104 protein-coding genes (2 of these 104 only partly in view) are annotated in these 112,082 nt (G+C 67.9%); 39 read left to right on the top strand and 65 right to left on the bottom strand.

Going from position 1 to position 112,082, the window contains the following annotated elements; translation table 11 throughout:
* The 8 genes in view from AACL56_RS08550 to AACL56_RS08515 are tightly spaced (at most 34 nt apart) and all read right to left on the bottom strand, a layout consistent with a single transcriptional unit that may run on beyond the window.
* A protein-coding gene (locus tag AACL56_RS08550; protein WP_339089397.1) for a deoxyguanosinetriphosphate triphosphohydrolase crosses the window boundary here: on the bottom strand, positions 1–83 show its 5' end (the start). Its footprint begins 1,048 nt before the window's first position; 83 of the gene's 1,131 nt are visible here — the first part of the coding sequence; it begins with the start codon at positions 81–83; its stop codon lies off the left edge, out of view.
* Positions 80–1,189, bottom strand: coding sequence for a 3-dehydroquinate synthase (aroB, locus tag AACL56_RS08545; RefSeq protein ID WP_339089396.1), 1,110 nt, complete (start codon positions 1,187–1,189; stop codon positions 80–82). Before aroB ends, AACL56_RS08550 begins: the two co-directional genes overlap by 4 nt.
* A gap of 34 nt (positions 1,190–1,223) precedes the next feature.
* The gene (locus AACL56_RS08540) at positions 1,224–1,772 is read right to left on the bottom strand and encodes a shikimate kinase (protein ID WP_339089395.1); all 549 of its coding nucleotides are present in this window, start codon (positions 1,770–1,772) and stop codon (positions 1,224–1,226) included.
* Between the two features lie 23 nt (positions 1,773–1,795).
* Positions 1,796–3,958, bottom strand: a complete 2,163-nt coding sequence (pilQ, locus tag AACL56_RS08535; RefSeq protein ID WP_339089394.1) for a type IV pilus secretin PilQ — start codon at positions 3,956–3,958, stop codon at positions 1,796–1,798.
* Complete coding sequence (locus AACL56_RS08530) at positions 3,955–4,497, bottom strand: pilus assembly protein PilP (RefSeq protein WP_339089393.1); 543 nt, start codon at positions 4,495–4,497, stop codon at positions 3,955–3,957. The genes pilQ and AACL56_RS08530 overlap by 4 nt, the downstream gene beginning before the upstream one ends.
* Positions 4,494–5,174, bottom strand: coding sequence for a type 4a pilus biogenesis protein PilO (locus AACL56_RS08525; protein WP_339089392.1), 681 nt, complete (start codon positions 5,172–5,174; stop codon positions 4,494–4,496). Before AACL56_RS08525 ends, AACL56_RS08530 begins: the two co-directional genes overlap by 4 nt.
* A gap of 7 nt (positions 5,175–5,181) precedes the next feature.
* Positions 5,182–5,802, bottom strand: a complete 621-nt coding sequence (locus AACL56_RS08520; RefSeq protein WP_339089391.1) for a PilN domain-containing protein — start codon at positions 5,800–5,802, stop codon at positions 5,182–5,184.
* A complete protein-coding gene (locus AACL56_RS08515; RefSeq protein WP_339089390.1) occupies positions 5,799–6,878 on the bottom strand; it encodes a pilus assembly protein PilM in 1,080 nt (359 codons plus the stop codon). Before AACL56_RS08515 ends, AACL56_RS08520 begins: the two co-directional genes overlap by 4 nt.
* 238 nt (positions 6,879–7,116) lie before the next feature.
* Between AACL56_RS08515 and AACL56_RS08510 the strand changes: the two genes are divergently transcribed.
* Entirely contained in the window at positions 7,117–9,525 is a 2,409-nt protein-coding gene (locus AACL56_RS08510; RefSeq protein WP_339089389.1) for a penicillin-binding protein 1A, read from the top strand.
* A 10-nt stretch (positions 9,526–9,535) separates the two neighbouring features.
* On the opposite strand, the gene cyaY is transcribed toward AACL56_RS08510, so the two are convergent.
* Positions 9,536–9,868: an iron donor protein CyaY gene (gene cyaY, locus AACL56_RS08505; RefSeq protein ID WP_339089387.1), complete on the bottom strand. Its 333-nt coding sequence runs from the start codon at positions 9,866–9,868 to the stop codon at positions 9,536–9,538.
* 36 nt (positions 9,869–9,904) lie between these two features.
* Between cyaY and lptM the strand changes: the two genes are divergently transcribed.
* Positions 9,905–10,156 carry an LPS translocon maturation chaperone LptM gene (lptM, locus tag AACL56_RS08500; protein WP_425336998.1) on the top strand — a complete coding sequence of 84 codons (252 nt, stop codon included), beginning with the start codon at positions 9,905–9,907 and terminating at the stop codon, positions 10,154–10,156.
* Complete coding sequence (gene lysA / locus AACL56_RS08495) at positions 10,153–11,439, top strand: diaminopimelate decarboxylase (RefSeq protein WP_339089385.1); 1,287 nt, start codon at positions 10,153–10,155, stop codon at positions 11,437–11,439. The genes lptM and lysA overlap by 4 nt, the downstream gene beginning before the upstream one ends.
* 21 nt (positions 11,440–11,460) lie before the next feature.
* On the opposite strand, the gene AACL56_RS08490 is transcribed toward lysA, so the two are convergent.
* The 5 genes from AACL56_RS08490 to AACL56_RS08470 all read right to left on the bottom strand — a co-directional run bounded on the left by AACL56_RS08490 (position 11,461) and on the right by AACL56_RS08470 (position 17,577).
* Positions 11,461–12,114 carry a sulfite oxidase heme-binding subunit YedZ gene (locus AACL56_RS08490; RefSeq protein ID WP_339089384.1) on the bottom strand — a complete coding sequence of 218 codons (654 nt, stop codon included), beginning with the start codon at positions 12,112–12,114 and terminating at the stop codon, positions 11,461–11,463.
* Positions 12,115–12,143: 29 nt separating this feature from the next.
* Complete coding sequence (gene msrP, locus AACL56_RS08485) at positions 12,144–13,163, bottom strand: protein-methionine-sulfoxide reductase catalytic subunit MsrP (protein WP_339089383.1); 1,020 nt, start codon at positions 13,161–13,163, stop codon at positions 12,144–12,146.
* Positions 13,164–13,279: 116 nt separating this feature from the next.
* Entirely contained in the window at positions 13,280–14,596 is a 1,317-nt protein-coding gene (ccsB, locus tag AACL56_RS08480; protein ID WP_339089382.1) for a c-type cytochrome biogenesis protein CcsB, read from the bottom strand.
* A complete protein-coding gene (locus tag AACL56_RS08475; protein WP_339089381.1) occupies positions 14,596–16,773 on the bottom strand; it encodes a cytochrome c biogenesis protein ResB in 2,178 nt (725 codons plus the stop codon). Before AACL56_RS08475 ends, ccsB begins: the two co-directional genes overlap by 1 nt.
* Positions 16,774–16,905: 132 nt before the next feature.
* Positions 16,906–17,577 (bottom strand): c-type cytochrome, encoded by a 672-nt coding sequence (locus tag AACL56_RS08470; RefSeq protein ID WP_339089380.1) that lies wholly within the window; start codon positions 17,575–17,577, stop codon positions 16,906–16,908.
* A gap of 72 nt (positions 17,578–17,649) precedes the next feature.
* Here AACL56_RS08470 and yihA point away from each other — a divergent pair, with 72 nt between their 5' ends.
* Positions 17,650–18,408: a ribosome biogenesis GTP-binding protein YihA/YsxC gene (gene yihA / locus AACL56_RS08465; protein WP_339089379.1), complete on the top strand. Its 759-nt coding sequence runs from the start codon at positions 17,650–17,652 to the stop codon at positions 18,406–18,408.
* Between the two features lie 84 nt (positions 18,409–18,492).
* Positions 18,493–19,404 (top strand): alpha/beta fold hydrolase, encoded by a 912-nt coding sequence (locus tag AACL56_RS08460; RefSeq protein WP_339089378.1) that lies wholly within the window; start codon positions 18,493–18,495, stop codon positions 19,402–19,404.
* Between the two features lie 44 nt (positions 19,405–19,448).
* On the opposite strand, the gene AACL56_RS08455 is transcribed toward AACL56_RS08460, so the two are convergent.
* Both AACL56_RS08455 and AACL56_RS08450 read right to left on the bottom strand, forming a co-directional pair.
* Positions 19,449–20,333: a lipid A biosynthesis acyltransferase gene (locus tag AACL56_RS08455; RefSeq protein WP_339089377.1), complete on the bottom strand. Its 885-nt coding sequence runs from the start codon at positions 20,331–20,333 to the stop codon at positions 19,449–19,451.
* The gene (locus AACL56_RS08450) at positions 20,330–21,220 is read right to left on the bottom strand and encodes a lysophospholipid acyltransferase family protein (RefSeq protein ID WP_339089376.1); all 891 of its coding nucleotides are present in this window, start codon (positions 21,218–21,220) and stop codon (positions 20,330–20,332) included. Before AACL56_RS08450 ends, AACL56_RS08455 begins: the two co-directional genes overlap by 4 nt.
* A 218-nt stretch (positions 21,221–21,438) precedes the next feature.
* Here AACL56_RS08450 and metK point away from each other — a divergent pair, with 218 nt between their 5' ends.
* Complete coding sequence (gene metK, locus AACL56_RS08445; protein WP_339089375.1) at positions 21,439–22,623, top strand: methionine adenosyltransferase; 1,185 nt, start codon at positions 21,439–21,441, stop codon at positions 22,621–22,623.
* Positions 22,624–22,626: 3 nt separating this feature from the next.
* On the opposite strand, the gene AACL56_RS08440 is transcribed toward metK, so the two are convergent.
* Complete coding sequence (locus AACL56_RS08440) at positions 22,627–24,051, bottom strand: sensor histidine kinase (protein WP_339089374.1); 1,425 nt, start codon at positions 24,049–24,051, stop codon at positions 22,627–22,629.
* A gap of 14 nt (positions 24,052–24,065) precedes the next feature.
* The gene (locus tag AACL56_RS08435) at positions 24,066–24,740 is read right to left on the bottom strand and encodes a response regulator transcription factor (RefSeq protein WP_339089373.1); all 675 of its coding nucleotides are present in this window, start codon (positions 24,738–24,740) and stop codon (positions 24,066–24,068) included.
* Between the two features lie 161 nt (positions 24,741–24,901).
* Between AACL56_RS08435 and AACL56_RS08430 the strand changes: the two genes are divergently transcribed.
* From AACL56_RS08430 to AACL56_RS08420, 3 genes are read left to right on the top strand one after another with little or no spacing between them, the layout of a single operon-like run.
* On the top strand, positions 24,902–25,930 hold the full coding sequence (locus AACL56_RS08430) for an ABC transporter substrate-binding protein (RefSeq protein ID WP_339089372.1): 1,029 nt from the start codon (positions 24,902–24,904) through the stop codon (positions 25,928–25,930).
* 5 nt (positions 25,931–25,935) lie between these two features.
* Complete coding sequence (locus AACL56_RS08425; protein WP_339089371.1) at positions 25,936–26,754, top strand: ABC transporter ATP-binding protein; 819 nt, start codon at positions 25,936–25,938, stop codon at positions 26,752–26,754.
* 50 nt (positions 26,755–26,804) lie between these two features.
* Positions 26,805–27,677, top strand: a complete 873-nt coding sequence (locus AACL56_RS08420; protein ID WP_339089370.1) for an ABC transporter permease — start codon at positions 26,805–26,807, stop codon at positions 27,675–27,677.
* Positions 27,678–27,845: 168 nt separating this feature from the next.
* Here the strand turns inward: AACL56_RS08420 and AACL56_RS08415 are convergent, their stop codons facing one another.
* The 3 genes from AACL56_RS08415 to AACL56_RS08405 all read right to left on the bottom strand — a co-directional run bounded on the left by AACL56_RS08415 (position 27,846) and on the right by AACL56_RS08405 (position 31,446).
* Positions 27,846–29,984: a TonB-dependent receptor gene (locus tag AACL56_RS08415; RefSeq protein WP_339089369.1), complete on the bottom strand. Its 2,139-nt coding sequence runs from the start codon at positions 29,982–29,984 to the stop codon at positions 27,846–27,848.
* Positions 29,985–30,046: 62 nt separating this feature from the next.
* Positions 30,047–30,247: a hypothetical protein gene (locus AACL56_RS08410; RefSeq protein WP_339089368.1), complete on the bottom strand. Its 201-nt coding sequence runs from the start codon at positions 30,245–30,247 to the stop codon at positions 30,047–30,049.
* Positions 30,244–31,446, bottom strand: coding sequence for a PepSY-associated TM helix domain-containing protein (locus AACL56_RS08405; RefSeq protein ID WP_339089367.1), 1,203 nt, complete (start codon positions 31,444–31,446; stop codon positions 30,244–30,246). The genes AACL56_RS08410 and AACL56_RS08405 overlap by 4 nt, the downstream gene beginning before the upstream one ends.
* A 266-nt stretch (positions 31,447–31,712) precedes the next feature.
* Here AACL56_RS08405 and AACL56_RS08400 point away from each other — a divergent pair, with 266 nt between their 5' ends.
* Positions 31,713–33,314, top strand: coding sequence for a phospholipase D family protein (locus AACL56_RS08400; protein WP_339089366.1), 1,602 nt, complete (start codon positions 31,713–31,715; stop codon positions 33,312–33,314).
* A 10-nt stretch (positions 33,315–33,324) separates the two neighbouring features.
* Here the strand turns inward: AACL56_RS08400 and AACL56_RS08395 are convergent, their stop codons facing one another.
* Both AACL56_RS08395 and pyrB read right to left on the bottom strand, forming a co-directional pair.
* Positions 33,325–34,083 (bottom strand): sulfite exporter TauE/SafE family protein, encoded by a 759-nt coding sequence (locus AACL56_RS08395; protein WP_339089365.1) that lies wholly within the window; start codon positions 34,081–34,083, stop codon positions 33,325–33,327.
* A complete protein-coding gene (gene pyrB / locus AACL56_RS08390; RefSeq protein ID WP_339089364.1) occupies positions 34,077–35,030 on the bottom strand; it encodes an aspartate carbamoyltransferase in 954 nt (317 codons plus the stop codon). Before pyrB ends, AACL56_RS08395 begins: the two co-directional genes overlap by 7 nt.
* A gap of 173 nt (positions 35,031–35,203) precedes the next feature.
* Between pyrB and AACL56_RS08385 the strand changes: the two genes are divergently transcribed.
* Positions 35,204–36,169, top strand: coding sequence for a LysR family transcriptional regulator (locus AACL56_RS08385; RefSeq protein WP_339089363.1), 966 nt, complete (start codon positions 35,204–35,206; stop codon positions 36,167–36,169).
* On the opposite strand, the gene AACL56_RS08380 is transcribed toward AACL56_RS08385, so the two are convergent.
* From AACL56_RS08380 to AACL56_RS08365, 4 genes are all read right to left on the bottom strand, one after another.
* Complete coding sequence (locus AACL56_RS08380; protein ID WP_339089362.1) at positions 36,147–37,397, bottom strand: Zn-dependent hydrolase; 1,251 nt, start codon at positions 37,395–37,397, stop codon at positions 36,147–36,149. The genes AACL56_RS08385 and AACL56_RS08380 overlap by 23 nt on opposite strands.
* Positions 37,398–37,510: 113 nt before the next feature.
* Positions 37,511–38,332, bottom strand: coding sequence for an alpha/beta fold hydrolase (locus AACL56_RS08375; RefSeq protein WP_339089361.1), 822 nt, complete (start codon positions 38,330–38,332; stop codon positions 37,511–37,513).
* Between the two features lie 77 nt (positions 38,333–38,409).
* Positions 38,410–40,509 carry an ATP-binding protein gene (locus AACL56_RS08370; RefSeq protein WP_339089360.1) on the bottom strand — a complete coding sequence of 700 codons (2,100 nt, stop codon included), beginning with the start codon at positions 40,507–40,509 and terminating at the stop codon, positions 38,410–38,412.
* Positions 40,506–40,895, bottom strand: a complete 390-nt coding sequence (locus AACL56_RS08365; RefSeq protein ID WP_339089359.1) for a response regulator — start codon at positions 40,893–40,895, stop codon at positions 40,506–40,508. Before AACL56_RS08365 ends, AACL56_RS08370 begins: the two co-directional genes overlap by 4 nt.
* Before the next feature lie 167 nt (positions 40,896–41,062).
* Here AACL56_RS08365 and AACL56_RS08360 point away from each other — a divergent pair, with 167 nt between their 5' ends.
* A complete protein-coding gene (locus AACL56_RS08360) occupies positions 41,063–41,797 on the top strand; it encodes a response regulator (RefSeq protein WP_339089358.1) in 735 nt (244 codons plus the stop codon).
* Between the two features lie 73 nt (positions 41,798–41,870).
* Here the strand turns inward: AACL56_RS08360 and AACL56_RS08355 are convergent, their stop codons facing one another.
* Positions 41,871–42,392: a Dps family protein gene (locus tag AACL56_RS08355; protein ID WP_425336997.1), complete on the bottom strand. Its 522-nt coding sequence runs from the start codon at positions 42,390–42,392 to the stop codon at positions 41,871–41,873.
* Positions 42,393–42,697: 305 nt separating this feature from the next.
* On the opposite strand from AACL56_RS08355, the gene AACL56_RS08350 reads away from it, so the two are divergent.
* Both AACL56_RS08350 and AACL56_RS08345 read left to right on the top strand, forming a co-directional pair.
* Positions 42,698–43,159, top strand: coding sequence for a hypothetical protein (locus AACL56_RS08350; protein WP_339089357.1), 462 nt, complete (start codon positions 42,698–42,700; stop codon positions 43,157–43,159).
* A gap of 31 nt (positions 43,160–43,190) precedes the next feature.
* A complete protein-coding gene (locus AACL56_RS08345) occupies positions 43,191–45,512 on the top strand; it encodes an FdhF/YdeP family oxidoreductase (protein WP_339089356.1) in 2,322 nt (773 codons plus the stop codon).
* Here AACL56_RS08345 and AACL56_RS08340 read toward each other — a convergent pair.
* On the bottom strand, positions 45,506–45,820 hold the full coding sequence (locus AACL56_RS08340) for a UBP-type zinc finger domain-containing protein (RefSeq protein ID WP_339089355.1): 315 nt from the start codon (positions 45,818–45,820) through the stop codon (positions 45,506–45,508). The genes AACL56_RS08345 and AACL56_RS08340 overlap by 7 nt on opposite strands.
* 321 nt (positions 45,821–46,141) lie before the next feature.
* Between AACL56_RS08340 and AACL56_RS08335 the strand changes: the two genes are divergently transcribed.
* Together AACL56_RS08335 and groL are read left to right on the top strand one after the other, a co-directional pair.
* Positions 46,142–46,432, top strand: coding sequence for a co-chaperone GroES (locus tag AACL56_RS08335; RefSeq protein ID WP_007835162.1), 291 nt, complete (start codon positions 46,142–46,144; stop codon positions 46,430–46,432).
* Between the two features lie 31 nt (positions 46,433–46,463).
* Positions 46,464–48,116, top strand: coding sequence for a chaperonin GroEL (gene groL, locus AACL56_RS08330; RefSeq protein ID WP_081268077.1), 1,653 nt, complete (start codon positions 46,464–46,466; stop codon positions 48,114–48,116).
* A 159-nt stretch (positions 48,117–48,275) separates the two neighbouring features.
* On the opposite strand, the gene xylB is transcribed toward groL, so the two are convergent.
* The 11 genes from xylB to AACL56_RS08275 form a co-directional block, all read right to left on the bottom strand.
* Positions 48,276–49,742, bottom strand: coding sequence for a xylulokinase (gene xylB / locus AACL56_RS08325; RefSeq protein ID WP_339089354.1), 1,467 nt, complete (start codon positions 49,740–49,742; stop codon positions 48,276–48,278).
* A gap of 251 nt (positions 49,743–49,993) precedes the next feature.
* Positions 49,994–50,938, bottom strand: coding sequence for an AraC family transcriptional regulator (locus tag AACL56_RS08320; RefSeq protein WP_339089353.1), 945 nt, complete (start codon positions 50,936–50,938; stop codon positions 49,994–49,996).
* A gap of 25 nt (positions 50,939–50,963) precedes the next feature.
* Positions 50,964–51,932 (bottom strand): carbohydrate kinase family protein, encoded by a 969-nt coding sequence (locus AACL56_RS08315; protein ID WP_339089352.1) that lies wholly within the window; start codon positions 51,930–51,932, stop codon positions 50,964–50,966.
* A gap of 17 nt (positions 51,933–51,949) precedes the next feature.
* Entirely contained in the window at positions 51,950–52,621 is a 672-nt protein-coding gene (locus AACL56_RS08310) for a transaldolase family protein (protein WP_339092830.1), read from the bottom strand.
* A gap of 27 nt (positions 52,622–52,648) precedes the next feature.
* Positions 52,649–53,437, bottom strand: coding sequence for an L-iditol 2-dehydrogenase (locus AACL56_RS08305; protein WP_339089351.1), 789 nt, complete (start codon positions 53,435–53,437; stop codon positions 52,649–52,651).
* Entirely contained in the window at positions 53,434–54,822 is a 1,389-nt protein-coding gene (gene dalD / locus AACL56_RS08300) for a D-arabinitol 4-dehydrogenase (RefSeq protein WP_339092829.1), read from the bottom strand. Before dalD ends, AACL56_RS08305 begins: the two co-directional genes overlap by 4 nt.
* An 85-nt stretch (positions 54,823–54,907) precedes the next feature.
* Positions 54,908–55,948 (bottom strand): ABC transporter ATP-binding protein, encoded by a 1,041-nt coding sequence (locus tag AACL56_RS08295; RefSeq protein WP_339089350.1) that lies wholly within the window; start codon positions 55,946–55,948, stop codon positions 54,908–54,910.
* Positions 55,949–56,115: 167 nt separating this feature from the next.
* Positions 56,116–56,949 carry a carbohydrate ABC transporter permease gene (locus AACL56_RS08290; RefSeq protein ID WP_339089349.1) on the bottom strand — a complete coding sequence of 278 codons (834 nt, stop codon included), beginning with the start codon at positions 56,947–56,949 and terminating at the stop codon, positions 56,116–56,118.
* Between the two features lie 74 nt (positions 56,950–57,023).
* Entirely contained in the window at positions 57,024–57,881 is an 858-nt protein-coding gene (locus AACL56_RS08285; RefSeq protein WP_339089348.1) for a carbohydrate ABC transporter permease, read from the bottom strand.
* A gap of 160 nt (positions 57,882–58,041) precedes the next feature.
* Entirely contained in the window at positions 58,042–59,352 is a 1,311-nt protein-coding gene (locus tag AACL56_RS08280) for an ABC transporter substrate-binding protein (protein WP_339089347.1), read from the bottom strand.
* 228 nt (positions 59,353–59,580) lie between these two features.
* On the bottom strand, positions 59,581–60,513 hold the full coding sequence (locus AACL56_RS08275) for a LysR family transcriptional regulator (RefSeq protein ID WP_339089346.1): 933 nt from the start codon (positions 60,511–60,513) through the stop codon (positions 59,581–59,583).
* A gap of 93 nt (positions 60,514–60,606) precedes the next feature.
* Here AACL56_RS08275 and AACL56_RS08270 point away from each other — a divergent pair, with 93 nt between their 5' ends.
* A complete protein-coding gene (locus AACL56_RS08270) occupies positions 60,607–61,581 on the top strand; it encodes a Bug family tripartite tricarboxylate transporter substrate binding protein (RefSeq protein WP_339089345.1) in 975 nt (324 codons plus the stop codon).
* Positions 61,582–61,622: 41 nt separating this feature from the next.
* Positions 61,623–62,690, top strand: a complete 1,068-nt coding sequence (locus AACL56_RS08265; RefSeq protein ID WP_339089344.1) for a 4-hydroxythreonine-4-phosphate dehydrogenase PdxA — start codon at positions 61,623–61,625, stop codon at positions 62,688–62,690.
* Here the strand turns inward: AACL56_RS08265 and pgi are convergent.
* Together pgi and tal are read right to left on the bottom strand one after the other, a co-directional pair.
* Entirely contained in the window at positions 62,671–64,233 is a 1,563-nt protein-coding gene (gene pgi / locus AACL56_RS08260; protein WP_339089343.1) for a glucose-6-phosphate isomerase, read from the bottom strand. The genes AACL56_RS08265 and pgi overlap by 20 nt on opposite strands.
* Positions 64,234–64,235: 2 nt before the next feature.
* Positions 64,236–65,192 (bottom strand): transaldolase, encoded by a 957-nt coding sequence (gene tal, locus AACL56_RS08255; protein ID WP_339089342.1) that lies wholly within the window; start codon positions 65,190–65,192, stop codon positions 64,236–64,238.
* 305 nt (positions 65,193–65,497) lie between these two features.
* Between tal and AACL56_RS08250 the strand changes: the two genes are divergently transcribed.
* Positions 65,498–66,166, top strand: coding sequence for a lipocalin family protein (locus AACL56_RS08250; RefSeq protein WP_339089341.1), 669 nt, complete (start codon positions 65,498–65,500; stop codon positions 66,164–66,166).
* Here AACL56_RS08250 and AACL56_RS08245 read toward each other — a convergent pair.
* Genes AACL56_RS08245 through AACL56_RS08230 form a run of 4 tightly spaced genes read right to left on the bottom strand, consistent with a single transcriptional unit; the run spans position 66,112 to position 71,118 of the window.
* Positions 66,112–66,774, bottom strand: a complete 663-nt coding sequence (locus AACL56_RS08245) for an HAD family hydrolase (RefSeq protein ID WP_339089340.1) — start codon at positions 66,772–66,774, stop codon at positions 66,112–66,114. The genes AACL56_RS08250 and AACL56_RS08245 overlap by 55 nt on opposite strands.
* A gap of 12 nt (positions 66,775–66,786) precedes the next feature.
* Positions 66,787–67,830 carry an ABC transporter ATP-binding protein gene (locus AACL56_RS08240; protein WP_339089339.1) on the bottom strand — a complete coding sequence of 348 codons (1,044 nt, stop codon included), beginning with the start codon at positions 67,828–67,830 and terminating at the stop codon, positions 66,787–66,789.
* A gap of 15 nt (positions 67,831–67,845) precedes the next feature.
* Positions 67,846–70,104, bottom strand: coding sequence for an ABC transporter permease (locus AACL56_RS08235; RefSeq protein ID WP_339089338.1), 2,259 nt, complete (start codon positions 70,102–70,104; stop codon positions 67,846–67,848).
* Entirely contained in the window at positions 70,105–71,118 is a 1,014-nt protein-coding gene (locus AACL56_RS08230; protein WP_339089337.1) for an ABC transporter substrate-binding protein, read from the bottom strand.
* Between the two features lie 149 nt (positions 71,119–71,267).
* On the opposite strand from AACL56_RS08230, the gene zwf reads away from it, so the two are divergent.
* Positions 71,268–72,737 (top strand): glucose-6-phosphate dehydrogenase, encoded by a 1,470-nt coding sequence (gene zwf, locus AACL56_RS08225; protein ID WP_339089336.1) that lies wholly within the window; start codon positions 71,268–71,270, stop codon positions 72,735–72,737.
* Positions 72,738–72,762: 25 nt separating this feature from the next.
* Here zwf and ygiD read toward each other — a convergent pair whose 3' ends face one another.
* From ygiD to AACL56_RS08175, 10 genes are all read right to left on the bottom strand, one after another.
* Complete coding sequence (ygiD, locus tag AACL56_RS08220; RefSeq protein ID WP_339089335.1) at positions 72,763–73,665, bottom strand: 4,5-DOPA dioxygenase extradiol; 903 nt, start codon at positions 73,663–73,665, stop codon at positions 72,763–72,765.
* A gap of 92 nt (positions 73,666–73,757) precedes the next feature.
* The gene (gene mctP / locus AACL56_RS08215) at positions 73,758–75,263 is read right to left on the bottom strand and encodes a monocarboxylate uptake permease MctP (RefSeq protein ID WP_339092828.1); all 1,506 of its coding nucleotides are present in this window, start codon (positions 75,261–75,263) and stop codon (positions 73,758–73,760) included.
* On the bottom strand, positions 75,263–75,442 hold the full coding sequence (locus AACL56_RS08210) for a DUF3311 domain-containing protein (protein WP_339089334.1): 180 nt from the start codon (positions 75,440–75,442) through the stop codon (positions 75,263–75,265). Before AACL56_RS08210 ends, mctP begins: the two co-directional genes overlap by 1 nt.
* A gap of 94 nt (positions 75,443–75,536) precedes the next feature.
* Complete coding sequence (locus AACL56_RS08205) at positions 75,537–76,577, bottom strand: ABC transporter ATP-binding protein (protein WP_339089333.1); 1,041 nt, start codon at positions 76,575–76,577, stop codon at positions 75,537–75,539.
* Positions 76,574–77,644: an ABC transporter ATP-binding protein gene (locus tag AACL56_RS08200; protein ID WP_339089332.1), complete on the bottom strand. Its 1,071-nt coding sequence runs from the start codon at positions 77,642–77,644 to the stop codon at positions 76,574–76,576. Before AACL56_RS08200 ends, AACL56_RS08205 begins: the two co-directional genes overlap by 4 nt.
* A gap of 133 nt (positions 77,645–77,777) precedes the next feature.
* Positions 77,778–78,689 carry an ABC transporter permease gene (locus tag AACL56_RS08195; RefSeq protein ID WP_339089331.1) on the bottom strand — a complete coding sequence of 304 codons (912 nt, stop codon included), beginning with the start codon at positions 78,687–78,689 and terminating at the stop codon, positions 77,778–77,780.
* Between the two features lie 248 nt (positions 78,690–78,937).
* Positions 78,938–80,518 carry an ABC transporter substrate-binding protein gene (locus AACL56_RS08190; RefSeq protein WP_339089330.1) on the bottom strand — a complete coding sequence of 527 codons (1,581 nt, stop codon included), beginning with the start codon at positions 80,516–80,518 and terminating at the stop codon, positions 78,938–78,940.
* A 31-nt stretch (positions 80,519–80,549) separates the two neighbouring features.
* The gene (locus tag AACL56_RS08185) at positions 80,550–81,821 is read right to left on the bottom strand and encodes a M20 aminoacylase family protein (protein ID WP_339089329.1); all 1,272 of its coding nucleotides are present in this window, start codon (positions 81,819–81,821) and stop codon (positions 80,550–80,552) included.
* A 1-nt stretch (position 81,822) separates the two neighbouring features.
* The gene (locus AACL56_RS08180; RefSeq protein WP_339089328.1) at positions 81,823–82,803 is read right to left on the bottom strand and encodes an ABC transporter permease; all 981 of its coding nucleotides are present in this window, start codon (positions 82,801–82,803) and stop codon (positions 81,823–81,825) included.
* A gap of 206 nt (positions 82,804–83,009) precedes the next feature.
* A complete protein-coding gene (locus AACL56_RS08175) occupies positions 83,010–84,272 on the bottom strand; it encodes a porin (protein WP_339089327.1) in 1,263 nt (420 codons plus the stop codon).
* A 280-nt stretch (positions 84,273–84,552) separates the two neighbouring features.
* Here AACL56_RS08175 and coq7 point away from each other — a divergent pair, with 280 nt between their 5' ends.
* Positions 84,553–85,182 (top strand): 2-polyprenyl-3-methyl-6-methoxy-1,4-benzoquinone monooxygenase, encoded by a 630-nt coding sequence (gene coq7 / locus AACL56_RS08170; protein WP_339089326.1) that lies wholly within the window; start codon positions 84,553–84,555, stop codon positions 85,180–85,182.
* A gap of 18 nt (positions 85,183–85,200) precedes the next feature.
* On the opposite strand, the gene AACL56_RS08165 is transcribed toward coq7, so the two are convergent.
* Positions 85,201–85,650, bottom strand: a complete 450-nt coding sequence (locus AACL56_RS08165; RefSeq protein ID WP_339092827.1) for an OsmC family protein — start codon at positions 85,648–85,650, stop codon at positions 85,201–85,203.
* Positions 85,651–85,914: 264 nt separating this feature from the next.
* Here AACL56_RS08165 and ilvA point away from each other — a divergent pair, with 264 nt between their 5' ends.
* Positions 85,915–87,540, top strand: coding sequence for a threonine ammonia-lyase, biosynthetic (ilvA, locus tag AACL56_RS08160; RefSeq protein ID WP_339089325.1), 1,626 nt, complete (start codon positions 85,915–85,917; stop codon positions 87,538–87,540).
* A gap of 71 nt (positions 87,541–87,611) precedes the next feature.
* On the opposite strand, the gene AACL56_RS08155 is transcribed toward ilvA, so the two are convergent.
* Positions 87,612–88,226 carry a hypothetical protein gene (locus tag AACL56_RS08155; protein WP_339089324.1) on the bottom strand — a complete coding sequence of 205 codons (615 nt, stop codon included), beginning with the start codon at positions 88,224–88,226 and terminating at the stop codon, positions 87,612–87,614.
* A 50-nt stretch (positions 88,227–88,276) separates the two neighbouring features.
* Here AACL56_RS08155 and gspG point away from each other — a divergent pair, with 50 nt between their 5' ends.
* From gspG to AACL56_RS08075, 16 genes are all read left to right on the top strand, one after another.
* Positions 88,277–88,717 (top strand): type II secretion system major pseudopilin GspG, encoded by a 441-nt coding sequence (gene gspG / locus AACL56_RS08150; RefSeq protein ID WP_339089323.1) that lies wholly within the window; start codon positions 88,277–88,279, stop codon positions 88,715–88,717.
* Positions 88,692–89,198, top strand: coding sequence for a prepilin-type N-terminal cleavage/methylation domain-containing protein (locus AACL56_RS08145; protein ID WP_339089322.1), 507 nt, complete (start codon positions 88,692–88,694; stop codon positions 89,196–89,198). The genes gspG and AACL56_RS08145 overlap by 26 nt, the downstream gene beginning before the upstream one ends.
* On the top strand, positions 89,195–89,578 hold the full coding sequence (gene gspI, locus AACL56_RS08140; RefSeq protein ID WP_339089321.1) for a type II secretion system minor pseudopilin GspI: 384 nt from the start codon (positions 89,195–89,197) through the stop codon (positions 89,576–89,578). Before AACL56_RS08145 ends, gspI begins: the two co-directional genes overlap by 4 nt.
* Positions 89,578–90,285 carry a PulJ/GspJ family protein gene (locus AACL56_RS08135; protein WP_339089320.1) on the top strand — a complete coding sequence of 236 codons (708 nt, stop codon included), beginning with the start codon at positions 89,578–89,580 and terminating at the stop codon, positions 90,283–90,285. Before gspI ends, AACL56_RS08135 begins: the two co-directional genes overlap by 1 nt.
* Positions 90,282–91,295, top strand: a complete 1,014-nt coding sequence (gene gspK / locus AACL56_RS08130) for a type II secretion system minor pseudopilin GspK (protein ID WP_339089319.1) — start codon at positions 90,282–90,284, stop codon at positions 91,293–91,295. The genes AACL56_RS08135 and gspK overlap by 4 nt, the downstream gene beginning before the upstream one ends.
* Before the next feature lie 125 nt (positions 91,296–91,420).
* A complete protein-coding gene (gspL, locus tag AACL56_RS08125; protein WP_339089318.1) occupies positions 91,421–92,638 on the top strand; it encodes a type II secretion system protein GspL in 1,218 nt (405 codons plus the stop codon).
* The gene (gene gspM, locus AACL56_RS08120; protein WP_339089317.1) at positions 92,635–93,192 is read left to right on the top strand and encodes a type II secretion system protein GspM; all 558 of its coding nucleotides are present in this window, start codon (positions 92,635–92,637) and stop codon (positions 93,190–93,192) included. The genes gspL and gspM overlap by 4 nt, the downstream gene beginning before the upstream one ends.
* Positions 93,193–93,223: 31 nt before the next feature.
* Positions 93,224–94,024, top strand: coding sequence for a type II secretion system protein N (gspN, locus tag AACL56_RS08115; RefSeq protein WP_339089316.1), 801 nt, complete (start codon positions 93,224–93,226; stop codon positions 94,022–94,024).
* Positions 94,025–94,032: 8 nt separating this feature from the next.
* Positions 94,033–96,330 (top strand): type II secretion system secretin GspD, encoded by a 2,298-nt coding sequence (gene gspD, locus AACL56_RS08110; protein ID WP_339089315.1) that lies wholly within the window; start codon positions 94,033–94,035, stop codon positions 96,328–96,330.
* 16 nt (positions 96,331–96,346) lie between these two features.
* A complete protein-coding gene (locus AACL56_RS08105; protein ID WP_339092826.1) occupies positions 96,347–97,738 on the top strand; it encodes a GspE/PulE family protein in 1,392 nt (463 codons plus the stop codon).
* A gap of 15 nt (positions 97,739–97,753) precedes the next feature.
* Positions 97,754–98,992, top strand: coding sequence for a type II secretion system inner membrane protein GspF (gene gspF, locus AACL56_RS08100; RefSeq protein ID WP_339089314.1), 1,239 nt, complete (start codon positions 97,754–97,756; stop codon positions 98,990–98,992).
* A gap of 124 nt (positions 98,993–99,116) precedes the next feature.
* The gene (locus tag AACL56_RS08095) at positions 99,117–100,016 is read left to right on the top strand and encodes a 5'-nucleotidase (RefSeq protein ID WP_339089313.1); all 900 of its coding nucleotides are present in this window, start codon (positions 99,117–99,119) and stop codon (positions 100,014–100,016) included.
* Between the two features lie 301 nt (positions 100,017–100,317).
* Positions 100,318–100,506, top strand: a complete 189-nt coding sequence (locus AACL56_RS08090; protein ID WP_339089312.1) for a hypothetical protein — start codon at positions 100,318–100,320, stop codon at positions 100,504–100,506.
* 35 nt (positions 100,507–100,541) lie between these two features.
* Positions 100,542–102,782: a phosphocholine-specific phospholipase C gene (locus AACL56_RS08085; protein ID WP_339092825.1), complete on the top strand. Its 2,241-nt coding sequence runs from the start codon at positions 100,542–100,544 to the stop codon at positions 102,780–102,782.
* A gap of 148 nt (positions 102,783–102,930) precedes the next feature.
* Positions 102,931–103,128, top strand: a complete 198-nt coding sequence (locus tag AACL56_RS08080) for a hypothetical protein (RefSeq protein ID WP_339089311.1) — start codon at positions 102,931–102,933, stop codon at positions 103,126–103,128.
* A 47-nt stretch (positions 103,129–103,175) separates the two neighbouring features.
* Complete coding sequence (locus AACL56_RS08075) at positions 103,176–105,422, top strand: phosphocholine-specific phospholipase C (RefSeq protein ID WP_339089310.1); 2,247 nt, start codon at positions 103,176–103,178, stop codon at positions 105,420–105,422.
* A gap of 81 nt (positions 105,423–105,503) precedes the next feature.
* Here the strand turns inward: AACL56_RS08075 and AACL56_RS08070 are convergent, their stop codons facing one another.
* The 3 genes from AACL56_RS08070 to AACL56_RS08060 are packed head-to-tail and all read right to left on the bottom strand — an operon-like array spanning position 105,504 to position 107,711.
* Positions 105,504–106,793, bottom strand: a complete 1,290-nt coding sequence (locus tag AACL56_RS08070) for a cytochrome c (RefSeq protein ID WP_339089309.1) — start codon at positions 106,791–106,793, stop codon at positions 105,504–105,506.
* 13 nt (positions 106,794–106,806) lie between these two features.
* Positions 106,807–107,526 carry a c-type cytochrome gene (locus tag AACL56_RS08065; protein WP_339089308.1) on the bottom strand — a complete coding sequence of 240 codons (720 nt, stop codon included), beginning with the start codon at positions 107,524–107,526 and terminating at the stop codon, positions 106,807–106,809.
* On the bottom strand, positions 107,523–107,711 hold the full coding sequence (locus tag AACL56_RS08060; RefSeq protein ID WP_339089307.1) for a DUF2970 domain-containing protein: 189 nt from the start codon (positions 107,709–107,711) through the stop codon (positions 107,523–107,525). The genes AACL56_RS08065 and AACL56_RS08060 overlap by 4 nt, the downstream gene beginning before the upstream one ends.
* A 98-nt stretch (positions 107,712–107,809) precedes the next feature.
* Here AACL56_RS08060 and AACL56_RS08055 point away from each other — a divergent pair, with 98 nt between their 5' ends.
* The gene (locus AACL56_RS08055; protein ID WP_339089306.1) at positions 107,810–109,228 is read left to right on the top strand and encodes a PLP-dependent aminotransferase family protein; all 1,419 of its coding nucleotides are present in this window, start codon (positions 107,810–107,812) and stop codon (positions 109,226–109,228) included.
* Here the strand turns inward: AACL56_RS08055 and AACL56_RS08050 are convergent.
* The 4 genes from AACL56_RS08050 to AACL56_RS08035 form a co-directional block, all read right to left on the bottom strand.
* The gene (locus AACL56_RS08050; RefSeq protein ID WP_339089305.1) at positions 109,176–110,438 is read right to left on the bottom strand and encodes an MFS transporter; all 1,263 of its coding nucleotides are present in this window, start codon (positions 110,436–110,438) and stop codon (positions 109,176–109,178) included. The genes AACL56_RS08055 and AACL56_RS08050 overlap by 53 nt on opposite strands.
* Before the next feature lie 97 nt (positions 110,439–110,535).
* Positions 110,536–110,664, bottom strand: coding sequence for a hypothetical protein (locus AACL56_RS08045; protein WP_339089304.1), 129 nt, complete (start codon positions 110,662–110,664; stop codon positions 110,536–110,538).
* Between the two features lie 63 nt (positions 110,665–110,727).
* Complete coding sequence (locus tag AACL56_RS08040; protein WP_339089303.1) at positions 110,728–111,867, bottom strand: TIGR03364 family FAD-dependent oxidoreductase; 1,140 nt, start codon at positions 111,865–111,867, stop codon at positions 110,728–110,730.
* Positions 111,868–112,082, bottom strand: partial view of a putative 2-aminoethylphosphonate ABC transporter permease subunit gene (locus AACL56_RS08035; RefSeq protein ID WP_339089302.1) — the final stretch only. It continues 1,501 nt past the right edge of the window; only the last 215 of its 1,716 coding nucleotides appear in the window; the start codon falls outside the window, past its right edge; the stop codon is at positions 111,868–111,870. It abuts the gene before it with no gap.

Below are 112,082 nucleotides of genomic sequence, written 5' to 3'. Positions count from 1 at the left end.
GCATCGCGCGTCGGCGCGGGCGGCTCGGCATGCCGGCGGCCGCGCGACTGCGCGGGCTCGCACGCATAGGCCGCGAGGCTCATCCCTCGCAGCATTGCGCGAGCACTTCGCGCACCAGCGCATCGGGCGCGCTGCGGACCACGGCGGACCCGGGCCTGTCGATGACCACGAACCGGATCTCGCCGGCTTCCGATTTCTTGTCGACGCGCATCAGCTCCAGGTAGCGCTCGGCGCCCAGCGCCGGCCCGGCGACGGGCAGGCCGGCACGCTCGATCAGCCGCGTGAGCCTCGCGACGAAAGCCGCGTCGACCCCGCCCAGCTTCTGCGACAGATGCGCTGCCATGACCATGCCGCAACCGACGGCCTCGCCGTGCAGCCACTCGCCATAGCCAAGGCCCGATTCGATCGCATGGCCGAACGTGTGCCCGAAGTTGAGGATGGCGCGCAGGCCGGTCTCGCGCTCGTCCTGCCCGACCACCAGCGCCTTGATCTCGCAACTGCGCTTGACCGCATGGGCCAGCGCGGCCGGGTCTCGCGCCACAAGCGCGTCGATGTTGGTTTCGATCCAGTCGAAGAACGCCATGTCGTGGATCGGGCCGTACTTGATGACCTCCGCCAGTCCGGCGCTCAGTTCGCGCGGGGGCAGCGTCTGCAGCGTGGACAGGTCGCAGACCACCAGCTGCGGCTGGTAGAACGCGCCGATCATGTTCTTGCCCAGCGGGTGGTTGATGGCCGTCTTGCCGCCGACCGAGGAATCGACCTGCGCCAGCAGCGTGGTCGGCACCTGCACGAACGGCACGCCGCGCATGTAGCTCGCGGCGGCAAAGCCGGTCATGTCGCCCACCACGCCGCCGCCCAGCGCGAACAGCACGGTCTTGCGGTCGCTGCCGTGACCCAGCAAGGTGTCGAAGATCGAGTTCAGCGTCTGCAGGTTCTTGTGCGCCTCGCCGTCCGGCAGCTCGAGCAGGTGCACGGTGCGGTGGCGGCCTGCCAGCGCAGTGCGCAGTGCCTGGGCGTACAAGGGCGCCACCGTGGTGTTGCTGACGATCAGCGCAGAAGCGGCCGTTGATGCGGCTGCGAAGTTTTCAGGGTTTTCCAGCAAGCCGGCGCCGATGAGGATCGGATAACTGCGGTCGCCGAGCTGGATGTCGACGCGTTCTGGCGGAGCGGAAAGTACAGGCAAGGGCATGGCCGCGAGTTTAGGCGCTGCGGCAGGGGCGGACTCAGTCGACGGGATCTTCGGGGTGCGCGCCCGGCTCCACGACGCCGGCCAGCTCCAGCTGCATCACGATGATGTTCACCAGCATGGCGATCGACGGACGGCCGGTGTCGACCACGTCATGCGCGGTTTCCCGGTAGAACGGGTCGCGCGCGTCGTGCAGTTCGCGCAACCGGCCGAGCGGGTCGGCCACCTGAAGCAGCGGCCGCTTGACGTCATGGCGCAGACGACGGAACAGGTCTTCAGGGGAAGAACGCAGGTAGATCACATGGAAGTGATCGCGCAGTTGCATGCGGTTTGCCTCCCGCAGCACAGCGCCCCCACCGGTCGCCAGCACGCCCTGGGCGCTCGCCGCCAGGTCGGCGATCACGTTCTGTTCGAGGTCGCGGAAGGCGGCTTCGCCCTCGCGATCGAAAAAATCACGGATCGTGCAGCCGATTCGCTGCTCGATCACGTGATCCGTATCGATGAATGGAAGATCCAGCCGCATCCCCAGACGCCGGCCCACTGCGGATTTTCCGGCGCCGGGCAAGCCGACGAGTGCGACCGCCACGCGGTGGCTGCTACGCCTGCGCGTCAGCGCGCGGCGTTGCGGTCGGTAATCATCTTCGGGGTGATAAAGACGAGCATTTCAGTCTTGTTGGCAACGCGTTCGCGCTTGCGGAACAGTGCCCCCACATAAGGCACTTCACCCAGCACCGGCACGCGCGATTCGTCATTGGTTTCGGTGAGCTCGAAGATACCACCGATGACAACCGTGCCGCCGTTCTCGACCAGCACCTCGGTCTGCACATGCTTGGTGTTGATGGCCGGGCCCGCCGAAGTGTTCACGCCACGGGCGTCCTTGCTCACGTCCAGCGTCAGGATGATGTTGCCTTCCGGCGTGATCTGCGGCGTCACTTCGAGCTTGAGCACCGCCTTGCGGAACGAGATCGAGGTTGCGCCGCTGGACGTCGCCTGCTGGTACGGAATTTCCTCACCCTGCTCGATCAACGCCTTGGTCTGGTCGGCCGTGATGACGCGGGGACTGGACACCAGCTTGCCCTTGCCGTCGGCTTCGAGCGCGGAGATTTCCAGATTCAGCATCCGCGAGAAGCTGGAATTGAAGAGCGAGATGGCGAAGGTGCCCGCAGCATTGCCTGTGCCGCCTGCGTCGCCTGCGGGGAGGTTGATGAAGTTGGAGTTGGTCCAGGTGGTGGTGGCGGTGCTGGCACCGCCATTGGTGCCAGGCGTGACGACGGGCATCACTCCCACGTTGCCGTATGCCCGGTTGCCTGCGGACGAGGCAAAACGCTCTCCCGAGATACCACCGCCCAGCTTGACGCCCAGCGACTTGCCGAAGGTGTCCGAGGCTTCCACGATGCGTGCTTCGATCAACACCTGGCGCACCGGGATATCGAGTTTCTGGATCAGGTCTGCGATCTGCGCCAGACGGGACGGAATGTCCGAGACGAACAATTGGTTGGTCCGCGACTCCGCGATTACGCTGCCGCGCGGGCTGAGAATGCGGCTCGTGGTGCCGCTGCTGCCACCACCGCCACCGCCACCGCCAGCCGACGCACCCGTGCCGGTCAGGCCTTGCGCAATCGTGATGGCCTTGGTGTAGTTCAGCTGAAACGACTGGGTCCGCAGCGGCTCGAGGTTCTCGATCGCGGCTTTCGCTTCGAATTCGAGCTTTTCCTTCGCATTGATCTCGTCCTTGGGCGCGATCCACAGCACGCTGCCGTTCTTGCGCATGCCCAGGTTCTTGGCCTGCATGATGATGTCGAGAGCCTGGTCCCAAGGCACGTCCTTCAGGCGAAGCGTCAAGGCACCATTCACCGAGTCGGAAGTCACGATATTGAAATTCGTGAAGTCGGCAATGACCTGCAGCAGCGAACGGATCTCGATGTTCTGGAAATTGAGCGAGAGCTTTTCGCCGTTGTAGCCAACGCCTTGCGTGAGCTTGCTCGGATCGACCTTGCGGGCCCGCATTTCCACCACGAACTGGTTCTCGCTCTGGTAGGCGCTGTGCTCCCAGTCACCCTTGGCCTCGATCGTCATCCGCACGCGGTCGCCCGATTGTTGCGAAGTGATCAGCTGGACCGGAGTGCCGAAGTCGGAAACGTCGAGCCTGCGGCGAAGTCCTTCCGGCAAGGTCGATTTGGTGAATTCGACGATGAGGTTCTTGCCTTGCTGCTTGACATCGACTCCCACCTGGTTGTTCGGAAGGTCGACGATGACGCGACCTGTGCTGTCGCTGCCGAGACGGAAGTCAAGGTCACGAAGCGGCAGGGTGTCGCGGTTCCGGTTTTCCGCAAAGGTCGTCGCAGCGGATGCGGCAAGGGCCGTACCTGCGACCGGTTCGAGAACGACCAGCAGCGACTTGCCCTGGATCTCGGCCTTGTAGGCCGTAGCCTGCTTGAGGTTCAACACCACACGGCTGCGTTCACCGGCCTGGACCACGTTGACAGATCGCAGGTTGCCCTGATTCACCTCGATGGCAGACCGCCCGATCGCATTCGTGACGCCGGGGAAGTCGAGCGCAATGCGCGCCGGCGTCTGGACAGCGAAGCCTGTGGGCACCGCGGTGAGCGGCTGCGCCATGTCGATGCGGATCACTTCCGCGCCCGACTGAGTAGAACTGGTCACCGCCTGGATGGCGTTTTGTGCATGGGCCACAGCCAATGCACCGAAGGCCAGCAGCCCCAGGCCGGCCGCGCGCAGCCACTGTGCCATCGTTGATTTCTTTTGGTTCATTTCTTCGCACCCTCTTGCAGCTGCAGCGTCGCGACGCGTTCGATCCATTCACCGGCGGCGTCCTGCACGATTTCGCGCAAGCCGATTTCGGTTTCGTTGATACGGGTAATGCGCCCGTAGTTGAGTCCCAGGTATTCGCCGACACGCACCTTGTAGAGCAGCTTGTCGACACGGACCAGCGCCACCGGCTGGCCACTGCGATTCATGCTGCCGACCATGGCCATCGAGTCCAGCGGGAAGGCTTCCAGCGGCTCCTTGCGGCGCGCCAGTTCGGGCGCGATCAATTCCGAAGTGCTCGGCTGATTCGACTCGCGGCGCAGCGCCTGCGTGAGCTTCAGAATGTTGAACGGTTCGAACGAGGAGGCCTCGGTATAGGCCTGCGGCGTGAACTTCTTGGGCTCCGTGATTGGCGGCACCGAAGGCTTCACCTGCGCCCGCTGTTCGGCCATCCAGCGTTGCAGATCCTCCTGACCGGAGTCGCACGCGCTCAGCCCTGCCGTGGCCAGTGCAAGCCACAAGATCCTGGCGGCGGCGTTCACTTCTTACCCTTCTTTGGCGCGGCTGCGCGTTTCTGTGCCGCCCGCTCGTCATCGTCGAGATAGCGGAACGTCCGCGCGGTGGTGTCCATCGTCAGCGTGTCCTTGTCCTTCTGCGGTGTGACAGTGATGTTGTTCAGAGTCACGATGCGGGACAGCGCAGCGACATCGGCGACGAAGGCGCCCATGTCGTGATATCGGCCGGTGACGCGCACGGCAATCGGGAGCTCGGCGTAGTAATCCTTCACCGACACCTGGCCGGGACGGAAAAGTTCGAATTGCAGGCTCCGCCCCAGGCCTGCCTGGTTGATGTCGGACAGCAAGGCGTCCATCTCTGCCTTGCTTGGCAACTGCTTCTCGAGCAGCGTCACGTACTGCTGCACCTGCTCGCGCTGCTTCTTCAGGAGCTCGAGGTTGGCCGCCTGCGCGACCTTCTTGGAGTAGTCCGCCCTGAGCGAGACTTCCTTGGAGCGCTCGCTTTCCAATTCGTCGTTCGAATTGGTCAGCCACACGAACCACAGCGCGACCAGGACCAGGGCGGTCACGGCCAGGCAAAGGGCATACCGTGGCACCGCGGGCCACATCGATGGATCGTTCGGATTGAGTCCGCGGAACTGGTCGCCGAAGCGGTTCAGCGCTGCCACGACGTCGACTTTCTGGGAGGGGCGATTGCTTGCCATGATCAACTTACCCCTTGGATTGCGCCGCAGCGGCCTGCGCCTTCACGGCAGCAGCCTTCTGTGCATCGGTCGGGCGCTTGAGCCCGATGCGCATCGTGAAGCTGGCGACACGCCGCTGGTCGCGAGCACTCAGATTCACATTGGCCGAGGTGATTTCCACGAGTTCAGGCTTCACCAGCCAAGGGCTGTTGTTGCCCAGGTTGCGCAGAAGCTCCGACACACGTTCGTTCGATTGCGCCATCCCCTGCAGGGTGACGGTCTGGTTGTCCTGCTTCATGCTCGTCAGATAGACGCCATCGGGCAATTGCCGGACCAATTCATTCAGCAGGTGCACCGGCAGGTTGCGGTCGCCCTGGAGATCCTCCACCGCCTGCTGGCGCGCGCGCAGTGCCGCGATTTCCTCCTGCAGCGTGGAGATTTCCTTGATCTCGACTTCGAGCTTCTTGATCTCGGCCTGGAGAAAACGGTTCTTCGATTGCTGCGACGAAATCTGGGCTTCGTACCATAGGTACCCAAGTCCGGCGATCAGCAGCCCGAGGACGGCCGCGCCGCCCAAGGTGCCATAGAAGGCCTCGCGCCGCCGCTTGCGTGCTGCTTCGCGGTGCGGGAGCAGGTTGATGAGAATCACTGCAGAAACCTCCGCATGGCCAGACCGCAAGAGGTCAGATAGGACGGCGCCTCGCGCTTTACCTTCTTCTCACGGATGTTCGAGCTGAGTTCCATGCCATCGAACGGATTCAGCAGCGAGCATGCAAACGACGTCTGCCGTGTCACTGCATTGGTCAGGCCGGGCAGGGATGCCGAACCGCCAGCCAGGAACACGTAGTCGACGCGGTTGTGCGGCGTGCTGGTGAAGAAGAACTGGAGCGCACGCGCGATTTCCTGCGCGATGCTCTCGACGAATGGCTTGAGCACACCCGAACCGTAGTCGTCGGGGAGGTCGCCGCTGCGCTTCTTGGCTTCCGCCTCTTCGGCGGAAAACCCGTACTGGCGCACGATCAACTGGCTCAACTGGGCGCCGCCGAACGCCTGATCTCGGTCGTACAGCACCTCCTGGTTGCGCAGAACCTGCATGCTGGTGGTGAAGGCGCCGACTTCGAACAACGCAACGATCGCGTCCGTTCCCTTGCCGGGCAACTGCTCGATCAGCCGCGCCGTTGCAAGCCGTGATGCATACGACTCGACGTCGAGAATCATTGCCTTCAGGCCGGCGGCTTCCGCCAGACCTTCGCGATCCTGGACCTTTTCCTTGCGCGAGGCGGCGATCAGCACTTCCACGTCGCCGGGCGACGACGTACTCGGTCCAGTCACGCAGAAGTCGAGACTCACTTCGTCCAGCGAGAACGGAATGTATTGATTGGCTTCGGACTCGACCTGGATCTCGAGTTCCTGCTCGCTCATGCCGCCTGGAAGAATGATCTTCTTGGTGATCACGGCGGAGGGCGGCAAGGCCAGCGCAACATTGCGCGTGCGAGTGCCGCTCTTGCGGATGACACGCCGAACAGCTTCTGCGACCTCGTCGAATTTCTCGACGTTGCCGTCAGTGATCCAGCCGCGTTCCAGGGGTTCGATGGCACACCGTTCCAGGACCAGCTTGCCGCTGGCCTCACGGCCGAGCTCGACCAGCTTGACGCTGGACGAACTCACGTCCAGCCCCAGCAGGGGGGCGTTCTGACGACGAAACAATGATCCAAGAGCAGCCAAGTTAGGTCCTCTTCCCCTGCATTTGTAACCAATAGAAAAATTTGCGTTCGGTTGCATGCTAGCAGCAGGGACAGCGCCGACCAAGCGAGGCCAGAGGACAAATCCCACAACCGTTGTCAAAACCTGACGTCAATTCCGCATTTTGTAACTTTTGAATTAGGCCAATGCAAGGGTCACAAAGATCGGATCGTGCAAAGGGGCCGGCTTTTTATAATGTCGGGTGACTCTCCGGCCCTCCATGCAAGAAACATCCAGCCCCAAAGGGCCAGCCAAGACCGCCCCCCCCAAACGCCCGACCTGGCTGAAATGGCTGTTGCGCCTTTTCTTCTGGGGATTCGGGATTGCCGCCGCGGGCGCGCTGTCGGTGCTGTGCGTGGTGGCAGTGGCCCTCGCAGTCGCCTATCCGAACCTGCCTGACATTTCGGAACTTTCCGATTACCGGCCCAAGTTGCCACTGCGCGTGTTCTCGGCCGAAGGCATCCAGATCGGCGAATTCGGCGAGGAGCGTCGCAACCTCACGCCGATTTCCGCAATTCCGAAAGTCGTGAAGGATGCCGTGCTCGCCGCGGAAGACGCGCGCTTCTACGATCACGGCGGCGTCGACTACAAGGGCATGGTTCGCGCAGGCTTGGCCAACATGAACCGCGTGAAGAGCCAGGGCGCCTCGACGATCACGATGCAGGTGGCCCGCAACGTCTACCTGAGTTCCGAAAAGACGCTCACCCGCAAGGTTTACGAAGTCCTGCTCACGTTCAAGCTCGAGCACCTGCTGACCAAGGACCAGATCTTCGAGATCTACCTGAACCAGATCTACCTGGGCAATCGTGCCTACGGCTTCGCTGCCGCTTCGGAAGCGTATTTCGGCAAGCCGCTGCAGGATCTCAGCATCGCGCAGGCCGCGATGCTGGCCGGCCTGCCCAAGGCGCCTGGCGCGAACAACCCGGTCAACAACCCGCAACGGGCGCGCGGCCGCCAGTTCTACGTGATCGACCGCATGCAGGAAGCCGGCTTCATCACCGCCGAGCAGGCAGCCGAAGCCAAGAAGGAAGAACTGCATCTGCGCGATGCAGCCGACCCGAACCGGCTCCACGCCGAGTACGTCGCCGAGACCGTGCGCCAGCTCATGTATGCGCAATATGGCGACAGCACCTACACGCGCGGCCTGAAGGTCTACACCTCGCTGGTCGCAGCCGACCAGGCGGCGGCCTACAAGGCGCTGCGCAAGGGCATCATGGACTACGAGCGCCGCCAGATCTACCGTGGTCCCGAAAAGTTCGTCGACCTGCCCAGCGACGCCAAGGAGCTCGACGAGGCCGTGGATGACGCGCTGAGCGACCATCCGGACAACGGCGACGTGATGGCGGCCGTGGTGCTCAAGGCCACGGCCAAGCAGATCGATGCGGTGCGCGGCAACGGCGACCCGGTGCAGATCACCGGCGAAGGCCTCAAGCCCGCGCAGTCGGGCCTGTCCGACAAGGCCCCTCCCAACATCAAGATCCGCCGCGGCGCGGTGATCCGCGTGGTGAAGACGCCGAAGAACACCTGGGAAATCACGCAACTGCCAGAGGTCGAAGGCGCGTTCGTCGCCATGGATCCGCGAGACGGCGCCATCAAGGCGCTCGTGGGCGGCTTCGACTTCGGCAAGAACAAGTTCAACCACGTCACGCAGGCGTGGCGCCAGCCGGGCTCGAGCTTCAAGCCCTTCATCTATTCCGCAGCGCTCGAAAAGGGCTTCACCCCCGCCACCGTCATCAACGACGGCCCGCTGTTCTTCGATGCCGGCACAACCGGCGGCCAGCCCTGGGAGCCCAAGAACTACGGCGGCGGCTATGACGGCCCGATGTCGATGCGCACCGCGCTGATGAAGTCGAAGAACCTCGTGTCGATCCGCATCCTGCAGTCGATCGGCACGCGCTACGCGCAGGACTGGATCACCAACTTCGGCTTCGACAAGGACAAGCACCCCGCCTATCTGCCGATGGCGCTGGGCGCGGGCTCGGTCACGCCGATGCAGATGGCCGTGGGTTACTCGGTCTTCGCCAACGGCGGCTACCGCGTCAATCCGTACCTCGTGACCCGCATCACCGATCACAAGGACAAGGTGCTGGTCGACAAGCAGCCGCCGCTGTTGAACGAATCGGTGCGCGTCATTCCCCAGCGCAACGCATTCATCATGGACACGCTGCTGAACTCGGTGGCCCGCGCCGGCACTGCCGCCAAGGCGCAGGCCACGCTCAAGCGCCCCGACCTCTACGGCAAGACCGGCACCACCAACGACTCGCTGGATGCGTGGTTCGCCGGCTTCCAGCCGACCATGACAGCCATCTCGTGGATCGGCTACGACACACCGCGCAACCTGGGTGACCGCGAGACCGGCGGCGGCCTGAGCCTGCCGATCTGGATCACCTACATGGAGACCGCCATCAAGGGCGTGCCTGTCACCGAGCTTTCGGCCAATCCGCCATCGGGCATCGTGAACGTGGGTGGCGAGTGGTACTACGACGACTACGCGCCGGGCCGCGGTGTGGCGAGCCTGGGCGTCGAAGCTGCGCCGGCAGCGCCTGCCGAGGCCTTGACCGGCGCGCCCGTGAGTCCGCCGGCTCCGCCCGAGGAGCGCAACCGCATCCTCGACCTGTTCCGCAACTGACGACGATGAATCAGGCGGCCGCGAACTCGAGCGGCTGCCCGGCTTGCAGGGTCGCTTCGCGCGACAGGTTGCCGAAGAACTCCTCGCCGGTCTTGGTGTCGACCCAGGCCGTGCCGTCGTGGCGATAGTGATAGCCGCCCGAGCGTGCGGCCAGCCAGATTTCCTGCAGGGGCTTCTGCAGGTTGACGATCAACTGGCTGCCGTTCTGGAATGAAATCGTGATCATCCCGCCCACCCGCTGGTTGTCGAGGTCGGCGTCGCTTGCGTCGTTGATGCGGTCGCAGCCCTGCTCGATGGCCGCGAGCGCAGCTTCGGCGCGGTCCATGTACTCAATGTCGGTCATTACAATTTCGCTATGTTGAACGTTCGCCAAATTCTAGTGAGCACCCGCGCCCGCGCTGTGCTCATGGTCTGCCTCGTTGCGGGCACCACCGCGCTGGTTGCCTGCGGACAGCGCGGTGCGCTGTACCTTCCGACAGATCCGGCAGCTGCCGGGCGCGCCACCTTGCCACAGCTCATGACGCCGGACAGCCTGCGCTCGTCGTCCGCCAGTGCAGCGGCGCCTGCGCCGGCCGCGGCCGCCAGCGCGCCGGCCGGCAACAACAGCAACACCACGGAACCGCGCAAATGAGCGCCGATCTCACCACTTCCCCTCTTCCCGGCCAACCGCATGTCGCGCAGCGCGACGGTACGCTGCACATCGAAGGCGTGGCGCTCGACGCTCTGGCCCGAGAGCACGGCACTCCGCTTTTCGTCTATTCGAAGCAGTGGATGCTGGATGCGCTGGCTGCGTACCAGCGCGGCTTCGAAGGGCGCGATGCTCTCATCTGCTATGCAATGAAGGCCAATTCGTCGCTCGGCGTGCTGCGCGTTTTCGCGGACGCCGGCTGCGGCTTCGACATCGTCTCGGGCGGCGAACTGTCGCGCGTGCTGGCCGTGGGCGCCGATCCGAAGACGATCATCTTCTCGGGCGTCGGCAAGACCCGCGCCGAGATGCGACAGGCACTCGAGGCCGGCATTGCCTGCTTCAACGTCGAGAGCGAAGCCGAACTCGACGTGCTCAACGAAGTGGCACTGGCCGAAGGCCACCGCGCACCGATCAGCATCCGCATCAATCCGAACGTCGATCCGAAGACGCATCCGTACATTTCCACCGGCCTCAAAGGCAACAAGTTCGGCATCGCGCACGACCGCGCCGTCGAGGCCTACCGGCATGCCGCAAGGCTGCCGGGCCTGGAAGTCGTGGGCATCGACTGCCATATCGGTTCGCAGATCACCGAAGCCTCGCCCTACCTCGATGCCTGCGACCGCGTGCTGGACCTGATGGAGGCCATCGAGGCGGCCGGCGTGCCGATCCATCACCTGGACTTCGGCGGCGGCCTGGGCATCGACTACAACGGCGAAGTGCCGCCCAAGGCCGATGCGCTCTGGCAACAGCTACTCGCCAAGCTCGATGCCCGCGGTTTCGGCCAGCGCAGGCTGGTGATCGAACCCGGCCGCTCGCTGGTCGGCAACGCCGGCGTTTGCGTCACCGAGGTGCTCTACACCAAGCCAGGCGAAGACAAGAACTTCTGCATCGTCGACGCGGCCATGAACGACCTGCCGCGTCCCGCGATGTACCAGGCCTTCCAGCGCATCGTGCCGGTGCGCACGCGTGCCGGCGTTGCGCCGACCTACGACGTGGTGGGCCCGGTCTGCGAAAGCGGTGACTGGATCGGCCGCGATCGCGCGCTCAACGTGGTGGCCGGCGACCTGCTGGCCGTGCTGTCGGCCGGAGCGTATTGCATGAGCATGTCCAGCAACTACAACACGCGCGGGCGTGCCGCCGAAGTGCTGGTGAGCGGCGCCACCGCCAAATTGATCCGCCGTCGAGAGACGATGGAAGACCAGCTGCGCGCCGAGATCGAGGGCTGACAGGCCTTTCCCTTCGGACGGTCAACCGGTGCGCAGCGGCTTGTCGCTGCTGCGCGCCGCCACCGAGGCCGGCGCCTGGCGCTTGCTCGCGAAATTCCAGACGCGCCATGCCAGCAGCACGCCGATGATCGCGGCATAGACGAACACTTCGGCGAAATTGTTCTTGCCCGCGCGCAGCCAGAAGAAGTGCAGCAGGCCGAGCCCCGCGATCACGTAGACCAGCTTGTGCAGCAACTGCCAGCGCTTCGCGCCCATGGCCTTGATCGCCCGATTGAACGAGCTGGCCGCCAGCGGCGTCAGCAGCACGAAGGCGGAGAACCCCACGAGGATGAACGGCCGCTTGGCAATGTCCTTCGCGATCTCGCCCCACTCGAAACCCATGTCGAACCAGCTGTAGCACACCAGGTGCAGCACGACGTAGAAGTACGCGAACAGGCCCAGCATCCGGCGGTAGCGGGCCAGCGCGTTCCACCTGGTCATCACGCGCAGCGGCGTCACCGCCAGCACGATGCAGATGAAGCGCAGCGTCCAGTCGCCGGTGGCGCGAATCAGGAACTCGGCAGGGTTGGCGCCGAGGCCGTCCGTGAACGCGCCGTATGCCAGCCGCGCGAACGGCAGGAGGCACAGCAGAAAGACGACCGGCTTGGTCGCCGGATGCATGAGCAGCTTGTTCATGGGGGCGATGGCAGCGTGCCGGAGCCGGCTCAGTAGTTCTTCTTCAGGTCCATGCCCGCATACAGCTGGCCGACCTGCGCTTCGTAGCCGTTGAAAAGCTCGGTCTTGCGACGCTTGGCGAACAGCCCGCCGCCATCGCCGATGCGGCGCTCAGTGGCCTGGCTCCAGCGGGGATGGTCGACGTTCGGGTTCACGTTGGAATAGAAGCCGTACTCGTTGGCTGCGGCCTTGTTCCAGGCCGTGCCCGGTTCCTTCTCGACGAAGCGGATCTTGACGATCGACTTCGCCGACTTGAAGCCATACTTCCATGGCACCACCAGCCGCACCGGCGCGCCGTTCTGGTTGGGCAGCACCTCGCCGTACATGCCGAAGGCCAGCAGCGTGAGCGGGTGCATCGCCTCGTCCATGCGCAGGCCTTCGGTGTAAGGCCAGTCGAGCACGCGCGAGCCCACGAAGGGCATGGTCTTGGGGTCGGCCAGCGTCACGAACTCGACGAACTTGGCGTTGCCCTGCGGCTCGACCTTCTTGATGAGCTCGGCGAGCGAATAGCCGACCCACGGAATCACCATCGACCAGCCCTCGACGCAGCGAAGGCGATAGATGCGCTCTTCCTGTGCGCTGAGCTTGAGCAGGTCCTCGATGCCGTACTTGCCAGGCTTCTTGACCAGGCCTTCGACCTCCACGGTCCAGGGGCGCGTCTTCAGCGTGCCGGCATTCCTGGCCGGGTCGGCCTTGTCGGTGCCGAACTCATAGAAGTTGTTATACGTCGACGCGTCCTTGTAGTCGGTGACCTTCTCCATCGACATGGCACCCGGCACAGCTGATTTGGCCCCGGGCAGCGGCGCGAGCTTGTTCGGGCGCTCCGCCTGCGCCCACGCATCGCGCGAGGCAAAGCTCGCCAATGCCGCACCGGCTGCGCCACCCGCGATGAGTTTCAGCACATCGCGGCGGCTTTCGTAGTCGGCGCGGGGCGTGATCTCGCTCGGCAGCGGATGGTTGAAGCCGTTGTCGCCCTGGTTGCGGCGGATCGGACGGGAATGGAACGACATGACAGGCCTTTCGCGTGAATCGTTTTGTTCAGGGTAGTTCGTGACTGCCCCCGATCTGGTTACGCGCCTTCGCGGCGCGCGGTTTCAATTCTTCGCGAAAGCCCGTAGGCGTGCGCTCACAGCGTGCCGTAGCTGTGCAACCCGCTCAGGAACATGTTCACGCCGAGAAAGGCGAAGGTCGTGACCGCCAGCCCACCCAGCGCCCACCAGGCTGCCACGGTGCCGCGCAGGCCCTTCACGAGCCTCATATGCAGCCACGCCGCGTAGTTGAGCCAGACGATCAGCGCCCAGGTTTCCTTCGGGTCCCAGCTCCAGTAGCCGCCCCAGGCGTCGGCCGCCCACAGCGCGCCCAGCACGGTGGCGACGGTGAAGAAGGCAAAGCCGACAGTGATCGACTTGTACATGACGTCGTCGAGCACATCGTTGGCAGGCAGGCGTGCCGCGATTCGTTTGCGTCCCAGCAGGATGCCGGCCGCTATCAGCGCCGAAATGGCCGCATAAACCACCCAGTAGCTGCCGCCGGCTTCCTGCACCCGCTGGCGGAATGCCACCGGCACGAAGCACAGTGCAACGCCAAGCAGCCAGATCGGCGTGAGCTTGTACCAGCGCGTCTCGCTCGCCTGCTCCTTGATGAGGTAGGCGAAGGCCACCATGGCCGACAGCGCAAAGGTGCCGTAGCCGATGAAGTTGGCCGGCACGTGCAGCTTCATCCACCAGCTCTGCAGCGCGGGCACCAGCGGCTGGATCTCATGCGCCTCGCGCACGATCGTGTACCAGAGCAGGAAGCCCACCGCCGCGCTGACCACCAGCATCACGAAGGCGCCCAGCGCGCGCGTGTTGTAGCGCTCCTCGAAGTAGAGGTAGAACGCGGCCGTCAGCCAGCAGAAGAGCACGAACACCTCGTACAGGTTGCTGACCGGAATGTGGCCGATGTCCGGGCCGAGCTGGTGGCTCTCGTACCAGCGCACCATGGTGCCGATCAGCGCCATCGTCACGGCAGCCCAGGCCAGGCGCGAGCCGATCATGTCGAAGGTGTCCGACTGCTTGCCGCCGAAGAAGCCGAGCCAGTAGAACAGAGTGCTCATGAAGAACAGCACGCTCATCCACAGGATGGCCGACTGGCTCGACAGGAAGTACTTGAGCCAGAACACCGTGTCGGCACGCGCCAGATCGCCCTGGTACGACGTGATGGCCAGCAACGACGCCGCGGCGACCACGATGGCCAGCACGCGCAGTGGGCGCCAGAACCAGCCGATGGCGATCATCGAGACGACCGCGGCGGCAAGGATCGGCTTCTCGTAGTAGTCCATCGACCCCGCATACCGCGCGAAGGCGAAGAGGCCGCCGGCCAGCACCAGCGCCGCGAACACCCAGTCGAAGAGGTTGCGGCGTGAGAGCCAGCTTTCATTGAGCGTCAGGGTCGTGGTGTTCATCATGTCTCTGCTTGTGTCTTGTCCAGGCCGAGCAGCTTGTGCCTGAGGTGCTCGAATTCGCGGTCGCTGTCGATGGTCTTGCGATTGACCGAGAAGGCCATCGTGGCCGCCGTGGCCGCCGCAGCGCCATCGGACACGCCACCCTCGGGTGTCAGCCATACCCAGAGCCGGCGCTCGCGCACGTACAGCATGGCAAAAATCCCGACGATCAGCAACAGACAGCCGAGGTAGACGATGCTCTTCCCAGGGGCGCGAGCCACCTGGAACACGCTGGCCTGCACCTGGGTGAAGTCGGTCATCATCATCGCGACCGGGGCCGGATAGAAGTGCGCATCGCTGATGGCCAGCACCGCCTGCGTCAGGTAGGCCTGCGATTTCTCGTCGTTCGGCAGCGCGGCCAGACCGGCGCCTTCGCGGCTCAGGTTGAGCACCTCGAACAGCACGTCGTTCAGGATCCGCACCAGCACGCCGCCGGCGCGCTCCCGCTCGGCTTCGGGCACGTTGACCTCCATGAACTCGGCAATCGCCTGCCAGCCGCCGACGGTGGTGGCGTCGGGCTTGGCGCGCTCGGTGCCCGCGAACAGCGCGAGCGCGCGCGTGGCCGACACGCGCAGCTGCTCCGCCATTTCGGGCCGCTTCGGGTCGCTGGCCTTCGCGATGTAGCGCTCGATGGCGCGTGCACGGGTATCGGCATCGCCAAGCGCGGTGCGCATGCGCACGAAGCCGTCCATGGAGCCTTGGTCGTCGGCCGGCACGCGCAGGTAGCGGAACGGATCTTCGGGCCGCTCGCGCATGCCCAGCAGGAACACCGGCTGGCCGTCGCCGGTGTCGACCGGCACCATGTAGTTCTGGTACTCGCGCGCCTGCCCGGCGGCGTCGCGCAGCTTGTAGCCGATGCTGGGGCCGATGTTGCGCAGCACCTTGGGCTTGTTGACCTTGTTGGCCGCGCCCAGACGCGATTCGATGTCGTGGCGCAGGTCGACCTTGCGCACGTCGGCACCGCTGCTCATCGCCCCGGCATCGGCGAAGTTCTCCACGTTGATCACGCGCAGCGCGGCGTACTCGAGCGTGAGCTTGTCCTTTCCGTTGGTGATCTCGGTGCTCGGGCCGCCGATGACGCCTTCCACCTCGAAGGGCTTGGCTGCGGCCGCCATCGGAACCGCCTTGAGCTTCACCTTGGAGCCGCCGTCGTCGAAGCTCGACTGGTAGATTTCCACGCCCTTGTAGCTTGCGGGATGGTTGACCTCGATGCGCGCAGGCACCTCGGCACCGGTCTCGCGGTCGTGCAGCACCACCTCGCTCGCGAAGAGCTTGGGCATGCCGGTGGAGTAGTAGTCGACGATGAACTTCTTCAGCTCGATGGAGAACGGAAGTTCCTGCAGCAGCACGCCGTCGGCCTGGTTCAGGATGGCCACGCTGCCCTGCCCGCCTTCGGGCACGAGGATGTTGCCGCGGAAGGTCGGGTTGCTGGCGGAGAGCCGGTGCTGCGGCGGCACGTCGGCGATCATGCCGCCGCCTGTGAACACGCTCTTGCCGTTGAACCAGGTCTGTGCGCGCACCACGAGGTCGCCGTCGAACAGCCCGCCGATGCACACCAGCACGATGGCACTGTGGGCTGCGATGTAGCCCAGCTTGTGCGCGCCGCCGGCGCGCGCCGCGACCATCCACCCTGCGGCGGTCGGCCGGCTGCCCTGGGTGGCTTCGCGCTGCTGCAGCCTGACCTTCCAGCCGCCGCTCACGAGCAGCTGCCCGATGCGGTTGGCCGCGGCCTCGGGCGTTTCGCCGAGGCTGTTCTCGGCACGCTGGCCGAACGCCTTCAGGCTCTGCGCGCGGATATCTTCCTTGAATGTCTTGAGGTCGACCATGATGCGCGGCGTGTTGCGCACGATGCACAGCGTGGTGCTGATCACCAGGAACAGCAGGATCAGCAGGAACCACCATGCGCTGTAGATGGAGTCGAGCCGCGCCGCGCGGAACAGCTCGGCCCAGAAGGGCCCGAACTGGTTGATGTAGTTGTTGATCGGCTCATGCTGCTTGAGCACGGTGCCGATGATCGACGCGATGCAGATGACTGTGAGCAGCGCGATCGCGAAGCGCATCGACGAGAACAGCTCCACCGCTGCGCGAAGCATTTGCGGGCCGCGATGAACGCGAAGGCCATGGGTGGAGACGGACATCGGGCGACAGTAGAACGGAAAAGGAGAAAAAAGCGAAAGGGCGGGCCATCCTGATGGATCGGCCCGCCCTTTGTTTGGGGTTGTTGTCGGCGGTTAGTTCACGCGCTCACGCTCGAAGGCGTGACCTCACCGTCAGCGCAGGCCGGCGATGTAGTCGGCCACGGCCTTGATCTCGCGATCGTTGAGCTTGGCGGCCACGCCGGTCATGGGGGCGCTGTTCAGGCGCACGTTGTCGCGGAAGGCAACGAGCTGGGCCACGGTGTAGTCGGCGTTCTGCCCGCCCAGCCGCGGGTATTGGGCAGGCATGCCCGCGCCGTTGGGGCTGTGGCAGCCGGCGCAGGCCGGGATCTGGCGATCGCCGATACCGCCGCGGTAGATCTTCTCGCCGAGGGCGATGGTGTCCTTGTCCTTCGAGAAGCCCGTCTTGATCTTCTTCGAGCCGACGAACCAGGCGATGTTGCGCATGTCGTCGTCGGACAGCGCAGAAGCCAGCGGCTTCATGATCGCGCTCTTGCGCTTGCCGGACTTGAAATCCTGCAACTGCTTGAGGATGTATTCGGGATGCTGCTGTGCCAGCTTAGGGTTTGCCGCAATGGCGGAGTTGCCATCGGCGTTGTGGCATGAAGCACAGCTCTGGCTGTTTGCCGGTGTTGCGTTGAACAACGTGTCCCCCTTGGCAGGGTCCGGCTTGGGTGGCTTTGCAGCCGCCGCGGCCGGAGCAGCCGCGTGTTCATCGGCTGCAAAACTTACGCTGGATGCGAGGCCCAGAAGGGCTGCAAGCAAAATATTGGCAAACAACTTCATATCGGGGGCTTCGAATTTATGGCGCAAAACCCCACGATTCTACAATGTGGGTCTTGTTTCGAAAGTCCGTAGATGCCCTCCCCGCGCGCCAAGCCCGCAGCCTATCCATCCCGCGCGGCGCCTGCCGCGGACCCCAAGCTCGCCGAGCGCGAACGCGTGGCACTGGGCTGGCTGCACACTGCCCACTTCCTCACCAGCGCGCCACAGCTCGAACACCTGCCGCCCGTCGATCTGCCCGAGATCGCCTTCGTAGGCCGTTCCAACGCAGGCAAGTCGACGGCCATCAACACGCTCACGCAGCAGACCCGCCTGGCCTTCGCCTCGAAGACACCGGGCCGCACGCAGCACATCAACCTGTTCGGCATCGGCAAGCAGAAGGTCGATGACGCGGTGCTCGCCGACCTGCCGGGCTACGGCTATGCGGCAGTGCCGCGCGAGGCCAAGCTGCGCTGGCAACGCGTGATGGGCAACTACCTGATGACGCGCGAGAGCCTGCGCGGCGTGGTGCTCATGTGCGATCCGCGCCACGGACTCACCGAACTCGACGAGATCCTGCTCGACGTGATCCGTCCGCGCGTGGAACAGGGCCTGAAGTTCCTCGTGCTGCTCACCAAGTCCGACAAGCTCACGCGCAGCGAAGCCGCCAAGGTGCTGTCGATCACGCGACTCAACGCCGGCGGCGGCGAGGTGAAACTGTTCTCCGCGCTGAAGAAGCAGGGCGTCGGCGAGGCGGCCGAGCTGCTGTGGCGATGGGTGCACCCGGAAGACGCGGCAGCGGCGCCCGACCCCGCACAAGACGAACCGCCGCCGGAGCCACCCGCCGAGGCTTGATCTCGTCAGGCTGCAACGGCCGTCCAGCGTGCGTAGTTCACTATCAAAAGAATAGCGACAGTCAACCCAAAGGAGACAACGAGCATGATCGAGACCTTCCAACGCAGCCTGCCAAACGGCACCACCCTGAGTTGCCGCGCCGCTGGCAAGCCGGGCCAGCCGCTGATGGTGTTCCTGCACGGCTTTCCCGAGGCCGCGTTCATCTGGGACGAGCTGCTCGCGTACTTTTCGGACCCGGCCCATGGCGGCTACCGCTGCGTGGCCCCCAACCTGCGCGGCTTCGAGAAGTCGAGTGCGCCCACTGAAGTAGCGGCCTACAAGGCGCAGCTGCTGATCCAGGACATCCAGCAACTCGTGGCCACCGAAAGCGAAGACGGCCGCATGGCCGCGCTGGTGGCGCACGACTGGGGGGGCGCCTTCGGCTGGGGCTACGCCAATGCCTTTCCGGAGCAGGTCGGCAAGCTGGTCATCATCAATTCGCCGCACCCGGGTACGTTCACGCGCGAGCTTCGCAACAACCCGGCGCAGCAACAGGCCAGCGCCTACATGAACTTCCTCGCGCGTCCCGACGCCGAGGCGCTGCTCGCGGCCGACGACTTCAAGCGCATGTGGCCTTTCTTCCTGCTGATGAAGGCCGGACCGGACGGCTTCGGCTGGCTCACCGAAGAGGTCAAGCAGCAGTACCGCGAAGTCTGGAGCGCGGGTCTCACGGGCGCATGCAACCTCTACCGCGTGACGCCGATGAAGCCGCCGCTGCCGGGGCAGGGCATCGACAGCATCCCGGTGTTGCCGCGAGAACGTTTCACGGTGAATGTGCCGACCTTCGTGTTCTGGGCGCTCGACGACGCGGCGCTGCTGCCCGGTCTGCTCGAGGGACTCGACGAGTACGTGCCCGACCTCGTGGTCAAGAAGGTGCCGGGCGCCACCCACTGGATCGTGCATGAGCAACCGCAGCTCGTGGCGCGCGAGATCGAGGCCTTCCTCGATCGCCGTTGAGAACAGCCGCCACCGTCTGGCGCCACGCCTCCTCGGGGGCGGCGTCAGTAGATCGGCGGCTCGCCCTCGGGGCGCGTCTTGAAGCGGCGGTGCACCCAGTAGTACTGGGACGGCATGGTGTCGATGTAGCCCTGCAGGCGCTCGTTCATGAGGGCCGTATCGGCCTCGACGTCGTCGGTCGGGAAGTTCTGCCAGGTCGGCAGCACTTCGATCTCGTAGCCCGCGGGCGTGAGCTTCGACACCACTGGCACCACCTTGGCCTTGCCCAGCCGCGCGAAGCGCGAGAGCGACGGCACCGTGGCCGCCTGCACGCCGTAGAACGGCACGAAGATCGTCTGGTCGCGTCCGAAGTCCATGTCGGGCAGCAGGTACAGCAGCCCGCCCTTGCGCAGGCCCTGCAGCACCGGCTTGATGCCGTCGACCCGGTTGAGCGCGGCCACGTCGCCGAAGCGCGTGCGGCCTTCGCGGATCCAGGCGTCGACCATCGGATCGCGCTGGGTCGTGTAGATGGTGGCCGAGGGACGCGCTGTGTGCATGGTCAGCGCGGTCGCCGCGGCATCGAGGCCGTAGAAGTGCGGCGCGAACAGGATCATCGGCGCGTCGCCGTCGGCGATCTCGCGGATTTCCGGTGCTGCGCCCACCACCTTCAGCCGGCTCGCCACTGTCTTCTCGGAGGCATGCCAGAGCCAGCCGCGGTCGAGCCACGACTGGGCCACGTAGACGAAGGTCTGGCGCGCGAGCGAGCGGCGCTCGGCCTCCGATTTCCCGGGGAAGCACACAGCCAGGTTGGTGTCGACCACGCGACGCCGCGGCACGGCGACGGTGTGCAGGATGCGGCCGAGGAACGCGCCGAAGCCACGCACGAGGGGCAGCGGCAGCGGCGCGATCGCGCGCATGAAGCCGATGCCGAGTCGGGATCCCAGGCTCATGCGGCCTCTCCGGTGGCGGCGGCCACGCGCTCCGCGCGCGGCTCCTTGAACCGGGCGTAGTCCCACACGTACTGGCCGGGCAGGCTGCGGATCAGGCCACTGATGGCGTCGTTCATGGCGGCGGCGGCGTCCTCGATCGGCGCCGTGGCGTCGGTCAGTGCCGTACCGACGATCGGCTCGAAGCGGATCACGTAGCCGGCGCCACGCGGCAGCCGTTCGCACACGCTCAGGAAGCAGGCCGCGCCGGTCTGTTGCGCAAGGCGGGGAAGCAAGGTCATGGTGTAGGCGGGGCGGCCCAGGAACGGCGCCCAGACGCCCTGTCCGAGCGGCGGCACCTGGTCTGGCAGGATGCCGGTATAGCCGCCGCCGCGAAGCGTGCGGATCAGGCCGCGCACGCCGGTGTTGTTCGTGGGAAGCGTCTGCAGGCCGGGCCGGTCGCGCGAGCCGGCGGCGATCAGGTCGGCCATCCATTTCTTGCGCGCGGGGCGGAACAGCGCGGTGATGGGCCCGTAGGACGCGAGAAAGCGCTCGCCGATGGCCTGGCCGCACATCTCCCAGCTGCCCAGGTGCGGCGCCACCAGGATCACGCCCTTCTTCGCCTGCATCGCGGCTTCGAAGGCCTCGACGCCTTCCCAGCGCACTACGCGGTCCAGCACGGTCTCACCGTGGGGCCGAAGCCACAGCCAGGGCAGTTCGGAGGCCATCTTGCCGGCTGCGGAGATCGCGGGACGGTACTGGCCCGGCCCGAAGCCTGCACTGGCGGCATTGGCCCTGAAGCGTCGGCGATAGCCCGGCGCGCTCCACCAGACCAGCCAGCCCAGCATGGCGCCGAACCAATGCATCAATGGCATCGGCACGCGGGCAAGCAGGCGGAACAGGGTGATCATCGGAACGGGAGGGGGTGGTCAAAAAACGGACGCGCGCGCATGGTATGCGCGGCTCGAATAGAATCCAAATTGTCGCCGAGTTACGGAACAACTTGCAGGGCGACAAACACAAGCGCATGGCGATTGTGCCCCCGCCGATTCGTCGGCATCTGCTAAAGCGTTCGCCAGGGCTCCGCAGAGTTGGCAACGCGCCAAATCAATTCATGGAGTTTGAACACATGGCGAACGATTTTCTCTTCACTTCCGAATCCGTTTCCGAAGGCCACCCCGACAAGGTCGCCGACCAGATCTCGGATGCCATCCTGGACGCGATCTTCGAGCAGGACCCACGCAGCCGCGTGGCCGCCGAGACGCTGACCAACACCGGTCTCGTGGTGCTCGCAGGCGAGATCACCACCAATGCGCACGTCGACTACATCCAGGTGGCGCGCGACACCATCAAGCGCATCGGCTACGACAACACCGACTACGGCATCGACTACAAGGGCTGCGCCGTGATGGTCTGCTACGACAAGCAGTCCAACGACATCGCCCAGGGCGTGGACCACGCCTCCGACGACCACCTGAACACCGGTGCCGGCGACCAGGGCCTGATGTTCGGCTACGCCTGCGACGAAACGCCCGAGCTGATGCCCGCGCCGATCTACTACGCACACCGCCTCGTGGAGCGCCAGGCGCAACTGCGCAAGGATGGCCGCCTGCCCTTCCTGCGTCCCGATGCCAAGAGCCAGGTGACGATGCGCTACGTCGACGGCAAGCCGCACAGCATCGACACCGTCGTGCTCTCCACGCAGCACAGCCCCGACCAGAGCGAAACCGCGACCAAGATGAAGGCCTCGTTCAACGAAGCCATCATCGAGGAAATCATCAAGCCCGTGCTGCCCAAGGAATGGCTGCAGAACACGCGCTACCTGATCAACCCGACCGGCCGTTTCGTCATCGGCGGCCCGCAGGGCGACTGCGGCCTCACCGGCCGCAAGATCATCGTCGACACCTACGGCGGCGCCTGCCCGCACGGCGGCGGCGCGTTCTCGGGCAAGGACCCGTCGAAGGTCGACCGCTCGGCCGCCTATGCGGCGCGCTACGTGGCCAAGAACATCGTGGCGGCGGGCCTGGCGCGCCAGTGCCAGATCCAGGTGGCCTACGCCATCGGCGTGGCGCAGCCGATGAACATCACGGTCTACACCGAAGGCACCGGCGTGATCCCCGACGAGAAGATCGCCGAGCTCGTGCGCGAGCACTTCGACCTGCGCCCGAAGGGCATCATCCAGATGCTCGACCTGCTGCGCCCGATCTACCAGAAGACCGCCGCCTACGGCCACTTCGGCCGCGAGGAGCCCGAGTTCACCTGGGAAGCGACGACGCAAGCCCCCGCGCTGCGCGCCGCAGCCGGCCTGAAGTAAGCACTATGCCGCCGGTGCCTGCACCGGCGGAAAGCGAACGCTGACCAGCAGCCCGCTCGGCTCGTGCGGGTTGGCTGCCAGGTCCACGTTCGCATCGAAGGCCCGCGCGATCTCGCGCACGATGGCCAGGCCCAGACCGGTTCCCTCCGTGTCCTGGGCCACGCGGTAGAAGCGCTCGAACACACGTTCGCGCACCTCGGGCGCAATGCCCGGGCCGTTGTCTTCCACCGTCAGTTCCACCGCCCCATCCTCTGCCGTCCTCACACCGACGGTCACGCGGCCGCCTTCGTGCGTGTAGCGCAGCGCGTTGTCGAGCAGGTTGCCGGCCAGCGCATCGAGCAGCGCGGGCTGCGCCAGCACGAGAGCGGCATCGGGCGCCTCGAGCCCGAGGTCGATGCGGCGGCGGTCCGCCAGCGCTGCCAGCTGCTCGACGCAGCGCAGCGCCACGGCCGCGAGGTCGACCCGCTCCAGCCGGGTGTGCGCATCGCCGTGCTCGGCCTGCGCCAGCAGCAGCAGCTTGTTCGTCACGTCGACGAGACGGCGGTTGCTGGTCTGCATCGCGAGCCACATCGCGTCCATGTCGGCGCGGCGCGTATCCCATTCGCCGCGGTGCTGGCGCGTGTAGCGCGCGAACTCGATCTGCGTGGCCTGCATCGCGAGCGGCGTGCGCAGCTGGTGGGCCGCGTCGGCAATGAAGCGCCGCTGCGCCTCGGAGTGCGCCTTCAGCTGGCCCACGAAGCGGTTGATGGTGTCGGCCACCGGCCGCAGTTCGCTGTGCAGCGCGGCCGGGTCCACCACCAGGTCGAGGTGCAGCGGGTCGCGCTGTGCGAGCTGCTGGCTGAGCCGCACGATGGGGCGCAGTTCCAGCGTCAGCGCGGCCACGGCCAGTGCGATGGCTAGCACCAGCGCGATCAGCAGGTATTCCATCGACGGCCACCACAGCATGCGCAGCATGTGGTTGCGGCTGCCCTCGGTCTTGCCGACGGCGATGGTGATGTCGCGCGCGCCCCCGGCCTCGTACATCGCACGCGTCGTGACCACGGCGCGCAGCGGCAGGCCGGAGAAGTGCGTGTCGTACCACTGGGCGCGGTCCACGCCTTCGGGCTTGCGCACGGCGGGCAGCGGAAAGTCGGGCGAGCCGGCCAGCAGCTCGCCGTTGGCGCCGGTCACGCTGAGGAACACGCGGTCGCGCTCGGGCGACACGAACAGGCTCAGGGCCGAGGGCGGCACGCTGGCCTGTACGTCGTCGCCTTCCCAGATGAGCCGGTCCGACAGCACCTTGGCGGACGAAAGCAGGTCGTGGTCCTGCACGTAGTCGGCCACCTCGGCCGCGTTGCGCCAGGCGAGGTAGCCGCAGATGGCGACGAACACCGACAGCGGCAGCAGCAGCCACAGCGCGAGGCGCAGGCGGAGGCTGGCGCGCTTCATCCGGCGGCCTTCTCTCAGTCTTCCTGGCGCGTGCGCAGCAGATAGCCCACGCCGCGCAGCGTGATGATCGTGGCCTGGCTCTGCTCCAGCTTCTTGCGCAGCCGGTGGATGTAGATGTCCACCGCGTCCGCGCTGGGCTCGTCGTCGAGTCCGAAGATCGCATCGATCAGCGCCTGCTTCGAGACGGTGCTGCCCGCCTTCAGCACCAGCGTCTCCAGCAGCGTGCGCTCGCGCGGCGGCAGCGCCAATTCTTCGCCTGTCAGCGTGAACTGGCGCGTGCGCAGGTCGTAGCGCAGGTCGCCGCAGGCGATGTCGTTGGCCTTGCCCGGCATCTGCCGGCGCACCAGCACCTTGATGCGCGCCACCAGTTCGCGGATCTCGAAGGGCTTCACCAGGTAGTCGTCGGCGCCGATCTCCAGGCACAGCACCTTCTGGTCGAGCGACGCGGTGGCCGTGAGGATGATCACCGGCACCGTGTCGCCGCGCTCGCGCAGCCGGCGCAGCACGGCCTTGCCGGGCAGGCCCGGAATGTTCAGGTCGAGCAGCACCACGTCGTAGGCCGCCTGCGCCAGCAGGAGGTCGGCGGCCTCGCCGTCGGCGACGTGGTCGACCACGAAATCCTGTTCGCGCAGCAGGCTGGAGAGCCAGTGCGCGAGTTGCGGGTTGTCTTCGATAAGCAGCAGCTTCATGGGCGGGGCCTGGGTGGCCGTGGATTCTAGGAAGCATGCCGGTCTATGCGCCGGCCTAGGGATAACCATGAGGAATCGCGCGGTCCGGTGAAAGCTGCCCGAAGGATGCAGATTCCTAGACTGACCCGGTCGAACAACCTCAACCGGAGACACCGCTCACCATGTCCGCCACCCGCCGCACCCTGATCGCCGCAGCGCTCTGCACCGCCTTCGCCGCCACCGCCCCGCTCGCGCAGGCCGCCGACGCACCCATCACCATCATGGTGGGCGGCATCAACAAGATCATCTACCTGCCGGCCAAACTCACCGAGGCGCTGGGCTACTTCAAGGACGAGGGCCTGAACGTCGAACTGCAGTCGCAGCCCGCGGGCGTGGACGCCGAGAACCAGCTGATCGCGGGTGCCGTGCAGGGCGTGGTGGGCTTCTACGACCACACCATCGACCTGCAGAGCAAGGGCAAGGAGATCCAGGCGATCGCCGTCTTCTGCAAGGTGCCGGGCGAGGTCGAGCTGGTCAGCACCAAGGCCGCCGCGGCCGGCTTCAAGAGCATGGCCGACGCCAAGGGCGGCAAGACCCTGGGCGTGACGGGCCTCGGCTCGTCCACCGACTTCCTCACGCGCTACCTGGCCGACCGCGCCGGCGTGGCCTCGAAGGACTATTCGCTGCTGCCCGTGGGCGCCGGCAACACTTTCATCGCGGCCATGAAGCAGGACCGCATCCAGGCCGGCATGACCACCGAGCCCACCGTGTCGCAGATGATCAAGACCGGCGACGCCAAAGTGCTGGTCGACCTGCGCACCGAGGCCGACACGGTGAAGGCCCTTGGCGGCCTCTACCCCGCCGCGAGCCTGTACGTGCAGAACGCCTGGGCCGAGTCGCACAAGGCCGAGGCCTCCAAGCTGGCGCATGCGTTCGCTCGCACCATGGAATACATCCATACGCACAGCGCGGAAGACATCGCCGAGAAGGTGCCGCGCGACTACTACGGCAACGACAAGGAGCTGTACGTGACGGCCCTGAAGGCGTCGCTGCCGATGTTCACCGCCGACGCGAAGATGCCCGCAGGCGGCCCCGAGACCGTGCTGAAGGTGCTTGCCACCTACAAGCCCCTGGTGAAGAGCAAGAACATCGACCTGTCGAAGACCTACAGCAACGCCTACCTGGCGAGCGCGTCCGTCGCGGCGAAGTGACCTCCATGCGCAACGGAACTCCTCCCGCCGGCGGCGGCAGCAGCGCGGTGACCTCGGCCATCGACTTCAACGACGTGTCGCTGCGATTCATTTCGCAGGACGGCAACGCCACCGTGGCGCTGCGCAACTTCAGCATGTCGGTGGCGCGCGGCGAGTTCGTCGCCATCGTCGGGCCCACGGGCTGCGGCAAGTCGACCACGCTGAACATGATCACCGGCCTGCTCAAGCCCACCGTGGGCGACGTGCGGGTGATGGGCCAGCCCGTGACGGGCGTGGACCCGCGCATCGGCTTCGTGTTCCAGGCGGATGCGGTGTTTCCGTGGCGCAGCGTGGAAGACAACGTGGCCGCCGGCCCGGTCTTCCGCGGCAAGCCGAAGAAGGAAGCGATGGAGCTTGCGCAGGAATGGATCCACCGCGTGGGCCTGTCCAAGTTCGGCAAGCACTACCCGCATCAGCTCTCGGGCGGCATGCGCAAGCGCGTGGCGCTGGCGCAGACCTTCATCAACAACCCCGAGATCCTGCTGATGGACGAGCCCTTCTCCGCGCTCGACATGCAGACGCGCACGCTCATGCAGGACGAGCTGCTGCAGCTGTGGTCGGGCAACGGCGGCAGCGTGGTGTTCGTCACGCACGACCTGGAAGAGGCCATTGCGCTGGCCGACCGCGTGTTCGTGCTCTCGGCGCGCCCGGCCACGCTCAAGCGCGTGTACGAGATCGACCTGCCGCGCCCGCGCGTGATGTCGCAGGTGCGCTACGACAGGCAGTTCATCGAGCTCTCGAAGCACATCTGGGACGACCTGCGCGAAGAGGTGGTCATCCAATGAACGCCGCTGCAACGACGACCACAGCGACACCCACAGCAACGACGAAGACCATGACGCCCTCCACCACTCCCTCGGCGGCCGTGCTGCCCTCGTCGCTCAGCGACGCCGCGCTGGCGCGCGAATCCGAAGTCGCGCAGGCGGCCATCCGCGGCCGTCGCCGCATGATCATCGCGCTGCGCCTGGTGGTGCTGGTGGTGGCGCTCGGCGGCTGGGAGATCGCGGCGCGGCTGAAGTGGATCGACCCGTTCTTCTATTCGATGCCTTCGATGATCTACGACCAGCTCGTGGAATGGATGCGCGACGGCACCTCGCAAGGCTCGCTGTGGATGCAGGTCGCGGTGACGCTGGAAGAAACCGTCATCGGCTTCCTCATCGGCTCGATCGCCGGCGTGCTGTGCGGCATCGTGCTGGGCCGCAACAAGCTGCTGTCGGACGTGTTCAGCCTCTACATCCAGATCGCCAACTCGATCCCGCGCGTGGTGCTCGGCTCGATCTTCGTGATCGCGCTCGGCCTGGGCATGGCCTCGAAGGTGGCGCTGGCGGTGGTGATGGTGTTCTTCGTGGTCTTCGGCAACGCCTTCCAGGGTGTGCGCGAAGCCGACAAGTACATGATCGCGAACGCACAGATCCTCGGCGCCTCGCCGCGGCAGGTGACGATGTCGGTGGTCATTCCCTCGGCCATGTCGTGGATCCTGGCGAGCCTGCACGTGAGCTTCGGCTTCGCGCTGGTCGGTGCGGTGGTGGGCGAGTTCCTCGGCGCCAAGGAAGGCATCGGCCTGCTGATCTCGACGGCGCAGGGCGCGTTCAACGCGAGCGGCGTGTTCGCGGCGATGATCGTGCTGGCCGTGGTGGCGCTGGCTGCCGATTTCCTGCTCAGTTCGCTCGAGAAGCGCCTGCTCAAGTGGCGGCCTGCTGCGTTCTGACGGCGGCGTTGGCAATGCGATGAAAAACGGCGGGATGTTCCCGCCGTTTCTTTTGGGTTGCCGTTGTTCGGGGTGGGTACCCAGGCCGCCGATTACGCGTCCAAGGTGCGAGGTACCCGTCGATGTGATCGCAATCACGGATGGCTGCGACACACGAACCGGTGCAGGTCAGAACCGATAGGCGCCGCTCAACCCCAAAGTCCAGTTCCGTCCTGCCGCAGGCTCGTAGTAGCGGCCATTGCCTTCATTGACGATCACCGACCCCACGTAGCGCCGGTCGAACAGGTTGTCGATTCGCGCGAAGGCGTTGAACTCCCAGCGCTCCCACTTCTTCACATAGCCGGCATACACCGCAGCGACGGCATAGCCGGCGGCCGCGGCCGTGTTGACGTCGTTGGCCTGGATGCGGCCCAGCGCGCGCATCTCCACCCCCGCACGGAAACCTTCGGGCGGCACCCAGCCCACGGATGCGAACAACGACTGCCGCGCGATGCCGGGAATGCGATTGCCTGCGGCCACTGCGTTGCCTGTGGCGCATGGCGACGGCGAACAGAACGCGTCGCGGTACGTGGCATCGAGCCAGGTGTAGGCCAGCTGGGTGCGCCAATGATCGGCCGTCTCGTGCTGCCAGCCCAGTTCGAAGCCGTTGCGCTTCGTGCGTCCCGCGTTCTGGAACGTGGCCCGGCCGCCGACGTTGGTGGCCGTCACGATCTCGTCGCGCGTGCGGGTCTGGAACAGTGCCGCCGTCAGCAGGCCGCCCGCCAGCCGGGCCTTGGCGCCGACCTCGGCGCTGTCGTTCACCGAGGGCCGAAGCGCAAAGTTCAGGCCGCTCGCGCCGTTCGCACGGTACGAGAGCTCGTTGAGCGTGGGCGTCTCGAAGCCGCGGCCGATGGAACCGTACAGCGACAGGTCGGGCGTGGCCTGGTAGCGCAGCGAGGCCACGGGCAAGGTCCTGCCGTAGCGCGCGCTGCCGCTGTCGTCGCGGTTGGTGCCGACGATGTAGCGGTCCTGCGAGTCGAAGTGCACGCTGCTGCGGCGCACGCCGGCCTCCAGCGTCCAGCGGTCGGCGAAGCGCCACGTGGCTTGCGCGTAGGGGTCGAGGTTCCACACTTCGTTGAGCTCGTTGCGCCGCAGCCGGCCCTGCACGCCGAACACCGGGTTGGAGACGGCACCGACGTAGTTCTCGTAGCCCTTGCGCTTTTCGCGCAGGCTGTCGTAGCCCAGGCCCGCCACCACGTCGAAGGGCCGGTCGGCCAGCGTGAGCGACGCATTCCAGCGGACGTCGATGCCGCCGTACTGCCTCGACAGGTCGATCACGCCGCCCGCGTGCAGCGGGTTCTGCTGCGCCGACGGCGGGATCGACTGGTACTGCGTGGTCTTGCGCTCGCCGCCGTAGACCATCAGGCGCAGCCCCTGCTCCGCGTCGATGCGCCTTTCGTAGAGCAACCCGGCCTGCGTCTGCTCGACGGTCTTGCGCGTGTCGTACTGCGTGGCCAGCGGCGCAAGCCGCGGGGCCAGCGCGAGCTGGTCGGCGGTGAGGCCCAGCGGGTCCTGCGCGTCGATGCGCACGCTGTTCATGACGAGCGTCAACCTGTCGCCGTTGTCCAGCGCGATGCCCAGCTTGCCGTTGGCGATGTCCCGCCGCGCGGCGCTGTGCTCGCGCCAGCCGTCGGTGCGGAAGCGGCTCGCGCCGAGCAGGTAGTCGACGGCGCCCTGCGCCCCGCTCAATTGCAGCGACTGCCGCCAGGTGCCGAAGCTGCCGCCCGCCAGCGAATACGACAGCCGGGGTCGCCCCTCGCCCGAGGCGGTGAAGGCCTGCAGCACGCCGCCCGACGAGTTGCCGTACAGCGCGGAGAACGGTCCGCGCAGGACCTCCACGCGGTCGAGGGAGCCGATGTCGATGTTGGAGGTCTGTCCCTGCCCGTCGGGCAGGGTGGCCGGGATGCCGTCGACATACAGCCGCACGCCGCGCACGCCGAAGGTCGAGCGCGCGCCGAAGCCGCGCACCGAGAGCTGCAGGTCCTGCGCGTAGTTGAGCCGGTTCTGCACCTGCAGGCCCGGCACCGCGCCGAGGCCTTCGGACAGGTTGACCTGCAGCCGGCTGTCGCGCATCTCGTTGCCGTCGACGCGGTCGACCGAGCCCGGCACGTTGAAGGGCGTGACATCGCCGCGCGGCGTCGAGACGGTGACCTCGCGCAGGCGCGGGCTGCCGGCGTCGGGATCGGCCTGGGGCGCCGTCTGGGCTTGCGCGCCCAGCGGCAGGCCCAGCGCCAACAGGCAGGCGGCGGTCACGGGAGCGAGGTTCATCGCGCCGATTCTGCGTCGGTGCGGTGCTGTTCGTGTCGCGATGGCGCGACGCTCAGGGAAAACTAGCGGGCGGGGGCCTTCCGCCAGCCGAACCAGACGCACACGACGACCGGGATACCGAGCGTGATCCACGCCAGGATGTCGCCCAGACCACCGTCGCTGAAGAGCGCCGAGATCAGCCCGAAGGTGGTCAGCAGGCCCAGGACGATCGGCCATCCCCACATGCGCCAGAAGCCCTGGTGTGGATGGTGCTGATCCTTCATGCCTGTACTTTCATGGCCGGTGCCGGCTCGGGTTGCGGGCTGCCGGAAATCTCGGCCGGCTCATGCGCGGCGGGCTTCGGCTTCACCTTGCTGGCCGCGGGCACCGTGTTGCCCCGTTTCAGCCACAGGTACAGGCCGCTGCCCAGCACGATGATGGTCGCGATGTCGAGCAGCGCCCAGATGATCTGCATGGGCATGCCGCCGTAGTCGCCGAAGTGCAGCGGCTGCGACACCAGCAGCGCCGTGAGATACCACGGCAGCTTCGGCGATGCCGTGACCTCCGTCGTCTTGGCGTCGACCAGCACCGGCTGGAAGAGCTTCGAGGTGAACGGCTCGCTGCCGCGCACGAAGAAGGTGGTGTGGTGCGGGCTCGAGAACGAGGTGCCGGGGAACGCGATGAACGACAGCTTCATGCCCGGCGAGTGCTGCAGCGCCGCCTCCATCGAGCGCTGCACCGAGCCGCGCTCGCTGACGGCCACGACCGGCTCGTTCTTGTAGGGCGTGAGGAGCGCGCTGAGCTGGTCGTACTGCCAGTACTTGATGAGCAGGTCGGCCCAGGTGTTGATCATGCCGGTGGCGCCCACCACGAACACCCACACCAGCGTGACGATGCCCAGCAGGTTGTGCAGGTCGAGCCACTTCAGGCGCGGGCGCTTTTCTCGGCGCACCGTGCCGAAGTCGAGCTTGCGCATGAACGGCGAATACAGCACCACGCCCGACACCACGGCCACCAGCAGCAGCAGGCCCATGAAGCCGAGGAACAGCTTGCCCGGCAGGCCTGCGAACAGGTCGACGTGCAGCTTGAACATGACATACATGAAGCCCTCGTCGAACTTGGGCTGCGCCAGGATCTGCCCGGTGCGCGAATCGACCGCGACCGACTTGAAGTCGTCCGTGGGCGCAGGCGTGGGCGTGAGCGTGACGAACCACAGGCCGTCGTCGTCCTCGGGCTGCGAGGCGAACTGCACCACGCGGTCGGGGTGCTGCGCCTTCGCGATGTCGAGCACGCGGTCGAGACTGATGTGCGGCGTGCCCGCCGGCATCTTCGGCGCCTCGACCTCGGTGCCCAGCAGGTGGCCGATCTCGTGGTGGAAGATGAGCGGCAGGCCCGTGATGCACAACAGCAGCATGAATACCGTGCAAACGAGGCTGCTCCACTTGTGCACCCAGGCCCAGGTCTTGATTTTTCGGGTGTTCATGCCATGCGGTTGTTTTGCGGGGAAGAAAAGTCAGAAAGCGGTGGGCGATCACTGATGACGGCACGGCCTTGAATTCCACCGCGCCCCTGGTCATCTCCATGCCGCCCCACGACACAATCAAGAACAATTCTCATTTTAGTGGCGACCGGTCGCCGCCTCCTTCAATCCCCAACGCCTTCGAAGGACGTTGCGTTGTGAAATTGCGTCTTCGTTTCGAGGCGGAACGGCTACCATGCCGCCCGCACGCCCCGTGCGTTGGCGGCCTCATGTTCAAGCTCGTTGCCCTTCTGTTTCCCGTGCTGCGCGGCCCGGCTCTGCGCCTGATGACCCTTGCGGCGGCACTGGCGCTGAGCGCCTGCGCCGGCCTTCCCCCGCGTACGCCCGAAAAGCCGGAACTCGCGATTCCGGCCTCCGCATCCACCGAACTCGGCCGCGCTGCCCTGAGCCTCAATTCCCCGCCCGACGGGCTGTCGAGCATGCGGCCGCTGATCGAAGCCTCCTACGCGCTGGACGCCCGGCTGGAACTGATGCGCCGCGCCAGGTCGTCGCTCGACATCCAGACCTACCAGCTCGGCAACGACAAGACCGGCCGCCTGCTGCTGCGCGAGATGCGCAATGCCGCGCGGCGCGGCGTGCGCGTCCGGCTGCTGCTCGACGACTTCTACACCGCGGGCATGGACAACCTGCTGCTCGGCCTGGCCTCGGAGCCGAACGCCGAGGTGCGGCTGTTCAACCCCTTCGTGAACCTGCGCGACCATTCGTCGGGACGCTGGCTCGAGTTCTTCTCCGACTTCCGGCGGCTCAACCACCGCATGCACAACAAGCTGTTCGTGGCCGACGGCGCGATGATGATCGCGGGTGGCCGCAACCTGGCCGACGAGTACTTCCTGCGCGCCGAGAACGCGAACTTCATCGACTTCGAACTGTTGCTGGCCGGCCCCGTGGTGCCCGAGGCCGCCGACATCTTCGACACCTACTGGAACAGCGACGTGGTCTGGCCCCTGCAGCGGGTGGCCGGCACCAGCCGCACGGCCGCCGAGCTGCAGGCCTCTTTCGAGGAGGCCACGTCCCCTGCGCAAGCGCCTCCGCCCGGCCCGCTGCCCATCACCGACGTGCTGGGCGACCTACCCCTGGGCGCCCAGCTGGCCGGCATCGACGAGCTCAAATGGATGCGCGCCGAGGCGAACGCCACCGCGGACAGTCCGAACAAGGCGTTGGGCGTCATGTCGCGTCCGACCCAGACGCTGGCGCATCGCTTCCACGAGATGCTGGGCACCGCGCGCTCGAACGTGGTGGTGATCTCGCCCTACTTCATTCCGGGCGACGAGGGCATGGAGCGCATCCGCATGGGGCGCGAGCAAGGCGTGAACATCACCGTGATCACCAACTCGCTGGCCGACAGCGACGAGCCGCTGGTCAACATCAACTACAACCGCTACCGCGTGGACATGCTCAAGCTGGGCGTCAACCTGTACGAGGTGAGCACGCAGCAGCTGCGGCGCAGCGGCCAGTTCCGCGACCTGCTCAAGAAGGCACGAGGCCGGTTGCACGCCAAGCTGGCGCTGGTCGACCGGCAGTGGGTGCTGCTCGGCTCCATGAACCTCGACCCGCGCTCGGCCCTGCTGAACACCGAGTTCGGCGTTCGCGTGCGCAGCTTCGACCTGACGCAGGCGCTGCTCTTCGCCTACCAGCTCGACGACATCGAGGGCGTGTACCGCGTCACCCTGAAGCCCGACGGCAAGAACGTGGAATGGATCGGCACGGGCGACGTCGACAACGAGGTGCTCGACAGCGAACCCGACTCGAGCATGCTGACGCGCCTGCAGCTGCTGCTGTTCTCCTGGTTCGTGCCGACCGACCAGCTGTAGCCTTGCGTCGTCAGCTCGACACGGACGCTTCCCATAGCAGCTTGGCGCCCAAGACGAGCGTGAAGGCCTGAAACGCCGTCTTCATGCGCTTCGGGTCGGCCGCCCGAGCCACCCAGGCGCCCAGCAGGCCGCCCACCGCGCAGCCGATGAACAGAGGAATGCCCAGGCGGAAGTCGACCGCGCCGCTGGAGATGAAGGTGAGCACCGACGCTCCGACCGTCAGCAGGTTGATGCGCGTCATCGCACCCGCGCTTTCGCGGAACGCCATCCCGCGGCAGCGCATCAGCGCCAGGATCAGGAAAGTGCCGAAGCCGGCGCCGAAGAAGCCCGAGTACACGCACAGCCCGAAGATCACCGCCACCCCGACCCACGCAGGCGGCAGCCCTGACTGCGCACTGCGCTGGTGCCGAGAGAAGTCGGTGCGGTGAGTGATCCAGAGGATCGCGACCATCAGCAGCGCCACCGCGATCTTGAGCACGCGGTCGGCGACGCCGACCACCAGCAGCGACCCCAGCACCGAGCCCGCCACGGCCAGCGGCCAGGTGATCCACGGCAACTGCCCCGCGGGCTCGGTGCTGCTGCCCCTGTTCGCCAGCGACCCGGTCAGGAACGAACCGAGCAGCGCGAACTTGACCGTGGCGATGCTCTGCGCGCCGGCGTGCCCCATGAGCAGCAACAGCGGAACGCCGGCCGTGGCCCCGCCGCCGATGGTCACGGCCGCCACGCCCATGAACAGGCCGAGGGCCGGAAGGATGAGCGTGCTCAGCATGACCGGCGCCCGATGACGGTCCCGCCGGCCAGCCGGCCGCCCATGCAGCGCAGCAGCGTGGCGCTTCGCACGGCGACCGCGTGTCGGGCCTGCAGGAAATATTTGTTCTGCGGGGTCTCGTCGACGTCGGGGTCGAGCTCCTCGGTGCGCGGCAGGCAATGCATGACGATGAGCCCGGCCGACCCGCGCGAAAGGAGCTCGCGGTGCAGCCGGCTTTTCTCCAATTGGCGCGCATGCGCCGCCGGGTCGGCGAATCTCTCGGGTTGCACGCGCACCACGTAGACCATGTCGACCTGGCCGATCATTTTCTTCATCGACGAATATTCAATCGGCGCCACGCCGTGCAAATCGCCCATCTCCGGCGGGAATTCCTGGCCTTCGTCGGCGTCGTGCGACGCATCGACCACGTGCAGCCTGACGCCTTCGAACTTGCGCAACCCGGCAATCAGCGATCTGGCGGCGCGCGAATGGCGAATACCGCCGGCAATGCCGATCTGGAGCCCGTCGACGGAGCCGAAATGGTCGCGCAGCGTATAGAGGTCGATCAGGGTCTGCGTCGGATGGTGCGTGCGGCCTTCGCCGGCGCTGATCAGCGGCACGCGGATCGTCTCCTTGATCCGGCGCATGACATCGTCGCTCGCATGCCGCGCCACCACGGCATCGCAGTAGAAGCCGGCCATGCGCGTGGTGTCGAGCAGGCTCTCGCCGAGGTGCAGCCGCGTGCTGCGCATGTCGGCAACGCTCAGCACCCGTGCGCCCAGCCGGTGCGCAGCGGCCTCGAAGCTCCAACGCGTGCGCGTGCTGGACTCGAAGAACAGCGTGCACACGACCTTGCCGCCCAGTGCCCTGCGGAAGTCGTCGGGCGAGCGCTGTATGTGGTCGGCGCTGGAGAAAATGTCCTCGATCTCGCGCCTCGAAAGATCCTCGATGGAAATCAGATCCGGCATGTCATGCTCCCTTTTGCTTGAATTCATTTGAAAAATTGCCACAGGGAATCAGACATGCCAGTTGTCAATATAAATTGACGTTTGCTCGCAATTCATTTGAATTGCATTTGCCCGCCTTTCCTCCCTGCCTCATTTTTGTATTCCTCCGTGCATAAAAGAAGCCGCACCCCGTTATGCATTCCATAAAAAACAATTTGGCTTCAACCATTAATTTCGAACAATTGCGCACTTTTGCACTTGTGCTCGAATCGGGTGGCTTTTCCGCCGCGGCCGAGCGGCTCGGATTGACGCAACCGGCGGTGAGCGTGCAGGTGAAGCAGCTCGAGCGACGTCTCGGCGTGCGCCTCATCGAGCGCGTAGGTCGGCGGATCGGCCCGACGCCGGCGGGCGCGGACCTGATGGCGGAACTGCCCCAGGTCGAGGCGGCACTCGCCAACGCGATCAACGCCGCCACCTTCCACTCGGCCGGCGTGGCGGGCCGCGTGCGGCTGGGCACCGGAGGCACCGGCTGCCTCTACCTGCTGCCGCCGGTGCTGCGCGACCTGCGCGCACGCCATCCGCTGCTGAACATCATCGTGAGCACGGACAACACCGGACGCCTGATCCGGCGCGTGGAAGACAACACGCTCGACGCCGCACTGGTGACCTTGCCGGTGGCGTCGCGTGCATTGGCGGTGACGCCGATCCTGCGCGACGACTTCGTCGCCCTCTGCCAGCGCGGCAGCAGGCGATGGCCGGCCGAGGTCACGGCGCACGAACTGGGCGCGCTGCCGCTCGTCAAGTTCGCTGCCGGGGCCAGCGCGCGGGACATTGCCGACGACTGGATGCGGCGCTGCGGGCGAGCCTCGCCGCCGGTGATGGAGTTCGACAGCGTCGAAGCCATCAAGGCGATGGTGGCGGCCGGGCTGGGCGTGGCGATCCTGCCGAAGATGGCGGTCACGGGGCGCGGCCACAGCGCCGAGCTCGACCTGCGCCCGCTCGAGCCGCCGCTGCACCGCACGCTCGCGCTGGTCACGCGCAACGACAAGCCGGTGAGCAAAGGCCTGCGGCAGGTGATCGATGCGGTCGTCGCGGCCGGCAAGGAAACGGAAGCGGCCGCCGCGGCCGGCGACGCGCCTAGCGGGCGTCCAGCAGCCTGAGCGTTTCGGCCAGCACGCGGGTGCCGGCGGCCACCTGCTCCTTGCTCGCCCATTCTTCCGGGCAGTGGCTTCGCCCGTCGAGGCACGGGATGAAGATCATCCCCATCGGCCCCGAAGCTGCGACGTGCATCGCATCGTGCCCCGCGCCGCTGGGCAGCGACCTGTGCGCCAGCGCCAGGCAGTCCGCGGCCTGCGCGACGGCCTGCATCACCTCGCCCGAGCACTTGACGGGCGGTGTCTGCGTCAGCGGCGCCATGCTGCAGCTCACCCGCAGCCGCACGAAGTCGTCGGCGCACAGGGCGAGCAGGCGCTCCGGGAAATCGTCGAGCACCGCCTGCGCATTGCTGCGCACCTCGAGCACCATGTCGACCCGGCCGGGCACGGCGTTGGGCACGTTGGGGCTCATCGCGATGCGGCCGATGGTGGCCACCACGTAGTGCGGCCGGCCGTCCATCGCGCCGGCTTCGCGGTGTGCCGCGTCGATCAGCCGGGCGGCGCCCACGAGCGCGTCGCGGCGGATGTCCATGGGCGTGGTGCCGGCATGGTCGGGCTGGCCCGTCACGGTGAGCGCCACGCGGCGGATGCCGACGATGTCGGTGACCACGCCGATCGGCAGCCCCTCCCGCTCCAGCACCGGGCCCTGCTCGATGTGCAGCTCCACGAAGCCGGCAATGCCGCCGGGTCCGCGCACCGCGTCGGCGAGCGCTTCGGGACGCGCACCGATGCGCCGCATCGCCTGCGCCAGGCTTTCGCCGCGCTCGTTGCACGAGGCCAGCATCGCGTCGTTGAGGGTGCCGGCAAAGCCACGGCTGCCCACGCAGGAGATGCCGTAGTCGCTGGGCTCCTCGGAGAGGAAGTCGATCACTTCGAGCGGATGGCGCAGCACCACGCCGCTTTCGTGCAGCGACTGCGCCACCTCGAGCCCCGCGAGCACGCCCAGGATGCCGTCGAAGCGCCCGCCGCCCACCACGGTGTCGCAGTGGGAGCCGGTGACCAGCGGCGCCAGCCCGGGCCCGGTGCCTTCGCGGCGGCCGGTGAGGTTGCCGGCCGCGTCGGTGCGAACGGCCAGGCCGGCCTGCTCGAACTCGCCGCGCAGCCAGAGCCGGGCCCGGTCGAAGTCGTCGGAGAAGGCTCGGCGCGTCCAGGGGACGTCGGTGCGGGTGAAGGAAGAGAGGGTTTCGAGGCGTTGCCAGAGGCGGTCCGCCTGGATGGAAATGGGAGTGCGCATCCCCCGTATCTTGGTGCGTGTCGCGCCGCCGATGAAGCGGGAACGCGTGATGCGAGCCATAAAAGGTTCTTGGGGATGCGCGCCGTTGCGGCGCCGGTGCCCGGCGCCTGCGCTCAGTCCTTCGCGAACGCCAGCAGGTCGGCGTTCACCTCGTCCTTGCGCGTGGTGCACATGCCGTGGGGCGCGCCCTTGTAGACCTTGAGCGTGGCGTCCTTCACGAGTTCGGCCGACAGCCAGGCCGAATCGGCGATCGGCACGATCTGGTCGTCGTCGCCGTGCAGGATCAGCGTGGGCACGTCGAACTTCTTCAGGTCTTCGGTGAGGTCGGTTTCCGAGAACGCCTTCACGCAGAAGTACGACGCCGGCATGCCCGCCGCCATGCCCTGCAGCCAGAACGATTCGCGCACGCCTTCCGAGATCTTCGCGTCCGGCCGGTTGTAGCCGTAGAACGGCATGCTCAGGTCCTTCCAGAACTGCGAGCGGTCGGCCAGCACGCCGGCGCGGATCCGGTCAAAGGTTTCCAGCGGCAGGCCGCCCGGGTTGGCGGGCGTCTTCAGCATGAGCGGCGGCACCGCGCCGATCAGCACCGCCTTTGCCACGCGCGAGCTGCCGTGGCGCCCGATGTAGCGCGCCACCTCGCCGCCGCCGGTCGAATGGCCGACGTGGATGGCGTCCTTCAGGTCGAGCTGCTTCACCAGTTCGGCAAGGTCGTCGGCGTAGGTGTCCATGTCGTTGCCCTGCCAGGGCTGGCTCGAACGGCCATGGCCGCGACGGTCGTGCGCGATGCAGCGGAAACCGCTCGAGGCCAGGAAGAACATCTGGTCCTCGAACGCGTCGGACGACAGCGGCCAGCCGTGGCTGAAGACGATCGGCTGGCCCGTGCCCCAGTCCTTGTAGTAGATCCGGGTGCCGTCTGCCGTGGTGATGCTGCTCATGAAGACTCCTTGGTGGTTGGAGCCCCTACTGTCCGATTCGCGCATTGCGCGCGGATTGCAGTTCACCGCACCCTGTTTCAGCTGCAACCGAGCGTGCGCGCCAGGCTCTCGGCCAACTCCTGCAGGCCGAGCGGCTTGCGCAGCAGCGCCACCACGCCGGCATCGCGCGCACGCTGCTCGAGCGCCGCGCCGACGTTGCCGCTCACCAGGATCACCGGCAGCCCGGGCCGCACCGCCAGCAGCTTCAGCGCCAGCTCGCTGCCCGCGAGGCCCGGCAGCATCTCGTCGGTCAGAACCGCGTCGAAGCGCTGCGGGTCGGCCATGAAGGCTTCGAGTGCGCGCTCGCTCGAGTCGAAACCCACCGGTTCGTAGCCGAGCTCGGCCAGCAGCTCCTCGGCCAGTTCGACCAGCGGCCGCTCGTCGTCGACCACCATCACCACCTGCCCGTTGCCGCGCGGCCAGGCGGGATCGGCACGCAGCGGCGGCGCCTCCGACTCGCCCGACACCGGCAGCCACACCGTCACGCGCGTGCCGTGCCCGGCCTCGGTCGCGATGTCGATGGCGCCGCACAGGTCGGTCACGATGCCGTGCACCATCGACAGCCCCAGCCCTGTGCCCTCGCCCAGCTTCTTGGTGGTGAAGAAGGGATCGAAGGCGCGCTGCAGCACCTCGGGCGACATGCCCGCGCCGGTGTCGGCCACCACCAGCCGCACGTAGTGCCCCGGGGCCAGCTCTCCGTGCAGGAGCGGCCTGGGCGCGTCCAGGGTCTCGCGCTCGAGCACGACCTCGATGGCGCCGGCGTCGCCGAGCGCCTGGGCCGCGTTGGTGCACAGGTTCATCACCACCTGGTGCAGCTGGGTGCCGTCGCCCAGCACGGCCGCGGTGCCGGCGTCGAGCCGCGCATCGATGCGGATGCCGTCCTGCAGCGTGGGGCGCAGCATGGCGAGGGCTTCCTCCACCACCGCCTGGATGTGCACCGGCACGCGCTCGGCGACGCCGCTGCGGCTGAAGTCGAGGATGCGGCGCACCAGCACCCGCGCCCGCGCGCCGGCCTGCATCACGCGATCGATGTAGCGGCGCATGTCGGAGCCGGCCGCGGCGTGCTGCTGCGCCATTTCGCCGAAACCGAGGATCGCGCCCAGGATGTTGTTGAAGTCGTGCGCGATGCCGCCGGCCAGCGTGCCCAGCGACTCCAGCCGCTGCGCCTTTTGCAGCCGCGCCTCGAGCGCCGCCTTCTCGGCCTCGCCGGCCTCCAGCCGCCGCAGCTGGCGCAGCAGCCCCGCGATGGTCAGCACCACCAGCGCCGCGAGCAGCAGCGTGCGCACGACGGCGCTGCGCATCTCGTCGTACCAGGGTCGCAGCGCATGGTCTTCGTCGCGCGTGATGGTCAGCGTCAGCGGCCGTTTGCCCACGCCGACCGCGGCCACCAATTTGGCGCGGCCGTCCACCGGGCTCACCGAGCGGTCGATCAGCGGCGCGCCCTTGAAGGCCGTGAGCTCCGGGAAGCGCTCGCCCGTGGCCATACCGGGCTCCTCCGGCTGCCGCACGACCAGGGTGCCGTCGTCGAGCGTCAGCAGCAGCGCGCTGCCTTCGCCGAGTTCGATGGCCGAATACGCCGCCTGCAGTTCCTGCAGCGTGACGATGGCGGTGACCACGCCGTCGAACGTGCCGTCGCGCCGGGCCAGGCGGCGCGACACCACCAGCGCGGGCTGCCGGTTGGTACGGGTGACCACGGGTTCGTTGATGTAGAGGCCGCCCGCCGAGCCCTCGCGCTGGCTCTGGAAATATGGCCGGTCGGAAACGTCGGCCAGCGGCGCGCCGGTGATGCTGGAGCGGTGGCGCTGCCGGCCCTGGCTGTCGACCAGCGTCAGCACGCTGACCTGCGAGATGCCGACGACGCGCGCCGCCAGCGCGGCCGCGACGTCGTCCGGCGGCAGCCCGTGGCCGGTGGTTTCCCACCACTCGGCCGTGTCGCGCAGCAGCAGGTCGACCGCCTGCAGGTTGCGCGCACCCTGTTCGGCCAGGGCCTTGGCGAGGTTGCCGAGTTCGCGCTCGGTGGCGAACGTGATCTGCTGGTGCAGCCGCCAGCCGTCGTACACCGCCGAGCCGGCGAACGCGACCACCAGGACGATGCCCGCAGCGACGATGCGCTGCCGCAGCCGCTCGCTCGACGTCATGCGGCGAGTGCCGCCGCCACGGCGCCGAGCAGTTCGTCGCGGGTGCACGGCTTGGGGAGCAGCTGGTTCACGCCCAGCGTGCGGGCCACGTCGGAGTCGCGGCCCAGGCTGCGCGCGAGCTGGGTCGAGATGCCGATCACCGACGCCTGCGGGAACGCGGCATGCACCGCCTGCAGCGCGCGCGCGGTCTCGCCGCTGCGCGAGCGCGGGTGCGGCAGGTCGAGGATGACCACGTCGGCTGCGGCGCCATGCGTGTGGTGGAGGTTGTGGCGGGATGCGGCGTCGTGCCGCGGCAGCGAGCGGACGTCGTGCCCCTCGCCGGCCAGCCATTCGGAGATCAGCACGCGCATCGCGCTATCTTCCTCGATAACCATGATCTTCGACATGAAATCAGCCCCTGTCAGTCCCTGTTGCGTGCAGGTGCTGTGGTGCACCCATGGCGCCATTGGGACCGGTGCGGGTGCCGGGGCAATGTCAGATCGGCCGCCGACGATTTCATTTGTAATCCGGCCGTAGGCTCTCGTAGGATCGATTGGATTACGCTTCGAGCGCCATGAACACCGCCGCCCCCCACCTCCTCGTCGTCGACGACGATCCGGCACTGCGCGAGCTGATGTCGACCTACCTGCTGGAAAACGAATTCCAGGTCACCGCGGTGGCCACCGGCGCCGAGATGACGGCGGTGCTCCAGGAAACGGTGATCGACCTCGTGCTGCTCGACCTGCGGCTGGGCGGCGAGGACGGCATGCAGCTGGCACGCGGCCTGCGCGACACCAGCGAGCTGCCGGTCATCATCGTCACCGGCAAGCAGGACGAGGCCGACCGCGTGATGGGCCTGGAGATCGCCGCCGACGACTACGTCACCAAGCCCTTCAGCAACCGCGAGATGCTGGCGCGCATCCGCGCCGTGCTGCGCCGCTACCAGGCGCGTGCCGACGCCGCGCCGCTGGGCCGCAGCACCAAGCGCCGCGCCTATCGCTTCGCCGGCTGGGAACTGAACCTGCTGGCGCGCCGCCTCACCTCGCCCGAAGGCCAGCGCGTGGAACTCAGCAACGGCGAGTTCAACCTGCTGCTGGCGCTGTGCGAACAGCCGCAGCGCGTGCTGTCCCGCGACCAGCTGCTCGAGCTGTCGCGCCTGCACGGCGCGGAGGTGTACGACCGCTCCATCGACGTGCAGATCCTGCGGCTGCGCCGCAAGATCGAGATCGATGCGTCGGCGCCGAAGATGATCCGCACCGAACGCGGCGCGGGCTACGTCTTCGAGCCCCAGGTGCAAGTGCTGCACTGAGGCAGCGCCTCCGGCGCCCGCCGGCGCCATTCCCCGCGCGAAAGGCACCTTCCTCAGGTGCCCTCCGGTGCGCTCAGGCGCCGCGGCCGCTCTCGAACAGGAACCACGCGCGGCGCTCCGACTCGTCGATCCACACCTCCAGCAGGCTGGCCGTGGCCACGTCGCCGTAGCCGTCGCACATCCCGTGCGTGGCGCGCATGAAGTCGACGATGCGCAGGTTGTCCTCGCGCAGCTCGGCCAGCATGTCCTGCGGCGTGACGAAGGGCGCGTCGTTGTCCAGCAGGCGCTGGTGGCGCGCGATGTCTCCGATGGAGCGCAGCGTGGTGCCGCCGAGCTTGCGCGCGCGTTCGGCCAGCGGGTCGGTCATCGCGAAGATCTGGTCCGACTGCTCGTCGAGCATCAGGTGGTAGTCGCGAAAGTGCGGGCCCGACATGTGCCAGTGAAAGTTCTTCGTCTTCAGGTACAGCGCGAAGCTGTCCGCCAGCAGGGCCGCGAGGCCGCCGCCGATGTCGCGGCGGGCCTCGGTGCCGAGCGCGGTCGGCGAGTGCAGCGGTGCCTGACGGCGGGCGAGCGTGGATTCGAGTGTCATGGTCATGGAAGCGCCTCTTCGAGGTTGTGTCGGTGCATCGGATGGATGGAATGAACCGCCGGCCGATGCACAGCCCGTGGTCCACGAACGCACTTTGCGGCGGCCCGGTTGCCGGGTCGTTTCCATCGCCGGCGGCGGCGTTTCAGATGCAATCCCGGAGACGGAAAGCTCGGCTTCGGCACGCCGGCACTTCGCTACAGATGAAACACGGCGCCCGGCGGCTGAAACCGCGCTGCAAGCGGCGGCCAGCACGATGGGCCTCATTGCCCGGTCGCACCACGCGACCCATCCACCCGCCGAGGAGCCGCCGCATGCAAGCCGTCCAGACCCGCACCCCGCCCGCCGCCGCCGTGGCACGGCCGCCCGTCCACCTTGCGGTCACGCCGGGCGACCTGCGCTTCCTCGACCTGCTGGCCGCCTATCGCACGTCGGGCGGCCTGGCCACGGGCCATGAGATCTCGGCGCGCCGGCCGCTCGACGGGCTGTCGGCCGTCGCCCGCGCCGTCGCTGCCCGCGAAGTGATCGTCGTGGACTGGGGCGGCCAGCGCTGGCTGCCCTTTTTCCAGTTCGAACGCGGCGACGTGACGGTGCGCCAGCCGGTGCGCGCGCTGCTCGGCGAACTTTCCGGCGTGCTCGACGACTGGGACATCGCGCAATGGTTCGTGCAGCCCGACGCATGGCTGGACGGCGCGCAGCCGCTGCACCTGCTCGCCACCGATTTCCCGCGCGTGCACGACGCGGCGCGGGCGCTGCGCTTCGTGTGCCGCAACTGAAGAAGAACCGCCCACCCGCGAAGGACACCGCATGACCCTCCCCGACGATTCAGGCATCCGCCCCTACACCCACCCCGCCGGCGGCTGGGACGCGCTGGGCGCGGTCGCCAGGGCGATCCACGGGCAGATGAACGCCGTCTCGGGCACGCGCATCATGCTGCGCAACAACCAGCCCGACGGCTTCGACTGCCCCGGCTGCGCCTGGCCCGACCCCAAGCACACCTCGGCCTTCGAGTTCTGCGAGAACGGCGCCAAGGCCGTCACGTGGGAGGCCACGCGCAAGCGCGCCACGCCCGAGGTGTTCCAGCGCCACACCGTGAGCGAACTGCTGTCCTGGAACGACCACGACATCGAGGACCTCGGCCGCCTCACGCACCCCATGGCCTACGACGCGTCCACCGACCGCTACGTGCAGATCGGCTGGGACGAGGCCTTCGCGCGCATCGCATCGGTGCTGCAGGCGCTGCCCTCGCCCGACATGGCGGAGTTCTACACCTCGGGCCGCGCATCGAACGAGGCCGCGTTCCTCTACCAGCTGTTCGTGCGCGCCTACGGCACCAACAACTTTCCCGACTGTTCCAACATGTGCCACGAGGCCACCAGCGTGGGCCTGCCTCAGTCGATCGGCATCGGCAAGGGCACGGTGTCGCTCGAAGACTTCGACCACGCCGACCTCATCATCTCCATGGGCCACAACCCCGGCACCAACCACCCGCGCATGATGACCACGCTGCATGCGGCGTCGCGCCGCGGTGCCCCGATCGTGGTGTTCAACCCGCTGCGCGAACGCGCACTGGAGCGCTTCGCCGCGCCGCAGGACCCGATCGAAATGGCCACCTTCACCTCGACCGACATCGCCAGCGACTACCTGCAGGTGAAGGTCGGCGGCGACGCCGCGGCGCTGAAGGGCGTCATGAAGGGCGTGCTGGCCATCGATGCCGAAGACCTCGCCGCGGGCGGACCGGGCGTGCTCGACCGCGCGTTCATCGCACAGCACACGCAGGGCTTCGAAGCGCTGGCCGACGACCTGCACGCCACGGCATGGGCCGACGTGGAGCGCGCCTCGGGCCTGAGCCGGGAATCGCTCGAGCACGTGGCACGGCTCTATTGCAGGGCGAAGTCGACCATCGTCGCCTTCGGCATGGGCATCACGCAGCACCGGCTGGGCACGGACAACGTCCAGCAGATCTCCAACCTGCTGATGCTCAAGGGCAACTACGGGCGCCCCGGCGCGGGCATCTGCCCGGTGCGCGGGCACTCCAACGTGCAGGGCAACCGCACCGTGGGCATCGACGAGAAGGCGCCGCTGGCGCTGCGCCAGGGCATCGAGCGCGTCTACGGCTTCACGCCGCCCGCGCAGCGCGGGCACGACGCGGGCGAAGCCATCGAGGCCATCGAGGCGGGGCGCTCGAAGTTCCTCATGTGCCTGGGCGGCAACCTGGCCGTCGCCATGGCGGACCCGCAGCGCACCTTCGCGGCGGTGCGCAGACTGGAAATGGCGGTGCACATCGCGACCAAGCCCAACCGCTCGCACCTGCTGGTGGGCCGCCAGAGCATCGTGCTGCCCTGCCTGGGGCGCACCGAACTCGACCTGCAGGCCGGCGGCGTGCAGTCGATCACCGTGGAGGACTCGATGTCGATGGTGCACGCCTCCACCGGGCGGCTGCCGCCGCCGTCGGACCAACTGCGCTCGGAGCCGGCGATCGTCGCGGGCATCGCCAAGGCGGTGCTCCAGGGGCGGCACGGCATCGACTGGGACGCCATGGTGGCCGACTACGGGCGCATCCGCGACGGCATCGAAGGCGTGCTGGCAGGCTTCGACGGCTACAACGCGCGCATCCGGCAGCCCGGCGGCTTCAGGCTGCCGATCGGACCGGCCGAGCGCGTGTGGCACACCCCCTCGGGCAAGGCGCAGTTCCTCGTGATGCCGGGCTTGAAGGAAGACCCGCGCACCTCAGGCGCGCAGGTGCTCACGCTGGCCACCCTGCGCAGCCACGACCAGTACAACACCACCATCTACGGCTTCGACGACCGCTACCGCGGCATCTTCGGGCGGCGCGACGTGGTGTTTCTCAACGCCGACGACCTCGCCGCGCAGGGCCTCGCCGCGGGCGACCGGGTCGACCTCGAGGCAGTGCCGTTCAAAGGCGAGGCGCCGGCACCCGAAGGTGCGGTGCTGCGCAACCTCACCGCCGTGGCCTACGACATCCCGCGCGGATCGGCCGGCGCCTACTACCCGGAGGCCAATGTGCTCGTCGGGCTGGCGCATCGCGATGCGCAGAGCGGCACGCCGTCGTACAAGTCGGTGCCGGTGCGGGTTCGGCGCGCGGCCGGAGCCGGGCCTGGTCAGTAGAACCTGGGAATCGGCCCGACCTGCGGCGTGGTGTCGCCGCCCAGGTCGAGCGCGACGCGGTCCACGAAGCACCAGCCCCAGCCTTCCGGCGGGTCGTAGCCTTCGATGACCGGATGGTTCGTGGCCTGGAAGTGCGCCCGCGCATGGCGATGGGGCGAGTCGTCGCAGCAGCCGACATGGCCGCAGCTGCGGCAGATCCGCAGATGGACCCAGTCGCTGCCGATCTTCAGGCATTCCTCGCAGCCCCTGGCGCTGGGCACCACGTGCCGGATGCTGTCGGTGTGCGTGCATTGCTTGTGCTTGGTCACGTGGCTACTCCTGTGGATACGTTGGGCAGATGTCGACGGGCCGCGGCCGCACGGCCGGCCCGTCGGCCTCATGCGATTCTCGGGGTGGAGGTTTCGGGCTGATGTCGCGCGGCGGGCGTTTTCTTGCAAATCCAAGGTTCGCCGGAACCGCTGCGAGCGCCCGGCCGCAAGTCCCCGGACTTGAAACGCCATCGATTGCCCTTATGATTAGCACTCGCTGACGTTGAGTGCTAACAGGCCCTCGCGTCCAGTCGATGGGCGTCCGACCCCGGTCCGGCGCCCGACCACAAACCCGTTTCTTATCCATATCCAGGAGATGCAATGAAACTTCGTCCTTTGGCCGATCGCGTGATCGTCAAGCGTGTTGACAGCGAAACCAAGACCGCCTCCGGCATCGTCATCCCCGACGCAGCCGCTGAAAAGCCCGATCAGGGCGAAGTCCTGGCCGTGGGCCCGGGCAAGCGCAACGACAAGGGCGAACTGGCCGCACTGACCGTCAAGGTCGGCGACCGCGTCCTGTTCGGCAAGTACAGCGGCCAGACCGTCAAGGTCGGCGGCGACGAACTGCTGGTCATGAAGGAAGACGACCTGTTCGCGGTCGTCGAGAAGTAATCCACCCATCCCCTATTCGGAGTAAATCAACATGGCAGCAAAAGACGTCGTCTTCGGCGGAGAAGCCCGCGCACGCATGGTCGAGGGTGTGAACATCCTGGCCAATGCAGTCAAAGTGACCCTGGGCCCCAAGGGCCGCAACGTGGTGCTCGAACGCTCGTTCGGCGCCCCCACCGTGACCAAGGACGGTGTGTCGGTCGCCAAGGAAATCGAACTCAAGGACAAGCTCCAGAACATGGGCGCCCAGCTCGTGAAGGAAGTGGCTTCCAAGACTTCGGACAACGCCGGTGACGGCACCACCACCGCGACCGTGCTGGCACAAGCCATCGTTCGCGAAGGCTTCAAGTACGTGGCCGCCGGCATCAACCCGATGGACCTGAAGCGCGGCATCGACAAGGCCGTGACGGCCCTGGTCGAAGAGCTGAAGAAGGCCTCGAAGCCCACGACCACGTCGAAGGAAATCGCACAAGTCGGCTCGATCTCGGCCAACAGCGACGAAACCATCGGCAAGCTCATCGCTGACGCGATGGACAAGGTCGGCAAGGAAGGCGTGATCACCGTCGAAGACGGCAAGTCGCTCGAAAGCGAACTGGACGTCGTCGAAGGCATGCAATTCGACCGCGGCTACCTGTCGCCCTACTTCATCAACAACCCCGAGAAGCAATCGGCGCTGCTCGACAACCCCTTCGTGCTGCTGTTCGACAAGAAGATCAGCAACATCCGCGACCTGCTCCCCACGCTGGAACAAGTCGCCAAGGCTGGCCGTCCCCTGCTGATCATTGCCGAAGAAGTCGAGGGCGAAGCCCTGGCGACGCTGGTCGTGAACACGATCCGCGGCATCCTGAAGGTCGTGGCCGTCAAGGCGCCTGGCTTCGGCGACCGCCGCAAGGCCATGCTGGAAGACATCGCCATCCTGACGGGCGGCAAGGTCATCGCTGAAGAAGTGGGCCTGACCCTCGAAAAAGTGACGCTGGCCGACCTGGGCCAAGCCAAGCGCATCGAAGTGGGCAAGGAAAACACGATCATCATCGACGGCGCCGGCGCTGCTGCCGACATCGAAGCCCGCGTGAAGCAAGTGCGCGTGCAGATCGAAGAAGCCACGAGCGACTACGACCGTGAAAAGCTGCAAGAGCGCGTGGCCAAGCTGGCCGGCGGCGTTGCAGTGATCAAGGTCGGCGCTGCCACCGAAGTCGAAATGAAGGAAAAGAAGGCTCGCGTCGAAGACGCCCTGCACGCTACCCGCGCTGCAGTGGAAGAAGGCGTGGTTGCCGGTGGTGGCGTGGCTCTGCTGCGTGCCAAGCAAGCCGTCGGCGACCGCGTCAAGGGCGACAACGCCGACCAGGACGCCGGCATCAAGCTGGTGCTGAAGGCCATCGAAGCCCCCCTGCGCGAAATCGTGAACAACGCCGGCGGCGAAGCCTCGGTGGTGGTCAACGCCGTGCTGGCCGGCAAGGGCAACTACGGCTTCAACGCTGCCAACGACACGTACGGCGACATGCTCGAGCTGGGCATCCTGGACCCGACGAAGGTCACCCGCACCGCACTGCAGAACGCCGCTTCGGTGTCCTCGCTGCTGCTGACGACCGAAGCCATGGTGGCTGACGCTCCGAAGGACGACGCTCCTGCCGGCGGCGGCATGCCCGACATGGGCGGCATGGGTGGCATGGGCGGCATGGGCATGTAATTGCTCGCCCCCAGGCTGCGCGGCACTTCGTGTCCGCTACGCCTACCCCCTACCGGGGGCGACACCTGCGGACCGGCAGAGCCGGATCCGCGGTGTCTCGCGAAATGAAAAAGCCCCGCTTCGGCGGGGCTTTTTTCATGGCGCTCGCAACAGCGCTGCCTACTGGAACTGCGCTCGCACTGCTTGATACAGCGCCTGGAAACGTGCGTGCCTCGTCCTGTGGCCATCGGCTCCATCGGTCGAAGGCACCAATTGCTGCTTCACCAGCGGCAGCGTGCAGACCTCCGCCACCGCGCCACCGTCCGCCAGCCACGCGAGCCGCGCAGCCCCCAAGGCCCCGCCCGTCTCGCTGCCCGCATAGAGCGTCAGCGCCACGCCGAAGATGTCGGCCAGCAACTGCCCCCACCACACGCTGCGTGCGCCACCGCCGACGAGTGCCATCTCGCGTAGCGGCATGTCTTGCGGCAGACGCAAGGTGTCGAAACCGTCGCGCAGGCCGAAGCTCACGCCCTCGACCACGGCGTAGGCCATCTCCGCCGGGCCATGCGCATGCGTCAGCCCGAACAGCACGCCCTGCGCGTTCGCGTTGTTGTGCGGCGAGCGCTCTCCCGACAGGTACGGCAGGAACAGCGGGCAGTGCGCGCGCTGCGCGATCGGCACCGAGGCGGCCGCCTCGAGCAGCGCGGCCTCGTCGGCGAACCTGAAGGTCTTCGCGGCCCAGCTCACCGCGCTCGCGGCGGAGAGCATCACCGACATCTGGTGCCAGCGCTTCGGCAGCGCATGGCAGAAGGCATGCATCGCCTGCGCGGGATTCGGCAGGAACCGGTCGGTCGATACGAACACCACGCCCGAGGTGCCCAGCGAAACGAAACCCTGCCCCGGCTCGACCAGCCCCATGCCGACCGCGCTTGCGGCGTTGTCGCCCGCGCCTCCGGCAATCAGCACGTCGTGGCCCAGGCCCCAGCGCGCGGCCAGTTCGGGCTTCAACTTCGCGGAAACCTCGCTGCCCTCCACCAGCCGCGGCATGTGCGCGCGCGTGAGGCCGGTGGCCGCGAGCAGTTCGTCGGACCAGTCGCGCGCGCCCACGTCGAGCCACAGCGTGCCCGCCGCGTCGGACATCTCGCTGACCGCCTCGCCGCTGAGCATGAAGCGCAGCCAGTCCTTCGGCAGGAGCACGATTGCGACGCGCCCAAAGACTTCCGGCTCGTGCTCGCGCACCCACAGCAGCTTGGGCGCAGTGAAGCCGGGCATCGCGAGGTTGCCCGCGATCTCGCCGAGGCGCGGCACGGCGCGCGCGAGGGCCTCGCACTGCGAGCCGCTGCGGCCATCGTTCCACAGGATGGCCGGACGCAGCACCTCGCCCGCCGCATCGAGCAGCGTGGCACCGTGCATCTGGCCCGACAGGCCGATGGCACGCACTGCCGCAAGCTCTTCGGGATGCGACTTGCCGAGCGCGTGCATCACCTCTTCGAGCGCCTGCCACCATTGCATGGGCGCCTGCTCCGACCACAGCGGCCGCGGCCGCTCGACCGTGAGCGGCGCGCGTGCCACGCCCACGATGCGATGGTCGTCGGCGAGCAACAGCGCCTTGAGTTCGGAAGTGCCGAGGTCGAGTCCCAGATACAAGATGAACTCCTACTTTTCAGGTTTGCCGTGCTTTCGCGCGGCGAATGCACGAAGAACTAGCTGCCCGTTCAAGAAACACCGAGGAACCGGCTTTGCCGGGCCTCCGGTGTTGCCCCCGGTAGGGGGTAGGAGAAGCGACACGCAGTGCGCGAAGCCTGGGGGCGAGCCAAGAAACACCGGGCCTCCGGTGTTGCCCCCGGTAGGGGGTAGGAGAAGCGGACACGAAGTGCCGCGCATCCTGGGGGCGAGCCTCATATCCCGAATCGCGTGTCGGCCTGCTTTCGGAATTCGCTCGGCGTCATGCCCTTGATCTCGAGGAAGCGCCGGTTGAAGTTGGCGACGTTGTTGAAGCCCACCTGGTAGCAGATGTCCGTCACGTAGTGATCGGTCTGCATCAGCAGGTGGCAGGCGCTGTTGATGCGCACGCGGTTCACGAAGTCGGTGAAGCTGTTGCCGGTGGAGCGCCGGAAGAAGCGGCTGAAGCGGCTCTCGCTCATGCCCAGCTCGGCCGCCACATCCGACATGGAGATCGGGTCGGCCATGTTGTTGGTGATGCGGTTGACGATGCCGTTGATCTGGTCGACCTGCGCATCGCCGTCCGCGCCTTGCGCACCCTGCATCTGCACGCTCGACAGCAGCCGGTAGTCGGTGCATTCGGCCAGGTCGGCGAGGAACTCGCAGAACAGCCCCAGGCGCCGCACACCGCGCGCGGCCTTGATGTGGTCCCAGTGCGCCTGCGCCTTCTGCGACATGCCGAAGAACTCGATGCCGTGGCGCGCGCGCTCGAGCAGTTGCATCACCTCGCGCAGCTCGGGAATCTCGGCGGCCGCGCGTTCGATGGGTTCGTGGCGGAACTGGATCACGCGGTCGCGCCCCGCGGCGCCGCCTTCGGGCACGTCGAGCGAGATCCAGTTGTGCGGCAGCCGCGGACCGCACAGCACCAGGTGGCCGGGCTGGAATGGCCCGATCCAGTCGCCGATGAAGGCCTTGCCCGAGGTCTCGGTGATCAGGTGCAGCTCGTAGTCTTCATGGAAATGCCAGCGCACCAGCGGGCTCGGGAAGCCGTGCGCCAGGCAGCGCACCAGGCCGGTTTCCTCGGGTGCCTCGTAGCCCAGCGAGGGCGAGCGCGCGAAGTCGCGCTCCAGCTCGGGTTGGCGCTGGCGCGGGACCGGGCGCTTGCGTGTGGACGTCGTCATGGCAGCAACAGTTCAGGCCGGACGGTCAGGACCGCGCGGCCACAGCGGTATTCTGTGCCTCCGCGAGCGCGGCGTGAACCGCAGCCAGCGTCGGTGGATCGGCACCCTCCCGGGTGCAGTTGAGCGCAGCGGCGGTGGCGGCGAACGCCATCACCTCGCGCCAGGTCTCGTCGCTCAGGCCGGCAAGCTGCGCCGGTTGCTCCACACCATGCGCGAGCAGCGAGACCGACAGCCCGGCCGTGAAGGTGTCTCCGGCACCGATGGTGTCGACCACCTGCACGCGCGGCGCAGCCACGGCCAGCGGCGGCTGGCCTCCGCGCCAGAGCGTCGCGCCTTCACCGCCGCGCGTGACGATCACCGCGCGCGCGCCGGCTTCCAGGATCCGGGCCGCCAGCGCATCGACCGGCTGGCCGGGCGCGAGCAGTTCGGCGTCCTCGTCGCTGAGCTTGACCAGGTCGGCCATGGCAAACCAGCCTGCAACGCGTGCCCGGTAGGCAGGCAGGTCGGCAATGAGGCTGGGACGCACATTCGGGTCGAACGCGATCACGCGCTGCCCGCGGTTCGCGGCGACCAGGTCGGCGATGCGCGTGGCGGCCGGGTCCTGCAGCAGCGAGATGGAGCCGAAATGCAGGAAGCGGCATTCCGCCGGCAGCTGCGGCAGCGGCTCGGGCGCCCAGGTGGCGTCGGCGCTGCCGCGCGTGTAGAAGGCGTAGCGGTTGGTCTGCGGCGTGCGTTCGACAAAAGCCAGCGTCGACGGTGCGCTGCTGCGCAGGATGAAGCTGGTGTCCACGCCGTTGCGCTGCAGGAAGCCCATCAGCCGTTCGCCGAACAGGTCGGTCGACAGCTGCGTGAGAAAACCCGTGGGCTGCCCGAGCCGGGCGCAGGCCACGGCGGTATTGAGCGGTGAGCCGCCCTCGTGGCCGAGGAAAGCGAGCGTGCCCGCCTCGCTGGCGGTGAAATCGATCAGGGCTTCGCCCGTGAGTGCTATGCGCATGGTGTCTGGATTCTGGATCAGGGCAAGGCGCGCGCATCGGCCAGGAAGCCGCTTTCGGCGGCCAGCGTGGCCGGGTGGTCGAGCAGTTCGGCGAAGAGGCGCGGCGGGATGGTGACGGCCCCCACGCCGAGCCCCAGAAGAGAGAGATACGCCTCGCGCGAACGGATGCTCGCCACCAGCAGCCGCGTGCACGACGACGTCCGGCGCGCGACCAGCGATTGCATCTGCGCGATCAGCGCGAGGCCGTCGACACCCGCGTCTTCGAGACGTCCGAGGTACGGCGCAGCGTAGGCCGCGCCCAACTGCGCCGCAAAGTGCGCCTGCTCGGGCGCGTACACGGCGGTCCATGTGACGGGCACGCCCTGTGCGATGAGCTGCGCGCCGGCGTCGAGCCCCTGTCGCGTGGCGGGAATCTTGATGACGAGCTGGCCGCTGTCGAAATGGGCCAGCAGCGCCCGCGCGTCCTCGAGCATGCCGTCGACCTCGCTCGAATAGACCTGGGCCTGCACCTGCCGCGCGCCCATTTCGATGCAGCGCTTCAGCAGGGCCGGCACGGCCGCGCGGCCCACGCCGGCGCGCTGCAGGAGCGTCGGGTTCGTGGTCACGCCGTGCACCACGGGATGCGGCAGGCAGGCCTGCAGCTCGGCCAGGTCGGCGCTGTCGAGGTACAGGTGGAAGTCGTCGTTCATCGCTTCGGACACGCAGGAAAAAAACAGTCAGCTCATGACGTTGCCGCCGTCGACATTGAGGGTCTGCGCCGTGATGTAGCGCGCCTCGTCGCTGGCAAGGAACACTGCCGCCCCGGCGATGTCCGCCGGCACACCCATGCGGCCCAGGGGCACCGCCAGCCCGACCTGCCGCTTCTTCTCGCCCAACGGCAGCCCTTCGGCCTTGGCGAACAGGCTGTCGACATGGTCCCACATCGGCGTATCGACCACGCCGGGAGAAATACCGTTCACGCGGATGCCGTGCGGCGCCATGGCCAGCGCAGCGCTCTGCGTGTAGCTGATGACGGCCGCCTTGGTCGCGCAGTAGTGCGACACCAGCGCCTCGCCGCGGCGCCCCGCCTGCGAGGCCATGTTGATGACCGACGCGCCTTGCGTGCCGGCCTCGACCATGTGACGCAGCACCGCCTGCATCACGAAGAACATGCCCTTCACGTTCACCGCGAAGAGCCGGTCGAACGAGGCTTCGTCGCTGTCGAGCAGCGGCGCCAGGTCGAACACCGCGGCGTTGTTGAACAGCGTGTGGATCGGCCCGAACGCAACCTGCGCCTCGGCCAGCATGTGCGCGATGGCCTGCGTGTCGGTGACGTCCGCAGCGATGTAGGCGAGCATCTCCGGATGCGCCTGCTGCGCCGCGCGCACGGCGTCGGGCGCGGCGGTGGCGCGGTCGATCACGGTGCAGCGCGCGCCTTCGGCGATGCAGGCCCGTGCCACGGCCAAGCCGATGCCGCCGCCCGCGCCGGTCAGCAGCACGTGCCGGTCCTGCAGGCGGCCGCTCATGGCCTGCTCTCCGTTGCGATGAAGTGCGTGGCGCGCTCGCCGGCGCGACGCACGGCCTCGATCAGGCGCGCATCGGCTGCAAGCTCGCCCCACAGCCCCGCGTCCGAGCACAGCGCGACGACCGGGTCGGCCGCATCGCAGATGGCGTGCGCCACGGCTTCGTCCATGCCCTGGTCCTGGTAGGCGTAGGGCAACGCCCCCTGGTGCCAGCGCTGCAGGAACGCGAGGAACAGCGCAGGCAGCATCGCCACGCTGTCGATGCCCTGCCCGGCCGCCAGCCGCTCGCGCACGGTCGGCGCAATGAAGCCGGGGATCTTCGAGAAGCCGTCCGCCGCCACGCGCTGGTTGGTGTCGCGGATGGCCGGGTTGCCGAAGCGGTCGAGCACCACGTCGCGGTAGACGGCCAGGTCGATCGGGCTCGGCACGAGACACGGGATGACGTCGTCGGTGACGTAGTCGAACGCCATCCTGCGGATGGCTGCGTTGTGCGTGCCTTCGTGGATGAAGTTCAGGCCCACCAGCGTGCCCGCCCAGGCGATGCAGCTGTGCGTGGCGTTGAGGATGCGGATCTTGGCCTCTTCGTACGGCTGCACCGACTCGACCAGTTCCACGCCCACGCGGCCCCAGTCGGGCCGGCCCGCTGCGAAGTTGTCTTCGATGACCCACTGGATGAAGCTCTCGCCGGTGATGGCGGCCGCGTCGTCGCGCCCGGTGGCGGCCTTGACGCGCGCGCGCAGCTCGGGCGGGGGGCGCGGCGTGATGCGGTCGACCATGGCATTGGGGCAGCGCGTGTTCGCATTCACCCAGGCCAGCAGATCGGTGTCGCCAGACAGCCCGATGAACTCCAGCAGGCCTGCATGGAAACGGTCGCCGTTGTGGCGCAGGTTGTCGCAGTTCAGCAGCGTGACCGGCCCCGCGTCGGCTTGCTTGCGCGCGCGCAGGATGGCGCACACCGCGCCGTAGATGGTCACGTTGTCGCCGCCGGCCTCGCCCTTGCGTGCGCGTTCCACATCGGCGGCGAGGTCGCCGAACGACAGGTCCAGCCTGCCCTTGTCGTCGAGGTAGTAACCAGCCTCGGTCACGGTGAACGACACGATGCGCGTCGAGGCCGCCGCGCCGCGCGCGATCACGCTGGCCAGCGAGCGCTCCCAGGGCAGCACCTCGCGGATGGCCTCGATCTGTTCGTAGCGGTATTCGCCCGCGGGCGAGACCGTTTCGAGCGTGTAGCGGCCGCCCTGCGCCTGCAGCGCCGCGACGACGTCGGCCATGTCGGGCCGGATGTTGGCGCCCGACAGCGACCAGCGGGTGTCGCCCGCCTCGATCAGCCGCTGCAGGTAGACCGCCTGGTGCGCGCGATGGAACGAGCCCAGGCCCAGGTGAAGCACCGTGAACTCCGTGGGAGCCGGTGGAATGTGCGCGATGGTCACGGGAATGTCCGTTGAAGAATGCAGTGAAGAAAAGAAGGTGGCGTCACGCGCTGACCGAACGGCCCTCGCGGTTGAAGAGGTGCAGCACCGAAGGATCGAGCTCCACCGCCACGTCGTCGCCCGCCTGCAGCGGCGTGCGGTCGTTCTGGCGCGCGATCAGCGGCACGCCGCCGACGTCGACGTGGATCAGCGTGTCGGCGCCCAGCGCCTCGATGAGCTCGACGCGGCCCTGCACGTCGCTCACCGGTGAGCCCTGCTTCGGATACACGCGCAGGCCCTCGGAACGCACGCCGAGAAAACCGTCGGCGGGAAGCCTGCCGCCGGTGGCGGCGGAGAAGCTCGGAATGGCGCTGGCCGCCACCATGTTCATCGACGGCATGCCGATGAACTGCGCGACGAACTGGTTGGCCGGGCGGTCGTACAGCTCCAGCGGCGTGCCGACCTGCTCGATCAGCCCGTCCTTCAACACCACCACGCGGTCGGCCAGCGTCATGGCCTCGACCTGGTCGTGCGTCACATAGATGGTGGTCGCGCCCAGCGCGCGGTGCAGCTTGTGGATCTCGACGCGCGTGTTGCCACGCAATGCCGCGTCGAGGTTCGACAGGGGCTCGTCGAACAGAAACACCTTGGGCGCGCGCACGATCGCGCGACCGATGGCCACGCGCTGGCGCTGGCCGCCAGACAGGTCCTTGGGCGTGCGGTCGAGATACTGCGTGAGGTTGAGCGTCTTCGCCGCGTGCTCGACCTTCGTCCTGATCTCGTCCTTGGGCACGCCGGCGAGCTTGAGTGCGAACGACATGTTGTCGTACGCGCTCATGTGCGGATAGAGCGCATAGCTCTGGAACACCATGGCCAGGTCGCGCTTGCCCGAAGGCGCCCAGGTGATGTCCTTGCCGTCGAGCATCAGGTTGCCGCTGGTGATGGGCTCCAGCCCCGCAATGAGCCGCAGCAGCGTCGACTTCCCGCAGCCCGAGGGCCCGACGAAGACGATGAACTCGCCCTTCTGGATCTGCAGGTCGACGCCCTTGATGATGTTGACGTCGCCGAAGCTCTTCTTGATGTTCTTGAGTTCGAGGTAGGCCATTCAAAACTCCTTGATTGCTCGTGAGCAGGCTGCCGAAGCGCCTGCACGGGTCGAAAGCGCGCAGCGGAATGCGGGAGCTGCCGCGGAACCGGCTTTGCCGGGCCGCTGGCAGCGCCCCCTTGAAGGGGTTGGCGAGGCGACACGAAGTGCGCGAAGACTGGGGGTGTTCATTTCACTGCGCCGAAGGTCAGGCCTTGCACCAGCTGCTTCTGGCTGAACCAGCCGAACACCACGATGGGCGCGATGGCCATCAGCGAGGCCGCCGACAGCTTGGCCCAGAACAGGCCCTCGGGACTGGAGTACGAGGCGATCAGCGTGGCCAGCGTGCCCGCCTTGGCCGAGGTCAGGTTGAGCGCCCAGAAGGCCTCGTTCCAGCTCAGCACCAGGCACAGCAGGCCGGTCGAAGCGAGCCCGCCCACCGACAGCGGCATCACCACGTGGCGGAACTCGGTCCAGAGGTTGGCCCCATCCATGCGCGCGGCCTCCAGGATCTCGGGCGGGATGTCCTTGTAGGCGCTGTAGAGCATCCACACCATGATCGGCAGGTTCGACAGCGTGAACACGATGGTGAGTGCGGTCAGCGAATCGAGCATGCCCGCGGTCTGCGCGATCACGTAGATGGGCACCAGCGCGCCCACGGCCGGCATCATCTTGGTGGAGAGCATCCACATGAGGATGTCGCGCGTCTTGCGCGTGCGGAAGAAGGCCATCGAGTACGCCGCCGGCGCCGCGATCAGCAGGCCCAGGATGGTCGAGCCCAGGCTGGTGATGAGCGAGTTGCGCGCATAAAGCAGGTAGTCGCTGCGGCGCTGCACCTCGCCGAAGTTGTCGAGCGTGGGCTCGAAGATGAACAGCGGCGGCACATGGATGGCCTGCAGTTCCGTTTTGAAGGCCGTGAGGAACAGCCAGCCGAGCGGAAAGAACAGCAGCAGCGTGACGGCCCATGCCACCACCGTGCGGATCGCCTGCGGCACGAAATTGCTGGGAGCTTGTTGTTGCATGGCTCAGGTACTCCAACGTGCGAGGGTCGGCGAAGCGGCACGAAGTGCGCGAAGACTGGGGGTGTGCAACATGGCTAGTCGAGGTTCTTGCCGATGATGCGGATGAGGAACACGGCCACGATGTTGGCCAGCACCACCGCGAAGAGCGCACCGGCCGAAGCCACGCCCACGTCGAAGTTCATGAGCGACTGCTTGAAGATCATGTAGGTCATGTTCGTGCTCTCGTTGCCCGGGCCGCCGTTGGTGGTGATGGCGATCTCGGCGAACACGCTGAGCAGGAAGATCATCTCGATCATGATCACCACGGCCATCGGGCGGCCGAGGTGCGGAATGGTCAGATAGAAGAAGCGCTGGAACGGGCTGGCGCCGTCCATGCGCGCGGCCTCCATCTGCTCGCGATCGAGCGACTGCAGCGAGGTGATGAAGATCAGGCAGGCGAAGGGCAGCCACTGCCAGGCCACCATGATGATCACGGACAGCAGCGGCACGTCGGTCAGCCAGTCGACCGGCTGCGCGCCGAAGAAGCGCCACACATCGGCCAGCACGCCGTAGATGGGGTTCATCATCATGTGCTTCCACAGCAGCGCATTCACCGCAGGCATGACGAAGAACGGCGAGATCAGCAGCACGCGCACGATGCCGCGGCCCGGGAACGGCTCGTTCACCAGCAGCGCGAGCAGCACGCCGAACACCACCGTGATCACGATCACGCTGCCGATCAGCAGCAGCGTGTTCCAGGTGGCCGGCCAGAAGTCGGGGTCGGTGATGAAGTAGTGAAAGTTCTCGATGCCCGCGAAGGTGCGTTCGCCGGGCTGCATGAGGTTGTAGTTCACCAGCGAGAAGTACAACGTCATCGCGAGCGGCACGATCATCCAGAGCAAGAGCGTGAGCACCGCGGGCGCCATGAGGGCGCGGGGCAGGAGTCTTTTCATGAGGCAGTCCGTTCTCTTGTTGTCCCCGGCACCTTCCTCCGCTGGGGGAAGGCCGGGATGGGGCCGCCTGTTCAGGCGCGGCGTTGTCGCGAGCGCCGCGTGCCCCCATCCCTACCCTCCCCCGGAAGGGGAGGGAGCAAGCCACCAAGGCCTGGCGGGCTTACTTGTAGTAGCCGCCCTTTTTCATTTCGCGCTCGGCTGCCGTCTGCGAGGTCTTCAGCGCCTGGTCGACCGTGACCTTGCCCGACAGGGCCGCGCTCATCTGCTGGCCCACCGCCACGCCGATGGCCTGGAACTCTGGAATGGCGGCGTACTGCACGCCGACGTACGGCGACTTGGGCAGCGTGCTGTCGGTGAGGTTGGCGCTGTCGATGGCCTTCTTCTCGGCTTCTGCGAACTTGGCAACCTTCTGGAACTCGGGGTTCGCATAAGTCGACTTGCGCGTGCCGGTCGGCACCGAGGCCCAGCCGGTTTCCTTGGCCACCAGGTTGATGTAGTCCTTCGACGTGGCCCACTTGATGAACTTCTGCGCGGCCTCGTCCTTGGTCGAGCTGGCGGGAATGGCGAGGTTCCACGACCACAGCCAGTTGGCGCCCTTCGGCGTGGTGGCGGTGGGCGCCTGCGCGAAGGCCACCTTGTCGGCCACCTTCGACTGCTTCGGGTCGCTGATGAACGAAGCGGCGATGGTCGCGTCGACCCATGCCGCGCACTTGCCTTCGTTGAACAGCGCGAGGTTCTCGTTGAAGCTGTTGGCCGAAGCGCCCGGAGGGCCGTCCTTCTTCATGATGTCGACGTAGAAGGTGATCGCGTCCTTCCAGGCCTTGGTGTCGATCTGCGGCTTCCACTGCATGTCGAACCACTGGCCGCCGTTGGTGTTCACCAGCGTGGTCAGGAAGGCCATGTTGTCGCCCCAGCCCGGCTTGCCACGCAGGCACATGCCGTACACGCCGGCCTTGGGGTCGTTGACCTTGTCCGCGAACTCCTTCACCTGCGCCCACGTGGGCTGGTCGGAGAACTTGATGCCGGCCTTGTCGGCCAGGTCCTTGCGGTACATGAGCATCGAGCTCTCGCCGTAGAACGGTGCGGCATACAGCTTGCCGTCGTTCGACAGGCCGTTGCGGATGGCGGGCAGCAGGTCGTCCACGTCATAGGCCGCATCGGTGGCGATGGGCTTGAGCCAGCCCTTCTTCGACCAGATCGGTGTTTCGTACAGGCCGATGGTCATCACGTCGAACTGGCCGCCCTTGGTGGCGATGTCGGTGGTCACGCGCTGGCGCAGCGTGCCCTCCTCGAGCGTGACCCACTTGAGCTTGATGTCGGGATTGGCTTTCTCGAAGAAGGGGGTGAGCTTCTGCATCTCGATCATGTGGCCGTTGTTGACGGTCGCGATCACGAGTTCGGTGGCGGCCTGGGACACGACGCCCGTACCGATGAGCGCGAGGACGAGGCCCGCTTTCAGAAAACGCTTCATGTTGTCTCCTAGAGGTGAGCGACGCCCTCTTGTCGGGTCGCCGTGCGGGGATTCTGAAGAAACGTGATTGCAGTTTTGGTACTTCGATTGTCAGCACAGGTACTTTCATGCACCAGTTGAGTAGGAGATTCCCTAATCAATGCAATACAGCATGCATTGTGCGCAATCCAAAGGCCTCAGGTGCCGATTCGCGTGGATTCGTACCGGGCAGCGCCGCACGACGCTGCTTCAGCCCCTCTCGCCCAGCAGCTGGCGCCGGAACTGCGCGGCGGCCGGCGACAGCGGCCGGTCCTCTCGGGTGATCAGGCTGATCGGCGGCACGCGCACCGGCAGCTCGATCGGCACGGTGCGCAGCACGCCCAGCCGGGCGTAGTGGCCGGCTTGCGAGGCGGGCATGACGGCCGCCATGTCGGAGTTCTCGAGCAGCGCGGTGATGGCGATCGGCGATGCCGTTTCGATGATGTCCAGCCGCGCCTGGATGCCGGCCTCGCGCATCGCCGCCTCGAAGCGCCCGCGCTGCGGCGAACCCGGCGGCTGCAGCACCCACGACCAGCTCGCCATGTCGGCCAGCGTGACGCTCGCGCGCTCGAACACCGGATGCGCCGCACGCACCACCACCACCTGCGACTCTCCCAGCAGCGGCACGCTCGCGTACTTCGCCTCGTCGTGGCCGTCGGTGAGGCGCCCCAGCACGAGGTCGACGTCGCCCTGCTCCAGCTGCGCCTGGATCACGTCGCTGGTCTCCACCACCACCGACACCGCCACCTGCGGATGGCGGCGGTGGTACTCGACCAGCGCGGGCGCCAGCAGCTCGGGCACGGCGCCCGGCACCGAGCCCACACGCAGCGCGCCGCTCAGGCCCGAGCGCAAAGCCAGCATCTCCTCGCGCGCAGAGCCGAAGTCGCTGAGCACGCGGCGTGCATAGCGGATGAGGATCTCGCCGTAGGGCGTGGGCTCCATGCCGCGCGCCAGCCGCTCGAAGAGCCGCTCGCCCAGCGAATCCTCCAGCTGCTGCAGCAGCTTGGTCGCCGCGGGCTGGCTGATGTTCATGGCCTCGGCCGCGCGGCCCAGGTGGCGGTGGGTGTCGAGCCGGGCCAGCAGCAGCAGTTGGCGCGGGCGCACATGGAGCATCAGCGATGCGTCGGTGAGGCCGGATGTCATGCGCAAAAGTATATGGAGCCTCGGCCTTTTTCGATTGGATCGGAATGGCGAAGCTTCGTACGCTCGGCCTCACAACAAGCTGGAGACAACCCGATGAAGCTTTCCTTCCTGGCCCGCGCGGCGGGGCTGGCGGCAGCGCTGCTCGCGGCGGCCGCGGCCGGCGCCGAACCGGCGTACCCCGACAAGCCGATGCGCATCATGGTGGGCGCCTCGCCCGGCGGCGGCACGGACATCCTGGCGCGGGTGCTGGCCGACAAGTTCTCCCCGGCGCTCAGGCAGCCGGTGGTGGTCGAGAACCGGCCCGGCGCATCGAACACCATCGCCGGCGAACTCACCGCCCGCGCGCCGGCCGACGGCGCCACGCTGCTGCTGGCCACCAACACCGCGCAGGCGGTGGCGCCGCACATCCTCAAGCTCAAGTACGACCCGCTGAAGGACCTGCAACCGGTCGGCCTGGTGGCCGTCATGCCCAACGTGCTGGTGGTGTCGGCCAGTTCGCCCTACCGTTCGGTGAAGGACCTGGTGGCCGCCATGGCGGCGAAGCCGGGCGGCTTCAAGTACGCCTCCTCGGGCATCGGCAGCACGCAGCACGTGGGCGGCGAGGCCTTCAACCTGGCCACCGGCATGAAGTCGATCCACGTGCCCTACAAGGGCAGCTCGCAGGCGCACATCGACATCATCGCGGGCGAGGTCGACATGATGTTCGACAGCACCTCCTCGGCCATGGGCCAGATCAAGGCCGGCAAGTTCCGCGCGCTGGCCGTGAGCGCGCCGCAGCGCTCGCCCGAGCTGCCCGACGTGCCGACGCTGGCCGAGCAGGGCATCAAGGGCGCCGACGTGTCGACCTGGTACGGCCTCTACGTGACGGCCGGCACGCCCCGTCCCGCCGTCGAACGGCTGAGCGCCGAACTCACGCGCACGCTCAAGCTGGCCGACGTGCAGACCCGCATCAAGGCGCTGGGCGGCGAACCCGGCGGGCTGACCGGCGATCCCTTCGCCGCCATGAACAGGCAGGAGTTCGACCATTACGGCCAGCTCGTGCGCGACGCCAACATCAAGGCCGAATGAAGCGGCCTTCTCCTTCACTTCCCAACCGAGCCACGACCGACATGCCCACCCCCTCGACAACCCCGCGCGTGACCTCCGCCAAGCCCCGCCTCGCCGTGCTGCTCGGCGATCCCGGCGGCGTCGGCCCCGAGATGGCCGTGAAGCTGCTCGCGCGCCAGCGCAACCTCGACGCCGCACGCGTGCTGCTGATCGCCGACCCGGTGGTGCTGGCTGCGGGCGAACGCGTGGCGGGTGTGAAGCTCGACCCGCTGCAGGCCGACAGCCTCGGCGCGGTGCGCTTCGAAGACGGCCGTCCCACGCTGCTCGCACACGACTGGATGAACGGGCAGGAGGCGGTGCCCGGCGAATCGAACGAGCAGTCGGGCCGGGCCTCGTTCGAGGCGCTGGAGCTGGCCACGCTGGCGGTGCGCCGCGGGCAGGCCGACGGCATCCTGTTCGCCCCGCTCAACAAGCATTCGCTGCGCCTGGGCGGCCTGGTGCACGAGGACGAGCTCCGCTACATGCAGGAGCGGTTCGCGGTGAGCGGCTTTGTCTGCGAGTTCAACCTCACGGGCGCGCTGTGGACCTCGCGAGTCACATCGCACATTCCGCTGAAGGATGTGGCGAGCCACATCACGGTCGACGGCGTGCGGGACGCGGTGAAGATCATCGCGGCCGCGCTGCGCCGTGCGGGCGTGGCGCAGCCGCGCATCGCGGTGACCGGGCTCAACCCGCATGCGGGCGACGGCGGCTCCATCGGCATGGAGGAAATCGAGATCATCGCGCCGGCCATCGAGCAGCTGCGCGGCGAAGGCTACGACGCGCGGGGACCGTTCTCGCCCGACACGGTGTTCATCGGTGCGCGTCGCGGCGATGTCGATGCCGTGGTGTCGATGTACCACGACCAGGGCCAGATCGCGATGAAACTCATGGGCTTCGAGCAGGGGGTGACGCTGCACGGCGGCCTGCCGGTGCCGGTGGCCACGTCGGCCAGCGGCAGCGCCTTCGACATCGCGGGCCGGGGAATCGCCAAGATCGAAGGCCTGCAGCAGGCCTTCGATCTGTGCGTGCGCATGGCCGGCGGCGCGCCGGCACGTTCGGCCGAAGCGCTTACTGCGGCTGCGGGCTGAGGCGTTGCAGCAGGCCCGCTGTGGAGGCGTCGAGCCCCGTGACGTCGCCCGAGGCGAGGCGCGGCTCGATGTCCTTCGCGAGCACCTTGCCCAGCTCCACGCCCCACTGGTCGAAGCTGTTGATGCCCCACAACGCACCGCTGGTGAACACGCGGTGTTCGTACATCGCCAGGAAGGCTCCCAGCGCTTCGGGCGTGAGCTTCTCGAACACGAAGAAGGTGCTCGGCCGGTTGCCCGGAAAGTTCCTGTGGCCGCCCTCGTCGAGCTTGCCGACCATGAGCGCCTGCGCCTGCGCGAGCGCATTGGCCAGCAGCTTGGGGTGATGGCCTTCGAGGTCGTGCGACGCGTCGCGCACCGCCACGAACTCGAGCGGCGTCACGTCGGTGCCCTGGTGCAGCATCTGGAAGTAGGCATGCTGGCCATTGGTGCCGGGTTCGCCCCACAGCACCGGCGAGGTTCCGACTGCCACGGGCCTGCCGCCCGCATCGACCTGCTTGCCGTTGCTTTCCATCTCTAGCTGCTGCAGGTAGGCCGGCACGCGCTTCAAAGCGCTGTGGTACGGCGCGATGCTGCGGCTCGTGAACTTGTGGAAGTTGCGATACCAGACGTCGAGCAGGCCCAGGCGCACCGGCAGGTTCTGCGCGAGCGGCGCGGTGCGGAAGTGCTCGTCCATCGCGTGCGCGCCCGCGAGCAGCCGGCGGAAGCCATCGGCACCGATGGCCAGCGCGATCGGCAGGCCGATGGCCGACCACAGCGAATAGCGCCCGCCCACCCAGTCCCAGAAACCGAAGGTGGTGTCGATGCCGAACTTCTTCGCCGCTTCCACGTTGGTGGTGAGCGCCGCGAAATGGCCTGCGATGTCGGTGCCGCCCGATTGCTCGTACCAGCGCTTCGCCGACTGCGCGTTGGTCATCGTCTCGGCAGTGGTGAAGGTCTTCGAGGCGATCAGGAACAGCGTGTGCTCGGGCGCAAGGCCCTTCAGCACGCCCGCCAGTTCATGCCCGTCGACGTTGGAGACGAAGTGGAAGCGCTTGCCCGGCGCGGCGAACTCCGCCAGCGCCAGCACCGCCATCTGCGGGCCGAGGTCGGAGCCGCCGATGCCGATGTTGACCACGTCGGTGATCGTGTGGTCGCCGCGCACCTTCTCGGCATAGGCGAGCATCGCGTCGAGCGTGGCGTGCACCTCGCGAAGCTCGTTGACCGTCTTCGGCCCGGTGGGCGCATCGGCCGGCGCGCGCAGCAGCGTGTGGAGCACGGCACGGTCTTCGGTGTTGTTGATGTGCTCGCCCGCGAACATCGCGTCGCGGTGTGCCTCGAGGCCGCATTCGCGCGCGAGCGCAAGCAGCAGGCCTTCGGCGCGCGTGTCGATCAGGTTCTTCGACAGGTCGGCGAAGACGTGCGGCGCCTGCTGGCTGAAGCGGGCAAAGCGGTCCGCGTCGTCCACGAAGGCATGGCGCACGTCGAACTGGCGGCCCGCCGTCTCGAAGTAGGACTGCAGCTGCGCCCAGGCCGGTGCGCGGTCGCAGCGAAGCGTCATGGCCATCTTTATTTGCCGCTTTCCTGCATCAGCTTCTCGAGCTTGACGGCGTCGGCCGCGAAGGCACGGATGCCTTCGGCGAGCTTCTCGGTGGCCATCGCGTCCTCGTTGAGCGCGAAGCGGAAGCCCGCCTCGTCGTAGCTGACCTCGGGTGCGTCACCCTTGGCGGCGGCCTTGGCGTCGAGCGCATGCGCGAGCGGCTCGTTGCTCGCAGCCAGTTCTCCCAGCAGCTCGGGGCTGATGGTGAGCAGGTCGCAGCCGGCCAGCGCCTTGATCTGCCCGATGTTGCGGAAGCTCGCGCCCATCACCTCGGTCTTGATGCCGTGCTGCTTGTAGTACTCGTAGATCTGGCGCACCGACTTCACGCCGGGGTCGTTGGCGCCGGCGTTGGCGGCCTCGTCCCACTTGGCGCCTTCGGACTTCTTGTGCCAGTCGTAGATCCGGCCCACGAAGGGCGAGATGAGCTGCACGCCGGCTGCGCCGCAGGCCACGGCCTGCGCGAACGAGAACAGCAGCGTCAGGTTGGTGCGGATGCCCTTCTTCTCGAGCTGCCGCGCGGCCTCGATGCCTTCCCAGGTGGAGGCGACCTTGATGAGCACGCGCTTGCCGGCGTCGATGCCTTCGGCCTTGTAGAGCGCCACGATGCGCTCGCCGCGGGCGACGGTGGCGGCCGTATCGAACGACAGGCGGGCGTCGACCTCGGTCGACACGCGGCCCGGAATGATCGACAGGATCTCGGTGCCGAAGCGCACCAGCAGGCGGTCGATGACCTCGTCGAGGGGCTTGCCGGCGTGCTTCTTCACGGTCTCGTCGAGCAGCGGCCGGTATTCGGGCTTCTGCACGGCCTTGAGGATGAGCGACGGATTGGTGGTCGCGTCCTGCGGCTTGGAAACGCTGAGCTGCTTGAAGTCACCGGTGTCTGCGACGACGGTGGTCCACTGGCGGAGGGCATCGAGTTGGTTCATGAAATCATTATCCTGTGCGGGTTGTGACAAGTCCTGCACGCAGTTGCGCGTCGGCCGATGTTTTCATGCGCACCGTAGCACGGGTTTTCGTGCGGCTCCATCAGCCTGATGCCCGTGGGGTTGTACGCCGCCCCACCCGCCGCCATTGCTGCCGCGCCACCCGGTTTCGGCCTCCCGCCCTACACCCGCTGTGGTCCGCGACTGACGGCCAGGAGGGGCGGCAAGGGACTAACTTGAGAGGACGCCGAACGCTCCGGCGCTGTCCGGCCTGCGTTCTTCTTTCCCCCTATCCAGGAGTGCCTCCCATGACCCAACGCCCTCGCCCTGCCGTGCCCGCCGTCCGGCCCTTCGACGACCGCCGCACCAGCCAGGCGATCGGCGCGATGGCCACGGCCTTCGTTGTCGGCGGCGTGGCCACGTGGCTGGCGCTCGGCGCGGCGCGTACCGCGCGTGCCCACCCCGCCGGACCGGCCGATGGCGCTCCGCTCATGCGCGCCCCTCTGCAGGTGGTCGCACCCGTCGACCTGCAACGCTACGCAGGCCTCTGGCACGAGCAGGCGCGCTTGCCCAACAGGTTCCAGAAGCAGTGCGGCGGCCCGGTCACGGCCGAGTACACGCCCCAGGCCGACGGCACCGTCCAGGTGCTCAATCGTTGCGTGCGCGACGACGGCAATTTCGACGAAGCCATCGGCACCGCCCGCGTGGTGCCCGTGGCGGGCCAGCTTGGCGCCGGGCGGCTCGAAGTGCGCTTCGCCCCGGCCTGGCTCAGCTGGCTGCCGGTGGTGTGGGGCGACTACTGGATCCTGAAGCTCGACCGCGAATACCAGGTGTCTCTGGTCGGCACGCCCGACCGGCAATACCTCTGGGTGCTGTCGCGCGCGCCGCGGCTCGATGCCGCAGTGCTCGAGGCCGAACTCGACTACGCCCGCAGCCTCGGGTTCGACACCGACAAGGTGGTGCTCACCGGCAGGTAGCGCTGCAGCTGCGACGGCAGCATCGCCGGCGCGGTGCAGTGGATGGCGTGCCAGCCAAAGGCGCGCGCCATCTCGACGTTGGCGGCCGAGTCGTCGATGAACACCGTCTGCTCGGGGTCGAGGCCGTGACGCACCGCGAGCACCTCGTAGATCTCGCGCTCGGGCTTGAGGAACTTCACGTCGCCCGAGAACACGCCGCCGTCGAAGCGCCGCATGAACGCATGCCGCCGCTCGATCGCACGCGCATAGGGCGCAGGCATGTTCGACAGGTAGTAGAGCCGCAGCGGCTGGCCGGCATCGCGATGCGCGATCAGCTCCTCGAGCATCCCGACCGTGACTTCGATGGGCTCCAGTCGCTCGCCGAGCCCTTCCAGCATGGCGTGCAGAGGCTCGGCCGGCAGCCCGAGGCGGGCCGACATGCGGGCGATGGCGTCGTCGAGCGTGCGGGTGCCGCAGTCGAAGCTGGTCCAGTCGTCGTGATGGAACAGCGCCCGCCCCATGGCGGCCGCGGCGGCCTCATTGGGTGCGTGGGCTGCAAGATGGGTCTGTACAAGACGGGTGGGCTCCCATGCGAACAGCACGGCGCCCAGATCGAAAACCACGTTCATGCCGCCATTGTTTCATGTGCCGGGCACCACGCTCACGCCATGGGCTCCCAGGGACAGCGTGGTCTGCGCCCCGGCGGCCAGCGGGCGGGACAGGTCGGTCGACACCACGAAGACCGGCCCCAGGGTGGTGTCGAAGCCGTATTCGTAGAAGCTGCCGAGGTAGGCCGCCTTGCGCAAGGTGGCTGGCAAGCCTTCCGCCCCGCCGATCTGCCAGGCCTCCGGCCGCACCGCGACCTTCACCGCGCCCGGCGCCACCGCGTGGCGCGGCTGCAGGCGCAGCGGCCCCATCGCCACGCTGCCGTCGGGCTGCGCCGTGGCCGGGAACACCGAAGCCTCGCCCATGAAGCCGGCCACGAACTCGCTCTCGGGCCGGCCGTAGAGTTGCTCGGGGGTGCCGCGCTGGGCGATCACGCCATGGTCCATCACGATGATCTGGTCGCTCACGGCCAGCGCCTCGCTCTGGTCGTGCGTCACGTAGGCCACGGTGAGCTTCAACCGCTGTTGAAGTGCGCGGATCTCCTCGCGCATCTCGCGCCGCAGCCGGGCGTCGAGGTTCGACAGCGGCTCGTCGAACAGCAGCACCGCCGGCTCCAGCACCAGCGCGCGCGCCAGGGCCACGCGCTGCTGCTGGCCGCCCGAGAGTTCGCTGGGCAGGCGCTCGTCGAAGCCGACCAGGCCCACGCCGCGCAGCGCCTCGCGCGCCCGCGCCGTGGCCTCGTCCTTCTTCACGCCGCTCATGCGCAGGCCGTAGCCCACGTTCTCGATCACGTTCATGTGCGGGAACAGCGCGTAGCTCTGGAACATCATGCTGACGTTGCGCTCGGCCGGTCCGAGCGTCGTCACATCACGCCCGCCCATGAAGATGGCGCCCGACGTGGGCGACTCCAGCCCCGCGATCATGCGCAGCGTGGTCGTCTTGCCACAGCCCGAGGGACCGAGGATGGTGGTGAGCGTGCCCACGGGCACCTCGAAGCTGATGCCCTTGACGGCCATCGGCGCGTTCGTGTCGCTGCCGTAGCGCTTGGTGACGTTGCGGAATTCGATGCCGTTGCTCATGTCCTGTCTCCCATGTCAGTGCACCGGCGCGGCCACCACCGGCGCGCCTGCCTTGCGCCGCCCCAGCTTGCGCTCGCCCACCGCCCACTGCACCAGCGCGATGGCCAGCGACATCAGCACCATCAGCACCGTGCAGTACGCCAGCGCGATGCCGTAGTCGCCATTGCCCACGCGGCCGATGATGTAGGTGGTGGCCAGTTCGTTCTCTGCCGTCACCAGGAAGATCACCGCGCTGACCGTGGTCATGGCGCGCACGAAGCTGTAGACCAGCGCGGCCACCAGCGCAGGCTTGAGCAGCGGCAGCACCACCCTGAACAGCGTCTGCGAGGTCGATGCGCGCAGCATCAGCGAGGACTCGTCGAGCGAACGGTCGAGTTGCTTGAAGGCGGCCGTGCCGGCCCGCACGCCCACCGGCAGGTTGCGGAACATGAAGCACAGCACGATGATCAGCCCCGTGCCGGTGAGTTCGAAGGGCGGCACGTTGAAGGCCAGGATGTAGCTCACGCCGAGCACCGTGCCCGGAATGGCAAAGGCGAGCAGCGCGCCGAACTCGAACAGGCCCTGCCCCTTGAACGCGTTGCGCGCCAGCAGCCACGCAATGAGCAGGCCCAGCGCCGCAGTGATGGGCGCCGAAATGCCCGCCAGCTTGAGCGTGGTGATCAGCGAGTTCCACGCCGTGCCCGCCCACACCAGCCCGAACTGTCCCCACTCGAGCGCGAATGCGTTCTTGAAGTGGTTCAGCGTGAAGGTGTAGTCACGCCCCCATGTCTGGACGAAGCCGCCCGCGAAGGCGAACAGGTAGACCACCGCGGTGAACGCGATCCACGGCAAGGCGATGCAGTGGATGGTGCGCCGCACGCCGTCGGGCAGCGCCATGGGAATGCCGGCGTCGCCCTTGCCGCTCACGGTGGTGTAGCTCTGCCTGCCCAGCAGGCCCCGCTGCAGCGCGAACACGCCGAGCGCGAACAGCGTGAGCACCCACGCGAGCGAGGCCGCGCGGCCCTGGTCGTACTGCGCGCCGACGATGGCGAAGAAGATGTCGGTCGACAGCACCGAGAACTGGCCGCCGACCACCACCGGATTGCCGAAGTCGGCGATGCTCTCGATGAAGCCGACCAGGAAAGCGTTCGCCAGCCCGGGCTTCAGCAGCGGCAGCGTCACGGTGAAGAAGGCGCGGCGCCGGTCGGCGCGCAGCATCTGCGCGGCCTCCTCGAGGCTGGGCGCGATGCCCTGCACCACGCCGCGCATGATCATGAAGGCGATGGGCGTGAAGGCGAACAGCTGCGCCACCAGCACGCCCGGCATGCCGTAGAACCAGCGCGTGGGCTCGATGCCGAACACGCTCTCGAGCAGCTGGTTGACGATGCCTGCACGGCCGAAGAGCAGGATCAGGCCCAGCCCCACCACGAAGGGCGGCGTGATGATAGGCAGCAGCGCCAGCACCCGCAGCGCGCCCTGCCCGCGCCTGCTGCCGCGCTCGGCCATCAGCGCCATCAACGTGCCGAGGAAGGTCGTGCCCGCGGCGGTGAGCAGCGCCAGCACCAGCGTGTTCCAGGCCACGCCGCAGCGCACGCCGCCGCTCAGGCAACCCACGCCCCAGATGCGTTCGGTGAACACGCGCGCGACGAACGCCGTGATCGACCACTGCCCGTCTTCGTTGAAGAACGCGCCCGACAGCGCCTTGCTGACCGGGTAGGCGATGAACAGCGCCATGAGCACGCCGCAACCGACGACCGCAGCGGACACGAACAGGTCGCCCTTGAACAGCCCGAGCCGCGCGATGCCAAAGGCCGCCAGAAGCACCAGCGCGGTGAGCGCCAGGAAGCCGCCCGCGCCGATGCCGAACTGGTTGATGGCAAGTTCGCCGAACTGCGTGTTCAGCGCCGCGACGCTCCATCCCTTCGCGCCGATGGTGAAGCCCGCGACCGCCAGCCCAATGGCGCCCACGGCGCCGCCCGCCAGCAGCCAGCGCCCCTGCGGCTTGCCGGCCGGCAGCCATGCGCCCACGGCGCACAGCAGCAGTCCGGCCAACCCGATGAAGAGCCAGCCACGGCCCTGCGTGGCGGCCTGCATCAGGCCATTGGCGCCCTCCGCCTGACTGAACACCTGCGGAACGGCGTCGTACCAGGCCGAATCCTGGATCGCATACCAGGGCAGCAGCAGGTAGGCCGCGAAGCCCAACGCGACCCATGCCCCTATCCAGCGCTGCGAACGCCGGGCCGCGGCCAGCGACGCCGGATTGACCGGCGTGCCTTCATCGAAACGCGTTTCCACTTAGCGCGGCAGCGAATTCACGTCCTTTTCCCAGCGCGCGATCAGGCGGCGCCGCTCGGCGCTGGCACCGTACTTGGCGTAGTCGTAGTCGATGAACTTGATCTTCTTGAAGTCGGGAATGCGCGGGTCGAGCTTGGCGTTCACGTTGCTGGGCAGCTGGAACTGCTTGTTGGCCGCACCCAGTTCCTGCGCGCCGGGCGTCAGCGCCCATTCGTAGAACTTCTTGGCAGCATCGAGGTTGCGCGCGCCCTTGATGATGCTCATGGAACCGATCTCGGCGCCGGTGCCGTCGCTCGGCGTGATGGTCTCGACCGGGAAGCCCTGCATCTTCTCGCCGGGGCCGTCGTGCACGAAGCTGATGGACACGGCCGTCTCGCCGCGCGCCACCGCCTTGATGGGACCGGTGCCCGAACGGGTGTACTGGCCCACGTTCTTGTGCAGCGCCTTGAGGTATTCGAAGGCCTTGTCCTCGCCCATCAGCTGCACCAGCGTGGCGATCATGGTGTATGCGGTGCCGCTCGACGCGGGGTTCGCCACCTGGATGTCACCCTTGTACTCGGGCTTGAGCAGGTCGGCCCAGGTCTTGGGCACGGGCAGCTTCTTCTTGGCGAGCAGCTCGGGGTTGTAGCCGAAGCCCAGCGGGCCCGAATAGATGCCGACGGTCTTGTAGCCCGACTGCTTCGCCTGTTGTTGCGCCCAAGGGTGCAGCTGCGACAGCGTGGGCGACCTGTATTCGAGCGTCAGGCCCTGCTCGGCCGCCTGCAGGTGCGGGTCGCCGGTGCCGCCGAACCAGACATCCGTCTTGGGGTTGTCCTTCTCGGCGATCAGCTGGGCCAGCGCCTCGCCGGAGCCCTTGAGCGACATGTTGATCCGCACGCCCGTGGTGCGCGCATAGACGGTGGAGATGACGTTGCACCACTCGGCCTGCACCGAACAGATCACATTGACGGTCTGTGCCGAGGCCACGGCCGACAGGCCGAGCAGCGCGGCTGCGGTAAAAATCTTGCTCTTCATTTGCGAATCTCCGCCTCTGCAATAAAAAAAGGCCCTGCGGCCTCATGGCAGCGTAGCTTTAGTACAGGTCCCGCGAATCGGTACAAGTACCATCGCGACTGCACATGGCCCGCGGCCTGCCGGGCATTCAGACAAAGGAAAGTCTTTTCATGAGCTTCGATCTCGTTCTGTTCGGCGGTACCGGCGACCTCGCCTGGCGCAAGCTGATGCCTGCGCTGTTCCAGGCCTTCCGCCACGGCAGCCTGCCGCAGGATGGCCGCATCATCGGGGTGGCGCGCGACGACCATTCGGACGACCAGTACCGCGAACTCATCCAGTCGCGCTTCAGCGCGGTCGAGGGCTCCAAGCGCCCGTCGCCCGACGAGTTCAAGAAATTCGCGTCGATGCTGCACTACCTGCGCATGGACCTGTCCAAGCCCGACGACTACGCGCGCCTGTCCGAACTGCTCAAGCAGCGCAACGCCGACACGGTGGTGATGTACGTGGCCACGGCGCCGGCGCTGTTCACGCAGGTGGTCGAGCAGATCGCCGCGGCCGGCCTGAACGGGCCGAGCACGCGCGTGGTGCTCGAAAAGCCGCTGGGCCACGACCTCGCCTCCAACCGCGCCATCAACGCCGCGGTGAGCAAGGTGCTCGAGGAAAAGCAGGTCTTCCGCATCGACCACTACCTCGGCAAGCCGTCGGTGCAGAACCTGTTCGCGATGCGCTTCGGCAATGCGCTGTTCGAACCCATCTGGCGCCGTGAGCACATCGCCAACATCCAGATCACCATTGCCGAAGACCTCGGCGTGGAAAAACGCGGCGCCTTCTACGACCAGACCGGCGCGCTGCGCGACATGGTGCAGAACCATGCGCTGCAGCTGCTGTGCGCGGTGGCCATGGAGCCGCCGATCAACGCCCACGCGGACGCCATCCGCGACGAGAAGCTGAAGGTGCTGCGCGCGCTCAAGCCCTGGACCCCGGAGAGCCTGAGCCTGCACGCGGTGCGCGGCCAGTACACGGCCGGCACGGCGTACGGCGAGCGCGTGCAGGGCTACCGCGACGAGCCCGGCGTGCCGCCGGACAGCCGCACCGAGACCTTCGTGGCGCTGCGCACCGAAATCGCCAACTGGCGCTGGGCGGGCGTGCCCTTCTACATCCGCACCGGCAAGCGGCTGGCCTCTCGCGACGCGCGCATCGAGGTCAACTTCCGTCCCACGCCGCATGCCATCTACCGCGCGCCCGCGGGCAACGTCAACAAGCTGGTGATCAACCTGCAGCCCAAGGACGGGCTCGAACTGCACATGCTCGCGCAGGCGCAGGACAACCGCCAGCGCAGCAACGGACACCAGAGCGCCGCGCAGCTGGCGCCGGTGCAGCTCGACCTCGACTTCGACAAGCGCTTCGGCGCCGAGCGCGTCGGCGCCTACGAGCGCCTGCTGCTCGACGTGATCGACGGGCGCCTCAACCTGTTCGTGCGCAGCGACGAGCAGGAAGAAGCATGGCGCTGGGTCGAGCCGCTGATCGACAGCTGGGAGTCGGACGGCGGCCCGCGGCCCTACGCAGCGGGCACGTGGGGACCGAGCGCGTCGAGCGCGATGATTGCGCGCGACGGCTTCGCCTGGGGCGAGGAGCAGTAGCGCACGCCGGCCGCGCGCGCGGCCGTCAGCCGAACTGCAGGCAGCGCATGCTGAGCGTGCCGGACTGGAACCCTTCGTAGATCGTCTTCGCACGTTCGCCACTGCCGGCGGCACCGAGGGCATACAGGAACGGGTAGTAGTGATCGGGCGTCGCCACTGCGGTGGCCGCGCCTTCCAGCCTCGCGTAGTCGACCAGCGCCCGGTCGTCGCGCACCGCCAGCGCAGACTTCACCGCATCGTCGAACGACTGCGCCCACGGTCGGCTCGCGCCCGGACCGTCCGGCGTGCCGCGGTCGGTGGCGCGCAGGTTGTGCACCACGTTGCCGCTGCCCATCACCAGCACGCCCTTGTCGCGCAGCGCGGACAGGTCGCGGCCCACGGCGTAGTGGAAGGCGGCGGGCTTGTCGTAGTCGATGCTGAGCTGGAAAACCGGCACGTCGGCCTTTGGATAGAGATGCTTCAGGACCGACCACGTACCGTGGTCGAGGCCCCATTGCTCGGTGGCGATCACCGGCGACTGCTTCACCGCACCGACGGCCTCGCGGGCCAGTGCGGGATGACCGGGCGCAGGGTATTCGATGTCGAACAGCGCCTGCGGAAAGCCGCCGAAGTCGTGGATCGTCTTCGGGTTCGCCTGCACACCCACGCCGGTGGCGCCGCGGCTGAGCCAGTGCGCAGAGACGCTCAGGATGGCAGTGGGTCTCGGCAGTTCGCGGCCCCAGGCCGACAGGCGTCGCGTGAAGGCGTTGTCGCTGATGGCGTTCATCGGCGAGCCGTGGCCGATGAAGACCACCGGCATGCGCCGCGTGGCCGCGCCGGCGGTGCGGACGCTGCACGCCAGCGAGGCCAGCACCGCGGTTGCGCCGAGGGCCGTGCCCATCAGGAAGCCGCGGCGGCCCAGTTCGGAGGTTGCAAGATTGGTCGTCATCGGCATGGCCGCCACTCTGCAACAGTTTCGGGCGCAAGGCGGTGCCTTTGCGCACACTTTTTCGAAGGACGCCGCGGCCCGGCCTGCGGCGCTTACTTTCTGGCGAGCACCGGAGGCTCGCGCAGCGGCCCGCCCTTGACCACCAGCTGCACCACGACCGCCACCACGATGTTGAGCACCAGCGCAGTCAGTCCGGTGTAGAGCGTGTAGCTGTCGCCGCCGATCACGAAGGTGTGCACCGGCTTGATGCCGTCCGAGAACGCCAGCCAGCTGCCGCCGGCCAGCCCCACGGCCCAGCCCGCGAGCAGCGCAGGCGCGCGGAACCAGCGGAAGAACAGGCCGAACACCACCGCGGGAAAGGTCTGCAGGATCCACAGGCCGCCCAGCAGCTGCAGGTCGAGCGCGAACTGCGTCGGCAGGAACAGGATGAACACCAGCGCGCCCAGCTTGACCACGAGCGACACGATCTTCGCCACCTTGGCCTCGCCCGCGGGCGTGACATCGGGCTTCACGTAGGCCTTCCAGAAGTTGCGCGTGAACAGGTTGGCCGCGCCGATCGACATCACCGCCGCCGGCACCAGCGCGCCGATGGCGATGGCCGCGAACGCGAAACCGGCGAACCACGAGGGGAACAGGGCGTTGAAGAGCGCGGGCACCACGTCGTTGTTGCTCTTGACCTGCAGGTGCGCGGCGTACGCCATGTAGCCCAGGAGCGCGATCAGCCCCAGCAGCACGGTGTACGCCGGCAGGAACACCGCGTTCTTGCGGATGGTGTTGGCGCTTTTGGCCGCGAAGATGCCGGTGAGCGTGTGCGGGTACATGAAGGCCGCGAGCGCCGAGCCCAGCGCCAGGCTGGCGTACGGCAGGTACTGCGCCGGCTTGAGCGTGAGCCCGGTCGCGCCGCCCTTCGCCGCGAAGGCGTCGCCGGCCGCATGGAACACGCTGCCGTAGCCGCCCAGCTTCATGGGCACCAGCACCACTGCCACCAGCACCACGATGTAGATCATCAGGTCCTTGACGAAGGCGATGAGCGCCGGCGCGCGCAAGCCGGCCGAGTAGGTGTACAGCGCCAGGATCACGAAGGCCGCCGCCAGCGGCAGTTCGCCGGTGAGGCCCAGGGCCTTGATGACCACCTCCATGCCCACCAGCTGCAGCGCGATGTAGGGCATGGTCGCGACCACGCCCGTGACCGCGATGGCCAGCTCCAGCGCGCGCGAGCCGTAGCGCCCGTACACCACGTCGGCCGCGGTCACATGGCCCGCCTTGTGCGCCGCGTGCCAGAGCCGGGGCATGATGACGAAGACGATCGGGTACACGAGGATGGTGTACGGCAGCGCGAAGAAGCCGTAGGCCCCGACGGCGTACACCAGCGCCGGCACGGCGATCACGGTGTAGGCGGTATAGAAGTCGCCGCCCACCAGGAACCAGGTGATCCAGGTGCCGAAGTTGCGCCCGCCCAAGCCCCATTCGTCCAGGTGCGCGCCCTTGCTGCTGGCGCCGCCGCTTTGCCAGCGCGAGGCCCAGAAGCCCATCACCGTGACCAGCAGGAAGAAGAAGACGAAGACCGAGAGCGCGGTCCAGTTGATCTGGCCGTCCATCATTCGTCTCCCTCTTCATAGCCGTGGCGGTACACGACCCAGATCAGCAGTGCCGTGATCGGCACCCACAGCAGCTGGTACCAGTAGAAGAAGGGAAAGCCGAACAGCTCCGGCAACGGGCTGTTGTAGAACGGCAGCCACAGAAGCCCGATGAAGGGCAACAAGAGCAAGGCCCACATGTGCTGTTCTCCTTGGTGTGATTTTTACGAAAGCACCAAGGAGTTATAGACCGAAAGCCGAACACGCGGCGCCGACCCGGAATAGCGTGTGCTGCTAGATGCGGCCCTCCTCGGCCGCGTGGCAGGCCACCTGCACGCCGCGAATGCTCAGCAGCTTCGGGCGCTCCGCCGAGCAGCGCGCATTGGCATGCGGGCAGCGCGGATGAAACGCGCACCCCGTGGGCGGGTTCAGCGGGTTCGGCACCTCGCCCTGCACCGGCGTGCGCTGGCGGCCCGTGTGCTTCATCTGCGGAATGGCGTCCAGCAGCATGCGCGTGTAAGGGTGCTGCGGCTCGGCGAAGAGCTTCTGCTTGTCCGCCACCTCGACCAGGCGGCCCAGATACATCACGCCGACCTGGTCGGCCACGTGGCGGACCACCGCGAGGTTGTGCGAGATGAACAGGTAGGTCAGGCCCTGCTCGCGCTGCAGGTCCTTCATGATGTTGAGCACCTGCGCCTGCACGCTCACGTCGAGCGCGGAGGTGGGTTCGTCGCACACCAGGAACTCGGGCTGCGTGGCGAGCGCGCGCGCGATGGAGATGCGCTGGCGCTGGCCGCCGGAGAACTGGTGCGGGTACTTGCTCATGTCCAGCGGTGACAGGCCGACCGACTTCAGCAACTCGCCCACGCGCTCGCGCAGCGCGGCCTTGTCGCTCAGGATGTCGTGCTCGCGCAGCGGCTCTCCGATGATGTCTTCCACGATCCAGCGCGGGTTGAGGCTCGCGTACGGATCCTGGAAGATCATCTGGATGCGCCGGCGCAGCTTGCGGCCTTCGGCGGTCTTGAACGCGGCGTGCGCGTCCTGTCCGTCGAACTGCAGGCCGCCGCGCGTGGGCGCGTACAGCCCCACCAGCAGCCGCGCCACGGTGCTCTTGCCGCAGCCCGATTCGCCCACCAGCGCCAGCGTCTTGCCGCGCTCGATGGAAAAGCTCACGCCGTCCACCGCGTGCAGCAGCACGCGCGGCTTGCGTTCGAGCACGCGGTTGAGCCAGGGCGGCGAGACGTCGAAGGTGCGCGCGAGGTCGTGCGCGACCACCAGGGGCTCGCCGCCGGCGCCCGAGGTTGCGGCGTTGCGGGGTTCGATCACGGCGCTCATCGCGTCACCTCCACGATGGGTTCGGCCGCCTCGGGCGTGGCGCGCTCGCCGGCCGCCAGGGCGTCATGGTGCTTCGCCGCGATCTCGGCCTGGCCGAGATGCGGGTCGGCGGCGTCGTGCAGCCAGCAGGCCGCGCGGGTGGCACCGGCATGCATCAGCTCGGGCCGTTCGGACAGGCAGCGCGCGAACGTGCGCGGGCAACGCGGGTTGTATGCGCAGCCGGCGGGAATGGCATTCAGCCGCGGCATCGCGCCGTCGATCTGGTTGAGCCGCTCGCGGTCGCTGGCCATGTCGGGGATCGAGGCCATCAGGCCCGCGGTGTAGGGATGCGCCGGCTGGTGGATCACCTCGTGAACCGGGCCGATCTCCGCGACGCGGCCCGCGTACATCACGGCCACGCGGTCGCAGGTCTCGGCGATCACGCCCATGTCGTGCGTGATGAGCATCACCGCCGCGCCGCGTTCCTTGCAGATGCGCTTGAGCAGCTGGATGATCTGCGCCTGGATCGATACGTCGAGCGCGGTGGTCGGCTCGTCGGCGACGATGAGCTTGGGCTCCGCCGCCAGCGCCAGCGCGATCACCACGCGCTGCCGCATGCCGCCGGAGAACTGGTGCGGGAAATGATCGATGCGCTGTTCGGCCGCGGGGATGCCGGTGTCCTGCAGCAGGCCGATGGCACGCTTGCGCGCTTCCGACTCGGTCACGGGCAGATGGGCGCGGATGGTCTCGATCAGTTGCTGGCCCACCGTGTAAAGCGGGTTCAGCGAGGTGAGCGGGTCCTGGAAGATCGCGCCGATCTTGCGCCCGCGAATCGGGCGCATGGCATCGAAGCCGAGGTTGTCGATGCGCTGGCCGTCGAGCACGATCTCGCCGCCGGCCACGCGGCCCGGCGGCTCGAGCAAGCCGATGATGGCCGCGCCCGTGAGCGACTTGCCGGCGCCCGACTCGCCCACCACGCCCAGGATCTCCCCGGGTGCGATGTCGAACGAAATGCGGTCGAGCGCGCGCAGCGTGCCGCGGCGGTGCGGAAACTCGACGACGAGGTCTTTGACTTGCAGCAGGCTCATGGCGCTACCTTCCATGGGGCTCCAGAGGGCGACATTGCAGAGACACCGCTGAACCGGCCTGGCCGGGCCGCCGGTGTTGCCCCCGGCGAGGGGGTTGGCGAGACGACACGAAGTGCGCGAAGACTGGGGGAGATCATCGCAGCCTCGGGTTGAGCGCGTCGCGCAGCCAGTCGCCCAGCAGGTTCACGCTGAGTGCGATCAGCACCAGCATCAGGCCCGGGAACACCGTGATCCACCATTCGCCCGAGAACAGGTACTGGTTGCCGATGCTGATGAGCGTGCCCAGCGAGGGCGACGTGGGCGGCACGCCCACCCCCAGGAACGACAGCGTGGCCTCGGTGATGATTGCGGTGGCCACCTGGATCGTCGCCAGCACCATCACCGGCCCCATCACGTTGGGCAGCACGTGGCGCAGCATGATGCGCATCGGCGCAACACCGGTCACGCGCGCGGCCTGCACGTATTCCTTGTTGCGCTCCACCAGCGTGGAGCCTCGCACGGTGCGCGCGTACTGCACCCAGCCGGTGAGCGAGATCGAGATGATCAGCACCCCGAAGGCCAGCGACTCGTGAGCGCCCGGAAAGAGCGCGCGACCGACGCCGGCGATGAGCAGCGCCACCAGGATCGGCGGGAACGACAGCATCACGTCGCACACGCGCATGAGGAAGGAGTCGAGCCAGCCGCCGAAGAAGCCCGCCAGCAGGCCCAGCACCACCCCGACCGCGACCGAGAGCACCACCGACACCAGGCCGACGATCAACGAGATGCGCGCGCCGTAGATCACGGCCGAAAGAATGTCGCGCCCCTGGTCGTCGGTGCCGAGCAGGTACTTGGACGAACCTTCGGCGCTCCATGCGGGCGGCAGGCGCGCGTCGCCGAGCTCGAGCGCGGCCAGGTCGAAGGGGTTGTGCGGCGAGACCCAGCCTGCGAACACCGCGCAGACCACGCACACCAGCGCGATGAACGCAGCGGCGATCGCCACGGGCGAGGTGCGGAAGCTGTAGCCGACGTCGCTGTCGAGCCAGCGGACGAGTGTCTTTTTCATCGCCGGGCCGCCCCAAGAGAAAAAGCGGCCCCCTCGGGGGGCAGCGGACCTTGCGCAGCAAGGAAAGCGTGGGGGTTATTTTTCATCGCCGGGCCGCCCCAAGGGAAAAAGCGGCCCCCTCGGGGGGCAGCGGACCTTGCGCAGCAAGGGAAGCGTGGGGGTTATTTTTCATCGTGAGGCAAAAAGGAATGGGCCCGCAAGAAGCGGGCCCATGGTCGGGCTGCGCCGCGGCGCAGCCCTGGGTCAACTTACTTGATGCTCATCCACTTGAAGTACATGAAGTTGTCGGCCAGTTGAACCAGCTCGACCTTCTTGCTCACGCCCCATGCCAGCGACTGCTGGTGCAGCGGCAGGTGACCGACGTCGTCGGCATGGATCGTGAACGCTTCCTTGATCATCTCGTTGCGCTTGGCCTTGTCGGTTTCCGACTGGATCTTCTTCGTCAGCTCGTCGAGCTTCGGATTGCAGTACGCCCCCAGGTTGAACTGGCCGGTGCCCTTGTCGTCCGGGCACGAGGTGAGCGAGCTCAGCGCGTTGTGGGAGTCATACGTGGTGGGGGTCCAGCCCAGCATGTAGAAGCTGGTGTCGCGGCGCAGCACCTTGGGGAAATAGGTGCCCTTGGTCTCGGCCACGAGGTTGATCTTGACGCCGATCTTCGCGAGGTTGGACGCCACGCTCTGGCAGATCTGGCCGTCGTTGACGTAGCGGTCGTTCGGACAGTTCAGCGACACCTCGAAGCCGTTGGGGTAGCCGGCTTCGGTCAGCAGCTTCTTGGCGGCCTCGACGTCGTAGGGCAGGCGCTTGTCCTGCTCGGCCGTCCAGCCGTTGATGCCCGGGCCCACCAGCAGGCCGGTGGGACGCGAGGCGCCGCGCATCACCGTCTTCTGGATGCCGACGATGTCGATGGCCTGGTAGAAGGCCTGGCGCACGCGCTTGTCCTTGAACGGGTTCTTGCCCTTCACGTTCGAGTACTGCAGTTCGTCGCGCTTCTGGTCCATGCCCAGGAAGATGGTGCGCATCTCGGGACCGGTGATGACGCGGGCGTTGGGCGCGGCATTGATGCGGGCGATGTCCTGCACCGGCACGGGCTCCATCACGTCGACTTCGCCGGAGACCAGCGCGGCCACGCGGGTGGCGGGATTGGCGATGGGCGTGAAGATCACTTCCTGCGCGTTGCCGTCGATCTTGCCCCAGTAGGTGCCGTTGCGCGTGAACACGGTGCGCACGTTCGGCTGGCGCTCGCGCACGCGGAACGGACCGGTGCCGTTGGCCTTGAACGAGGCCGTGTTCTCGATGCCCTTGCGGCGGTCCACCGGCTTGGTGGCCTGGTTTTCCTCGCACCATTTCTTGCTCATGATCATGGTGAGCGAGATCACGTCGGGCAGGATCGGGAACGGGCCGTTGGTCTCGATCTCGACGGCGAGGTCCCCGACCTTGCGCACGGCCTTGATGTCGCTGAGCGTGGCACGCATGTCGGAGCCGTCGCCCTGCGCGCGCGCGAAGCTGAAGACCACGTCGTCGGCGGTGAACGGCGTGCCGTCGTGGAACACCACGCCCTTGCGCAGCTCGAAGCGCCAGACCGTGGGCGAGGTCTGCTTCCAGCTGGTGGCCAGCAGCGGCGCCAGGCTCAGGTCCTTGTTGCGGCCCACGAGGGTTTCATAGACGTTGGCGGTGACGCTCAACTGCAGCGACTCGTTGAGCGAGTGCGGATCGAGCGACAGCGCGTCGCCCTGGTTGGCGATGCGGATGGTCTGCGCGCCGGCGACCATGCTGACGGCGCCCAGGGCGCACAAAACGGCGGCCGCAGCCACGCTCTTCTTGAAACTCATGGGGACACTCCTCGGGTTGAAATCGAACACATCACGTCGCCGCGGTGGCGGCTGCTTTCCCTTGCTGCGCACCGCGGGTAGCGGCGAGCGGCATGCCCTGCTCGATCAGGCCGGCATGCAGCGCGGCGCCGAGCGGCAGGATCTGGTCGTTGAAGTCGTAGCGGCTGTTGTGCAGGTATGCACCGTTGTGCACGTTCTGGCCGATGCGCAGGTAGGCGCCGGCTTTCTTCTGCAGCATGAAGGAGAAGTCTTCCGCGCCCATGCTGGGCTCCATGTTGCGGTCGACGTTCTTCGCACCCACCAGCGCCTGCGCCACGTCGGCCGCGAACATGGCCTCCGGCGCGGTGTTGATGGTGGCGGGATAGATGCGCTCGTACTCGATGCTGGCGGTGGCACCGAAGCCGGAGGCGATGGCCGCGCACAGTTCGCGCAGCCGCTGCTCGACCTGCGCCTGCACCCGCGCGCTGAAGGTGCGCACGGTGCCCACGAGGGTGGCCTCGCCGGGTATCACGCTCATGGCGCCGAGGTCGCCAGCCTGCATCGCGCAGATGCTGAGCACCGCGGCATCGATCGGACGCACGTTGCGCGAGACGATGGTCTGCGCTGCCGTGATGATGTGCGCCGCGACCACCACGGGGTCGATCGTCTGGTAGGCGTGCGCGCCGTGACCGCCCTTGCCCTTGATGTGGATCGTGATGCGGTCGGCCGCGGCCATCATCGCGCCGCGGTTGATGCCCACGGTCCCGGCCGGCATGGCGGGCCAGTTGTGCATGGCGTAGACCGCATCCACCGGGAAGCGGTCGAAGAGGCCGTCCTCGATCATCACGCGCGCTCCGGCGAAGCCTTCCTCGCCGGGCTGGAAGATCAGCACGGCGGTGCCGTCGAAGTCGCGCGTCTCGGCGAGATAGCGCGCCGCGCCGACCAGCATGGCGGTGTGGCCGTCGTGGCCGCAGCCGTGCATCAGGCCATCGCTGGCGGAGCGCCAGCCGAAGTCGTTGTCCTCGCGCATCGGCAGCGCGTCCATGTCGGCCCGCAGACCGATCATGCGGCCGCTGGCCGTGGACCTTCCGCGGATCACGCCCACCACGCCGGTCTTGCCGATGCCTTCATGGATCTCGTCGACACCGCATGCACGCAGCGCCTCGCGCACGCGCCCCGAGGTGTAGACCTCTTCGAAACCGAGTTCGGGGTGCGCGTGCAGGTCGCGGCGGAACGCCTCGATCTCCGGATAGAAATTCGCGATGTGCGCGAACGCGCGACCCGCTGCCTTGAGGCGAGGCGCCTCCAATACCGCTTCAGTCATGTCAATGCCCTCCCGCCTTGCCCACGCGCAGACGCGGATCGACCACGAAATACAGCAGGTCGACCACGAGATTGATCACCACGAAGATCAAGGCAATGAGACAGAGATAGGCGGCCATCACCGGGATGTCGGCGAAGGTCACGGCCTGGATGAACAGCAGGCCCATGCCCGGCCACTGAAATACCGACTCGGTGATGATGGCGAACGCGATCAGTCCGCCGAGCTGCAGGCCGGTGATGGTCATCACGGGCACCAGCGTGTTCTTGAGCGCATGCCCGAAATGAATCGCGCGGTTCGACAGCCCGCGTGCGCGCGCGAATTTGATGTAGTCGGTGCGCAGCACCTCGAGCATCTCTGCACGTACCAGCCGCATGATGAGCGTGAGCTGGAAGATCGCCAGCGTCACCGCCGGGAGCACGATGTGGTGCCAGCCGTCGGCGCGCAAGAGCCCGCTGCTCCACCAGCCGAGCTGAACCGTCTCGCCGCGGCCGAAGCTCGGGAACCAGCCCAGCAGCACCGCAAAGACCAGGATCAGCAGGATGCCGATCAGGAAGGTCGGCAGCGACACGCCGAGCAGCGACACGGTCATGAACACCTGGCTCATGAAGGAGCCTCGGCGCAACGCGGTGTAGACGCCCATTGGAATACCGATGAACAGTGCGAGCGCGGCAGCCACCAGGGCCAGCTCGAGCGTGGCGGGAAAGCGCTCGCCGATCAGCCGCGACACCTTGGCGCCCTGGCGAAGGCTCAGGCCGAACTCTCCCTGCGCGGCATTCACCAGGAAGTGCCAGAACTGCACGAAGAAGGGTTGGTCGAGCCCCAGTGCGGCGCGCAATTCACGGATCTGCTCGGGCTTCGCGTCCTGTCCCAGCAGGAACACGACCGGATCACCGACATATTGAAAGAGAAGGAAGGCAATGAACGCGACCGCGACCATCACGATCACGGCCTGGATCAGGCGACGCAGTACAAAGGCAATCATTCAGCACCAGAAGTGAGCGGTCATGCTAGCAGTGCAAGGTACGTGCCCGCACGGGGGTTCCCCGGGGGTGCACACCGATGGTGCTCTTTGCCAACACTTGTCTGCCGAGCTCACGCCCGAACAAGCTCGCAACGAAAAAAGCCACTCGACTTTCGTCGAGTGGCTTTCGAGCTTTTGATTCGAAGCTGGCTTACGCCAGCGTCAAATTAGAAAGCGTGACGGATACCGAAGTCGTAGCCGGTGGAGTTCTTCGGGGTGAAGGCGCCGCCAACATTGTAGAAGGCCGGGCCGCCAACCGTCAGGCCAGCACCGTTCTTGTTGCTGATGCGAGCAACCGTAGCGTACAGAGCCGTGCGCTTCGACAGGTTGTGCACGTAGCCCAGAGCGATCTTGTTGGCCTTCGGATCTGCCGGGTTCACAGCAAACGGGTTGCTCGGCAGGTTCTGGTCGTACTTGACATGCGACCACGAAGCGCGGATCAGGCCAGCGCCGACAGGCACGGTCACACCCAGCAGGTAGCCGGTCAGATCGATGTCAGGACGGCCGCCCAGGACGGGGGTCACTTCGTAGTCGATCTTGTTCTTCGAACGCGACAGTTCACCGAACAGCTTCACAGGACCGAAGTCGTACGAAGCACCCAGGTTGGCGGTGTTGACCTTGTTGGTCGTGCCAACGTAGTACTCGTCGCCGACCGTGCTGCTGCCGTAGGCAACTGCGACGTCCAGAGGACCGTTGGCGTAGCCGAAACGGCCACCAACGTAACGGCCTTGACGCGAGTTGTTTGCAACGTTAGGCGTGTAGAAACCGTTGTCGTACTTGGTCTTCTCGCTGAAGCCGTACTGCACTTGGCCGTAGAAACCGCCCAGGTTCGGGGGCAGGAAGTAAGCGACCATGTTGCTGGCGCGCGTGTAGTTCGAGGTGCTCACGTTGGTGATGCCAGGAACCGGAGCGGGAGCCGTGCCGTTGAAGCCGGCGAATGCAGCGCTGGCGGTGAACACCAGGTTGGTGCCGACGCCATTGGTGCCGAACGGGTCGAACACGGTGTCGTTCCAGAACGTGGCGGTGTAGTCACGACCCAGACGCAGTTCACCGAAACCACCCGACAGGCTCACGGTCGAACGACGAGCGAACGTCGAAACGCCTTGCTGGCCGTCGTCGTTGGTGATCGGGGCTTCGAGCCAGAAGCTGGCTGCCAGGCCACCACCCAGGTCTTCCGTACCACGGAAGCCCAGACGGCTGGAGTTGTAAGCCGAGTTAGCCAGTTCACGACGGCTGGTCTTCACCGAACCTTGGTTCAGGTACGTGGGGATGCCGAAAGCGTTGGGGAAAACGGTCGCACGTTGGTCGCGCGCGGTATTCGAGTAGCCGCTGATCGACGCGTCGACCACGCCGAACAGCGTGACGGACGACTGAGCCGAGGCAACACCGGCAACAGCCAGGGCAGCCAGAGCAACTAGAGATTTTTTCATTGCAAGTTTCTCCAAGGTTAAACATAGGGCTCCGGTGCGAAGGGCTCACCGTGACTGGCACTTTGTGCTCCCACCGGACCCCGGGCCAACCTCCTTTTGGGAAGTTGTTGCTATTGCACCAGAGCCGCTGCGGCAGGGCAAAACAATTCGCCCGAAATGTTGGCCGGTCTGCAGGTTTCGTTGCACGTCTGCAACAACGGCCTTAGGCGTTGTTTGCACCACGATATGAAATGTGACGCGCATCAACCGGGGCTTTTCGGCTGTACGTTCAAATAGCCGCATGACGTCACTGTTCGACCCCGTCCTGACCGCGGCAGACTCCGCCCTGCGCACCCTGTTCGCACGCCCGCACGCGAGCCGAGCCACGCCGGCTCCCTCAGAGGCGCCCGGCGAAATGAGTGAAGCCGAACGCCGCGAAGCCGGCGCGCTGATGCGGGTCAATCATGTCGGTGAGGTCTGCGCCCAGGCCCTCTACACCGCACAGGCGGCCGTGGCGCGAGATCCGGGCCTGCGCGCGCAGTTCATCGAAGCGGCCAACGAAGAAACCGACCATCTTGCATGGACGCGACAGCGGCTCGACGAACTCGGTGCGCGGCCGTCCATTCTGAATCCGCTCTGGTATGCCGGCGCATTCGGCCTCGGGCTGGTGGCGGGACGACTGGGCGACCCGTGGAGCCTCGGGTTTGTCGCTGAGACCGAACGCCAGGTGGAAGCTCATCTGGACGGCCATCTGAGCCGGTTGCCCGCGGCCGACAGCGCCTCCCGGGCCGTGGTCGAACAGATGAAGTCGGACGAGGCACGCCACGCAGCACATGCCGTCGAGGCCGGTGCCGCAGAGCTTCCGGCACCGGCAAAGGCCTTGATGCGCGCGGCCTCCCGCGTCATGACGACGGTAGCGCACCGCATCTAGGCGGCTTGGGCCATCGCTTCAGGTCTCGATCAGGTCGAAACTGGTCGTGATCTCGGCTGTTTTCGCCAACATGATGCTGGCAGAGCAATAAGTTTCGTGACTCAAGGCGATCGCGCGCTCCACCGCGGACGCCGGAATACCCTTGCCCGCCACGGTGAAGTGCATGTGGATCTTCGTGAAGACCTTCGGGTCCTTCTCGGCGCGTTCGCTCGTCAGCTTGACGCTGCAGCGCTCGACGCGGTGCCGCCCGCGCTTCAGTATGAGCACCACGTCATAGGCAGTGCACCCACCGGTGCCTGCCAGCACGGTTTCCATCGGACGCGCTGCCAGGTTCTGGCCGCCGTTCTCAGGCTTCGACGCGTCGGGGGCGCCGTCCATCATCAGCACATGGCCGCTGCCGGTTTCGGCAACGAAGCCCATGGCCGATCGCGTGCCGGCATCGCCGGTCCAACTCACTGTGCATTCCATGGTTTTCTGGTTTTGTTGAAGAATGTCTGGCAGAAATGCGCATCGACACCCGTTTGTGTGTGGGAAAAGCGTCACTTGCTTGTTGCAACGCAACAAACAGTCGATATACTTTATTTCATTGCGCAAACGTATGCGCACCCAGTTGTCTCCTCCACCCTTCCAATTGGTGGATTTAGCCCCGAGCTGCAAAGCTCGGGGCTTTTTTCTTTCCGCTGAACTCGAATCAGGCTCCGCAAAGCCGGCTCGTATCATCGGCGGCTGGCAATGAACACTCCCTTGGACACAATCGTGCGCGATGCACCTCCCTCTTCGACGTCCGCAGCACTGACGCCGGCCGATTACCTCAGAAAGATCCTAAACGCCCGCGTCTACGATGTCGCCGTCGAGTCCGCGCTTGAAAAGGCGCGCGCGCTCAGCGAACGGCTGGGCAACATAGTGCTGCTCAAGCGCGAAGACCAGCAACCGGTGTTCAGCTTCAAGCTGCGTGGTGCCTATAACAAGATGGCGCATCTGAATGCCGCGCAATTGGCGAGCGGCGTGATTTGCGCATCGGCCGGCAATCACGCGCAAGGTGTTGCATTGGGAGCGCGCAAGCTGGGCACTCGTGCCGTGATCGTGATGCCGGTGACTACGCCGCGATTGAAAATCGACGCTGTGCGCGGCTTCGGCGGAGAAATCGTGCTGCACGGCGAAAGCTATTCCGATGCCTATCTGCACGCTCTCGAATTGCAGAAACTGCAGAACCTGACTTTCGTGCACCCGTTCGACGACCCCGACGTCATCGCGGGCCAGGGCACCATCGCAATGGAGATCCTGCGCCAGCACCAGGGGCCGCTCGACGCCGTGTTCGTCGCGATCGGCGGTGGCGGCCTGATCTCCGGCGTGGCCAACTACATCAAGGCCGTGCGTCCCGAGATCCGGATCATCGGCGTGCAGATGAACGACTCCGACGCGATGATGCAATCGGTCGCAGCCCACCAGCGCGTGAGCCTCCCCGACGTCGGCCTGTTCTCGGACGGCACCGCCGTCAAGCTGGTCGGCGAGGAAACCTTCCGCATCGCCAGCGACCTCGTGGACGACTACATCGCCGTCGATACCGACGCCGTGTGCGCGGCCATCAAGGACATCTTCGTGGACACGCGCAGCATCGTCGAGCCTGCCGGCGCGCTGGCGGTGGCTGCCATCAAGGAATACGTGGCCCAGCACGGCCGTCAAGGCGAGACCTACGCGGCCATCCTGTGCGGTGCCAACATGAACTTCGACCGGCTGCGCTTCGTGGCCGAACGCGCGGAAGTCGGCGAGGAACGCGAGGCGCTGTTCGCGGTGACCATCCCCGAGGAGCGCGGCAGCTTCCGGCGCTTCTGCGAACTGGTCAGCGAAATGCCGGCACGCGACGCCGGAGCGCCGGGCGCCCCCGGCGGTGCACTGCGCAACGTGACCGAGTTCAACTACCGCATCAGCGATGCGGCCAAGGCCCACGTGTTCGTCGGCCTCACGACGTCGGAGCGCGGCGAGTCCGCCGCCATCGCGCAAACCTTCAACGACCACGGCTTCGATGCGCTCGACCTCACGCACGACGAGCTGGCCAAGGAACATCTTCGCCACCTCGTGGGCGGCCGCACCGGCCTGGCGCACGACGAGCGCCTGCTGCGCTTCGTGTTCCCCGAACGGCCCGGCGCACTGTTGAAGTTCCTCAGCCTGATGCGCCCGAACTGGAACATCAGCCTGTTCCACTACCGCAACCAGGGCGCCGACTACGGCCGCATCCTGGTCGGTTTGCAGGTGCCTTCGGGCGAATCGAAGGAATTCGACGCCTTCCTCGAGACGCTGGGCTACCCTTATGTCGAGGAAACGGCCAACCCGGCGTACCGGCTCTTCCTGCAGGCCTGAAAACGCGCAACGGCTGAAAGAGAAAAAGACAACGCCCGCGTTCGCGGGCGTTTTTCATGGTCGTCGCGCCGTTACTGCGCGGGCTGCTGCGGCGGCGGTTGCTGCTGAGACGGCGGAGGCGTCATCACGGCCGGCATGGTTGCGGGCGGCGGTGCGGACATGGTCATCGGCACGGGCGGCGGCGACGCCACCGTCGGAAGCCCGGCGGTCGCGCCCGGCGCGCTCGACACGCTGATCGGCGCGCGCACCGGCAACTGCAGCGTGAACGCGGCGGGACCGTCAATCTGCGCACCCAGCGTGGCCGAGCGCAGCCCCACCGACTGCAGCACGTAGTTGTCGCCGACCTTGGCACCGACGCGGAATGGCCGCGGCGCCTTGCCGTCGATGGAGATCAGCGCAGCGCCCTGCTTCGAAGGGTCCGCCACCACGCCCGACAGCGCGAAGCGGCTGGCGGCCTCGGGCGCTGCAGGCGCCGCGCCGGACGCAGGCAGCACGCCCAGCAGCCGCGCCACCGCATCCGTGTCGGCCGACACCGACGGCCGCGGCATCGTCGCGGCGGCTGCCACCGCGTCCGCGGGCGACGCAAGACGCAGTCCCCAGAACACCGCGGCGCCGGCTGCCAGCGCCCAAAGCCCCGTGGTTGCAAGTGGGGCATGCCAGCGGGCGGCGGAGTAAGGACTTGTCATGGGCGCGGATTATCATGCAGCGCGCTTTCCGAATCATGTCCGTCGAACCTATGAACAAATTCCTCCGTGCCGCCAACCGCACCGTCCAACGCGGCTTCACGCTGATCGAACTGATGGTGGTGCTCGTCATCATCGGCGTGCTGGCGGCGCTGATCGTGCCGAACGTGATCGAGCGCGCCGACGACGCCCGCGTGACGGCCGCGCGCACCGACATCAACAACCTCATGCAGGCGCTCAAGCTCTACCGCCTGGACAACCAGCGCTACCCCACGGCCGAACAGGGCCTGCAGGCGCTGCTCACGCGCCCGACCTCCGGTCCGGCCGCACCCAACTGGAAGCCTTACGTCGAGAAGCTGCCCAACGACCCCTGGGGTCATCCGTACCAGTACATGAACCCTGGCATCAAGGGCGAGATCGACGTGCTCTCGTTCGGCGCCGACGGCCAAAGCGGCGGCGAGGGCAAGAATGCCGACATCGGCAGTTGGCAATAGCGGCACGGGCGCAGCGCGCCACCACCTGCAAGCTCCGCGCAGACCGGCCCGCGGCTTCACGCTGCTGGAGTTGATCGTCGTGATCGCCATCATCGCGATCGCCACCGCCGCCGTGAGCTTCGCCATGCGCGACACCGACGCAGCCAAGCTCGACCGCGAGGCCGACCGGCTCGCCGCACTGCTCGAGTCGGCCCGTGCCCAATCGCGCGCCAGCGGCGTGCCGGTGCGCTGGCGTCCGGTGGAGGGCGGCTTCGCGTTCGATGGCTTGCCGCCCGAGGCATTGCCCAGTGGATGGGCATCCGCCGGCATCAGCGCACAGGCCTCGCTCGCCAGCGGCGTGCAGATGCCTGCGCTGCAACTCGGCCCCGACCCGATCATCGCGGCGCAGCAGGTCATGCTGCATTCCGCCGGCCCGCCCGAGCGCGTGCTGCGCATCGCCACCGACGGGCTGCGGCCCTTCACCGTCTTCCCCGTGCAATGACCCGCGGACGGCGCCCGTTCTCCCCGAGCACCGGCGGCTTCACGCTCATCGAGGTGCTGATCGCGCTCGGCATCGTCGCGCTGGCGCTGGCCGCCGGCTCGCAGGCCACGATGTCGCTCACGCGCAATGCGCAGCGCCAGTCCGACTTGGTGCTGGCCGACCTGTGTGCCGAGAACGAACTCGCCAAGGCGCGCCTGTCGCGGCAGATGCCGGCCGTGGGCGACTCGGGCTCGATCTGCCTGCAGGCCGGCGTCACATACAACGTGACGACCTCGATCGTCGCCACGCTGAACCCGAACTTCCGCCGCGTCGACGTGCAGGTGCGCGACGAGGGCGATGCGCCCATCCTGCGCATCTCCACCGTCGTGGGGCGCTACTGATGCGGCGCGCCACCCCCACTGCCGCCGCGCGCGGCTTCACGCTCATCGAGTTGCTGGTCGCCATCTCGGTGATGGCGCTGCTGTCGCTCGTGAGCTGGCGCGGGCTCGAAAGCATGTCGCGCGCCACCACCCAGAACCAGCAGCGCGCCGACGCCGTCCTCACGCTGCAGGCCACCCTTGCGCAATGGGGGGCCGACCTCGATGCGATCACCTCGCTCGCCCAGACCCGCCCGATCGACTGGGACGGCCGCGTGCTGCGGCTCACGCGGCGCGGCAGCGATGCGTCGGCACCATCGGTGCTGGTGGTGGCCTGGGCGCTCAAGTCGGGCTCCGACGGCGTGCGCTGGCGGCGCTGGCAATCGCTGCCCTTCACCACGCGCAGCGAATGGCAGCAGGCCTGGAACACGGCCGCGTCGTGGGCACAGGACAGCGGCGCCGCTGCCGGCGCGAACGTGCCGGGCGGCGCCAGCGACGTCTCGCTGGTGCCCGTCAACAGCTGGCAGCTCTATTACTTCCGCGAGAACAGCTGGGTGCCGGCCGGCCAGCTGCCCACCGTCGCGGCCAATCCGAACAACCCGTCCGGGCCGGTGGTGGCACTGCCCGACGGCGTGCGCCTCGTGATCACCCTGCCGCCGGGCGACGGCCTCTCGGGCACGCTCACGCGCGACTGGGTGCGCCCGACCGTCGGCGCACCGAGGTCGTCATGACGAAGCTGCGCCGCGCAAGCCGCACCACGAACGGACCGGGGGGGCGCCAGTCCGGAGCGGCCCTGCTCGCCGCGATGCTCACGGTGATGCTGGTGGCCACTTTCTCCGCCGCCGCGCTCTGGCAGCAATGGCGCGCCACCGAGGTCGAGGCGGCCGAGCGCGGGCGTGTGCAGGCCGCCTGGGTGCTGGTCGGGGCGCTCGACTGGTCGCGCCTCATCCTTGGCGAAGACGGCCGCACCGGCGGGCCCGACCACTTGGCCGAGCCCTGGGCCGTGCCGCTCGAGGAAGCTCGCCTCACCAGCTTCCTGTCGGCCGAGAAGAACGTGGCCAGCGACAACCTCGAAGGCCTGCCCGATGCATTCCTTTCGGGACGCATCGTCGACGCGCAGTCCAAGCTCAACGTGCTGTCGCTGGTCGACGCGGGCAAGCCGGTGCCCGCGAGCGTCGCCACCTTCACGCGGCTGTTCAACCTGCTGGGCCTGCCGGTGAGCGAACTCAACCGCATGACCTCCGCCCTCGCGAGCGCGCTGGCAAGCTCCGGCAGCGGCACCGACGGCGATGCCGACGCCAGCGCCGCGCCGCTCATGCCGCAGGAGGTCTCCCAGCTGGTGTGGCTCGGCCTGTCGCCCGCGACCGCCGCGGCGCTCGAGCCCTACGCGACGATCCTGCCGGTGCGCACCACGCTCAACCTGAACACCGCGAGCGCGGAAGCCATCAGCGCCAGCATGGAATCGCTCAACATCGCCAGCGCGCGCCAGCTGGTGGAACGGCGGCGCACGGCCTTCTTCAAGGACATCGCCGCGGCCAACGCCGCGCTGCCCAGCGGCAGCGCCCCCTTCAACGCGGCGCAACACGGCGTGGGCACGCAATTCTTCGAGGTCTATGGCCGGCTGCGGCTGGACCGCACCTACGTCGAGGAGCACTCGCTGCTACAGCGCAACGGTGTCACGGTGACGACGATCTGGCGCAGCCGCGGCGCCGGCGCAACAAACACTACGGTCAAACCCTGATTCGTGCCATTTTTCACGAGCAAAAGGCCTTCCAGCCCGCGTCACAACTGCGCAATACGCTATCGAAATCGGAGCATCCTGCTGTCGGACACGCACCTACAATCCACCGGCTTTTACAAATCGACATGATCCCCCTGCTGCTCATTGCCCCTCTTCCCCCGGCCGACGCTGCGGGCGAGTTCGACTGGGCCCAGGCAGGCGACGACGGCATTGCGTTGCGCAACCAAGGCCGCGCGCTGCTGACGCTCCTGCCCTCGAGCCCCGAGGTCATGCTGGGCATCCCTTCCAGCGCGCTGTCGTGGCACCGCGTCACGCTGCCCAAGGGCAGCACCGGCAGCGCGTCCAGGCTGCGCGCTGTGCTCGACGGGCTGCTCGAGGAGCACCTGCTCGACGAACCCGAGGCGCTGCACTTCGCACTCGAACCCGGCGCCAAGGTCGGCGAGCCGGTGTGGGTGGCCGCATGCAACCGCATCTGGCTGCGCAGCGTGGTGCAGGGCCTCGAGTCGGCCGGCCGGCGCGTGGTCCGCATCGTTCCCGAATTCGCGCCGCAGCCAGCCGGCGGCCCGCCGTTGCTGCTGGTCACTGGCGAGCCCGAGTCGCCGCGGCTCACCGTGTGCGACGCGGACGGCGTGGTGTCGCTGCCGCTGGCCGGCGCCGGGCTGGCGCTATCGGACGGCCTGCCGCTGGACACCGCGGTCATCACCACCGAGCCGGCCGTGGCCGAAGCCGCGGAACACCTGCTCGAGCGCCGCGTTCCCATCGTGCAGGCGCCGCAGCGCTGGCTGCAGGCCGCGCGCTCGCCCTGGGAGCTGGCGCAGTTCGACCTGGCCGCCACCGGCCGCGCGCGCGCCGGCAAGAAATTCGCGTCGGTGCTGCAGACGCTGCGCTACGCCCCCGAATGGCGCGCCGCGCGCTGGGGCGTGGTGGCATTGCTGCTCACCCAGCTCATCGGCCTGAACGCCTGGGCCTGGAAGGAGCGCAACGCGCTCGAGGCCAAGCGCCAGGCGGCCAAGGCCATGCTCACCCAGACCTTCCCCGCCGTGAAGATCGTGATCGACGCGCCGGTGCAGATGCAGCGCGAAGTCGCTGCGCTGCAGCAGGCCGTGGGCGACGTGGCCGGCAGCGACTTCGAACCCATGGTCGGCGCGCTCGCCGCCAACCTCCCGCCCGGCAAGGTGCCGAGCGCCGTCGACTACAGCGCCGGCCAGTTGCGCCTGCGCGGCCTGGGGCTGCAGCCCTCGGAGGTGTCGCAGATCACCAATGCCATGGCGCCGCGCGGCTACAACGTGCGCACCGAAGGCGACCTGCTGCTCGTGCAGGCTCAGGCCGAGGCCGTCCGATGAACTTCAGCGAACAACTCAAGGCCCGCTGGGCCGCCCTCGAAGCGCGCGAGCGCCGCCTGGTCGCCGCAGCCGTCGCACTGGTGGCACTGGCCTTGCTCTGGTGGATCGCGCTCGCACCCGCGCTGCGTACGCTGGCCGCGGCCCCGGCCGAACACGCGAAGCTCGACTCCCAGCTGCAGCAGATGGCCACCTTGCAGAACCGCGCCAAGGCGCTGCAGTCGCAGCCCCGGCTCAACCGCGACGACGCGCTGCGCGCGCTCGAGACTTCCGTGCGCGACAGCCTCGGCACCGCCAACGCGCAGCTCATGACCTCGGGCGGCGACGGTGCCGCCACCGTCTCGCTGCGCGCAGCCCCCGCGGCCACCGTCGCGCAGTGGCTCGGCCAGGCCCGCGGCAACGCCCATGCGGTGCCGCGCGAAGTGCACCTGACCCGCGCGCCCACCGCCAGCACACCTGCGCCGTCCCCCGCCACGGCAGGCACCAGGGACGCGCCGAAGACACCGGCAACACGCTGGGACGGCACCGTCGTCATGGCGCTGCCCGCGGCGCGATGACCACGACGGACGCCATGAGCAAGAACGCCGCATGGTGACCCGCGCGCCCGTTCTCGAACCCCGGCCGCGCCGCGGCTGGCGCTGGGCGCTGCTCGGCGTGCTCGCCGGCGCAGTGCTGGCGGTGGTGCTGTTCGCGCCGGCGCGCTGGCTGTCGGCAGCGCTGTCGGGCTGGACCCAGGGCCGCCTCGTGCTGGCCAATGCACGCGGCACGGTCTGGAACGGCACCGCCTCGGTGGTGTTCGCCAGCGGCGCCGGCGGCACGCAGGCGGTGTCGCTGCCCGGCGTGCTGCACTGGCGCATGCGTCCGGGCTGGGGCAACGTCTTCGCGAGCCTCGACCTCCCCTGCTGCGCCGCTCAGCCGCTCGAACTCACGGCCAGCCCGCGCTCGGGAGGCCTGCTGCTCACCTGGCAGGACAGCCGCTCGCGCTGGCCCGCCACCATGCTCACCGGCCTGGGCGCTCCCTGGAACACGCTCAAGCTCGACGGCGCGCTCGACCTCAGCACCAAGGCCTTCGCGATGCAGTGGGACGGCCCGGCGCTGCGCATCGCCGGACAGGCCACGCTCGACGCCACCGACGTCTCTTCCAGCCTGTCGACCCTGCGACCGATGGGCAGCTACCGGCTCACGCTCGAGGGCGGCAATCGTCCCACGCTGCTGCTGAGCACACGCGAGGGCAGCCTCGAACTCAACGGCAGCGGCAGCTGGAACGGCACCTCCTTCCGCTTCAACGGCGAAGCCAGTGCCGCGCCCGGCCGCGAAGACGCACTTTCCAATTTGTTGAACATCATCGGACGGCGCGACAACGCGCGTTCGATCATCACCCTGGGTTGATCCTCATCATGAAGCCACTGTTCTCGACCGGCACCGTCGCACTCGCCGTGCGTGTGCTGATCGCCGCCACCTTCCTGCAGGGCGCGCCCGCCGCGTTCGCGCAGACCGGCGACGCGCCGCGCCGCGGCGAGCCGATCACGCTGAACTTCGCCAACGCCGACATCGAGGCCGTGGCGCGCACCATGGCGGTCGTCACCGGGCGCGACGTGGTGGTCGACCCGCGCGTGAAGGGCACGATGAACCTGGTCACCGACCGCGCGATCCAGCCGGCGGCCGCGTTCAACCAGTTCGCCTCGGCGCTGCGGCTGCAGGGCTTCGCGGTGGTGGAGGCCGACGGCCTGTACAAGGTGGTTCCCGAGGCCGACGCCAAGCTGCAGAGCAGCACCGTCAACACGTCCATCGGCGCCGCCTCGTCGAGCGGCAGCAACCAGATCGTCACGCAGATCTTCCGGCTGAACTACGAGTCGCCTAACAGCCTGCTGCCGGTGCTGCGCCCGCTGATCCCGCCGAACAACACCATCAACGTGAACCCGGGCAACAACTCGCTCGTGATCACCGACTACGCCGACAACATGCGCCGGCTGGCGCGCATCATCGCCTCGCTCGACGTGCCGAACGCGTCCGACATCGAGGTGATCCCGCTCAAGCACTCGATCGCCACCGACATGGTGCCGCTGGTGCAGCGCCTCGTGGACGGCGGCAGCTCCGGCGCACCGGGCGCGCCGGCGGCCGCGGGCGCAGCCGATGCCTCGTTCCGCACCACGCTGCTGGCCGACCCGCGCAGCAACTCGCTGATTCTTCGCGCCGCCAATCCGGCACGCGTGAGCCTGGTGCGCTCGCTGGTCGACAAGCTCGACCGACCCGCCGCCGAGAGCACCAACGGCGCGGCCGGCAACATCTACGTGGTCTACCTGAAGAACGCCGACGCGGTGCGCCTGGCAGCCACGCTGCGTGCGGCGATGGCGGCCAACCAGATCAACACCACGCCGGGTGCAGCGGGTGCGGCCGGCGGCGCGGCACAGCCGCAGGCGCAGAACGCCTTTGCCCAGCAGGCGCAGCAGACCGCCTTCGGCGGCAGCCAGAGCGGCAGTTCGCCGCAGGCCTCCGCCCCGCTGAACAACGCCAACCAGCCCTCCACCGGCGGCCAGATCCAGGCCGACCCGAGCACCAACTCGCTGATCATCACCGCGCCCGAACCTCAATACCGCCAGATGCGCGCCGTGATCGACCGGCTCGACGGCCGCCGCGCGCAGGTCATGATCGAGGCGCTGATCGTCGAGGTGAACGCCACAAAGGCGGCCAACTTCGGCGTGCAGTGGCAGAGCGCGCTGGGCAACAACGCGGTCATCGGCACCAACTCGTCGCTGAGCGGCGCGAACATCCTGGCGCTGACGCAGGCCATCGCGACCCGCAACGCGGCCGGCATCGTGCCGAGCTCGGGCCTGAACCTGGGCATCGCCGGCAAGGTCGGCGGCCAGTACATCCTGGGCGCCATCGCCAACTTCTTCAGCAGCGACAACGACGCCAACGTGCTCTCCACGCCCAACCTGCTGACGCTGGACAACGAAGAGGCCAAGATCGTGATCGGCCAGAACGTGCCGTTCCCCACGGGCTCGTACGCCAGCACCTCGGGCTCGGTGGGCATCAACCCGTTCACCACCGTGGAGCGCAAGGACGTGGGCCTGACGCTGCGCGTGCGCCCGACCATCAACGAGAACGGCACCGTGAAGATGCAGATCTTCCAGGAGATCTCCAACGTCGCGCCCGGCACCACCACCGACCCCAACGGCCCCACCACCAACAAGCGCTCGCTCGAGTCGAGCGTGCTGGTCGAGGACGGCGGCCTGGTCATGCTGGGCGGCCTGCTGTCGGACACCTACGGCAACGCCGTCGAGAAGGTGCCGCTGGCCGGCGACATCCCGGTGGTGGGCAACCTGTTCAAGAACGAGACCCGCAAGCGCGAGAAGAACAACCTGATGATGTTCCTGCGCCCGGTGGTGATGCGCGACGCCAACTCGACCGAGGCCTTCGCCTACGACCGCTACGACCAGATCCGCGGCCTGCAGCAGGCAGCGCAACCCGCCACCGACAACGTGATGCTGCGCAACGTGAACGCGGCGCCGGTGCTGCCCGCCACGCCGCCGCTGGGTGCGCCCAGCAACCGCACCGGCGGCCTGCGCGAGGAAGGCACCCAGCTGATCCCGCCGCCCGCGCTCCCCGCCGACAACCGCAAGCTGGCCCCGAGCTCGCTGCGCGGCGCGCTGCCGCCCACGGCCGACCCTGTGAGCGCACGCGAACTGCCCTGATACTGCACCGATGTCCATGCGCTATCCCCTGCCCTACGCTTTCGCACGCAGCCAGCAACTGCTGCTCGAGGAGTCCGACGACGGCCGCTACACGCTGTGGATGTCGTCGAGCCCCGTGCGCAGTGCCGTCGGCGAAGTGGCGCGCAAGTACGGCGTGCAGGCCTTCGAGGTGCTCGCCGACGGCGCGCTGGCGCAGCGCATCAGCGCGGCCTACGCGCAGGGCGAATCGAGCGCCGCCGCGGTGGTGAGCGAGGTGCAGAGCGACGCCGACCTCTCGCGCATGATGCAGGAGCTGCCGGCGGTCGAGGACCTGCTGGAAAGCGCCGGCGACGCGCCCATCATCCGCATGCTCAACGCGCTGCTCACGCAGGCCGCGCGCGACGGCGCCAGCGACATCCACATCGAGCCCTACGAGCGCACGTCGTCGGTGCGCTTTCGCATCGACGGCACGCTGCGCGAGGTGGTGCAGCCCAACCGTGCGCTGCATGCCGCGCTGATCTCGCGCCTGAAGATCATGGCCGACCTCGACATCTCCGAAAAACGGCTGCCGCAGGACGGGCGCATCAGCCTGCGCATCGGCACGCGCGCGGTCGACGTGCGGGTATCGACGCTGCCGAGCGCGCACGGCGAGCGCGCGGTGCTGCGCCTGCTGGACAAAAGCGAATCCAAGCTCACGCTCGAATCGGTCGGCATGCAGGGCGACACGCTGGAGCGCTTCGAGAAGCTCATCGCGCAGCCGCACGGCATCATCCTCGTGACCGGGCCTACCGGCTCGGGCAAGACCACGACGCTGTACGCCGCGCTGGCGCGGCTCGACGCCAGCCGCAGCAACATCATGACGGTGGAAGACCCGATCGAGTACGAACTGCCGGGCGTGGGCCAGACGCAGATCAACGCCAAGATCGAGCTCACCTTCGCCAAGGCCCTGCGCGCCATCCTGCGGCAGGACCCGGACGTGATCATGATCGGCGAAATCCGCGACTTCGAGACCGCGCAGATCGCCATCCAGGCCTCGCTCACGGGCCACCTGGTGCTGGCCACGCTGCACACCAACGACTCGGTGAGCGCGGTCACGCGCCTCACCGACATGGGCGTGGAGCCCTTCCTGCTGAGCTCGTCGCTGCTGGGTGTGCTCGCGCAGCGCCTCGTGCGCAAGGTGTGCACCGTGTGCGCCGGCGCCGGCTGCGACGTGTGCGGCCAGACCGGCTACCAGGGCCGCACCGGCATCTTCGAGCTGCTGGTGGCCGACGAAGCCGTGCAGGCGCTCATCCACGGAAAGGCCGCCGAGAGCCAGCTCTTCGAGGCCGGCGAGCGCGGCGGCCTGCGTTCCATGCGCGAAGACGGCGAGCGGCTGGTGCAGTCCGGCATCACCTCGCGCGCCGAACTGCTGCGCGTGACCCGCGACTAGCGCCAGTTACCCGCGATGCCCGCCTATTCCTTCGAAGCCATCGACGCCAGCGGACAGTCGCGCGAAGGCGTGCTCGAGGCCGACACCGCGCGCAGCGCGCGCAGCCTGCTGCGCGCGCAGTCGCTCATTCCGCTGTCGGTCAAGCCGGTCGGCAGCGACCACGTCAACGGCACCGGCCAGCGCAGCAGCCTGAGCCGCTGGCTGGGCGGCGGCAAGCGCGTGTTCAACTCCACCGGACTCGCGGTGTGGACGCGCCAACTCGCCGGCCTCGTGTCGTCCGGCCTGCCGCTCGAACGCGCGCTCACTGCGCTCACGGACGAAGCCGAATCGGAACCGCAGCGCAACCTCGTGGCCTCGCTGCGTGCCGAGGTCAACGCGGGCTCGCCGTTCGCGCGCGCGCTGTCGGCACATTCGCGCGAGTTCTCCCCCATCTACACCGCTGTGATCGGCGCCGGCGAGCAGAGCGGCAACCTCGGCCTGGTGCTCGACCGCTTGGCCGACGACCTCGAGGAACGCCAGGCGCTGCAGCAGAAGCTGGTCGGCGCCGCGCTGTACCCCGCCATCGTCACGCTCGTGGCGATCGTGATCGTGATCTTCCTCGTGAGCTACGTGGTGCCGCAGGTGGCGCAGGTGTTCGCGGGCACCAAGCGTTCGCTGCCCTTCCTCACCACGGTGATGCTCTCGCTGAGCGCGGGCGTGCGCAACTACGGCTGGTGGATGCTCGGCGCGGTGGTGCTTGCGGCCGCCGGGGCCCGGCTGGCGCTTGCGCAGGAAGCCCTTCGCCTGAAGTTCGACGCGGCCTGGCTCCGGCTGCCGCTGGTCGGCAAGCTCGCGCGCGGCTACAACGCGGCGCGCTTCGCGAGCACGCTCGCCATGCTGGCCACCGCCGGCGTGCCGATCCTGCGCGCACTGCAGGCCGCGGCGGAAACACTGAGCAACCGCGCCATGCGCGCCGACGCGCTCGACGCGCTGGTGCTGGTGCGCGAAGGCGCACCGCTGGCCTCGGCGCTGGCGCAGAAGAAGCGCTTTCCGGGGCTGGTGTCGATGTTCGCCCGCCTGGGCGAGCAGACCGGCACGCTGCCGCTGATGCTGCAGCGCGCGGCCAACCAGCTCGGCGCCGAAGTGCAGCGCCGCGCCATGCACCTGGCCACCATCCTCGAGCCGCTGCTGATCGTGGCGATGGGTGGCGTGGTGATGCTGATCGTGCTGGCGGTGATGCTGCCCATCATCCAGCTCAACCAGTTCGTGAAATGACGCAGACCCCCAGGCTTGCCCACTTCGTGTGGCCTCCAACCCCGTTGCAGGGGGCGGTGCGGCCGCTTCGGGCGGCCGTGCGCGGCGCACCTGCCGGAAAAAGACACATCCACAAGGAAGCGCCATGCCGGTGACGCTCGAAGACAAGCTCGTGGTCGCGATCTCCTCGCGCGCACTGTTCAACCTCGAGGAAGAGAACCGGATCTTCGAAGCCGGCGACAACGAGGGCTACATGAAGCTGCAGCTCGACCGGATCGACGTGCCGGCCGCGCCGGGCATCGCCTACTCGCTCATCCGCAAGCTGCTGCGCTTCAACGAAGACGGCGTGCAGCGCGTCGAGGTGGTGATCCTGTCGCGTAACGACCCGGTGTCGGGCATGCGCATCTTCCGTTCGAGCGCGGCGGCCGACATCAAGCTGCAGCGCGGCGTGTTCACGCAGGGCCGCCCGCCCTTCGGCTACCTGCGACCGCTGCGCGCGCACCTGTTCCTGTCGGTCAATGCGCAGGACGTGCGCGAGGCGCTCGTCGCGGGCTTTCCGGCCGCGCGCGTGCTGGTCGAGTCGGTGAAGGCCAGCGACGCATGGCCCAACGAAGTGCGCATCGCCTTCGACGGCGACGCGGTGCTGTTCAGCGACGAGGCCGAGCGCGTGTTCCAGGCCGAGGGCCTCGACGCCTTCCAGGCGCACGAACTCAGCAAGGCCGACCTGCCCCTGCCCGAAGGCCCGTTCAAGCCGCTGCTCGCGGCGCTGCACCGGCTGCAGATGGCCGGCAACGCGCAGATGCGCATCCGCACGGCGCTGGTCACCGCGCGCAGCGCACCGGCGCACGAGCGCGCCATCCGCACGCTGATGAAGTGGAACATCCGCGTCGACGAGGCGATGTTCCTCGGCGGCCTGCCCAAGGGCGAGTTCCTGCGCGAGTTCGAGCCCGACTTCTTCTTCGACGACCAGACGGGCCACGTCGATGCCGCATCGCGGCACGTGCCCGCGGGGCACGTCAGCAGCGGCATCAGCAACGAGCCCTGAGCGTGCGGCGCGACGCCGCGCCCGTGCGTGCTTCCTCTGCGCGTGTCATCGCCGCTTCATCGCGACGTCACGCCTTCTCCCTAGTCTTGCGGCCTGTCCGGTGCACGGCACCTCCGGGGTGCTTCCTGTCATCCAGTCCGATCGACTGATCGCGACCTGAACGACGCCGCGCCGGCCAGCCGCGGCGCGCACGAAATTTCCGTGCGGGCCTGGAAAGCGAAGACCCGGCCGCCTGCCCGACCGCGGGGCAGCCGGTGTCTTCGCTCTCCGACAAAACAACGACTCGAGAGGATCAGACCCCATGCGAATTCCATCTTCCGGCATGCGCCTCGTGCCCATGCTCGCCCTGGCCTGCGCCTTGTCCGCCTGCGGTGGCGGCAACGGCGGCGGCGGCTTCTTCGGCGGCACGCCGACGCCGACGCCAACCACGCCCACGCCGCCCGCCACGCCCGACACCGGTGCGGCTCCCCTGAAGAGCTGCGCACCTTGACGAGACACCACGCCATGAACCGCCCCGACCAGCCCATGAACTCCCGCCGCAAGTTCCTCACCGGCACCGCCGCCACCGGCGCCGCCGCGCTCGCGCTCAGCGCCTTTCCGCCGAGCATCCGCCGCGCGCTCGCCATTCCCGCCAACAACGCCACGGGCACCATCAAGGACGTCGAGCACATCGTCATCCTGATGCAGGAGAACCGCTCGTTCGACCACTACTTCGGCACGCTGCCCGGCGTGCGCGGCTTCGGCGACCGCTTCACCATTCCGTTGCCGGGCGGGCGCAGCGTGTGGCAGCAGAGCGATGGTTCCGGCAGGATCGTCATGCCCTACCACCTCGACCAGTCCAAGGGCAACGCGCAGCGCGTGAGCGGCACCCCGCACGAGTGGGACGACAGCCAGAACGCATGGGACGGCGGGCGCATCTCGCAATGGCCGCGCTACAAGACCAATGCGGCCATGGGCTACTTCAAGGAAGCCGAAGTGCCTTTCCAGTTCTCGCTGGCCAATGCCTTCACGCTGTGCGACAGCTACCACTGCGCGATGCACACCGGCACCGACGCCAACCGCTCCTTCCACCTCACGGGCACCAACGGCGCCACCGCGCAGGGCGTGGCCTACGTCAACAACGAGTGGGACTGGCTCGACGGGCGCGCCAGCGCGGTCAACACCGGCTACACGTGGAAGACGTACGCCGAGCGCCTCGAAGATGCCGGCGTGAGCTGGATCTGCTACCAGAACATGCCCGACGAGTGGGGCGACAACATGCTGGGCGCATTCCGGCAGTTCAGGGCCGCCAACCGCGCTTCGCCGTTCCCGGTGTCCAGCGGCAACATCGGCGCGCCTTACTCCAACAGCGGCCAGGCGGTGCCCTACCACGCCTACGACGCGGCCAGCGACAACCCCGGCAACCCGCTGTACAAGGGCATCGCCAACACGCTGCCGGGCACCAAGCCCGAGGAGTACCTCGACGCGTTCCGCAAGGACATCCGCGAAGGCCGCCTGCCGCAGGTGAGCTGGATCAACGCGCCGTCGGTCTACTGCGAACATCCGGGTCCTTCCAGCCCGGTGCAGGGCGCATGGTTCCTGCAGGAAATCCTGGACGCGCTCACGGCCGTGCCCGAGGTCTGGAGCAAGACCGTGCTGCTCGTCAACTTCGACGAGAACGACGGCTTCTTCGACCACGTGCCTTCGCCCTCCGCGCCCTCGCTCGGTGCCGGCGACAAGCCCGCCGGCAAGACCACGCTGGCCGACGCCGACATGGCGCACGAGTACTTCACGCAGCCGCCGCCGGCCGGCAGCAGCTCGCAGCCCGCGCCCGACAAGCGCGTGTTCGGCCCCGGCCCGCGCGTGCCGATGTACGTGATCTCGCCGTGGAGCCGCGGCGGCTGGGTCAACTCGCAGGTGTTCGACCACACCTCGGTGCTGCGCTTCATCGAGGCGCGCTTCGGCGTGAGGGAAACCAACATCTCGCCGTTCCGCCGCGCGGTGTGCGGCGATCTCACGAGCGCCTTCAACTTCGCCACGCCCAACGCCGAGGCACTGCCCACGCTCACCGGGCGCACCACCCGGTCGTCGGCCGACAAGCTGCGCGCCGACCAGCAGGCACTGGCGCAGGTGGCCCTGCCGCTCGATCCGCAACTGCCGCACCAGGCGACCGGCACGCGTCCGTCGCGCGCACTGCCGTACGAGCTGCACACCAGCGCCAGGGCCGATGCGATCGGCGGCAAGGTGCAGCTGCTGTTCTCCAACACCGGCAAGGCCGCGGCGGTGTTCCACGTGTACGACAAGCTGCACCTCGACCTGCAGCCGCGCCGCTACATGGTGGAAGCGGGCAAGGCACTCGACGATGCCTGGACACCGGCCGCCGGCGACAACGGCCTCTACGACCTGTGGGTGCTCGGCCCGAACGGCTTCCACCGCCACTTCAAGGGCAACGTCGGCACGCTGCGCGCTGGCGACGCGGCCATCCCCGAGGTGCGCGTGTGCTACGACATCGCCAACGGCAATGTCTACCTGAGCATGCGCAACGACGGCAAGGCCGCATGCAGGTTCACCATCGATGCCAAGGCCTACCGCAACGACGGGCCGTGGACCGCGACCGTGAACGGCGGCGCCAGCACCGAGCAGCACTGGGAGCTCGCGGCCAGCGGCCAGTGGTACGACTTCGCGGTGACCTGCGATGCGGACCCGGCTTACTACCGCCGCTTCGCGGGGCGCGTGGAAACCGGCAGGCACACGGTGAGCGATCCGGCGATGGGCCAGGCCGTCTGACGGCCTGCTGAACGACGCGTCATGGCATGACGCAACACGGCGAGGTGCGGGTGCATGCAACGTGCGCTTACACCTCGCCGTTTCGATTCATCCCGGTGTCATTCGGGATTTCTAGCCTCGAGTGCACAACACCAAGAGGATCTTTCCCATGCGACTCGTCTCCCTTCGCGCGTGCTTCGTGCCCGCGCTGTTCACCCTTGCCTGCGCACTGTCCGCCTGCGGCGGAGGCAGCGGCGGCGGCGGTGGTGCCATCGGCCTGCCGGGCACCGGCACCGGGCCCACGACACCGGCTCCTCCCGCCACGCCGGACACCGGCACCAAGCCGGAGTTGCGCTGCGCGCCCTGACCCGCCACGCTTGCCCACCCTCCATGAAGAACCACAACAACGCCCACATGAATTCACGCCGCAAGTTCCTCACCGGCACCGCCACCACCGGCCTCGCCGCCGTCGCGCTCAGTGCCTTTCCGCCGAGCATCCGCCGCGCGCTCGCCATTCCCGCCAACAACGCCACGGGCACCATCAAGGACGTCGAGCACATCGTCATCCTGATGCAGGAGAACCGCGCGTTCGACCACTACTTCGGCACGCTCAAGGGCGTGCGCGGCTTCGGCGACCGCTTCACCATTCCGCTGCCCGCGGGCCGCAAGGTCTGGCAGCAGCTCGACGCCGCCGGCAACGTGGTGGTGCCCTACCACCTCGACAGCACGCAAGGCAACGCACAGCGCGTGTCGAGCACGCCGCACACCTGGGTCGACGCGCACAACGCGTGGGACGGCGGGCGCATGTACCAGTGGCCGCGCTACAAGAAGGCCGGCAAGACGCCCTTCATGCAATCGATGGGCTACCTGCAGGAGGCCGAGCTGCAGTTCCAGTTCGCGCTGGCCAACGCCTTCACGCTCTGCGACGACTACCACTGCGCGATGCACACCGGCACGCACGCCAACCGATCGTTCCACTGGACCGGCACCAACGGCCCCACGGGCGCCAACGTGGCCTACGTGAACAACGTGAACGCGTGGAGCTCGACCGGCCCGTCGACCGAGGGCTACGAGTGGAAGACCTACGCCGAGCGCCTGCAGGAAGCCAACGTCAGCTGGATGGTCTACCAGAACATCCCGAACAACTACGGCTGCAATCCGCTGCTCGGCTTCAAGCCCTACCGCAAGGCCAACGAGATGTCGCCGAAGCCGGTGAACACCTCGCTGCCGCAGGGCGCATCGCCGGCCTACGCGCCCGGCGACGACGCGGGCAACCCGCTGGTCAAGGGCACGGCCAACACGCTGCCGGTGGCCGACCAGGCCGCCTTCGACGCGGGCGCGATCATGGACGCGTTCCGCGCCGACGTGAAGAACGGCCGGCTGCCGCAGGTCTCGTGGGTGATCCCGCCGGACGTGTACTCGGAACACCCCGGCCCTTCGAGCCCGGTGCAGGGCGCGTGGTACATCCAGCAGGTGCTGGACGCGCTCACCGCCGTGCCGGAGGTCTGGAGCAAGACCGTGCTGCTGGTCAACTTCGACGAGAACGACGGCTACTTCGACCACGTGCCTTCGCCCTCCGCGCCCTCGCCCGATCCCGATGCGGCCACGCTCGCGGGCAAGAGCACGCTGTCCGCGCAGGACATGGCCTTCGAATACTTCACGCACCCCGCGCCGCCCGGCATTCCCACGGCGCAGCCCGCGCCCGACGGCAACGTGTACGGGCCGGGCATGCGCGTGCCGATGTACGTGATCTCGCCGTGGAGCCGCGGCGGCTGGGTCAACTCGCAGGTGTTCGACCACACCTCCGTGCTGCGCTTCATCGAGGCGCGCTTCGGTGTGAAGGAAGACAACATCAGCCCGTTCCGCCGCGCGGTGTGCGGCGACCTCACGAGCGCCTTCAACTTCGCCACGCCCAACGCGGAGACGCTGCCGGTGCTCGCGGGCAGCCGCACCAAGGCCGAGGCCGACAAGCTGCGTGCCGACCAGGACGTGCTGCCGCAGGTGGTGCCGCCGACCGGCGGCGCGCTGCCGCAGCAGGCCACGGGCACGCGGCCCTCGCGCGCGCTGCCGTACGAACTGCACACCAGCGCCAGGGCCGACGCGGCCAACGGCAAGCTGCAGCTGCTGTTCTCCAACACCGGCAAGGCCGCGGCCGTGTTCCATGTGTACGACAAGCTGCACCTCGAGCGCCTGCCGCGACGCTACACGGTGGAGGCAGGCAAGGCACTCGACGACGCGTGGACGCCGGCCGCCGCGGACAACGGCCTCTACGACCTGTGGGTGCTGGGCCCCAACGGTTTCCACCGCCATTTCAAGGGCAGCCTCGCCGCACAGCGCGCGGGCGGCACGCCGGTGCCCGAGGTGCGCGTGTGCTACGACGTGGCCAACGGCAACGTGTACCTGAGCATGCGCAACGACGGCGCAGGCACGTGCAGGTTCAGCATCGCGCCCGTGGCCTACCGCACCGATGGTCCGTGGACGGCCGAGGTGACGGGCGCGGCGCCGAAGGAGCAGCACTGGGAGCTCGCCGACAGTGGCCAGTGGTACGACTTCGCGGTCACCTGCGATGCGGACCCGGCTTACTACCGCCGCTTCGCCGGCCGCGTGGAAACCGGCAGGCACACGGTGAGCGATCCGGCGATGGGTTTGCCCACGCCCTGAGCGCGGGCAGGCGGGGCAGGCGCCGCGGCGTGCGGGTGCCTCGTACCGCGCGGCATCTGCGCACCGCCGGAACCGCAGGCCTCAACGGCGCATGGTGTCGAGCTGCGTGACCGGCGCGCTGTCGTTGCCCCAGGAACCGCGCACGTAGGTCAGCACGGCGGCCACGTCGGCCGCGTCGAGCACCTGTCCGAACGGCGGCATGCCGTAGGGACGCGGATTGCCTGCGGTCGTCGGCAGGAAGCCGCCGTGCGAGACCACCTGGATCAGGTTGGTGGGCTGCGCCATGTTGACGGCGCGGTTGCCCGCGAGCGGCGGATAGGCGCCCACCGCGCCCTGCCCCTGGTCGCCGTGGCAGTAGGCGCAGCGCTGGTCGTAGATCTTCGCGCCGCGCGCCATGGTGCCGGCGTCGCGGCGGATGGGCGCCTTCGCGGGCGCGGCCTCGGGTGCCTCGGCGGCCGCTGCCTTCGGCAGGTCCTTGAGGTAGCTGGCCATCGCGCCCAGGTCGGCGTCGCTCAAATGCTGCGTGCTGCGGAAGACCACGTCGGCCATCGGACCCATGACGGAGCCGCGCGGCGACACGCCGTTCTTCAGCAGCGCCACCACGTCGGCCGCGGGCCAGTCGGCCACGCCGGCTTCGTGCGGGTCGGTGAGCGAAGGCGCGTACCAGTTCTCCACCGCGATCAGGCCGCCCGACAGGCCGAGCCGCGTGTCCGTGGCGCCCAGCGAATTGCGCGGACCATGGCAGGCGATGCAATGCCCGAGGCCGTTGACCAGGTAGGCCCCGCGGTTCCACTCGGCGGGCTTGCCCGCGTTGGCGACGAAGGGTTCCGGGCTGAACGACAGCGCACGCCACACGGCGAGCGCCGCCTGCGTGTCGTACGGGAAGCGCAGGCGGTGCACGCGATTCGCCTGCGCGGCGGCGGGCACGCTGCGCAGGTAGGCATAGATGGCGTCGGAATCCTCGCGGGTGACCTGCGTGAAGTTGGGATACGGGAACGCGGGGTACAGCAGCCGGCCGTCCTTGCTGCGGCCGTTGTGCATCGCGCGCCAGAAGTGCGCGCTGCTCCAGCTGCCGATGCCGGTGCCGTTGTCGGGCGTGAGGTTGCTCGAGTAGACGGTGCCGAAGGGCGTGTCGATCGGCAGCCCGCCCGCATAGGGCGCGCCGCCGCGCGTGGTGTGGCAGCCGGCGCAGTTGCCGGCCAGCGCGAGGTAGCGGCCGCGCTCGACGAGCTGCGGCGTGGCCTGGAAGGCTTCCGCCTTTTCGGGCAGCGGGTCTTCGCCGCGCAGGTTCATCGCCACGACGATGCCGGCGGCCACGGCCAGCAGCACGAAAAGGCCGAGCAGCGTCCAGGCGACGCGCCGAAGCTTCATGGCCGCGGCTCCGTCACTTGTTCGCCCCGGTGGTGCCGCCACAGGCGATGGGCATCGGCGCGGGCAGCGATGCGGCGGGCTTGGCATCGGCAGGCATCGGCTGCGTGGCGAGCCAGCTGGCCACCGCGTTGACGTCCGAGGTCTGCATGCGGCGGCCGACCTCGGCCATGCAATCGGGCGCCTGCGCGTGCCGCTCGCTGGTGAGCCATGCGCCCAGCTGCGAGGACAGATACAGGCGCGGCAGGCCCAGCAGCCCCGGCGTGGCGGGCTGCACGCCCGTGAGCGCGGCACCGTGGCACTGCACGCAGGCGGGCAGCCTGCGCGCAGGGTCGCCCTGCAGCGCGAGCGTGCGCCCGCGCGCGAGCACCTCGGGCGTGGCGTCGCTCGCGGGCGAGACCGGCGGGTACGGCAGGTCGAGCCCCGCGAAGTAGTCGGCGATCTCGCGCAGGTAGGCGTCGGACATGTGCTGCACCATGTACGCCATGTCGGTGTTGAAGCGGCGCCCGTCGCGAAAGCTCACCAGCTGGTTGTACAGGTAGCCGGCCGGCTTGCCCGCCAGGCGCGGGAAGTAGCCCGCATTGCTGGTGGCGCCCTCGCGGCCGTGGCAGGCGATGCAGGCGGCCACGCGCTGCTCGATGGTGTCGGGCACGGTGGCGGGCGTGGCCGCGCCCGCCACGACGTGCCAGGCGAGCAGCAGTCCGGGCGCAAGAAAGCGCAGTCCGCGCACCGTCATGTGCCGGCGGCGAAGCGCGCCAGCGCGATCAGTCCTGCGATCAGCAGCAGCACCACTACCAGCGCCACGCCGATCAGCGGGAGGATGCCGACCTGCGAGGTCCGCTTGTCGGCATCGGCCCGGCGGCCGCCCAGCCCGATGAAGCTCCAGAGAACGGCGCGCACCGCGCCCATGAAATTGGACATGGACCGAGTGTGGCCCGAACGGGCAAGAAAAAACAGATGCAGATTCACTCCAATTGACCGGTGCAGATAAAGTGCTGGCGGATGAACGCCCTCTTCCGATGAAGCGCTACGAAGCCCTGGCCGCCGACATCGAGGCCTCGATCCGCAACGGCACGCTGAAGACCGGCGACCGCCTGCCCTCGGTGCGCCACACCGGCGAGAGCCGCGGCGTCAGTGCGTCGACCGTGTTCCAGGCCTACTACCTGCTCGAGGCGCGCGGGCTGGTGCGCGCACGCGACCGCTCAGGCTATTACGTGACCGGCGGCGGCCTGCGCGACGCGCCGCCCGAGTCCATCCACACCTCGCGGCCCGCCGGCGGGCCGCTGTCGCTCGACGTGAGCGGGCAGGTGTTCGACATCCTCGAGGCCAGCATGTCGCGCAAGGTGGTGCCCTTCGGCTCGGCGTTCCCGAGCCCGCTGCTGTTCCCGCTGCAGCGGCTCGGCCAGTTCATGGCCGCCAGCGCCAAGTCGCTCGATCCGTGGAGCACGGTGGACGACCTCACGCCCGGCAGTGCGGCGCTGCGCCGGCAGATCGCGCTGCGCTACCTGGCGGAGGGCATCCAGTCGCCGGCCGACGAGATCGTGGTGACCAACGGCGCGCTCGAGGCGCTCAACCTCTGCCTCGCGGCGGTCACCCGGCCGGGCGACGCGGTGATCGTCGAGTCGCCCACCTTCTATGCCGCGCTGCAGGCGCTGGAGCGCCGCGGCCTGCGCGCCATCGAGGTGCCGACGCATCCGGGCGAAGGCATCGACCTCGGCGCGCTCGAAGCGGCCATCGCGGCGCACAGGCCCACCGCCTGCTGGCTCATGACCACCTTCCAGAACCCGCTGGGCAGCCTCATGCCCGACGCGAAGAAGAAGGCGCTGGTCGAGCTGCTGGCGCGGCACCAGCTGCCGCTGATCGAGGACGACGTGTACGCCGAGCTCTATTTCGGCGAACGGCGCCCGGCACCCGCCAAGGCCTTCGACACGCAGGGGCTGGTGCTGCACTGCTCGTCGTTCTCGAAGTGCCTGGCGCCGGGCTACCGCATCGGCTGGGCCTCGGCCGGGCGCTTCGTGCGGCAGGTCGCGCGCGAAAAGCTCACGGCCTCGCTGGCCACATCGGCGCCGTCGCAGCTCGCGCTGGCGGGCTACCTCGAAAAAGGCGGGCTCGACAAGCACCTGCGCCGGCTGCGGCAGACGCTGGCGGTGCAGCAGGCCACCTTCGCGCAGGCCGTGGGGCATTACTTTCCAGCGGGCACGCGCGCCACGCGGCCGCTGGGCGGCTACTTTCTCTGGGTGGAGCTGCCGCCGCAGGCGAACGCGCTGCAGATCCACCGCCAGGCGCTGGAGCTCGGCATCAGCGTGGCGCCGGGGCCGATCTTCTCGGCCACGCGCGCCTTCACCCACTGCCTGCGGCTCAACTACGGCCACCCCTGGGACGCGGTCAGCGAGCGGGCGATGCAGACGCTAGGCCGCCTGGCCGGCGAAGCGTCCTGAACAGGAGGAAGGCCGCGATGCTCACGTTCAGCAGGTTGAACGCGATACCGTTCAGGAAGGCTGCGTGGTAGCTGCCCGTGAGGTCGAACACCTTGCCCGACATCCAGCCGCCCAGCGCCATGCCGAACAGCGTGAACATCAGCACCGTGCCCACGCGCGCGCCGGCTTCCTTCGGCGGGAAGTGCTCGCGCACGATGATCGCGTACGAGGGCACGATGCCGCCCTGGAACAGGCCGAACAGCGCCGAGATCACGTAGAGCGGCACCAGCCCGTCGAAGGGCAGGAACAGCAGCAGCGCCACGCACTGCAGCACGCCGCCGAGCATCAGCGTGCGCAGCCCGCCGATGCGGTCGCAGATGGCGCCCGACACCAGCCGGCTCACGATGCCGAAGCCCAGCATCAGCGACAGCATCATCGCGCCCTGTGCCGGACCGTAGCCCAGGTCGCCGCAGTACGCCACGATGTGCACCTGCGGCATCGCCATCGCTACGCAGCAGGCCACCCCGGCCACGCACAGCAGGCCCTGCGCCGTGCCCGTGCTCAGGCCGAAGGGCCGCGTCATGTCGCGCACCGCGGTGGCACCCGGCGCCGCGGGCGCGGCCTCGGCCAGCGCGGGCGGGCGGGCGCGGAAGAAGAGCGCCAGCAGCGCCATCGACACGCCGCAGAAGATGCCCATGCCGATGTAGGTCTGGCGCCAGCCCACGGTGTCGACGAAGTGCTGCGCGATCGGCGGCCACACCGCGCCCGCCAGATAGTTGCCGCTCGCGCACACCGCCACGGCGATGCCGCGCCGCTTGACGAACCACAGCGAGGTGTCGGCCACCAGCGGCGCGAACGCCACCGAGCTGCCCAGCAGGCCGACCAGCAGGGCCTGCACGACGGTGAACGACACGATGCCGCCCGACAGGCCCGTGGCGACATAGCCGACGCCGAGAAAGACAGAGCCCATCAGCAGCGGCCACATCACGCCGACGCGGTCGGCCAGCTTGCCCATGAGCACGCCGCCGAAGCCGAAGCCCAGCATCAGCAGCGTGTAGGGCAGCGAGGCCTCGGCCCGATCGATGCCGAACTCGGTCTGCACCGCGGGCAGCATCACCGACACCACGTACATGCCGCTGCTGCCGACGGTCATGACGAGCAGCGTGAGGGCCAGGCGCGCCATGGCATAGCGCGAATCCGCCTGGTGGGCGGTTGTCTCTTGGGTCTTCATTGTTTTTCTCCGAGGCGAGGATACCCCGCGAGCGGCGAAAGCGCAGGGACGCCGCCCCGCCGGCAGCGCGTGGCCACCGCGGCGATGCTGCAGGCGCTCAGCGCGCGGGCGTCACGACGCCCGCCTGCGCCTTGGGCATCGGCCCGCTTGGCGGCTTCGGCTTGTCGTCGCAACCGGCCGTCAGCAGGCCGAGGCAGCAGAGAAGGACAAAGGCAATGCTTCGCATGAGGCGGATGCTATGCCGGTGCGCCGGCGCGTCAAGTCGGACACCGCGCCGTACCGCGCGGCATCACCAGGCGTCGAAGACGTCCTGCGCGATGCCGAAGCCGGTGCTTGCGCCGGTGCCGCTGGTCACCAGCACCACGCGCGTGGCGTCGTCGGGCGCGTCGATCACGCAGGGCGCGGTCTTCGAAGACGGGTACACGCCGGTCCACCGCTCGGTGACCTGCGCCGTCTCCAGGTTCAGCGTGCTGCGCAGGTGGCGCAGGATGAGCTGGTCGACCTCTTCCATCGCGAACGGCTCGGGCGCGTCGCCGTAGTGGTGCGAGTCGCCCACCACCAGCGAGCCGTCGGCGCTCTGCACCACGATCAGGTGGATGCCGTGTTCGAGCGAGGCCGCCTCCTCCTGCTGCAGGCGCGCGCGCAATGCCGCCGCCTCGGGCAGCGTGCTGTAGCCCTCATAGCGCACCAGGCTCAGGTCCATCATCACCGAGCCCGGCAGGCGGAAGCCGGCCTCGGGCTTCACGCGCAGCATCTGCAGCCGGCACAGCGTGAGCTCGTGCGCGGCGATGCGATCGGCGAACAGGCCGTGCAGGTCGGTGTTGGTGCAGACCGCCACGCGCTCGGCGTGGAGCGTGCCGCGCGAGGTGCGCACGCGCGGCGCTTCCACTTCGAGCACGGCTTCGCCGAAGCGGAAGCTCACGCCGTGCGCCTCGGCCAGCCACTTCGCGAGCCGGCCGATGGCGGTGCGCGATTCCACGCGCAGCTCGTGCGGGCTGAACAGCACCGACTGCGCATCGGCCAGTGCCAGGGCCGGTGCCTTGGCCTGTGCGTCGGCGGCATCGAGCAGCTCGCAGGACTCGCCCATCGGCGTGCGCATGAAGGCCTCGAGCACGGCGTTCGCCTCGGGGCGGTAGGCCGCGAGCCACAGGTTGCGGTGCACGACGTCGATGCCGGCGTACGGCGCGATCCGCTGCCACACCTCGCGTGCCTGCATGGCGCGGCGCCAGGTGTCGCCCGGCGCCTGGCCGGTGATGGTGATGAAGCCGAAGTTGCGGATCGACGCGCCGATGCAGGCGGCGTCGCGCTCGACCACGCACACCTTCAGGCCGCGCAGCGCGGCGGTGTAGGCATGGGCCAGGCCGACGATGCCGGCGCCGACCACGATGAGGTCGAAATGATCGGGATGGTTCGCTTGCGTGCCGGTCATCTACCGGTGTCTCCAGGTTTGGGTGCGCTTGAGCGCCCAGTGCCCCGCGAGCGCGAACACGCCCCGGCCGATGGCGGCCGTGAGCATGATCAGCGAGGCCATGGCCGCGGCGGGCGCGACGTCGCCGGCGTCGTCCATGTTGAGCACCGCGATGGCCGCCAGCGTGGTCTGCGGCGAATAGAGGAACACGACGGCCGACACGGTCGTCATCGCGT

It is taken from the genome of Variovorax paradoxus (assembly GCF_902712855.1).
GTDB lineage: Bacteria > Pseudomonadota > Gammaproteobacteria > Burkholderiales > Burkholderiaceae_C > Variovorax > Variovorax paradoxus_Q.
The sequence above is the reverse complement of the archived record's forward strand: the minus strand, read 5'-3'. Positions and strand labels throughout refer to the sequence as shown.

Excerpts from the sequence above, each read along its gene's own strand:
- aroB (WP_339089396.1), bottom strand. The coding sequence starts at position 1,189 with ATGCCCTTGCCTGTACTTTCCGCTCCGCCAGAACGCGTCGACATCCAG.
- pilQ (WP_339089394.1), bottom strand. The coding sequence starts at position 3,958 with ATGAACCAAAAGAAATCAACGATGGCACAGTGGCTGCGCGCGGCCGGC.
- AACL56_RS08525 (WP_339089392.1), bottom strand. The coding sequence starts at position 5,174 with ATGGCAAGCAATCGCCCCTCCCAGAAAGTCGACGTCGTGGCAGCGCTG.
- AACL56_RS08510 (WP_339089389.1), top strand. The coding sequence starts at position 7,117 with ATGCAAGAAACATCCAGCCCCAAAGGGCCAGCCAAGACCGCCCCCCCC.
- cyaY (WP_339089387.1), bottom strand. The coding sequence starts at position 9,868 with ATGACCGACATTGAGTACATGGACCGCGCCGAAGCTGCGCTCGCGGCC.
- lysA (WP_339089385.1), top strand. The coding sequence starts at position 10,153 with ATGAGCGCCGATCTCACCACTTCCCCTCTTCCCGGCCAACCGCATGTC.
- AACL56_RS08490 (WP_339089384.1), bottom strand. The coding sequence starts at position 12,114 with ATGAACAAGCTGCTCATGCATCCGGCGACCAAGCCGGTCGTCTTTCTG.
- msrP (WP_339089383.1), bottom strand. The coding sequence starts at position 13,163 with ATGTCGTTCCATTCCCGTCCGATCCGCCGCAACCAGGGCGACAACGGC.
- ccsB (WP_339089382.1), bottom strand. The coding sequence starts at position 14,596 with ATGAACACCACGACCCTGACGCTCAATGAAAGCTGGCTCTCACGCCGC.
- AACL56_RS08475 (WP_339089381.1), bottom strand. The coding sequence starts at position 16,773 with ATGTCCGTCTCCACCCATGGCCTTCGCGTTCATCGCGGCCCGCAAATG.
- AACL56_RS08470 (WP_339089380.1), bottom strand. The coding sequence starts at position 17,577 with ATGAAGTTGTTTGCCAATATTTTGCTTGCAGCCCTTCTGGGCCTCGCA.
- yihA (WP_339089379.1), top strand. The coding sequence starts at position 17,650 with ATGCCCTCCCCGCGCGCCAAGCCCGCAGCCTATCCATCCCGCGCGGCG.
- AACL56_RS08460 (WP_339089378.1), top strand. The coding sequence starts at position 18,493 with ATGATCGAGACCTTCCAACGCAGCCTGCCAAACGGCACCACCCTGAGT.
- AACL56_RS08455 (WP_339089377.1), bottom strand. The coding sequence starts at position 20,333 with ATGAGCCTGGGATCCCGACTCGGCATCGGCTTCATGCGCGCGATCGCG.
- AACL56_RS08450 (WP_339089376.1), bottom strand. The coding sequence starts at position 21,220 with ATGATCACCCTGTTCCGCCTGCTTGCCCGCGTGCCGATGCCATTGATG.
- metK (WP_339089375.1), top strand. The coding sequence starts at position 21,439 with ATGGCGAACGATTTTCTCTTCACTTCCGAATCCGTTTCCGAAGGCCAC.
- AACL56_RS08440 (WP_339089374.1), bottom strand. The coding sequence starts at position 24,051 with ATGAAGCGCGCCAGCCTCCGCCTGCGCCTCGCGCTGTGGCTGCTGCTG.
- AACL56_RS08435 (WP_339089373.1), bottom strand. The coding sequence starts at position 24,740 with ATGAAGCTGCTGCTTATCGAAGACAACCCGCAACTCGCGCACTGGCTC.
- AACL56_RS08430 (WP_339089372.1), top strand. The coding sequence starts at position 24,902 with ATGTCCGCCACCCGCCGCACCCTGATCGCCGCAGCGCTCTGCACCGCC.
- AACL56_RS08425 (WP_339089371.1), top strand. The coding sequence starts at position 25,936 with ATGCGCAACGGAACTCCTCCCGCCGGCGGCGGCAGCAGCGCGGTGACC.
- AACL56_RS08420 (WP_339089370.1), top strand. The coding sequence starts at position 26,805 with ATGACGCCCTCCACCACTCCCTCGGCGGCCGTGCTGCCCTCGTCGCTC.
- AACL56_RS08415 (WP_339089369.1), bottom strand. The coding sequence starts at position 29,984 with ATGAACCTCGCTCCCGTGACCGCCGCCTGCCTGTTGGCGCTGGGCCTG.
- AACL56_RS08410 (WP_339089368.1), bottom strand. The coding sequence starts at position 30,247 with ATGAAGGATCAGCACCATCCACACCAGGGCTTCTGGCGCATGTGGGGA.
- AACL56_RS08405 (WP_339089367.1), bottom strand. The coding sequence starts at position 31,446 with ATGAACACCCGAAAAATCAAGACCTGGGCCTGGGTGCACAAGTGGAGC.
- AACL56_RS08400 (WP_339089366.1), top strand. The coding sequence starts at position 31,713 with ATGTTCAAGCTCGTTGCCCTTCTGTTTCCCGTGCTGCGCGGCCCGGCT.
- AACL56_RS08395 (WP_339089365.1), bottom strand. The coding sequence starts at position 34,083 with ATGCTGAGCACGCTCATCCTTCCGGCCCTCGGCCTGTTCATGGGCGTG.
- pyrB (WP_339089364.1), bottom strand. The coding sequence starts at position 35,030 with ATGCCGGATCTGATTTCCATCGAGGATCTTTCGAGGCGCGAGATCGAG.
- AACL56_RS08385 (WP_339089363.1), top strand. The coding sequence starts at position 35,204 with ATGCATTCCATAAAAAACAATTTGGCTTCAACCATTAATTTCGAACAA.
- AACL56_RS08380 (WP_339089362.1), bottom strand. The coding sequence starts at position 37,397 with ATGCGCACTCCCATTTCCATCCAGGCGGACCGCCTCTGGCAACGCCTC.
- AACL56_RS08375 (WP_339089361.1), bottom strand. The coding sequence starts at position 38,332 with ATGAGCAGCATCACCACGGCAGACGGCACCCGGATCTACTACAAGGAC.
- AACL56_RS08370 (WP_339089360.1), bottom strand. The coding sequence starts at position 40,509 with ATGACGTCGAGCGAGCGGCTGCGGCAGCGCATCGTCGCTGCGGGCATC.
- AACL56_RS08365 (WP_339089359.1), bottom strand. The coding sequence starts at position 40,895 with ATGTCGAAGATCATGGTTATCGAGGAAGATAGCGCGATGCGCGTGCTG.
- AACL56_RS08360 (WP_339089358.1), top strand. The coding sequence starts at position 41,063 with ATGAACACCGCCGCCCCCCACCTCCTCGTCGTCGACGACGATCCGGCA.
- AACL56_RS08355 (WP_425336997.1), bottom strand. The coding sequence starts at position 42,392 with ATGACCATGACACTCGAATCCACGCTCGCCCGCCGTCAGGCACCGCTG.
- AACL56_RS08350 (WP_339089357.1), top strand. The coding sequence starts at position 42,698 with ATGCAAGCCGTCCAGACCCGCACCCCGCCCGCCGCCGCCGTGGCACGG.
- AACL56_RS08345 (WP_339089356.1), top strand. The coding sequence starts at position 43,191 with ATGACCCTCCCCGACGATTCAGGCATCCGCCCCTACACCCACCCCGCC.
- AACL56_RS08335 (WP_007835162.1), top strand. The coding sequence starts at position 46,142 with ATGAAACTTCGTCCTTTGGCCGATCGCGTGATCGTCAAGCGTGTTGAC.
- groL (WP_081268077.1), top strand. The coding sequence starts at position 46,464 with ATGGCAGCAAAAGACGTCGTCTTCGGCGGAGAAGCCCGCGCACGCATG.
- AACL56_RS08320 (WP_339089353.1), bottom strand. The coding sequence starts at position 50,938 with ATGACGACGTCCACACGCAAGCGCCCGGTCCCGCGCCAGCGCCAACCC.
- AACL56_RS08315 (WP_339089352.1), bottom strand. The coding sequence starts at position 51,932 with ATGCGCATAGCACTCACGGGCGAAGCCCTGATCGATTTCACCGCCAGC.
- AACL56_RS08310 (WP_339092830.1), bottom strand. The coding sequence starts at position 52,621 with ATGAACGACGACTTCCACCTGTACCTCGACAGCGCCGACCTGGCCGAG.
- AACL56_RS08305 (WP_339089351.1), bottom strand. The coding sequence starts at position 53,437 with ATGAGCGGCCGCCTGCAGGACCGGCACGTGCTGCTGACCGGCGCGGGC.
- AACL56_RS08295 (WP_339089350.1), bottom strand. The coding sequence starts at position 55,948 with ATGGCCTACCTCGAACTCAAGAACATCAAGAAGAGCTTCGGCGACGTC.
- AACL56_RS08290 (WP_339089349.1), bottom strand. The coding sequence starts at position 56,949 with ATGCAACAACAAGCTCCCAGCAATTTCGTGCCGCAGGCGATCCGCACG.
- AACL56_RS08285 (WP_339089348.1), bottom strand. The coding sequence starts at position 57,881 with ATGAAAAGACTCCTGCCCCGCGCCCTCATGGCGCCCGCGGTGCTCACG.
- AACL56_RS08280 (WP_339089347.1), bottom strand. The coding sequence starts at position 59,352 with ATGAAGCGTTTTCTGAAAGCGGGCCTCGTCCTCGCGCTCATCGGTACG.
- AACL56_RS08275 (WP_339089346.1), bottom strand. The coding sequence starts at position 60,513 with ATGACATCCGGCCTCACCGACGCATCGCTGATGCTCCATGTGCGCCCG.
- AACL56_RS08270 (WP_339089345.1), top strand. The coding sequence starts at position 60,607 with ATGAAGCTTTCCTTCCTGGCCCGCGCGGCGGGGCTGGCGGCAGCGCTG.
- AACL56_RS08265 (WP_339089344.1), top strand. The coding sequence starts at position 61,623 with ATGCCCACCCCCTCGACAACCCCGCGCGTGACCTCCGCCAAGCCCCGC.
- pgi (WP_339089343.1), bottom strand. The coding sequence starts at position 64,233 with ATGGCCATGACGCTTCGCTGCGACCGCGCACCGGCCTGGGCGCAGCTG.
- tal (WP_339089342.1), bottom strand. The coding sequence starts at position 65,192 with ATGAACCAACTCGATGCCCTCCGCCAGTGGACCACCGTCGTCGCAGAC.
- AACL56_RS08250 (WP_339089341.1), top strand. The coding sequence starts at position 65,498 with ATGACCCAACGCCCTCGCCCTGCCGTGCCCGCCGTCCGGCCCTTCGAC.
- AACL56_RS08245 (WP_339089340.1), bottom strand. The coding sequence starts at position 66,774 with ATGAACGTGGTTTTCGATCTGGGCGCCGTGCTGTTCGCATGGGAGCCC.
- AACL56_RS08240 (WP_339089339.1), bottom strand. The coding sequence starts at position 67,830 with ATGAGCAACGGCATCGAATTCCGCAACGTCACCAAGCGCTACGGCAGC.
- AACL56_RS08230 (WP_339089337.1), bottom strand. The coding sequence starts at position 71,118 with ATGAAGAGCAAGATTTTTACCGCAGCCGCGCTGCTCGGCCTGTCGGCC.
- zwf (WP_339089336.1), top strand. The coding sequence starts at position 71,268 with ATGAGCTTCGATCTCGTTCTGTTCGGCGGTACCGGCGACCTCGCCTGG.
- ygiD (WP_339089335.1), bottom strand. The coding sequence starts at position 73,665 with ATGACGACCAATCTTGCAACCTCCGAACTGGGCCGCCGCGGCTTCCTG.
- mctP (WP_339092828.1), bottom strand. The coding sequence starts at position 75,263 with ATGGACGGCCAGATCAACTGGACCGCGCTCTCGGTCTTCGTCTTCTTC.
- AACL56_RS08210 (WP_339089334.1), bottom strand. The coding sequence starts at position 75,442 with ATGTGGGCCTTGCTCTTGTTGCCCTTCATCGGGCTTCTGTGGCTGCCG.
- AACL56_RS08205 (WP_339089333.1), bottom strand. The coding sequence starts at position 76,577 with ATGAGCGCCGTGATCGAACCCCGCAACGCCGCAACCTCGGGCGCCGGC.
- AACL56_RS08200 (WP_339089332.1), bottom strand. The coding sequence starts at position 77,644 with ATGAGCCTGCTGCAAGTCAAAGACCTCGTCGTCGAGTTTCCGCACCGC.
- AACL56_RS08195 (WP_339089331.1), bottom strand. The coding sequence starts at position 78,689 with ATGAAAAAGACACTCGTCCGCTGGCTCGACAGCGACGTCGGCTACAGC.
- AACL56_RS08190 (WP_339089330.1), bottom strand. The coding sequence starts at position 80,518 with ATGAGTTTCAAGAAGAGCGTGGCTGCGGCCGCCGTTTTGTGCGCCCTG.
- AACL56_RS08185 (WP_339089329.1), bottom strand. The coding sequence starts at position 81,821 with ATGACTGAAGCGGTATTGGAGGCGCCTCGCCTCAAGGCAGCGGGTCGC.
- AACL56_RS08180 (WP_339089328.1), bottom strand. The coding sequence starts at position 82,803 with ATGATTGCCTTTGTACTGCGTCGCCTGATCCAGGCCGTGATCGTGATG.
- AACL56_RS08175 (WP_339089327.1), bottom strand. The coding sequence starts at position 84,272 with ATGAAAAAATCTCTAGTTGCTCTGGCTGCCCTGGCTGTTGCCGGTGTT.
- coq7 (WP_339089326.1), top strand. The coding sequence starts at position 84,553 with ATGACGTCACTGTTCGACCCCGTCCTGACCGCGGCAGACTCCGCCCTG.
- AACL56_RS08165 (WP_339092827.1), bottom strand. The coding sequence starts at position 85,650 with ATGGAATGCACAGTGAGTTGGACCGGCGATGCCGGCACGCGATCGGCC.
- ilvA (WP_339089325.1), top strand. The coding sequence starts at position 85,915 with ATGAACACTCCCTTGGACACAATCGTGCGCGATGCACCTCCCTCTTCG.
- AACL56_RS08155 (WP_339089324.1), bottom strand. The coding sequence starts at position 88,226 with ATGACAAGTCCTTACTCCGCCGCCCGCTGGCATGCCCCACTTGCAACC.
- gspG (WP_339089323.1), top strand. The coding sequence starts at position 88,277 with ATGAACAAATTCCTCCGTGCCGCCAACCGCACCGTCCAACGCGGCTTC.
- AACL56_RS08145 (WP_339089322.1), top strand. The coding sequence starts at position 88,692 with ATGCCGACATCGGCAGTTGGCAATAGCGGCACGGGCGCAGCGCGCCAC.
- gspI (WP_339089321.1), top strand. The coding sequence starts at position 89,195 with ATGACCCGCGGACGGCGCCCGTTCTCCCCGAGCACCGGCGGCTTCACG.
- AACL56_RS08135 (WP_339089320.1), top strand. The coding sequence starts at position 89,578 with ATGCGGCGCGCCACCCCCACTGCCGCCGCGCGCGGCTTCACGCTCATC.
- gspK (WP_339089319.1), top strand. The coding sequence starts at position 90,282 with ATGACGAAGCTGCGCCGCGCAAGCCGCACCACGAACGGACCGGGGGGG.
- gspL (WP_339089318.1), top strand. The coding sequence starts at position 91,421 with ATGATCCCCCTGCTGCTCATTGCCCCTCTTCCCCCGGCCGACGCTGCG.
- gspM (WP_339089317.1), top strand. The coding sequence starts at position 92,635 with ATGAACTTCAGCGAACAACTCAAGGCCCGCTGGGCCGCCCTCGAAGCG.
- gspN (WP_339089316.1), top strand. The coding sequence starts at position 93,224 with ATGGTGACCCGCGCGCCCGTTCTCGAACCCCGGCCGCGCCGCGGCTGG.
- gspD (WP_339089315.1), top strand. The coding sequence starts at position 94,033 with ATGAAGCCACTGTTCTCGACCGGCACCGTCGCACTCGCCGTGCGTGTG.
- AACL56_RS08105 (WP_339092826.1), top strand. The coding sequence starts at position 96,347 with ATGCGCTATCCCCTGCCCTACGCTTTCGCACGCAGCCAGCAACTGCTG.
- gspF (WP_339089314.1), top strand. The coding sequence starts at position 97,754 with ATGCCCGCCTATTCCTTCGAAGCCATCGACGCCAGCGGACAGTCGCGC.
- AACL56_RS08095 (WP_339089313.1), top strand. The coding sequence starts at position 99,117 with ATGCCGGTGACGCTCGAAGACAAGCTCGTGGTCGCGATCTCCTCGCGC.
- AACL56_RS08090 (WP_339089312.1), top strand. The coding sequence starts at position 100,318 with ATGCGAATTCCATCTTCCGGCATGCGCCTCGTGCCCATGCTCGCCCTG.
- AACL56_RS08085 (WP_339092825.1), top strand. The coding sequence starts at position 100,542 with ATGAACTCCCGCCGCAAGTTCCTCACCGGCACCGCCGCCACCGGCGCC.
- AACL56_RS08080 (WP_339089311.1), top strand. The coding sequence starts at position 102,931 with ATGCGACTCGTCTCCCTTCGCGCGTGCTTCGTGCCCGCGCTGTTCACC.
- AACL56_RS08075 (WP_339089310.1), top strand. The coding sequence starts at position 103,176 with ATGAATTCACGCCGCAAGTTCCTCACCGGCACCGCCACCACCGGCCTC.
- AACL56_RS08070 (WP_339089309.1), bottom strand. The coding sequence starts at position 106,793 with ATGAAGCTTCGGCGCGTCGCCTGGACGCTGCTCGGCCTTTTCGTGCTG.
- AACL56_RS08065 (WP_339089308.1), bottom strand. The coding sequence starts at position 107,526 with ATGACGGTGCGCGGACTGCGCTTTCTTGCGCCCGGACTGCTGCTCGCC.
- AACL56_RS08060 (WP_339089307.1), bottom strand. The coding sequence starts at position 107,711 with ATGTCCAATTTCATGGGCGCGGTGCGCGCCGTTCTCTGGAGCTTCATC.
- AACL56_RS08055 (WP_339089306.1), top strand. The coding sequence starts at position 107,810 with ATGAAGCGCTACGAAGCCCTGGCCGCCGACATCGAGGCCTCGATCCGC.
- AACL56_RS08050 (WP_339089305.1), bottom strand. The coding sequence starts at position 110,438 with ATGAAGACCCAAGAGACAACCGCCCACCAGGCGGATTCGCGCTATGCC.
- AACL56_RS08045 (WP_339089304.1), bottom strand. The coding sequence starts at position 110,664 with ATGCGAAGCATTGCCTTTGTCCTTCTCTGCTGCCTCGGCCTGCTGACG.
- AACL56_RS08040 (WP_339089303.1), bottom strand. The coding sequence starts at position 111,867 with ATGACCGGCACGCAAGCGAACCATCCCGATCATTTCGACCTCATCGTG.